Below are 111,349 nucleotides of genomic sequence, written 5' to 3'. Positions count from 1 at the left end.
TTCACTTCAGGCTCAGCTTTCACTTCAGGCTCAGCTTTCACTTTAGGTTCAGCTTTTACTTCAGGCTCAGCTTTAGCTTCAGGTTCAGCTTTAGCTTCAGCTTCAGCTTGGCTTGTTGACTGAGTTGCTTCAATTTCGCTACCTTCGGCTACCTCTTGCTCCGCAGCTTTACGACGTTGGCCTGCAGCGCGTTGATGACGCGGCGAGCGGCGGCTGCGATTGCGATTACGTTCTGCATTGTCATCGGCGCCTTCCGCTTGGTTTGCGGTGGTTGTCTCAGCAGCATTCTCAACCACTTGCTGCGCGTCATCCACTTTTACGTCCGACTTCGCGTCTTGTTTAGTTTCTGTTGCAGTTGGCTGCGCTTCTGATGTTGCCTGAGCTTGTGCACTAAGTTCGCCATCTGCAGCGACACGAACCGACTGATCAAGCTTACGACGCTGACGGCGCGGCTTGGGTGCGCTTGGCTTACGCTCTTGACTAGCATCGTCTGCTGTTGCTTTGTCTTGAGCCTTAGCAGAAGTGCTTTGTACGTCTTGTTGCTCAGTCGTTTGCTTATTACGACCACGGCCACCGCGACCACGACGACCGCCACGCTCATTGCGCTCTTTTGCTGAGTCATCTTTGTTCGCTTTATTATCGACCGCTTTATCGGTATCTGTCGCCGCTTTATCGTTTTCAGTATCGCGATTACGACGGTTGTTGTTTCGGCGGCGGTTATTACCACCTCGTGTATTACGACGTTGATTATTTCCGCGACGTTGCTGATTAGACTTGTTGGTTTTATTTGACTTACTTTCGTCTTCTTCCTCGCTTGCAAACAGCCCAGCAAGCCATTTACCTAAACGCGACAATAAACCTGGTTTAGCAGTTTCTGCGGCGGCAGCTTTTGCTACTGGTGCCGGTGCTGCTGGTGCTTGTAAACCTTTTAATGCCGGTTCTTCAAAGCTTGGCTTATCTTTATTGAGAACAATTTCAGTACTGGTGTCTTCTGGTTTCTCAATTAACGTAAAACTGTTGGCTTCATCGACTTCGTCATTCCGCAAACGTTTCACATCGAAGTGTGGTGTCTCAAGGTGTGGATTTGGAATAACCAACACCGATACACTATGGCGTTTTTCAATATCAAAGATAGATTGGCGCTTTTCATTCAACAAATACGTCGCCACAGTAACTGGCACTTGGGCCTGTACTTGAATGGTATTGTCTTTTAGCGCTTCTTCTTCAATAAGGCGCAAAATTGACAGCGCCAATGACTCAGCCGAACGAATAGTGCCGTGGCCACTACAGCGCGGGCACACATGATTTGATGCTTCACCAAGAGAAGGGCGCAAACGCTGACGCGACATCTCTAATAAACCAAAACGCGAAATTCGGGTTACCTGAATACGTGCACGGTCTTGCTTCAAACTGTCACGCAAACGGTTTTCGACTTCACGCTGATGACGAGCTGGGGTCATATCAATAAAGTCGATAACGACTAGGCCACCGACGTCACGCAAGCGCAACTGGCGAGCAATTTCTTCGGCTGCTTCTAAGTTGGTCTGAAAAGCTGTTTCTTCAATATCGCCGCCTTTAGTAGCTCGGGCAGAGTTGATATCGATAGATGTAAGCGCTTCGGTTGGGTCAATAACAATGGAACCACCTGAAGGCAAACGAACTTCACGCTGGAAAGCAGATTCAATTTGGCTTTCCACCTGATAATGGTTAAACAGCGGTACGTCGCCTTGATAAATCTTGACGCGATTCACGAAGTCAGGACGAATGAGGGTGACGTGGTCACGTACCTGATCAAATACTTTCTGGTTGTCGATAAGTACTTCGCCAATATCACGACGCAAGTAATCGCGAATGGCACGAAATACGACGTTACTTTCTTGGTGAATTAAAAATGGAGCAGGGCGCGAGTTTGCTGCTTTTTCGATGGCTTCCCAATGGTGCAACAGAACGTTTAAGTCCCATTCAAGCTCTTCTTGTGACTTGCCAACCCCAGCTGTACGTACAATTAAACCCATACTGTCTGGTAGATTTAAGGCGTCTAACGTTGCTTTAAGTTCGCTACGTTCTTCGCCTTCAATACGGCGTGAAATGCCGCCAGCGCGCGGATTGTTCGGCATAAGCACCAAATAGCTTCCGGCTAGCGAAATAAACGTGGTTAATGCAGCGCCTTTTTGGCCGCGCTCTTCTTTGTCAATTTGAACAATAACTTCTTGGCCTTCAGAAATAACATCTTTGATGTTTGGTCGGCCTGAGAACGAATACCCGTCTGGAAAGTATGTTTTAGCGATTTCTTTTAGTGGTAAAAAACCGTGGCGCTCAGCTCCGTAATCAACAAATGCGGCTTCTAAGCTAGGTTCAATGCGGGTAATTTTACCCTTGTAAATGTTTGACTTTTTTTGTTCATGACCTGGGCTTTCAATATCCAGATCATAAAGACGCTGGCCGTCTACCAGCGCAACGCGCAGTTCTTCTTGCTGCGTTGCATTAATTAGCATTCTTTTCATTGTTTGTGACTCGTTCTTACGGGCCACAACACAGTACGACAGGCGTTCGCCATCGCTATTTCGAGATTGAATTGTTTTAGCCAAGGGCTAATAAATTAGCACCTAACACCCCCCGTCTTCACAACATAAGTTTAAACGTGAGGTCGCAATTTGTTACCAAGCCGAAATGCGCTTGTAAAGGCCATACTGCGTTGCAGCACTGGTTCTTTAAATAGGTTTGATTTAAGGGCGGCGCGTTTAGTCAATCTTCATAACTTGGTGTGAAGATGAGCCAATGTTATTCCGTGCCATCAACTTCTCGATGCTTGTTTGCTAATCGTAAGCTGAGGTGGACGTATTGGCAGAGACGCTTTCCGCTCAAACCACGCGTTAAATTTTTTACTCTGTTCTTGCACTTTGGCAACGCACTTTTCGTTTGCGCAAAGTGTACCGCTCTCTGTCAACCGGTGCGGATTTTTCCGGCAGCTGATTATCACATAAAAATCGTTGTAAATACAAGATGAACATTGTCAAGAGCTCGTGCTAAAATCCGCACCCTATGAGCGAACAAACCAAACCATCACAAGGCGTGCGTTTCCAGACAGTCGAAGCTGGCTATCAAGAGCAACGCATTGACAACTATTTACTTGCACAATTGAAGGGTGTACCTAAGTCATTGGTATACCGAATATTGCGCAAAGGCGAAGTGCGCGTAAATAAAAAGCGCGTCAAACCCGAATACAAGCTGCAAATTGGAGATGTGATTCGTATTCCACCGGTGCGTGTTGCAGAAGCTACTCCGCTGCCTTCGGCCAAGTTGGACCAAGTACAAGCTTTACAAGAACATATTCTTTACGAAGATGATGTGCTTATGGTGATAAATAAGCCGGCGGGTTTAGCTGTTCATGGTGGTTCAGGGCTGCAATTTGGTCTGATTGAAAGCTTACGGGCGTTGCGGCCTGATGCGAAGCAAATGGAATTAGTTCACCGCTTAGACCGGGAAACCAGCGGTTGTATATTGATTGCGAAGCGTCGTTCGGCATTGCGTAGTTTGCATGAGCAATTACGAAACAAAACGATGGACAAACAATATTTGGCATTAGTACGTGGGCAATGGCAAAAACATGTAAAACTGATAGCAGCGCCATTATTAAAAAATACATTGAAGTCGGGCGAGCGGGTGGTTCGCGTTGATGCCGAGGGTAAGCCGTCGGAAACTCGGTTTCGAATTATTGAAAAGTTTGAACAGTGTACGCTAGTCGAGGCCTCTCCAATTACTGGCCGTACGCATCAAATTCGTGTGCACGCGCTGCATGCTGGGCATCCTATTGCATGTGACCCTAAATATGGCGATGTTGAATTTGACCAATTAGTGCAACAGTATGGGCTTAATCGTTTGTTCTTACATGCTCACCAGTTAACTTTTAGTCACCCACAGACAGCGAAACCGGTTACTGTAAATGCGCCATTTGATGACGCGTTGCTTACTACATTGAAACGTTTAGGCAGTAGAAAATATTCATGAAGTTTCCACTAATTATTTTTGATTGGGACGGTACCTTAATGGATTCTGTTGGGCGTATTGTGTCTTCGATGCAGCGCACAGCAAAGGAATTGCAGCTGACGCCACCAACGGAATTAGCCGTGCGGGAAATCATAGGTATTAGTCTCCAGCCTGCCATTGAACAGTTATTTGGGCGTCTGTCAGAAGACGAAATGACTGCGTTCATGGAGGTGTATCGGCAACAATATGTACATGACGATATTACGCCATCGCCATTGTTCAGCGGCGCCCACGAGCTGTTAGAATGTTTGCGTGAGCGAGGTCATACGTTAGCTGTTGCAACCGGAAAAGCGCGGCATGGCCTAGAGCGAGTTTGGCAAGAAAGTAATACCAAGCACCTTTTTCACGCCTCACGTTGTGCTGATGAAACGGCATCAAAACCGAACCCACGGATGTTACACGAGCTGCTTCGTGAAACTGGCTACGAAGCAAACCAAGCGATTATGGTTGGCGATTCAATACACGACATGCAAATGGCACAAAATGCTGGAATTTCTCGCATTGCGGTTGGGTTCGGAGCGCATGACGCTCAAAGGTTAGCCTTTCATCAACCGTTGGCGGTTATTGATGACTTAATGACACTGACTCAATATGTGTAGCTATTACCTATAGCTTTATCTGTCTACAGAGGACAATAAAATGAACTTAGTCTTGGCCTCAACCTCACCATTTCGACGTGAGTTACTCGCAAAAGTGGTTCGTCATTTTGAGGTGGCAGCGCCCGAGGTTGACGAAACGCCGTTATCTCATGAGGCACCATGGCGTCTGGTCGAGCGCTTAGCTCAGGCGAAAGCCAAAGCGTTGGCAGAGCAGTTTCCGCGACATATATTGATTGGCTCCGACCAAGTTGCGGTGACTGACGGCAAAATTTTGGGAAAGCCAGGTACCAAAGCAAAGGCCATTGCTCAGTTGCAGTCGATGCGCGGTAAACAAGTTACTTTTTTAACGGGCTTAGCGATTTATGACAGCCAACAACAACGCATGCAGTCGTGTGTTGAACCCTTTGATGTTTTCTTTCGTGATTTAACCGATACTGAAATTGAAGCTTATGTTGCGCGCGAGCAGCCGTTAAACTGTGCCGGTAGCTTTAAAAGTGAAGCTCTGGGTATTAGCTTATTCTCGGCATTGCGTGGTGATGACCCGAATGCCCTGATTGGTCTACCATTAATCCGTTTATTAGCAATGCTTCGGGAATGGGGGATTAATCCGCTACTGGATGAAAATAGCCATTAAAATGCTTGTGTTCAGGCGCTGATTCCTTTAACATTCGCGCCCTATGCAGAAGGTTCGAATACCCATTACGGTAGATCCGGTAAAAAGTGCCGGCAAACAGTTGACTTATATCGGGCTTGTTCCGGGGAAGTCGCTTGCTCGTTTGCAGGAATTATTAGCTGAGCCTTGTCCTGATGTTGATGTATCGTTAGGTTTTGATATTGACGAGCAGGGCATTAAACGCATTCAAGGTGAAGCGCAGGTGACTGTGAGCGCGCATTGTGAGCGTTGTGGTGATGCAATGACGTTGCCATTAGGGTGCACATTTATTTATGCACCAGTAACTAAGCGGCAAACGGCCACCGATATGCCTGAGGAATATGAACCTGTTGAGCTTGACGAGCTAGGTGAAGTGAATCTGCATGCATTGGTTGAAGATGAATTGATATTGGCGATGCCAGTTGTGGTAAAACATGACGAGCGCGAATGTCGAGTAGATAGTAATGCGATGCAATGGGGTGAAATTGATGAATCCCCAGAAGCAAAAGATAATCCTTTTGCGGTATTGCAAGAATTAAAGCGTAAATAAACTTAGGAGATAGCGTAAAATGGCTGTACAACAGAATCGGAAAAGTCGTTCGAAGCGCGACATGCGTCGTTCTCACGATGCACTGAGCGGCCCTACACTGTCGGTTGACTCTACCTCTGGTGAGACGCATCGTCGTCACCACGTAACAGCTGATGGTTTTTATAAAGGCCGTAAAGTAGTTAACAAGTAACCAGAACCGAGAAGTGAGGCTATGGCCGCACTGACACTGGCACTTGATGCAATGGGGGGCGATCTTGGCCCCTCAGTTGTTATAAACGCCCTGGAACGGGCGTTAAAATCATTTCCTCAAGTTCACTTTGTTGTCGTTGGCGACGAAGAAGAACTCACTCCCTTATTGCAGCAAGCAAAACTTAATAAGCACCCGCGTGTTGAGATCAAACACGCAAGCCAAACGGTCACCATGACCGACAAGCCAGGTTACTCATTGCGTGCGAAACCCGATTCGTCGATGCGCGTCGCACTTGAAATGGTTGCAGCGGACGAAGCAGTTGCCTGTGTTAGTGCAGGTAATACCGGCGCACTAATGACAAAAGCTTATTTCACGCTAAAAACTTTGCCTGGCGTGTTACGTCCCGCGCTAATGTCAGCTATTCCACAGCAAAACGGCGGCTCAGCTTTTGTGCTCGACTTAGGCGCCAACCCTGTTTGTGATTCGGACACATTGTTTCAATTTGGCGTGATGGGTTCAGTCGCGGCACAAGAAGTGCTCGGTATTGCAAAGCCACGTGTTGCTTTGTTGAACATGGGCGAAGAAGAAATTAAAGGGAATGACGTGGTAAAAGCCACGGCTGCCTTGCTGCAACAGTCGCAACATATTAATTATATAGGCTTTATTGAAGGCGATGATTTATTTTCTGGCAAAGCAGACGTGATCGTTTGCGACGGTTTTGTCGGTAATATTGCACTAAAAAGCTGCGAAGGTTTAGCAGACTTACTGCTAAACAATATCAAATCAAATATTCACGCGCACTGGCTGACACGCTGGTTCGTGAAACTCTTCTATCAACGTTTACAACGCTCATGGGATTGGTTGAAGCCCGACCACTATAATGGCGCTAGTTTGATAGGATTACGGGGCGTGGTCATAAAAAGCCACGGTGATGCCAATGCGCGCGCGTTTTACAGCGCCATTGAGCAAGCGGTTGAAGAAACCCAACGTGATCTGCCGACACGAATTCGTGATCGGGTTGAACAAGTACTGTTAGAGCAGGAATAAACGTTATTATGCAATCAGAAATTGCAGGAACTGGCCATTATTTACCGGGTCAGCGCCTAACCAATGCCATGCTTGAACAGCGGGTAGAAACAAGCCATGACTGGATTGTGGAACGCACCGGAATTCATGAGCGGCGCATAGCTCAGGCCGGCGAAAACGCTGCGTCAATGGGCGTGGCCGCAGCTCGTGAAGCCCTTCGTGCGGCAAACTTACAAGCCGACGACATTGACTTGATTGTTGTGGCGACAACATCTGGCGAACGAGCCTTTCCCAGTGTGGCATGTGAAATTCAAGCTGCATTAACCGAGAACAATATTCCCGCTTTTGACGTCGCAGCGGCGTGCTCTGGATTTATCTTTGCCTTAAGCGTGGCTGATCAATACATACGCAGCGGTACTTACCAGCGAGTTTTAGTGATTGGCACCGACGTGTTATCACGCTTGTGTCACCCAGATGATCGCAACACCTTGGTGCTGTTTGGTGATGGTGCAGGAGCTGCAGTGCTGCAGGCTTCAGACAAGCCCGGAATTATTTCGACGCATTTAAATAGCGCTGGTGAGTTTGCTGATTTGCTTGGCGTGAACCATGTATCACGCACGTCGCCCGAAGAGCTCAGTGAAGCTTGGATGTATATGAAAGGCAACGAAGTATTCAAAGTCGCGGTGAGTAAGCTCAGTGAGCTGGTGGTGGATACCCTTGCGGAAAATGGCCTAGTGGCAAGTGACTTAGACTGGTTGGTTCCACATCAGGCCAATATGCGTATTATCAAGGCCACCGCAAAAAAACTCAAAATGCCTATGGAACAAGTGGTTACCACGTTAGAATACACAGGTAACACGTCGGCAGCGTCGGTGCCTATTGCATTAGATGTAGCAATACGTGATGGCCGCATTCAACGGGGCCAAAAATTATTGTTAGAAGCCTTTGGCGGCGGTTTCGCCTGGGGCTCAGCACTTATTGAGTATTAACTAAGGAACAATACATGCGAGCTTATGTTTTTCCAGGCCAAGGGTCGCAAACGGTAGGAATGCTTGCCGATGTTGCAGCAGAATATCCAGTGGTTGAAGAAACCTTTGCCGAAGCAAGCGAAGTACTTGGCTACGATTTGTGGGCTTTGGTACAGAACGGGCCAGCTGAGCAACTGAATGAAACGCAACGTACGCAACCGGCTTTATTGACCGCGAGTGTGGCGCTGTATCGGGTGTTAGAACAAGCCGGCGTCGAGGCACCTGAGTGGATGGCGGGCCATAGCTTAGGCGAGTATTCGGCGTTAGTGTGCGCCGGCGCATTAGACTTTAAAGATGCTGTAAAGCTGGTCGCTATGCGTGGTGAGTTTATGCAAACTGCCGTGCCAGCTGGCATTGGTGCCATGTCTGCGATTATTGGTTTAGACGACGAGCTGGTTGAAAAAGCCTGCGCTGAATCGGCACAAAACGAGGTAGTTTCAGCGGTGAACTTTAACTCGCCAGGGCAGGTTGTTATTGCTGGTCATAAAGCTGCGGTAGAACGTGCGGGTAAAGCTTGTTTAGAGGCCGGTGCTAAGCGTGCACTGCCACTGCCAGTTAGCGTACCATCACACTGTGCACTTATGCAGAGCGCGGCTGAGCAGTTAGCTGTTGAATTAGGTAAGTTAACCTTTAGTACGCCGCAGGTGCCCGTGGTAAATAACGTTGACGTTGAAGCTCCGCGCGAAGCTGATCAGATTCGAGACGCCTTGGTTCGCCAGTTGTATTCACCAGTGCGTTGGACCGAAACGGTACGCTACTTGGTGGCACAAGGGGTTACTGAAATTTATGAAATTGGCCCAAGTAAGGTATTAACCGGGCTCAATAAACGAATTGATAAAGCAATTAACGGCGATGCGGTGAACACCGTCGACGCTATTGCAGCAAGGAAATAATATGACAGACTTAATGAATTTAAACGGCCAAGTAGCCTTAGTTACTGGTGCTAGCCGTGGTATTGGCAAAGCTATTGCACAACAGTTAGCGGCGCGCGGTGTCAAGGTAGTCGGCACGGCAACCACTGACCATGGTGCGGCCGCTATTAGTGACTATTTAGGCGAGCACGGCGAAGGCTTGGCGCTTAATGTGACCGACGAAGCAAGTATTGCAAGTGTGTTAAAGCATATTGATGACACTTATGGTCAATTGGATATTTTAGTCAATAATGCCGGCATTACGCGTGATAACTTATTGATGCGCATGAAAGATGACGAGTGGGATAGTGTCATGGACACCAATCTAAAATCTGTTTATCGCTTATGCAAAGGGGTTATGCGCGGCATGATGAAGCGCCGCAATGGCCGCATTATAAATATTTCGTCTGTGGTTGGTACCACAGGCAACCCAGGGCAAACGAACTATTGTGCAGCAAAAGCCGGTTTAGCTGGGTTTACTAAGTCGTTAGCACAAGAAATTGCATCGCGCGGAATTACCGTTAATTGCGTTGCGCCAGGTTTTATTGACACGGATATGACCAAAACGTTGACAGACGATCAAAAACAGGCCATTTTCAGCAATATTCCTGCCGCACGACTTGGGCAGCCAGATGAAATTGCTGCAGCCGTGGTGTTTTTAGCTTCACCAGGTGCTGCATATATTACGGGTGAAACCATTCATGTGAACGGCGGTATGGCAATGGTATAAAGCTAAAGGGGTACGACCTGTTAGGGTTGATCCATTTTTTGCTTTATTATTGCGGCCGCATTCACTACACTAAGCCCAATTTTGAACACGTGACCTAAAATCAAGGGACATATATAAAATGAGTACTATTGAAGAACGCGTTAAAAAAATCATCGTTGAACAGTTAGGCGTTAAAGAAGAAGAAGTAAAACCAGAAGCTTCTTTTGAAAACGACCTTGGTGCTGACTCACTTGATATCGTTGAATTAGTGATGGCTCTTGAAGAAGAGTTTGAAACTGAAATTCCTGACGAAGAAGCTGAGAAAATCAGAACTGTTGAAGCAGCTATCGATTACGTGAAAAATCACGCAAACGACTAAGCTAAGCAGTACGGAAGGGCGGAATGAGAATTCCGCCTTTTTTGTATGTGGTTCAACGGCCAACCCCTCGCATCAAACTCTCTTGACCGTGGCCTACAATTTGGCGACGGGCACTTCACTACACTTGTTATTCGACACGGCCGCATTGAATTTTGGCAGCGTCATTGGCAGCGCCTGCAGCAGGCAAGTTTGCGCCTAGCTATGGGCTTACCCGCGCAGCAAGAGGTTACGCGTGTACTTAATGACATTGCCCAACAACACCCTCATGCCGTCGCAAAAATTATGATCACGCGTGGGAATAGTCAGCGTGGCTATGCACCAGACGCGGCCACGCCAATCAATTGGTATGTTACCGTCAATCCGCTACCAAGTTGGTCTGCGCAAGGTATTGCCGTAGAGCAAGCCAACATGCACTTGGCACAGCAACCGGCATTAGCTGGCTTAAAATCGTTAAACCGCCTAGAGCAGGTGTTGCTGAGTCATGAACGCCAACAACGCCAGGTTGATGATTTAATTGTTTGTGATACATCGGGCAATGTTGTTGAAGCTGTGAGTAGTAACCTGTTTTGGTATGATGGCAAAAAATGGCGCACTCCGCGGCTCACCCATGCCGGTATTGACGGTATTATGAAGCAAGAGATTTGTGCGCACGTGTTACCCGCAACAGCATCCTCACTAACAACTTTTGCCGAATTTGCCTCTGCCGAACAGGCGTTTTTATGCAATACTGTGTTGGGTCCGCGGCCAATAACTCATATTAATCAACGGCCGTTAGCTAAGTCAGTATTACCAGAGGTTGTGTATACGTGGTATTCAAACGTGTTGTCCAATTCTTTATCGTCTTTCTCGTAATTAGTAGCGTAGCGCTCGGCGCAGGCTTTTGGTATGCGCAACAGCGTTTACAGCAATCTTTGCAGTTAACGCAGCCATTATTATTTGAAGTAAAACGAGGAATGCACGCGCGCACCGTGTTGCAGCAATTGCGGCAGCACGGCGCTGATATTCATGTTACAGAAGCTTATATAGTGAGTCGGTTAATTGATGACCCAAGTCGCTTACAAGCAGGCGTATATCAATTATCGACTGGCGACACCTTGCAAAGTTTGTGGCGCAAACTTCGTTTGGGTGAACAACACCTGTTTCAAGTGGCTTTGATTGAAGGCCGCACGCTACATGAATGGTTGCAAGTATTGGCCAAGGCAGAGCATATTGAAAAACCACTGCAATTTGCTCATAAACATGAAGCAGCAGAGCGCGTAGCAACATTGTTAGGTATAGAATCGGGATCAGCAGAAGGCTGGTTTTTTCCCGATACCTACAGCTATCGAGCCGGCACTTCAGTATTAGATATTCTGCGCCAGGCGCACTCACGGATGGAAGCTGAACTGGCTAATATATGGCAACAAAGAGCTGATAATCTACCGTACAAAAATGCCTATGAGCTGCTGATTATGGCGTCTATTATTGAAAAAGAAACGGGTTTAAAAGGCGAACGAAAACGTGTAAGTTCGGTATTTATTAACCGTATAAACAAAGGCATGCGTTTACAGTCCGATCCCACAACAATTTATGGTATTGAACCATTTGATGGGAATATAACGCGAGCTCATTTGCGCGAAGAAACAGCGTATAATACCTATCGTATTACTGGATTGCCACCTAGCCCAATTGCAATGCCGAGCAAGGCAAGCCTAGAGGCAGCAGCATATCCAGAGCATACTGATTATTTTTATTTTGTTGCGGACGGTTCAGGTGGTCACGTATTTTCCAAGACTTTAGCTGAACATAATAAAGCCGTGAATAGATACCAAAGGAATCAACGCTAATGCCAGTAGGCAAGTTTATTGTCATTGAAGGGTTAGAAGGAGCAGGGAAAAGCTCTGCAATAGCTAGTGTGGTTAATCATTTGCATGCTAAGGGCATTGCTACTCAGACTGTACGTGAACCCGGTGGTACGCCGTTAGCCGAGGCAATTCGTGAGCTTGTGAAGCAAGATTGGGAAGAACAGCTGACGGCTGAAACTGAATTGCTTTTAATGTACGCCAGTCGTTCGCAATTAGTTGAAAATATAATTAAGCCGGCACTGGCTCGAGGTATTTGGGTTATTGCCGATCGTCATGATTTATCCTCTCGTGCATACCAAGGCGGTGGGCGCCAATTGGGTGACGAAAAGCTCACTACCTTGCGTCAGTTAGTGCTTGGCAGCTTTGTTCCCGACCTAACCTTATTGCTCGATGTTGATCCCAAAAAAGGTCTTGAACGCGCTCGCGAGCGTGGTGAATTAGACCGTATTGAACAGGAAGATCTGGCGTTTTTTGAACGAACCCGAGATCGTTACCTGCAGATTGCTAAGGCTGATCCGTCTATTTGCGTAGTGAATAGCAACCAGCCCATGGAGCAAGTGCACCGCGACTTGTTACAGCAATTGGAAGTTCAACTGTTTCATGAGATGGGTAGTCTATGAGTTTGCCTTGGTTACGCGAGTCATGGTTACAAGTGGTTAGCGATATACAAAAGCAACGATTTGGCCATGCACACTGCATACCGGCTCGGGCTGATCTTGGTGCTGATACATATTGTCGGGCTTTAGTGGATTATTTGTTGTGTTTGCGACCACAAGGCAAGGCGTGCGGCACCTGTAAAAGCTGTTTATTGCAGCACGCGGGCACGCACCCTGACTATTATGAAGTGCGTAGCGAAGATGACAAAGCCATTGGGGTTGGTAAAATTCGTGAATTAACTCAAAGCTTGCAAGAAACTGCTAACCAACACGGTGCCAAAGTTGCTTGGGTAAAAAATGCCGAGCGAATGACTGTTGAAGCGGCCAATGCGTTGCTAAAAACGCTCGAAGAACCCACTGAAAATACGTATATTATTTTAACCCCAGTAAAAACCAACGGGCTATTGCCGACGCTTCGTAGCCGTATGCGTTTGCATAAGTTTAAAGAACCGAGTTGGGCAGAAACCGAAGCCTGGCTGACCCAAAAACTTGGGCACGCCTTAAGCACGGATGACCAATTGCGCTGTCGCCACCTTGCGCACTCCCCGTTAGTGGCGTTAAGTTTACTTAAAGGGGAGTTAGCCGATGATACCGATCATGTCGGGCAATTGGCGCAAGCGATGTGTGCAAATGGCGTGTGGCCACAGCCGACCAAGCAAGACTGGAGTGCTTGGTTGCAGGCATCAGAGGCTTGGTTACAAGAGCTCATTCGGCTGCGCCAACGGGTAGCCGCGGAGCGTTTACGTTTTCCGCATTTAAGCGAATTGGCACATGATTGGTTGCAACGGCAACAAATAACAGTCGGTGAATTAAATGCTTGGCTTGCTTTATGTTATAATTTGCGCAAATTAACAAGCGAGCAGTCGGGATTGAACGCCCCATTACTATTACAACAACAGTGGTTACAATGGAAACACAAACCGTAGCAAACGCTGAAGCAGCAATGCCAAAAAAACGCATAGTGTTGGGCACCGAAGCTCAGCTGCGTCGCTATTATATGCCGTTTATTAAAGGGGGCGGGCTCTTTCTAACCACTGACGAACCATTAAAAATAGGCGATCACTTTTTATTAGAAGTGCGTTTATTTGGTGAGCAAAGCTCAGTTTTGGTGAAGTGCAAAGTGATCTGGTTGGCACCATCCAAACCGGGCCGGCCAGAGCAGCAGGGCGTTGGCGTGCAATTTATTGATGATAAAGCCATGCTTAAGAACATGATCGAATCTAAATTGGCCGCTATCGGTAATACTGCAACCCCCACGGCAACCATGTAAATTTATCGCGATAGGAGTTGTTGTGTTTGTCGATTCCCATTGTCACCTCGACAAAATAAATCTTGAACCATTTAACGGTAAACTAAGCGGCGTTATTGACGCTGCGCGTGCAGCCAAAGTTCAACATATGCTATGTATTGGCGTGACTCTGGATGATTTTCCGAGCATGCGCGAGCAAGTTGCTGAATTTCCAGACGTGAGTATTTCTTGCGGAGTTCATCCGCTGTACGTTGCTAAACATCCTTTGAATCGTGAGCAATTAGCGCAATGGGCGGCGTTACCTGAGGTGGTTGCGATTGGTGAAACGGGATTGGACTATTATTACGATCCTGAAAGTAGGCCAGTGCAACAAGAAAGCTTTCAATATCATATTGAGTTAGCCAATGAACTTGATAAGCCACTGATTATTCATACTCGAGATGCACGCGAAGACACTATTGCGATGTTGCGGGAAGGTCAGGCAGAGCGTTGTGGCGGAGTGCTGCATTGCTTTACTGAGTCGTTAGCGATGGCACAGCAAGCCATTGAGCATCTTGATTTTTACATTTCGATTTCTGGCATTGCCTCGTTCCGAAATGCCACTGAGCTGCGCGACGTGGTCAAAGCATTGCCACTTGAGCGTTTGTTGATTGAAACCGATAGCCCTTGGTTAGCCCCGGTGCCGCATCGTGGCAAAGAAAACCAGCCAGCTTATGTGAGCGAAGTTGCAAAATGTGTAGCCGATGTGAAGGAGCTCACGTTAGCTGAGGTGGCGGAAAAAACTTCAGAAAATTTTTATAACCTATTTAAGCGCGTGCGCTAAAAATTAGTACGTTTTTTACACAAAAAATTCGCATTTCTAAAAATTGCGTCTACACTAATTTTTACCCTCGACATTTATCGAGTTAGCGCACGGCTCAATCCCTTGAGCCATTCCCCTGAGCTCGGGACAACTTGGATTGGTCCCGAGCCTTTTTTTATCCTTTATAACGTATTGATTATGCGGTTAATTCACCGCGCAGATTGGTTTCTAGCTGAGAATTAATTTGTGCTTGGCTTAAACCTTTTGAGAGCAGATAGTGCAGCTTAGTTAACGCGGCTTCTATGGTCATATCATGGCCACTCACCACACCCACTTGGGCTAGCGCGTTACCCGTTGCATAGCCGCCCATGTTTACTTTGCCTTTGAAACATTGCGTGCAATTAAGTACAACCGTGCCGGCGGCAATTGCGCGCTCTAGGCTTGCCAGTAATTGTTTGTCTTGTGGCGCATTGCCAACCCCGTAGCTTTGCATAATGAGCGCTTTCACAGGCTGTTGCAGCATGTTGTCAAAAATCGCTGCGGACACGCCAGGGTAGAGCGTGATCACGCCAATGGCTTGGGGCGTAACCGCCGATACTTGCAACGGCTGACTACCAATAGGTTTTACCTCGCCGGCGTCAACGCTAATTTGAATACCTGCTTGTAGCAATGGTGAAAAATTAGGCGAATCAAATGCGTTAAAACCGTTTGCATCGGCTTTGGTAGCGCGGTTGCCGCGGTACAAGGTATTGTTAAAAAACAATCCAACTTCGTGAATCGGGTAGTTGGCCGCAATATACAGGGCGTTTAACAAATTTGTTTGGCCGTCAGAACGCAAAGCGGCGAGTGGAATTTGCGAACCGGTAATAATCACCGGCTTGGCCAGGTTTTCAAACATAAATGACAAGGCTGAGGCGGTATAAGCCATGGTATCTGTACCATGCAAGATCACGAAGCCATCGTAGTCGTCATAGTTATTTTGAATATCTTCAGCAATATGTTGCCAGTCAGTTGGCGACATATCAGAAGAGTCCATAAGCGGGGTGTATTCGTGAATAGTAAATTCAGGCATTTCGTCCCGATAGAACTCGGGCATGCGCTGAACGCACTCGGTGAGAAAACCCGGCACAGGAATGTATCCCTGTGCCGATTTTTGCATACCAATGGTGCCGCCAGTATAAGCGACATAAATACGTTTTTTAGTCATGTTTTATTGCAACGGGCAAAGTTCACACAGCGCATATACGCCGTTGGGGTCGTTAAATTTGTCAAGTAATTTAACTTCCTTCCACACGCCTTGCAATTGCATTTCAATAGGCGAGTGAAGTTTTTGGCTCGGCTCTATTGGTAATAAAATACTAGCTTGACCAAAAAACTCGCGCATAAATTGGTCGCGCGGCGACAGCTCTGGTTCAACAAGTTTAACGTCGTATTCGGTCAAGTCTGCGTATTGCGCAGCAGCGCGAATGGCGTCATTAAGCTCGCCAAGTTGGTCAACTAGACCGTGTTCAAGTGCTTGTGAGCCAGTCCAAACGCGACCTTGTGCGACCGCGTGAACCTCTTCGTATGTCATTTCGCGGCTTTGTGCCACCATAGATACGAAGTCTTTATAGAACTTCTCAATGCTAAGTTGTACGACACGCTTAGCATTTTCGTCTAAACCTTTGGTGACATCTAAAACAGGCAGGTTGGTAGTGTGGTAGCCGTCATTATAAACGCCAATTTCGGCAAGTGAGTTTTCAAAAGTAAAGAACATACCAAACACACCGATAGAGCCGGTAATAGTTGATGGCGCGGCCCAAATTTCATCGGCACTTGCAGCAATCCAATACCCACCTGACGCGGCAACACTGCTCATTGAGGCAATGACGGGTTTGCCCGCTTTTTGTAATTCAAGCACTTCTTGACGAATAATTTCTGACGCGAATCCGCTACCGCCTGGGCTATCAATACGCAGAACGACGGCTTTTACATCGTCATCTAAACGCGCTTGGCGTAATAGTTCGGCAGTACTATCACCACCAATCATGCCGGCCTTTTGGCTACCATCGACAATCATACCGCGAGCAACAACTATCGCGATATTCTTGCGCTTTTTATCGTCCTCTACGTATGCTTCACCATTGAGTGACTTCAAGTAATCATCATGCGAGATTTTGCGCCATGACTTTTCGTCTTTGTCTAAGCCGGTTAGCGATATCATTTCTTGCCGAAATTGTTCGCGCGAATATAACTCATCAACTAAACCCGATGATTTCGCGAGTAGCGCAAAGTCATTGTCATGCTCAGCAAGCACAGCATTAAAATCATTAATGTCGCCTGATAAAATTCGCGCGTCTATGTCACGTAAATTAGCCAAGTCGCTGATATAAGTCTGCCAAAGCTCATCATAAAGAACTTTATTTGCCTCGCGTGCTTGCTCGGACATGTCGTTGCGCGTGTAAGGTTCTACGGCAGATTTGTATGCACCGACTTTAAATACATGGGTTGATACTTTGAGCTTTTCTAATAGCTCTTTGAAATACAAGCGGTACGAACCAAAGCCTTCAAACATCATCATGCCCAAAGGGTTCATGTATAAATTGTCAGCGTAGGCGGCTAGATAATATTGGTTTTGCCCGTATGCATCGGCGTAGGTGATAACCGGCTTACCGGTTTCGCGGAATTGTTGTAAGGCTAAGCCAACTTGTTTGAGCTTATTAAAACCGCCGCCCATGAAATTCGTTAAGTTAAGCTGAATACCACTGATGCGCTCGTCACTAGCGGCATTTTCAATTGCATTCAGTAGATCTGCCAGTAAAATTTCAGGTGGCTCGCCACCGCCACCTAGAGCTTCGTTAAAAAATTGGTCAACTGGGTCAACCCAGGTCTCTTCCTCAACTAAAAAGCCATTTAACTCGAGCACCAGTACCCCGTTTTCAGGCACTACAATGGGCTCTTCTTCAGCGGCAAATATACCGATAACCAAAATGAGGACGATAAAGAAAACAATATTCACAATAACTTTGCGAATAGCGTTTACTAAACCGAATAACTTTTTAAATACTGAAGCAATCCCGCTCATACGGTTTATTCCTAATTTGACAGATACATGGACAGAAGATTACCGCAGAAAAAGCAGATAAACCAGTAAGACAATGTAACAGAGCGTGATCATTTGTTAAGCTATGTATAAGCGATGTGCATAAATTATCTTGGCGCTGCTGCGCCTTGCAAACGAGGTGAGATTTTGGTGACTATGGATGCCATTGAACTACTGACTACGCGCTCATCGATGCCGCGTTTAATTGAACCTGGCCCGTCAAATGAGCAATTAGAACTCATGTTGAAAGCTGCGGGACGGGCGCCTGATCATATGGCTCTGATGCCGTATGAGTTGATAGTTTTTAGTCACGATAAGCGCCAGCAATTGGGTGAGCTTTTCAGCCAAGCTGCAAAATATAAGGGGCTTGAGGAAACACAAGTGAGTCAAGCAAGTCAGTTGCCACTGCGTGCGCCTATGGTTATTGTGGTTGCGATGAAACATCAGGCCCACGAGAAGGTGCCTCGTGATGAGCAGTTATCAAGTGCGGCGTGTGCCACCTTGTTAATGCAACAAGCAGCATTTGCACAAGGTTTAGGAGCAATTTGGCGTACCGGTTGGTTTGCCGAAGATGAAACGGTCAAAGCTGGTTTAGAGCTGCGCCCAGAAGATGCCATTGTAGGTTTTCTTTATGTTGGTACACCAGCTGTGCCGACCCCGATAAAGCCCCACAAAGATGTAATGAGCAAAGTTCGTATGGCATAAAAAAACCAGCCAAAAGGCTGGTTTTTTCATTACCACATGTGATTAAACTCGCTTAAAATTAAAAATCAGCGGTTTTTGGCGCGCGAGGGAATGGAATAACATCGCGAATGTTACCCATGCCTGTTACGTAGGTAACTAAGCGCTCGAAGCCTAAACCGAAACCAGCGTGAGGTACGGTGCCATAGCGGCGCAAATCGCGGTACCAGCTGTAGTCTTCCGTTGGCAGGCCAAGCTCGTGCATACGTGCGTCAAGGCGCTCAAGGCGCTCTTCGCGCGCACTACCACCAATAATTTCGCCAATACCTGGCGCTAATACGTCCATGGCGGCAACGGTTTTGCCGTCGTCGTTTTGGCGCATGTAAAACGCTTTGATGTCTTTCGGATAGTTTTTCAAAACAATTGGCGCGCCAACGTGTTCTTCGGCAAGGTAGCGTTCGTGTTCTGACTGCAAATCCATGCCCCATTCAACTGGGTATTCAAATTGCTTGCCGCAGTTTTGTAAAATTTCTACTGCGTCGGTGTAGTCCATATGCACAAACTTGTTGCTCACCACATGTTGCAACCGCTCCAAAACGCCTTTGTCGACGCGTTGTTGGAAGAATGCCATGTCATCTGCACGTTCAGTTAGAACGGCATTAATACAGTACTTCAGCATGTCTTCAGCTAAGTAAGCGATATCATTCAAATCGGCAAACGCAACTTCAGGCTCAACCATCCAGAATTCGGCCAAGTGGCGGCTGGTGTTTGAGTTCTCGGCACGGAATGTCGGGCCAAAGGTATAGATTTTTGACAGAGCACAGGCGTAGGTTTCGCCGTTTAGCTGGCCAGAAACTGTTAAAAACGCTTCTTTACCGAAAAAATCTTTGCTGAAATCGACGTCACCTTGTTCGGTGCGCGGCAAATTTAATAGGTCTAGCGTTGATACGCGGAACATTTCGCCTGCACCTTCAGCGTCTGAGGCGGTAATAATTGGTGTCGCCACCCACAAATAGCCGCGTTCGTGAAAGAAGCGATGCAGCGCTTGCGATAAACAGTTGCGTACACGCATTACGGCGCCGGTAATGTTGGTGCGTGGGCGTAAATGTGCAAACTCGCGTAAGTACTCCATTGAGTGCGGCTTTGGTGACATGGGGTAGGTGTCTGGGTCTTCTACAAAACCATAAACCTGTAACGCGGTTGCCTGTATTTCAAACGACTGGCCTTTGCCAGCCGACTCGGCAACGGTACCTGTTACTGCAACGCTGCAGCCGGTGGTAAGCTTGAGAACTTCGCTGTCATAGTTGTCGAGATTATTCGGTACGACCGCCTGAATAGGATCAAAACACGAACCGTCATGCACGTTAATAAATGAAATACCTGCTTTTGAGTCACGACGGGTGCGCACCCAACCGCGTACAGTTACTTCATCACCAACGGCAACTTTTCCCGATAGTACATCGACAATTGTAGCGAAGGACATAAGCCTACAAACTCCGTAAGTTAAGGGTATAAAGATAAAATAGGCTGATATGTTACCTTGCTTTACGCCAGACTCAAGCGAAAATCACGCTTGTTGCGCAAGTTGCTTCATGGTTTGGGTTATTTTGCGCAATTGTGAACTTGAAATAACAAAGGGTGGCATCACATAAATGAGCTTGCCAAAAGGCCGTATCCACACGCCGTTTTCAACACAAACCCGCTGTGCTGCAGCAACATCAACTGGCTTGTGCATTTCAATGACACCAATAGCACCGAAGCAACGAACATCAGCAACGCCCTTAAACTGGCGAGCTTCTGCAAGCTCTTCGCTTAGTTGCGTATGAATGGCTGCAACGCGATGCTGCCAAGGGCTAGTTAGCAACAACTCAAGGCTTGCAACAGCAACCGCGCAAGCTAATGGATTCCCCATAAAGGTTGGGCCATGCATAAAGGTACCGCCAGCTGGCCCATGACTAATGGTGTTAGCGACTTCGTCTGAAGTTAATACCGCCGCCTGAGTCATGTAGCCACCCGTTAAGGCTTTGCCTAAACATAAAATATCTGGCGCTATTTCAGCATGCTCGCACGCAAAAAGTTTACCGGTGCGACCAAAGCCGGTGGCTATTTCATCGGCAATAAGCAACACCTGGTATTTATCGCACAGCTGCCGAGCGCCGCGCAGGTACTCAGGGTGATAAAAGCGCATGCCGCCGGCCCCTTGTACTATGGGCTCAAGAATGAGTGCGGCAAGTTCATGATGATGGTATTTGAGTAAGTTCTTAAGCGGTTCCAATGCCTCTGGTTGCCATGTTTCCTCAGGGCTAATGTTTGGAATAGGGGCAAACAATTGTTCGCGCAGGCTACCTTTAAAAAGGCTATGCATACCGTTAACAGGGTCACACACCGACATAGCCGCAAACGTATCGCCGTGATACCCACCGCGAATGGTTGCTAGGCGATTTTTAGCCGGTAGGTTGCGACTAAACCAATACTGCACTGCCATTTTTATCGCAACTTCTACCGCCACAGAGCCGGAGTCGGCCAAAAACACTTTTGTCAGCCCATTAGGAACAATATTCAGTAGGGCACGGCTTAACTGAACGGCCGGTTGATGTGTTATGCCGCCAAACATGACATGGCTCATACGCTGAGTTTGCTGAATTACCGCCTGATTCAATTGCGGGTGGTTATAGCCGTGAATAGCAGCCCACCATGACGACATACCGTCGACTAAGCGGGTACCATTTTCTAAGATTAATTCACAGCCCTCGGCCCCAGCTACAGGGTAAACCGGCAAAGGATTAGCAAAAGATGTGTAGGGGTGCCAAATGTGCTGACGGTCAAATTCCAAATCTGCAGATGTAATCATTGGTTAAAATATATTCACTTGTAATTTTATTGACTTTTATAAAGTTGACAGTCTAGATAAACTCAGTACCCTACGCAATAACGAATAACGAATAACGAATAACGAACATAAGGACTGGCCCTATGTCTGCCTCCACAACGCCATTACGTCATGACTGGCAAGTCGCCGAAATTGAAGCACTGTTTGCACTGCCATTCAACGAATTGCTATTTAAAGCACAGTTAATCCATCGCGAAAATTTTAATCCGAATGAAGTTCAGGTCAGCACCTTGCTGTCGATTAAAACCGGCGCTTGCCCTGAAGACTGTAAATATTGTCCGCAAAGTGCGCACTACACAACTGATGTAGATCGCGAACGGTTAATGGCCGTCGAAAAAGTATTAAAAGAAGCAGAGGCCGCCAAACAACAGGGCGCCAGTCGTTTTTGTATGGGCGCAGCGTGGCGCAACCCCAAAGATCGCGACATGCCTTATGTGATTGAAATGGTCAAAGGGGTAAAAAAGCTTGGCCTAGAAACTTGTATGACATTAGGGATGTTAAGCCCACACCAAGCGCAGGCACTAAAAGAAGCAGGGCTTGATTATTACAATCATAATCTTGATACATCGCCTGAGTTTTACGGTGAAATTATTACCACACGTACTTATAAAGATCGCCTAACTACCTTACAGAACGTTCGTGATGCCGGCATGAAAGTGTGCGCTGGCGGTATTGTGGGTATGGGGGAAAGCCGTCGCGACCGAGCTGGGCTGTTGGTGCAACTTGCGAACTTACCGCAACACCCAGAAAGTGTTCCGGTGAACATGTTGGTTAAAGTGAAAGGCACGCCATTTGCTGAGTTAGACGATTTAGACCCATTTGAATTTGTTCGCACCATTGCAGTTGCGCGTATTTTAATGCCGCAGTCATTTGTGCGTTTGTCTGCTGGCCGAGAAACCATGTCAGATGAGTTGCAGGCCTTGTGTTTCATGGCAGGTGCCAACTCCATTTTCTACGGAGAGCGGTTGTTAACAACCCCAAACCCAGAAACTAATCGCGACTTGCAGTTGTTCGAGCGTTTAGGCTTACAACCCATGGCACATGCCGATTATAGCGATGACGTGCATGAAGCCGTTATTAGTGATGCGGTGAACGAACAGCAACAACCTGCGCGTTTTTACGAAGCGCGTTAGCGTCAACGATAGTTCGCAGCTAACCATGCACATTGCAACCGAACTCAATGCGCAACTAAGCCAACTGCAACAGCAAAATTTGTTGCGTACTCGCCGGGTTTTCCAACCGGGAGCACAGCTGATTTCATTTGCGGGAAACGATTATTTGGGGCTAAGTCAGCACCCGCTAGTACTAAAAGCTTATGCCCAGGGGGTGCAACAGTGGGGGGCTGGTAGCGGCGCCTCGCCGGCAGTGATTGGCTTTCAACCGCCGCATGCTTATTTGTGTCGGCAACTTGCCGAGTGGTTAGGGCGTGACGATGCGCTGTTATTTAGCAGTGGATTTGCGGCCAATCATTGCACCATGCGAAGTTTGGCGCCGATGTATATGCAAGTGGTTATAGACAAGCTCAGCCATGCATCGCTGCTAGATGGTATGACAGATGCAACCAACAGTTGGAAGCGATTTCGTCACAATAACGTGCAACATGCACAACAACTGTTGTCTGCTGAAGGCCCAAATTTATTGGTAAGCGAAAGTGTTTTCAGTATGGATGGTGACCAAGCTCCACTTGCAGCGCTTGCCGATGTAGCGGTGCAAAAGCAGGCTGACTTGTGGATAGATGATGCCCATGGGCTGGGAGTGGTTGGCGCTGAAGGTTGCAGCGCTGCAGGGCAGTTGACGCAGCGCCAGTTGCCGATTATTACGGCAACCTTTGGTAAAGGCCTTGGCGTTATGGGCGCGGCCATTGTTGGGTCGAGCGATTTAATGGCCTATTTGCATACCCAGGGGCGCGAATACATCTATTCGACGGCATTTTGTGGTGCACAAGCCGCAGCCGTTAGTGCCGCTATTAGGCTAGCGCAAGGTTATGAGGGGCAGTGCTTACGAGCGCGCCTTGCGGACAACATTGATGACTTCCGTACCTTGTGTAAGCAAAACAATATTGCGCTGGCACCAAGTGAACATGCCATTCAAATTGTACCGGTGGGCAGCGACCAAGCCGCGTTGATGATCGGTAACTTGTTGGCAGAGCAGGGTATTGTGGTAGGTGTTATTCGTCCGCCGACGGTTGCCAAAGGTAGTGCCCGTTTACGCATTACGTTAAGCGCTCAACATTCACAGGCGGAAATCAAACTGCTTATTCAAGCGCTTATTCATGCAGGTACATCGTGATGCCAGAGCTTCATAAACTACAAATAGCACAAAGCTTTGGTAAAGCAGCGCGTTGCTATACACAGCATAACCGCTTGCAGCAGCAGTGCGCGGCGACATTGCTTCAAGGTCTGCCGTCTAGTTTAGGAGTGGTGTTAGACGCCGGTTGCGGGCCTGCGGTTAATACGCAAGCACTTTGCGCCCGCGCGCAAGCCTACTACGGATTTGATTTGTCAGCCGGCATGTTAGCGCAAGCGCAAGAGCAATTCCCGCAGCACAAATGGTTGCAAGGTGACCTTGAGCAATTGCCGTTTGCACCTGAAAGCTTTGATCAGATTTATGTGAATTTGGCGCTGCAATGGACTGATAACTTGACCATTGTATTGAAACAACTGATTCATTGTTTAAAACCGCACGGAACCTTGGTGTTTAGTACTGTACTTGATGGGTCTATGGCGCCCATAGGGCCAATGTTTCAGCGCGTAACGGGACACCGCCACCATAATCAGTTTTTACGCACGTCAGAACTGCTTACGTGTTTGCAGCAAGCAATAGCAGAAGTAGGGGCTTCTCGTGCGTGCTTAGCTAAATTTCAAACCGAACAGATTGCTATTCCCTATGCAAGTATGCGCGACATGCTGTATGACCTTAAAGGCATTGGTGCTAATTATCAGCCTGCGGGTAGAGCGCGCTTAACTCGAGAACAATTGCGACGCGTTGAAACAGGATTAGAAAGCTATCGAGAAAATGACGGAATGCTTTATCTGCAATGGCGTATAGGCTTTGTCACGATCACTAAAAACATTGCATAAAAGTTAATTAAGATTAATTAAAGGTAACTTATCATGCGTCCAGTTTTCGTCACGGGAACCGACACCGATGCCGGCAAAACCTTTTGCTCAGAGGCCTTAATACATGCCTTGCGTAGCCATCAGCAACGTTGCCGCGTACTGAAACCAGTAGCAGCCGGTGCCGAGTATAATGCCGACGGTAATGCGCCATCACAGCTACGCAATGACGATGCATTGCGTTTGTTAGCAGCAGCTGGAGCAGCTATTACTCCATTGACTTACCAACAAGCCAACCCATTTTGCTTTGCCCCTGCTATTGCGCCACATATTGCTGCACAGCAAGTGCAACAACGGGTAACGGTTGAACAGTTGCTGCAGCATTACGACGCGCTGCCAGATGACGCCAATTGGTGCGTTATCGAGGGGGCTGGCGGTTGGTTAGTACCGCTAAACGACCAGCAGTCATTAGCTGATTTCGCGCAAGCATTGGGCGCTCCCGTTGTGCTTGTGGTGGGGATGAAGTTGGGATGTTTAAATCACGCATTATTAACGGTGGCAGATATTGAGCGTCGCGGTTTGCAATTAGCCGGTTGGATTGCTAACACCACCGGGGCAGAAACCATGTCGAACTATGCCGAGAATATCGCAACGTTGCAGCAACGCATTGCTGCGCCCTTGTTGGCGGAAGTGCCGTTTCAACAACCAGCAAACCCCGCTGCTGTGGCAGCGAGGTTTAATGTCACGTCTTGGGTGACTAGCTAGCGTACCAACCACTGACTGCAATCTGTACCTGCGGCTATGTCTTGTTTATTACCGCCTACAAACACGTAGCCTGGGCTGTGCTGGCTAAAATCGCTAGTTTCATAGGTTAAGCAACCGTTTTCTAAGCGTAATGCAGTGCCTTCAGGAATGGCCAGTATAGGTGTTTGCGGTGCAATAGCCATAAATTCTCCAAGCCGCTGATCGCGTGTTTCGCCATGAAATCCTGGCGGTTGATAGTCACTGTAATGCGGGTTCAGTTGAAACGGCACTAACTGCAGGGCAGCAAATGATGGCGGCTCAATAATAGGCATATCATTGGTGGTACGAATACTTAAACCAGCGATATTAGACCCGGCGCTCCAACCCACATAAGGGGTGCCGTTGTTTACCGCGTCTTGAATGGGCGCAATTAACTGGTGTTGATACAGTTGGTGCAATAGGTGAAACGTATTGCCACCGCCAACCATAATAGCTTGCGATTCTGCCACCGCTTGGCGCGGGTTATCAAAGCTTTCTATACCAACCACGTCTATGCCTGCTGGCGCCAAGGCTTGCTGCACTTTAGCCGTATAGTCACTATTTGGCATACCAACGCCAGCATAAGGTATAAATAGAATACGACGCGTGCCACAATGCTGCTTTATAGCGTCAATGCAGGGGGCTAAATAGGCACTATCGCCAGCTTTTGAGCTACTTAACAGTAATAATTTGGCCGTTTCAGGTGATACAGGCATGGGGTCTCCAGCGTAAGAACTAATAAATGGCGTATAGCGTAACAAAAATAACCCGAAATAACAGGCTAAAAGCCTTGTAATTAAAGGCTATCGCCCTTATAAATCAGGATGTCCGTTGAAGTCATTGTGAGGTTATCAAGTATGTTGCGGATTGGTCTATTTTTGGCAACCAACCTAGCTATTCTAATTGTGCTCGGTATTGTGATGAATATTGTACTGCCCGCGTTTGGCGTGCAACCTTCGCAATATCAAAGCTTATTTGTTTTTGCCGCAGTGTTTGGCTTTGGTGGTGCGTTTATTTCGCTCGCTATGTCAAAATGGTTGGCTAAGAGGTCTGTCGGGGCACACACCATTACGCAGCCGCGCAATAGCACCGAGCAATGGTTAATAAACACCGTAACAGCGCAAGCCAAAAAAGCTGGCATTCCAATGCCAGAAGTTGCTATTTACGATTCTCCAGAGCCGAATGCTTTTGCGACTGGCGCAAGTAAAAAGAACTCATTGGTGGCGGTAAGCACCGGCTTGTTGCGTAATATGACACAAGACGAAGTTGAAGCAGTACTCGCCCACGAGGTGAGCCATATTGCCAACGGTGATATGGTGACATTGACCTTAATTCAGGGGGTGGTGAATACCTTTGTGATGTTCTTTGCGCGTGTTATTGCTACGGTTATTGATAATGCTACGCGCAGCAACTCCCAAAACGGCGGTGGGTTAGGTACATTTGCTTATTTTGGCATTGTTATGGTGCTGGAATTAGTTTTTGGCATTTTAGCCAGTATGATTGTGATGTGGTTTTCGCGCCAACGTGAGTTCCGCGCCGATGCTGGCGCGGCCGCCTTGGTTGGCAAGCAGAAAATGCTCGCCGCGCTACGCCGTTTACAAGGTGCGCAAGAGTCGACTTTGGACGGCTCAATGATGGCGTTCGGTATACAGAGCAAGCGCGCGTTCAGCGAATTATTTATGAGCCATCCGCCACTAACAAAACGCATTCATGCGCTTGAGCGTTTATAAAAATAAGGAATAACATGACCAATTGGAGTGCCCGAAGCTGGCGGGATAAACCAATCCAGCAACAACCACAGTATGCATCATTAAACGAGTTGCAGATGGTTGAGCAGCAGCTGAAAAAATTTCCGCCGCTGGTTTTCGCTGAAGAAATTCGAGCGTTGCGTGCGCAGTTGGGGCGGGTAAGCCAAGGGCATGGATTTTTATTGCAAGGCGGCGATTGTGCCGAGTCGTTTAGTGATTTTACCGCACCAAAAATTCGCGATACGTTCAAAGTTATTTTGCAAATGGCCGTGGTAATGACGTTCGCCGGTTCGTGTCCAGTAACTAAAGTTGCGCGTATGGCTGGGCAATATGCAAAGCCGCGTTCTAGCGATATTGAGTCGATAGATGGTGTGTCTTTACCAAGTTATCGTGGTGATATTATCAACGGTGCTGACTTTACTGAACAAGCTCGTCAGCCTGACCCGAATCGGATGATTAACGCCTATCATCATTCCGCAGCCACACTGAATTTGCTGCGCGCATTCGCTCAAGGTGGTTTAGCTGATCTGCATAAAGTACATAAATGGAACATGAGCTTCGTTGAAGCGAACCCATTGAAAGAAAAATACATGCAGGTAGCGGAGCAAATTCAATCGGCGTTAAAATTCATGGAAGTGCTTGGTATTAACGCCGAAAGTAACGCGACGATACATGAAACACAGCTGTTTACCTCGCATGAAGCGCTACTGCTGCCTTATGAAGAAGCGCTAACGCGTACCGATACCTTAACCGGCCTGCCGTATGACTGTTCGGCACATATGGTATGGATTGGCGAAAGAACACGTCAAATCGATCATGCTCATGTTGAGTTTATGCGTGGCATTCATAACCCACTCGGTGTTAAAATAGGCCCGACGACTAAGCCGGACGACGTTATTCAATTACTTGATTTGCTTAACCCACAGAATGAACCAGGCCGCATGACGCTTATAACGCGCATGGGAGCAGACAATCTGGGCGATGCATTACCGAACATTGTGCGACGCGTGAAAGCTGAAGGTCGTCACGTGGTGTGGTCGAGCGATCCAATGCATGGTAATACCGTCAAAGCGGAAAACGGCTTAAAAACACGTAATTTTGACGCGATTCACCGAGAGTTACGTCAATTCTTTGCAGTGCATCAAGCAGAGGGAACTTACCCTGGTGGTGTTCACTTAGAAATGACGGGTGAAGATGTGACGGAGTGTACTGGTGGTGCTTATCAAATTAGTGAGCATGATCTCACGCAGCGCTACCGTACCCAGTGCGATCCGCGGCTAAACGCCGATCAAGTTTTGGAATTGGCCTTTTTGGTAGCTGATTCACTAAAAGAAGCGCGACAAGGTCGCGGTTAATCTTATTTGACGACATTTTCGAGGTCTAAGTAGTATATGTCACAGTCTGTCGAGCAGTTTTTTGACAACCTTTGGAACGATTATATTCAGTTAACCCCATCGGCGGCAAAAGTTCATGAAGTGCTCGGCCAAGGCCGCGCCATTATTAATGATCATGTCGCTTTTCGTACCTTTAACATTGCCCCTGTGCGCCTGCAAGCACTAGCTGCGCACTTCGAGGCGATGGGCTACAAAGCTTGTGGTGACTACCAATTTGAAGCCAAAAAATTGGTAGCCAAGCACTATGAGCATAGCGACCCCAAATTACCTAAAATCTTTATTTCAGAACTGTTAGTTGAAGAGTTTTCACCAAAACTACAGCACATTGTGCAAGCATTGGTGGCGCAAATTAATCCAACCGACGTTACCAGCCCAGAATTCTTATATTCAGGTGCACATTGGCAGATCAGCAGTGCTGATTACGAACAGTTACTGGAAGAAAGTGAGTATGCCGCGTGGATGGCTGCTTTTGGCTTTCGCGCGAATCACTTCACGGTGAACGTGAATGAACTGCCAGACTATGATTCACTAGAACAAGTTAACCAAACCCTTAAAGAAGCTGGCTTCAGGTTGAATACATCGGGTGGCGAAATTAAAGGTTCAAGCGAGGTATTTCTTGAGCAGTCGTCCACCATGGCCGATCATACAGCCGTGCGTTTTAGCGATATGGAAAAAGTGATTCCTAGCTGTTTCTATGAGTTTGCGAAGCGCTATGAAATTGCACCCAATCAGTTGTATACCGGGTTTGTGGCAGCGTCGGCGGACAAAATATTTGAAAGCACCAACGCGCGTGCAGAGACCGCTGCAGAGCAGGACGACAACGCTTAAAAGCGATGCCGCTCGAGATTGGTTTCGGCCAAAATTTTAGCGGCAATTTCTTCCACTGAAAAACGCGTCGAGTCGAGAAATGGTATCGCTTCGCGGCGGTACAGTTTCTCGACTTCTTGCAATTCGTAACGACATTGCTGCATGGATGCGTACTGGCTGCCTTCGCGGCGTTTGCTACGTATTTCATGCAAGCGCTGGGGGTCTAAGGTTAAGCCATAAATTTTGTGACGAAACGGCTTGAGCACCTTAGGTAGCTGTAGATTCTCCATGTTATCGTCTTCTGTTAGCGGGTAATTGGCCGCTTTAATGCCGTAATGCAAGGCTAAGTACAAGCTGGTTGGGGTTTTCCCCGTACGTGAAACACCCAGCAAGATAATATCTGCCTCATCATAGTTCGACACATTGCTGCCATCGTCGTTCGCCAGCGTATAGTTCACCGCATCAATACGAAAATCATAGTTTTCGCGTACATCATTATTCTCTTGTATGCCGTGGGTACGGTGGGTTTTCGGTTGGGCCGGCATGTTTAACTCTTTACTTAACGGCGCCACGAAATAATCTAAGAAGTCATAGCAGCTCCCGCGGCTAGAGGTAATGACGCGTTTAATATCAATGCTGACAAAGGTATGAAAAATGACTGGGCGTTCGCCTGACTCTTCAAACGCTTGATTAATGCGATTGACCGCAATTTCAGCTTTTTCTGGTGTATCAATAAAAGCGAGCGTTTTGTGAATAACTTTTAATGGGAACATCGACAGCATCGCTTTACCAAAAGCTTCGGCCGTAAGGGCAGTTCCGTCTGAAATGTAAAAAATTGTGCGCATTGTGGCGATATTCCTAGCAGATAAAAGTGCATAAGATGTTAACTTGTGAGGTGGCAGTGTGTAAAATACAATGCCATTCGGGCAGTTAAATAATTTAACTGTGTCACGCCTAAACTCCACGAGGAACTCAACGTGCAGAATAACGTACAAGACTATGTGCTTTGGTATGATCAATTAGGGATGAACGATGTTGGCCGTGTGGGCGGTAAAAATGCATCACTTGGCGAAATGATTAGCCACCTGGCCGGTGCCGGAGTGGATGTGCCAAACGGATTTGCAACCACAGCAGAAGCTTTTAATGAGTTTCTTGAGCAAAGTGGCGTGAATGAACGAATTCATCAAATTCTTGACGATTTAGATACCGACGACGTGAAAGCACTCGCTGAAGCCGGTAAGCAAATACGTCAATGGGTTATTGATACTCCATTTCAACCTGAGCTAGACCAAGCAATTCGAGCGGCTTATGAGCAGCTTAGCGGCGGCAACGATGAAGTTAGCTTTGCAGTGCGTAGCTCTGCCACCGCCGAAGATATGCCAGATGCATCATTTGCTGGCCAGCAAGAAACCTTTCTGAATGTACGTGGTATTGACGCTATTATGGAAGCCATTAAACACGTATTTGCATCGTTGTTTAATGACCGCGCTATTTCTTATCGTGTGCACCAAGGTTACGACCATCGTGGTGTAGCATTGTCTGCTGGCATTCAGCGCATGGTTCGCAGTGACATTGCGGCGTCAGGCGTCATGTTCTCGATTGATACCGAATCAGGGTTTGACCAAGTTGTATTTATTACCTCGTCGTTTGGTTTAGGCGAAATGGTGGTGCAGGGCGCGGTCAACCCAGATGAATTTTACGTACACAAACCAACCCTAAAAGCGAATCGCCCAGCGGTATTACGCCGCAACTTAGGCAGCAAAAAAGTACAAATGGTGTACTCGGATGCCGTTGACCATGGTAAGCAAACCTCGATTATTGATATTCCGGCCGACATGTCGTCGCGTTTTTCAATTACTGACGACGAAGTAGAGGCGTTAGCACGCCAAGCGGTGATCATTGAGCAGCATTATGGTCGTCCAATGGACATCGAGTGGGCCAAAGACGGTATTGACGGCAAGTTATACATTGTTCAGGCTCGCCCTGAAACCGTGCAATCAAACAAAACCGGCCAAGCACTAGAGCGTTATACCCTCCAATCGAAAAGTCAGGTTGTGGCTGAAGGCCGCGCGATTGGACAAAAAATTGGGGCAGGCGTTGCTCGTGTTCTAAACGATATTTCAGAAATGGACAAAGTACAGCCAGGCGACGTACTGGTTACCGACATGACCGATCCCGACTGGGAGCCGATTATGAAGCGCGCATCAGCTATCGTAACTAATCGTGGCGGGCGCACGTGCCATGCCGCAATTATCGCTCGCGAATTAGGCATTCCAGCAGTGGTTGGGTGTGGTGATGCGACCGATCGCATTGCTGCCGGCGCTGCTGTCACGGTTTCTTGTGCAGAAGGCGACACGGGCTACATTTACGATGGCGAGTTACAGTTTGATGTGACGACCTCTGATGTTGGCGATATGCCAGCGCTGCCATTGAAGATAATGATGAACGTAGGCAATCCAGATCGCGCGTTTGATTTTGCTTCGTTGCCACATGCCGGTGTTGGCTTGGCGCGCCTTGAATTTATTATCAATCGTATGATTGGCGTACACCCGAAAGCCTTGTTGAACTTTGATAAGCAAAGCGCCGAATTACAACAGCAAATTCGTGGTTTCATGGCCGGTTATGATAGCCCACGCGAATATTACGTCGGTAAACTTACTGAAGGCATTGCCACCCTAGCTGCAGCGTTTTCGCCAGAGCGCGTTATTGTACGTATGTCTGACTTTAAGTCGAACGAATATGCCAATTTAGTCGGCGGGCGCCAATACGAGCCACATGAAGAAAACCCAATGCTTGGTTTCCGTGGAGCATCGCGTTATATCTCAGAAGAGTTCCGCGACTGTTTTGCCATGGAGTGCGAGGCAATCAAACGTGTTCGTAACGACATGGGATTAACCAATGTTGAAGTGATGATACCCTTCGTGCGTACCCTTGAAGAAGGCCGTAAGGTTATCGAACTACTAGCTGAGCAAGGTTTACGCCAAGGTGAAAACGGTTTACGCGTGATTATGATGTGTGAATTACCATCAAACGCTTTATTAGCTGAACAGTTCCTTGATATTTTCGATGGTTTCTCAATTGGTTCAAATGATTTAACTCAGCTAACTTTGGGCTTAGATCGCGATTCAGGCGTTATCGCACATTTATTTGATGAGCGTAATGAAGCGGTAAAAGCGATGTTAGCTATGGCTATTCAAGCAGCCAAGAAAAAAGGCAAGTATGTTGGAATTTGTGGCCAAGGGCCATCTGATCACGCTGACTTTGCTGCTTGGTTAGTCGAGCAAGGTATCGATTCAGTTTCATTGAACCCAGATACAGTGGTTGAAACTTGGTTATATTTAGCCAAACATCATAGCTAAGGTGGTTGAGCGCGTTTTATGACTAACTCGGAGCAAGTATTACCGGTATATACCGCCTTTGAGAGGCGTGAAACGCGCATTGAATCTGTGTATCAGGGCTACTTGTTAGCCCTTGAAGAAGCAGGCTTTGATGGTGATATTGATGGTTCGTACAGTGGTCGCCTAATTGCCGCGACCGACAACAGTGTTTACCAGCAATTGCCTCAAGCGGTGCTGTATCCGCGTACTACAGCTGCGGTGCAACAAGCTTTTGCGTTGGCGCAATACGACCAATTTCGTTCAGTAAAATTCTCACCGCGTGGCGGCGGTACCGGAACTAACGGCCAGTCGCTTACCGCGGGCATTGTGGTGGATTTAAGTCGTTACTTTAATAAAGTTACCGAAATTAATACCGATGAGCACTGGGTTCGTTGCCAAACCGGTGTTGTTAAAGACGCCCTTAATGACGCGGTACGTCCGTGTGAACTCTTTTTCTCGCCCGACTTATCTACCAGTAACCGCGCCACAATTGGCGGCATGATCAATACCGACGCTTCTGGGCAAGGTTCATTGGTTTACGGCAAAACTAGCGACCACGTGCTGGAGCTAAAAGCAGTTCTGCTTAATGGTGAATGTATTGCTACGGCACCTATGTCGCTTGAACAAGCACAGCAATTAGCCAATACAGAAACCCTTGAAGGTGCTATTTATCGGCAGGTATTAGCAAGCTGTGTTGGCTTACGTAACGCCATCGAGGCGAAATTTCCGCCGCTAAATCGCTTTTTAACGGGTTATGATCTGAAGCATTGCTATGACCCTGAACGTCAACTCATTGATGTTTCGAGGTTGTTGGCGGGTTCAGAAGGCACGTTAGCTTGCATTGTTGAAGCGAAGCTAAATTTAACACCTATACCGCGCCACAAAGTACTCGTGAATGTGAAGTATAGTGATTTTCATGCGGCACTACGTAACGCGCCATTTTTAGTGAAAGCGCGCGCAACCTCGGTTGAAACTATTGATAGTAATGTACTTAACTTAGCCCGTCAGGACATTATTTGGCACCAAGTTGCGACACAGTTGCAAGAGGTTGAAGGGCAAGCTATGCACGGCATTAATATGGTCGAATTCACCGCGGTGGATGACGCTGAAATTAATGACAAAGTGGACAGCTTAACCGCAGCCCTCGATAACCTGATAAGTGCCCAGCCCGAATTAGGTGTGATTGGCTACCAAGTTTGTCGTGACGCCGGCAGTATTCAAACCATTTACGCTATGCGAAAAAAAGCTGTGGGGTTACTGGGAGCAACCAAAGGGCGCCGTAAGCCGGTTGCTTTTGCAGAGGATACCGCGGTACCGCCTGAGAATTTAGCTGACTTCATTGCTGAGTTCCGCGCTATTTTAGATAGCTACGAGTTGCACTACGGCATGTTTGGGCACGTTGATGCAGGGGTATTACACGTTCGTCCTGCACTTGATATGACGGACCCTGAAGATGAAGTATTGCTGCGACAAATTAGTGACCAAGTAGCTGCGTTAACCGCCAAGTATGGTGGTTTAATGTGGGGGGAACACGGTAAAGGCTACCGTTCAGAGTATGCTCCGAGCTTTTTTGGCGATGAGCTGTATTGCGAGTTACAAAAAATAAAAGCGGTGTTCGACCCAAACAATCGCTTGAACCCAGGAAAAATTTGTACCCCATTCGGCTCCAATGCCAAGTTGGTTTCCGTAGATGCCATCAAACGTGGCTATTTTGATCGTCAAATTCCAATTGAGGTGCGCGACGATTATGCTGCCGCGATGAATTGTAATGGCAATGGCTTATGCTTCAACTATGCAGCCGACTCGGCCATGTGCCCTTCATTTAAAGCCACCGGGGATAGACGTAATTCCCCAAAAGGGCGCGCAACGCTGATACGTGAATGGTTACGTTTGAATGCCGAGCATTCATTTGACGCCACTGGCTTTCCACAGCAAAGTCGATTTGAATTATTAAAGCAAATTCCAAGTGCTGAAAAATTTGATTTTAATCATGAAGTTAAGGCTGCAATGGATAGCTGCTTAGCATGCAAGGCCTGTGCTAGCCAATGCCCAGTAAAAGTTGACGTTCCTAGTTTTCGCGCCAAATTTTTAGCTTGGTACTACGAATTATACCGCCGGCCGGCGAAAGACTATTTGGTTAAGAATGTTGAATCTTTAGCGCGTATTATGGCGAAATGGCCCCGAGTTAGTAATTTACTTAGCCATAACCCAGTAAGTTTGTGGATAACTCAAAAATGGTTTGGTTATGTTGATGCACCAAAACTATCGGTACCTTCAGTAGCAGCGCGTTGGAAAGCCCGACGCTGGTGGCATTTAAACGAACATGAATTAGCCGCGTTACCGGAGCATGAGCTAGCGCAATGCGTGGTCATTGTGCAAGATCCATTTACCAGCTTCTATGAAGCTGAACTGCTAGAGTCATTTGCTCAATTAGCTGTGCAAATGGGCTATAAGCCAGTGTTATTGGCCTTTAAAGGTAACGGTAAGGCTCAGCACGTAAAAGGCTTTTTAAAACATTTCAGCCAAACCGCAGATAAGGTTGCCACCCAATTAAATGCGGTTGCTAAGTTGCAAGTACCCTTAATTGGGCTTGATGCTTCTACAGTGCTTTGTCTGCATGATGAATACGCACAATACACTAAGTACCCGATAAAATATCGCGTGCGGTTAGTTCAAGAATGGCTACTTGATGTGCTAACGGAACGTGCATCTGCTGTTGCAATGAAAGCGCCTACCCAACCATTACAGCTATTTACTCACTGTACCGAGCAAACTGCTATGCCGCAGGCCTCGCAACAGTGGCAACAAGTTTTTAATACGTGGCATATACCTTTGCAGGTGCAAGCGACAGGATGTTGCGGTATGGCTGGAACCTTTGGTCATGAAGTAGAAAACCAACAGGTTAGTCAAAAGCTCTATAATTTAAGCTGGCGTGACAAGGTCGAGCAGGGGACGGTGATAACGCTTGCAACTGGCTTTTCGTGTCGCTCACAGGTTGAGCGAATGAGCACAAAAAAGCGGGCATTACACCCGCTTCAATGGCTTGCTGAAAACTGTGCTTAACGCGCAGCTTTCGCATTGGCAATAACTTCACGCGCCATTTGGTCTGCAATTTCACCAGTCGGGCGATGCTCTGCGCTAGAGCGAGCAAAGATTTTATCTAAGGTGTCGTAAATATCGCGCACACGCTTGTCAGTTTCTTCACGGCTCATGTTTGCCGCTTCGCTACATACGTGAATAACGCCGCCGGCATTAATAACGTAATCAGGTGCATATAAAATGCCCATGTCCATGACAATTTTGTCGTGTGGTGGTGTAGCGAGCTGGTTGTTGGCGCTACCTGCGATGATCTTCGCTTTGATTTGCTTTAAAGTTTCATCGTTTATGGTCGCGCCCAATGCACAAGGTGCATACACGTCAACATCTAGGCCGTAGATGTCATCTAAGCCCACAATAGTTGCATTTAACTCGGTAGCAGCCTTGTTACATGCGTCTTCGTTAATGTCTGTAACAAACAACTGAGCGCCTTCTTTAGCGCAATACTCAGCGAAATCGTAACCAACAGCGCCGAGACCTTGAACAGCAATTTTTAAGCCGTTCAAATTGTCATTGCCAAACTTGTGCTTCGCTGCGGCTTTAAGACCTAAATAGGTACCTAACGCTGTGTGTGGCGATGGATCACCCGCTTTTTCCGCGGTACCGGCTACGAAGGATGTCTCTTCGGCCACGTGAGCAATGTCACTGGTGCGAATGTTAACATCTTCAGCAGTAATGTAACGGCCACTTAATGAGTTTACGAAACGGCCATAGGCGCGCATAAGATCAGGAGTTTTAATGGCTTTTGCATCGCCAATAATAACTGCTTTGCCGCCACCAAGCGGAAGGCCGGCCAACGCACTTTTATAAGTCATACCGCGTGATAAACGTAATACATCGGTTAACGCTTCGGCAGACGACGCGTAGTTCCACATGCGCGTACCGCCAAGCGACGGGCCGAGGGTGGTATCGTGGATGGCAATAATTGCTTTTAAACCTGTTTCTTTGTCATGACAAAACACGACTTGTTCGTGTTGGTCGAACTCTTTGTGTTCGAATAAAGACATTCTAGGTATTCCTCGTTCATCCCAAAAATTGCGCGAACATTATCATTTTGACGGTCATTTCGCTAGTGAATTTCTGAAATAAACTATTAACGTTTACGTAAACTGTTGCAAGCTTTCTTTACAGTTCCAAAAAGCATTGCGTTTGCAGTAAATAGCGGTAGTATTGACGGGTCATTACACATCTAAGGCATCAATAAGCCTGAGTTAAAATAAAGTAGTAGGAAGAGACATCACATGGCCGACAATCAGCCGAAATACACCGAAGAACAACTTCAAGCTTGGGTTCGCACGAAGTTTCAAGAAGCCAATAAGTTTCTTGCGGAACAAGGCATTATATCTGATCAAATCTTATCAAAAGACAGTCGCTATTTAGCGCCATTGGTTGCCGTTTGGAAATTTTCGACCACCGACAAGCATAAAATTTGGGTGATCAATGGCGACGTACCAACCGATATGGTGACTGAAAAAGTAGCGCAATCAGCACGCGAGGCTGTGCGCCATTTTGCCTTGAACTGGCAGCTGAAAGCGGACGCTATTTTGCACAGTGAACAGCCGTCGCAAGAACAGCGTAATTACGCTAATTACTTGATTAATCGCGCAGAGAACCTATATCAACTCGGTGAGCAAGAAGCCTTGTGGGAGCAGCAAGCTTAATCTTGCTGCACCACGATATCGAGTACACTCGCATTAACTAAATCACAGCACAACACCATACTTTCTTGATGTTGTAACAACGGGGCGAGGGTGGCCAATGGCTGGTCGTCCCAAAGCTCTGCGATAGCTTCAGCAAAAGCCTGTGTATTGTCTGTTAATGGCCATGCTTCGCCGTTAGCGTATAGCATGTTATTAGGGCCAATTAAAATACGAGCTCCTGGAGTGCGAACTATGAGCATCGCTGTTTCTTCAAGCATCTGAGCTAACTCTTCGGCTTGTAGTAGGCCTTCAACTTGTGGCAGGGGCCGTTTACTCTGCGACATAACCAACAGCATGGCATGACTAAGATCCGTTTGCGCTAAGCTACTCAGTAAAAATTCACGCACATGGTTCAGTTGCGCCGTGCTCACGGCGAAAGGTTGACCATAGCTTTTGGCTTCTGCATCACGATAACGCGGCAGTGGAACTTCCAGCTGACTTAACGAGTCTGCCACGGCTGCAGCTAACTCTGCGGTGTTTGGGGCTCTAAATCCAACTGAATAATTTAAGCTTGGCTCTAATGCAACGCCGTTATGAGGGCAACCGGCTGGAATATAGAGCATATCGCCAGGTTCTAAAACGGCGTCAATAATGGGCTCAAAGCTATCTTTAAGCTGCTTTAAATCGGGGTGAGGACAGAACTCCGTCGCGTTGTTAACCCGTTCACCTACTTGCCAGTGGCGTGTGCCGCCACCTTGGATAATAAAAACATCATATTGATCAAGGTGCGGACCAACACCACCGTTTTCGGTAGCAAAACTTATCATCACATCATCAATGCGCCAGTCCGGCAAAAACCGAAAAGGCGCAATTAACTGTTGTACCTCGGGAATCCATTCGTTCACCGACTGCACTAACAAAGTCCAGCCGTCTTCGCCAAATTCATCATACGACTCAAAAGGACCATGACTGACCTGCCAGGTGCCGTTGTCGTTTTGAATAACTCGTGAATCAACGCCTTCTTCAAGCGCTAAACCCGCAAGAATTTCAGGCTCAACCAAATCATTGAAGTGAGTAAAAGCGCCGCGAATTAGACGCGGCTGGCGTTGCCAGGCTTCACTTAGAAAACTTTGTATGTCTAAGTTTAGCTGAAGACTCATGCGTCTAGCTCGTCAACAAAGGTGATAGCTCGTCCGATATAAGTTGCCGGAGTCAGTGCTTTAAGCTCATTTTTTGCTGCTTCTGGCATGTCTAAGCCATCAATGAAGGTGGCCATTGCAGCCTGATCTACACGTTTTCCGCGTGTGAGCTCTTTAAGTTTTTCATATGGTTTTTCAATACCATATCGGCGCATGACTGTTTGAATTGGCTCAGCAAGCAATTCCCAGTTTTGATCAAGTTCACGCAGCAAGTTCTCTGCATTTACCTCTAACTTACTAATGCCCTTCAAGGTTGCTTGGTAGGCAATCAAAGCGTACGCGAACCCAACACCTAAATTTCGCAACACAGTCGAGTCGGTTAAGTCACGCTGCCAGCGGCTAACAGGTAGCTTTTGTGCCAAATGCGCCATAATTGCGTTGGCTAAGCCTAAATTACCTTCGGAGTTTTCAAAATCAATTGGATTAACCTTGTGCGGCATCGTGGATGAACCAACTTCGCCGGCTACGGTGCGCTGTTTGAAATGATTAAGAGCAATATAGCCCCAAACATCGCGGTTAAAATCGATAATAATTGTGTTAAAGCGAGCGACGGCGTCAAACAACTCAGCAATGTAGTCATGCGGTTCAATCTGCGTTGTGTATGCATTCCAAGTCAGCCCTAAAGAGGTGACGAACTGCTGCGAAATAGTATGCCAATCAACGTTTGGGTAAGCAGCTAAATGCGCATTGTAGTTACCGACAGCACCGTTAATTTTGCCTAACAAAGGCACAGCTTGTAATTGCTCTAATTGACGCTGTAGACGCATAAACACGTTAGCCATTTCTTTACCCATGGTACTCGGGGTGGCTGGTTGCCCATGCGTACGAGCCATCATCGGTACAGCTTTATGTTCAATGGCAAGACCTTTTATTGCGCCTGTGAGCTCCTGCATAGCTGGCAACATGACGTCATTTAGGGCCTCGCGCAACATGAGTGCATGCGAAAGGTTGTTAATATCTTCAGAAGTGCAAGCAAAGTGGATAAATTCGCTGGCTGCATTGAGCTCAGCATGCTCTGCCACGCGTTCTTTTAAGAAATACTCGACCGCTTTAACATCGTGGTTAGTAGTACGCTCAATGTCTTTGACACGTTGTGCGTCGGCTTCGCTAAATTCGTTGATAATAGCTTCCAAGAACGCATTTGCGCTTTCTGAAAGAGCTGGAACTTCGGCAATGGCTTCCACTTCGGCTAGCTTTTGTAGCCACCGAATTTCAACAATAACGCGATTACGAATCAGGCCGTATTCGCTAAACATAGGGCGTAATGCCGCAGCTTTGCTGCCGTAGCGACCGTCAACTGGAGATAACGCAGTTAATGCAGAAAGGTTCATCATAATAAAGGCTCCGAGTGCTCTCGTAATTCGCGTAAGATAGATTGAGCAGCGCGTACCATGCGCTGCCGAGAAAAGATAAAGTGCCGACGCTTGCCACCCAGTTGACGCCACAGTACAGCATTGCGCACCGCAGCAAGAAGTAGGGCGCGAATAAGGTGTTGATTACTTACTTGCTGTAAATGCTCTTGTTTGCCGTTTATTTTTAACGGTTGCCCAAGGGGCGAGATGAGGTCACTGTATGTACTGCCCATACTTGCAATAACGGTGTCCTCGGCAAACTGAAAATCATGTTGTTGACGGTGGATTTGCGTTAAACGCTGGCCTAATTTATTGAGTGCTTCAGGGTTTCGCGTTAAACGTCGTTCGAGCGCTAACACGCCGACAATATAACGTGTCACTTCAACGTCTTTATCACGTGTAGCGCCAATTTGTTGCAGCAAGCTTTCTAACCCTAAACGCAACTCTGAAAGTTTTGGATAGAGCTCAGAAATACTGCCGGGTGATTGATTCAATACGCTTTCTAATAGAACTTTGGCGCTTGCGCTGTCACGCACACTGCCAAAACGTGCAACTTGTTTCACCGCCGCCGCGGCTTGCGCTAATGCAGCCAGAGCGATAACCCTGTCAAACCAGATGTCTTGGGTTTGCGTGCTCACAAGAAAACCTCGTGGTCGGCAATACGATGCTCGATAATGCCGCCACCTAAACAAACTTCGTCTTGATAGAACACTGCTGATTGTCCGGGTGTTACCGCAGCGACGGGTTCATCAAATGCAACCTGAATACGGCCGTCTGCAAGCGGGGTTACAGTGCAAGGAATGTCTTGCTGGCGATACCGCGTTTTTACCTGGCAGTTAAAAGGCTTGTTAGGTTGTGTGCGGTCGACCCAATGTAACTGACCTGCTATAAGCCCCTTTGAGAATAACCGCGGATGGTTTTTACCTTGTGCCACGATAAGCACATTGCGCGTCACGTCTTTATCGACCACATACCAAGGCTCATCACCGGCTTCAGCTAAACCGCCAATATGCAAACCTTTACGTTGTCCCAGGGTGTGGTACATCAAACCCTCATGTTGGCCGAGTATGGTCCCGTCAACACTTTCAATTGGCCCCGGTTGGGCGGGTAAGTACTGTTGTAAAAAGTCTTTGAATTTACGTTCGCCAATAAAACAGATGCCCGTTGAGTCTTTTTTGTCAGCCGTAACCAAGCCTTGCTCTTCGGCTATACGGCGAACTTCTGGCTTTTCAAGCTCACCCACAGGAAATAAGGTTTGTGCCACGTGGGTATGTGCTAACGTATACAAAAAATAGCTCTGGTCTTTATTGGTATCAAGCCCGCGTAATAACTGGTATTTACCCTTGTGCTCACGACGACGAACGTAATGCCCAGTCGCTATGTAATCGGCCCCCAGAGCACCCGCGGCAAACTCCAGAAACGCTTTAAATTTAATTTCTTTGTTGCACATGATGTCGGGGTTAGGCGTACGTCCAGCGCGATACTCTTCTAAAAAGTATTCAAACACGTTATCCCAGTACTCTGCAGCAAAATTGACGGTGTGCAGTTCAATACCTAATTTTTGACAAACAGCTTCTGCGTCCGCTAAGTCGGTTGCGGCCGCGCAATATTCGTCAGTGTCGTCTTCTTCCCAGTTCTTCATAAACAGGCCCTCTACTTGGTAGCCTTGTTGTAAAAGAAGATAAGCAGACACAGAGGAGTCCACACCGCCAGACATGCCGACGATGACTTTTTTAGAGGCATTTTCGCTTTGCTTTACAGACATTTTGCTCTTCAGTTAAGACGCTAAAATCTACGATTAAAACATGGTTGTTAATCGCGCTACGTAATGGGCGCGAATTTTACCACACTGGGGGTTCCTCGCGCCACTCACCCGGTTGCAAACTGCGTAATAGCCATGGCCCGATACCTGCACGTATAAGCCGTAAAGTAGGGTAGCCAATAGCAGCTGTCATACGACGCACTTGTCGATTACGGCCTTCTGATATTTTGATGCAGACCCAGCAATCAGGCACAGATTTACGTTCACGCACCGGCGGATTGCGTGGCCACAAATTCATTGGCTCATCCATTAAAAAAGCTTCAGCGGGTAGCGTGAGTCCGTCATTTAGCTCAACTCCGTCGCGCAGTTGTTGCAACTCGCTTTCACTGGGAACACCTTCCACTTGCACCCAATAGGTTTTGGGCATTTTATGCTTAGGGTGACTAATTTTATGCTGCAAATCACCGTCATTGGTTAATAGTAAGAGGCCTTCCGAGTCTTTGTCTAAGCGCCCAGCTGGGTAGACGTCATTGTGCGGAATTAAACCTTTTAGCGTTTGCTCTTCATCACTACCAGAAAACTGACTGAGCACACCAAAGGGTTTATTCAAAAGAATCAGCTTAGGGTTTGCAGGGCGTGGTCGCGATGTGTTCGAACGGCGTTTTGAAAAGCGGCGCTTGGGTGCCTGAGCTTTCACCTTTAACTCCTTGTTGAATGACGATATTGCCATGGTTTCAAGTCGCTATTATCCCACAAATCGGGCGGATTGGCATTGGTATAGCGACATTCTATGACGTATAATCCGCTGAACTAAACAACATGGAGAAACCTCGCGTGTCTGATAATTCAAATAATACGACACCCGTCATTCCTCGTGGCGACTTTGCTCAAGCGTTACGCGGTGAAATAAAACTTAGCGTTGGCCCGATGTTGCAGCGGGCATGGGAAATTACTTTACGTTCATTGCCATGGATGCTTGGTGTTTTTGTCCTGTTGCTGCTGATTAATTTGTTAGTGTCAAACGTGCTTGGCATGCTCTTTCCATTTGATGAAGAGGCTATAACAACGCAAACAACAATAGACCTTGAGCAGTTACCCATTGGCAATATTATTGCCAGCAGCCTGCTGCAAGAAATACTTATGGCTCCTTTTTCGGCGTTGTTAATTTATGTGGGCTTGGTCAATGCTGCTGAGCGCAAACCTAGCCTAGAGGGGTTGCGTGGCACACTGCAACATGCTCCGCAAATTATGCTGGTCGCGTTGTTTAAAATTGTAATCACTGCGGTTTCGGTTGCTGTATTAGTAGGGCTAGGTAGCTTAATTAGTGGGGGCTTTGCGCTGTTATTGGCCGTATTAGTGGTTATTTACCTTCAATTAAGTTTAATGCTTGCAGTGCCTTTTGTTATTGACCGTCAACTTAACGCTTTTCGAGCTCTCATCGCTTCATTTTTGGTGATCAATAAGACTATGTTTCCCGTACTGGGGCTAATGGCTTTAATGGGAATTATTCTATTGATTAGCGCAATTCCATTATTGCTCGGCTTAATTTTCACCTTACCAATGGCGTTTAACGCTGTGGGTGTGGTTTATCACAGCCTGATTGGGCTTGATGACGAAACGATTTAAAAGGGAGACTGTATGCGTCTTTTAGGCTGGTTGCTTGCTGTTGCTTTAGTGACAATAGCGGTTTGGTTACCCACGCAACTACATCAATCATCTAAACCAGAAATGAGCACCGATACAAGCACGCCCACCACTGTTACCGTTGAGCGTGTTACTGTTGTGCCCGACTTCACGATTTATACTAACGTTCGTGACAAGAAACAGGCATTTTTTAGTTTCTTAGCACCCATAGTACAAGCTGAAAACGCGGTTATTGAACAAGCGCGCGAGCAATTATTAGCGCTAGTTCAAGTGCATAAGCAAACGGGTAGCTTAAATAAAAAACAGCTCAAACAATTGGAACGAATCGCCAATGATTATAACGTGACAGTTGAAACTAATGATCTTGCTGCCACGTTTGGGGTGCTGCTGCGCCGTGTAGATGTAGTACCTGAAGCATTAGCACTGGTGCAGGCTGCAAACGAGTCTGCCTGGGGAACTTCACGCTTTGCGCTCGAAGGCTTGAATTTCTTTGGCCAGTGGTGTTTTCGTAAAGGCTGTGGGTTAGTCCCCGATGCCCGTAGTGAAGATATGACCCATGAAGTACGCAAGTTTGCATCAGTGAACGCTTCTGTGCGGAGTTACCTGCGTAACATTAACACTCATCCCGCGTACTTTGAGTTACGTCGTTTACGCGCTGAAAAACGTCAAAGCGGTGCTGATATTCGTGCGTTAGACTTAACTGAAGGGTTAATGAGTTATTCTGAAAGGGGCGAAGATTACATTCATGAGTTAAACTCAATGATTCGTGTTAATCGCCCCATCATTATTGATGTACTTGAACCTAGCTCAGATTCAGCACCCGAATAACACCGCTGCTGTCGGCTTGTTCTGAGCCGGCAGCGTCATCGTCTTCGTCGCGATAATTGAGAAAGTCAGTCGGGGTAGAATGGTCAAACGCAGTATCGCCGTCTGCATTTTCGATGCCGTCAGCCGCAATTGATTTGAAATCAAATAGGCTAGGGTCTGCTAAATGTGACGGTACGACATTTTGTAGTGCAGAAAACATACTTTCAATACGGCCGGGAAATTGGCGGTCCCATTGTTTTAGCATGTCTTTGATGACTTTTCGCTGCAAATTCTCTTGTGAGCCACACAAATTACACGGAATAATCGGGAACTCCATGTGATCCGCATATTTAACAATGTCTTTTTCGCGCGTATAAGCAAGCGGACGAATAATGACATGTTTACCGTTGTCACTGACTAATTTAGGTGGCATAGATTTCATTTTGCCGCCATAAAACATGTTTAACATAAGGGTTTCAAGCATGTCGTCGCGGTGATGTCCTAAGGCAATCTTAGTGGCACCCAACTCACTTGCTACGCGATACAGAATACCGCGGCGCAAGCGTGAGCATAAGGAGCAAGTTGTTTTACCTGCAGGAATTTTTTCGCGAACTATGCTGTAGGTGTCTTCTTCAATAATGCGGAAGTCAACGCCTTCACGGGTTAAGTATTCAGGTAAAATATGCTCCGGAAAACCGGGCTGTTTTTGATCAAGGTTTACCGCAATGATGTCAAATTTTACCGGTGCTATGCGTTGTAAAAATCGCAGTACATCGAGCAGGGTGTAGCTGTCTTTGCCACCAGACAAACAGACCATAATGCGATCGCCATCCTCAATCATATTGAAGTCTTGTATGGCTTGACCGACTGTGCGTCGAATACGTTTTTGTAGCTTATTAAAGCTATACTGCTGCTTTTTGGCTTCAGCTGTTTTAGTTGCTGCGCTCATAACCACCCTAAACCGATGTTAGTACAAATTAAAAATTGGCGCGGATTATAACTTAATTGGCGACACAAATCCCTCAGGTTTTAATGCCAGCAAATCACAATTTATATTACTAATAACATGTTCAGCAGTGTTACCAAGTAAGGCGGCGCTGAAGCCTGTACGTCCAATGGTGCCAAGTACTACCAGCTCGGCATCAAGCTCCGCCGCTAATTCAGGAATAACTTGCTCAGGTAAGCCTTCGCGCACGTGCTGCTGCTCTGCTGGAATATGGAAGGGCATGGCATGTTCAGCTAAAGCAATTTTATGGTTTTCTGCAATGGTTTCTGCATAACTACTGGTGTCGAATTCAGGAATTTCTGCGGCAATGGTAATTGGCGCACCAGGGTAGGCATTCACCAAGTGAACTTCGCTGTGCAAACAATTAGCGAACTTTAATGCTGCTTCAGTAATGCGCGTATTTAGCGATCGATGATGTTCGTGTTCGCCCGTGGTATGAATGCCGGCCAAAATTTTGCCATGCTCTGGCCATTCATGCTCTTTTACTAATAACACTTGGCATGGTGCTTTTCGCAATAGGTGCCAGTCTGTCGGGGTGAATAACAGTGCCGCAAGGCCTTCTTGTTGGTGTGTCGCTTTAACAATAATGTCGTACTTACCTGCTATAGCGGTTTCAATAATGGCTTCAAAAGGGCGGTTGTGCCAAAGTACCTGCACGTCATAGTTAATGTCGCGGATATTATAATCTTCAAGAAGGTCCTTTATCCAAACTTGCCGATCACTAATTAAGCTATCGCGCATAACATTACGTTCATCGGCGGCAAGCATTGTCGTCATTTCATAAGAAAAGTCATAAATTGACAGCATGAAGGTTACTTGGGCACCGCTTATGCGGGCTAAGTGTAGCGCACGATTTATCGCTTTTTGTTGCTGCTTGTCGGCATCAAGTACAGCAAGAATTTTGGTTACGCAGCTCATGGAATACCTCGAATTTATTAACGACAAGTTGGAGTTTAGCTAACAAAGACAATATCAGCCAATATCTGTTAACTTATTGAAGCACTTGCAATTGACGTAACGCAATGATCAGTGTCCATAAACCATAAACAATCATGGCGGCCCCCATAAGTTGACGAAAACCAAGCGACTGCAGCAGCTGTTGTAATTGCCGACTTAACCAACCGAAAGCGAACATGCTTGGTAATGTACCTAGCCCAAACCCGAGCATAAGGAAGGCCCCTTGCTGAGCAGAGCCACTTACTGCAGACCAGCTTAATGCGCTATACACTAAGCCACAGGGTAACCAGCCCCAAAGCATTCCGGCAGCAAATAGCGCTGAATAACTTCGTTGTTGGCGAAACTTTGCCGCAAGTGGTTGTAAACGGCGCCACAATGGCTGCCCAATACGTTCTAAGTAACGTAGCCCAAACCACCATTGGCCCAAATATAAACCTAAGCTAACCAGTACCAATGCAGCGATAATGCGAAGGCTTATAAGCCCTTGGTCGGCTAAACTAGCGACACCTGCGAAAGCACCACCAACTATAGCACCCGCAACAACATAAGAGCTGATGCGGCCAAGGTTATAGGTTAATAGTTGCCGTTTATTAACTTGTCCAGCAAAAGCGCCGGCGATGCCGCCACACATCATCATGCAATGCCCACTGCCGGCAAGCGCCATTAATAACGCGGCAAAAATATCAATTGTCATCAGCAGTAGGGGGCTTTGAGTTGGTTTTTTTCTCGGCCGGCTTATCGTCAAGCAACACATTCATACCTTGGCGCTCTAAATCTTCAAATTGATCACTGCGCACGGCCCATAGAAAAACTCCTACGGCAATAATGACAAATAGAATCGCAATGGGGATTAAAACATAAAGACTGTCCATTATCGGTATAACCTTAATGAGTTAAGTAACACAATGAGCGAGCTAGCAGACATCCCAATCGCGGCAATATATGGTGTTACAAACCCGGCCATAGCTACTGGCAGAATGCCTATGTTATATATTAATGCCCAGGTAATATTCTGTCGCAATATGCGCCGAGCCAGTTGCGTTATTGTGCGAAACTGCGTAATTGCACTGAATTGATTACGCAGCAGAATGACATCTGCAGCGGTTCGCGCTAAGTCTGCCGCATGGCCAAATGTAATTGATACATCGGCTTGTGCCAATACCGGGCCGTCATTTAGGCCATCACCAATCATTGCCACAGGGGCGTGTTCTTGCGCTTTGTGTAGTATAGCGAGCTTATCGGCAGGCAAGCAATTGGCGTGTACTTCGCTTATTCCTAGTTGAGCAGCAACACGTAGCGCAAATTCTCGGTTATCACCGGTTAACATAACAATGTGCAAACCTGCTTGCTGTAGTTGTGCAATGGTTTCTTGGGTGTCTGCTCGCACCGCATCGCCAACCACATACTCGGCCAATATATCTTGTTCGGAAGCCAGAAACACTTGGGCATCAGACAGTTGAGGCTGATAATTTGGATGCCACTGTTGAATGTAACGCAGGCTACCCAGTCTCACTTCGGTGGTGTGTCCGTCGGTTGTTTGCCAGCGTCCAGATAACCCCATGCCAGCTTCAGAGTGCATGTGTGTAACGTGTTCTACGTGCTTGGTTAAATTCTGCAGTGGCAGGGCAAGTGGGTGATTCGAGCTACGCTCTAGTGCTTGCGTTACAGCATCAATGTGCGGCTGCAAGTCCGGCTGCGAATAATACGCCTGCTGCAAGACAAATTCGCCGGTGGTCAAGGTACCGGTTTTATCGACAAAAATAGTTTTAACTTCGGGCAGTATTTGCAACACATCGGCATTACGCAGTAACACCCCTGTTTTATTTAATTTGTGAATAGCACCAGTTACGGCGGTTGGGGCAGCTAAAGCTAAAGCACAAGGGCAGGTGGCAACTAATACTGATAATGTGACCCAAAAGGCCTCGGCCGGGTCAATAACTGTCCAAATAAGAAATGTCGCTGCTGCGAGCATTAAAATACGCACGACAAATTTGCTTGCCATACGTTCTGCCACGCGTGCTAACTTAGGTTTGCGCGACAGTGCGAGATCTTGCAGCTCAATAATACTCGCCAATACAGTTTGCTGCGCCGTAGCTGTAACGCGAATGCGAATAGGCTGGGTTTTGTTGAGACTACCGGCAAGAACTAATTCATTTTGGTGTTTTGCAACCAAGCGACTTTCGCCGGTTAAAATACTCTCATTAACAGCGGTTGCTTCACTCAGCAATTCACCATCCACAGGAATTGTCGCACCAGGTAACACCTGCACTATGTCACCAGGTTTTAATTGGCTGACAGCTACAGACTGTACTTGGCCAGCGCTTGTTTCCTGTTGCGCTATAGCGGGTATTAGTTTGACTAAGTTAGCTGCAGCACTAACCGCTTTTTGCCTTGCTAAGAGCTCAAAATAACGGCCCACCAATAAAAAGAAAGTGAACATGGCGACCGACTCAAAATAAACGTCACCTTCATTGATTATGGTGGCGTAGGCGCTCGCGCCATAAGCACTTAATAAAGCCACAGTAACAGGGACGTCCATATTAGGTCGACCGGCTTGAATACTTCGAATGGCACTCACGTAAAATGGCTGCGCACTATAAAGCAGTACTGGTGTAGCCATAAACAAGCTAATCCACCACATGAATTGTCGTAACTGAGGATCAAGATCGCTCACCACGCCAAAATAAAGGCCAATGGCAAGCATCATGACCTGCATAGTCGCTAATCCGGCAATACCAAGTCGAGTGACAAAATAACGGCGGCGCTTTTTAAATTCTTGTTCTTGTGTTACCGACTGAAATGGCAGCGCGCGGTAACCTAACTCAGCAATGGCCTTTAAAATATCACTAAGTTGTAATAATTGCGGATTCCACTGTACTTGCACGCGTTCTGTCGTTGCATTCACTTGCACTTGGGCCACACCGGGTAAGCGCTTGGTATGCTGTTCAATTAACCAAGCACAGGCAGAGCAGGTCATGCCTTCAATAGATAGTGAGATACTGCGCAAGCCGTCAATTTGACGCGTAAACTGGTGCTGAAGATTCTCGTCGTCATAGGCTTCTAATTGTTGCAGCTCTTCGGGCACTAAAGGCACTTGCAAAGGGTTGCTAGTATCGCGATATTGATAAAAATGCAGCAGGTTTTGCTGATTGATTGTTTCGGCTACCGCTTGGCAGCCGAAACAGCAAACCGAATAGTCAGAACCAGCAAGATTTACCTTATAACCTCCGTCGCTCGGTAATGGCTGTAAGCAATGGAAGCATTGGCCTTGCGGCGGCTTCGGAAGGCTTTGGCTCATGTTCTACACGCCATAAGTTAATGGCTTTATGGCCAGTTTTCGATACGCCGGTAATTGAATTTGTTGTGAAACACGCCAACTGTTGTCAAACGGCATAATAGTGATAGTCCATTTGCCTTTCTCAGCGTATTTAAGCGTGCCACGATAGACCCCTTGAGCATCAGCGGTGAGGGTTTCGCTAAAATCTTTTTCAGCCTGGGTGCTGTGATAGAAGTTGACCTTTAAAGCACTTAACTGCGTAGGAGAGCCACTGGCATAGCTTAACGTGAAAGTTTGCTCGTTTTGCTCAAATGAAAATTCAATATTTAGCTCTTGCGCGGCTTTCACTTTTTCAACTTGCGCGTTAATACCGCGGCCTTTTTTGTAATAGTCGTCAACAACCATCGGGTTGTCACCCTGTTGGCTGGCAATAGTGAGGGTGATGATCATGGCGATAATCACCGAAAAGGGAAGGAGCATGAGGAACCACGGCCAAAACTGCTTATACCAAGGTTTTTCCATTCGAAGCACACCTTAAGTTCTAATAAATTTAGTCAGTTAAAGAAAAAACCCCGCAGCAGCGGGGTTTCTCGTTTATTCCTGCGATAGCCCGTAAACGTATGAGCTGATGACATGAATTTTATCCTCACCGAGGATATCTTTCCAGGCCGGCATCACACCATTACGACCGTTACGAAGGGTTTCTTCGATGGCCTCTTGTGAGCCGCCATATAGCCAGATGTTGTCAGTCAGGTTAGGCGCACCTAATGCTTGGTTACCTTTAGCATCTTGACCATGGCAAGCAGTACACACCATAAAGTTTGCCTCACCAGCTTTGGCTAGTTCAGGGTCAACTTTGCGGCCACTTAAACTCATCACATAAGTTGCAAGTTCAGTGATCTGTTGATCGTTAAACTGCGACTGAGCAGGCATCACACCATTGCGACCTTCCATTAACGAGTGTTTAATTGCTGCTGGGCTGCCACCATACAACCAATCGTTATCGGTTAGGTTAGGGAAGCCTTTGCCACCCATAGCGTTTGAACCATGACATTGCGCACAGTTTTGCAAGAACAAGCGCTGACCGATTTTTACGGCTTCTTCGTCTTGTGCCAACTCTTCAATTGGGCGCTCAGAAAGAGCTGCAAACACCGGGCCGAATTTTTCTTCAGCTTGATCAACTTGACGATCGTACTCAACAATCAAACCCGCTTCGCGAGCTGCGGCAGTTGCTTGTTGTGATTCTTCAAGTGAACGTACGTCTTGGTTTGAACTGCTCCAACCGAGCAAGCCGGCGAAGTTACCTAAACCTGGATATAGGGCAAGATACACAAAGCCCCACACTATAGTTATCCAGAACAAAATCATCCACCAACGCGGCAATGGGTTATTAATTTCCACGATTCCGTCGAATTCGTGGTCCATTAATTCACCTTCTTTAATGCCGGTATAGTTACTCATATTCCAGCGTAACAGCCAGATTATACCGACCAAGAAGGCCAACGTTAGCACGATTATCCATGCACTCCAGAAGCTACTCATTATTCTTCGACTCCTGTTTGGTACTGTCGTTTAGGTTTGATTTTTTGTCTTCATCAAAAATGGAATTGGCGGCTTCATCGAAACGCTTTTTCGAGCCTTTACTAAAAGCCCACCAAACCACACCGATAAACAGTACGAAAACTAAAACGGTGTAAAAACTACGCCAAGTGATGTAATCCATCTTACTCAGCCTGTGTTAAGCCAGTTCCCAGCACTTGCAAGTATGCAATTAAGGCTTCCATTTCGGTTTTACCTTTAACTGCAGCTTGCGCACCGGCAATGTCTTCATCGGTATATGGCACGCCAAACGAGCGGAATACCTCAAGCTTTTTCGCAGTTAACTCACCATCAAGTTTGTTTTCTGCAAGCCATGGGAATGCCGGCATGTTGGAGTCTTCCACCACATCGCGAGGATTCATTAAATGCACGTAGTGCCATTCATCACTGTAACGACCGCCAACACGAGCTAAGTCTGGACCGGTACGTTTAGAGCCCCATAAGAATGGGCGCTCCCAAACATGTTCACCAGCTAACGAGTAATGACCATAGCGCTCAGTTTCTGCACGAAATGGGCGAATCATTTGGCTGTGACAGTTGCTACAACCTTCGCGAATGTAGATATCACGACCTTCCATTTCTAAAGCTGTGTATGGCTTAAGGCCAACTACAGGCTCGTTGGTTTGTTTTTGGAATAACAGCGGGGTGATTTCAACCAAACCACCAATTGAAATTGCAATAGTCATTAATACCGCTAACCAACCAACGCGCTTTTCAACGAAATCGTGTTTTACGTTTTTGCTCATCGAATCGACTCCTTACGCTGATTGAGTAGCTGTTGGTGCAGGGCTGCTGTGCTCAACTGGAGCATCAACATATTCAACAGTTGGCTTGCCTGCACGAATAGTACGATAAACGTTTACCGCCATAAGAATCATACCTGCGACGATGAATAAACCGCCGACAAAACGGATGAACCAGAACGGATAAGACGCAACCACACTTTCTACAAAGCTATAAGTGAGGGTACCATCAGTTGCGTTTACTGCACGCCACATAAGCCCTTGCATAACACCTGAAATCCACAGCGCAACAATGTATAAAACCACGCCAATGGTGTGTAACCAGAAATGGGTGTTGATCCATTTAATGCTGTGCATTTGGGTTTGGCTCCACAAACGTGGTATTAAGTAGTACAGCGAGCCGATGGTGATCATCGCAACCCAACCCAATGCCCCCGAGTGCACGTGACCAACCGTCCAGTCAGTGTAATGCGACAAAGCGTTAACCGATTTAATTGCCATCATTGGGCCTTCAAACGTAGACATGCCGTAGAACGACAAGGATACGATTAAGAAGCGCAAAATTGGGTCGGTTTTCAGTTTGTGCCATGCACCTGAAAGGGTCATGATACCGTTGATCATGCCGCCCCAAGAAGGCACGAATAAAATCACTGACATAACCATACCTAATGACTGTGCCCAGTCTGGCAATGCAGTGTAGTGAAGGTGGTGAGGGCCGGCCCAAATATATAATGAGATAAGCGCCCAAAAGTGAACGACAGACAAACGATAAGAGTAAACCGGGCGTTCAGCCTGCTTTGGCACGAAATAGTACATCATACCCAAGAAACCAGCGGTTAGCAGGAACCCTACCGCATTGTGGCCATACCACCACTGCACCATGGCATCGACCGCACCAGCATACAAGCTGTACGACTTGGTAAACGATACTGGAATTGCCATGCTGTTCACAATATGCAGTACCGCAATGGTGACAATAAAGCCGCCATAGAACCAGTTTGCTACATAAATGTGAGAGGTATTTCGTTTCACCAAGGTGCCAAAGAACACAATGATATACGCTACCCACGACAGGGTAATGAGAATATCAATTGGCCACTCTAATTCGGCATATTCTTTGGTAGAGCTTAGGCCCATTGGCAGGGTAATAACGGCTAAAACGATAACCGTTTGCCAAGACCAAAACACAAAGCTTGCTAAGCGATTTGAAAATAAGGCCGTTTTACAGGTTTTTTGAACAATATAAAACGATGTACCTATTAGTGCTGACGTACCAAACGCAAAAATAACCGCGTTGGTGTGCAGAGGGCGTAACCGAGAATAGGTTAGCCACGGGGTATCAAAATTCAATTCTGGCCAAATCAACTGCGCAGCAATAAACACGCCCAGTGACATGCCAATAATCCCCCAAATAACGGTTACTACGGCAAACTGCCGAACAACCTTTAGGTTATACTCAATTTGTTGTGGATTTGTTTGGCTCATTTTTGGTTTCCGCGTTGATGCTCTGAAAAATGGAGACAGAGTAACGTGACAAATGTAATAAAGTTGCCTGTCGGTAACCTTATCGGTAGTTTGACAAACAGCCGTATTTTACGGTTTATAACGCCAAATGAACAGGCAAAAAAACAGGAAAAATCGATACCTGATAGACGCTTGGCTAATTTTTGCACACAATAGTTAATTCCCTAGAAAATGGTGAAATATACCCATATGAAACTTAAGGTCTTTATTTGTGCCGCGTTGAGCGCGATCGTGTTAATAGGATGTAACCCAAACAGCCCTTCGACAACGCTTGAGACAAAGCATAGTTCAAATGACAAAATCTTCCATAAAATTGATCCTGATCAACCTCGTGTTGAGCAACAGATATCTGTTTTAATTCAAGCTCCTGCCAACATCGAGTTTTCGCTCGGTAAAGTCGAGGGGGTAAACATGAATATGGGGTACATGCCGGTAAGTATAGTGCGCCAGGGGACCAACCAATGGCGTGCTGACTTATATCTAGGGGCCTGCACCGAACCGAGAATGCAGTGGCGAGTAAGTCTGCCTTGGTCTTCGCCAACATCTGCGCAAAACGGGGTTTATCAATTTGACTTTTATACCGAAACTAATTGAAACAATTATGCGAAGTGTTAAAACATTTATAGTGTTATAGTTAATTTCTCAACATAAATAACAAAGGGCGTAACATGTCTATTGCATTGATATGGATTGTTATTGGCGTATTACTCATTGTTTCTGAACTGCTCTTAACCAGCGTGGTTGCTGTGTTTTTGGGTATTGGTGCCATTGTGACAGGGTTGTTGCTGCACTGGGGTTTAATTGACGATATTGCAATTCAGTTTGCGGTATTCGGAATTGTTAGTTTGGTGTCATTGCTGCTGGCACGCGGTCGCATCAAGCAATGGTTTACCGGTTATACCGCAGATAATGACGAGGCAAAACCTAATTTTCAGCGCGATATAGGTGCACGCGTTACCGTAGTTAAAACCTTTAAACACGGCGCTGGCCGCGTGCTATTAAATGGCGTGCAATGGGATGCTTTTTCAGAAGATGAACTGAATCAAGGTGATACTGCATGGGTTGTTGCCAATGAGGGTATTCAATTAACGGTACAAAAACAGCGTGTTTCGCGCGAGCAGAAATAAAATAAGGACAATTACATTATGAATTTCTCGTTAACCCCTGAAAGCGTTTTAGCTATTGGTTTTGCCGTTGCCGTAGTTATTGTTGTGCTCAAGTCGGCCCGAATAGTGCCGCAGCGTTCAAACTATGTTATTGAACGTTTAGGTAAATACAATCGAACGCTTGATTCAGGCTTTCACTTTTTAATTCCTTTCATCGATAAGGTTGCTTATCAACACACACTGAAAGAAGAAGTGATTGATGTTGAGCGCCAAGCATGTGTTACCCGTGACAATATTCAGGTAGGTATTAACGGCGTGCTTTATATTCAGGTTGTTGATGCTCACAAAGCCAGTTATGGCATTAATGATTATCGTTATGCAGCGTCGCAATTGGCGCAAACGACAATGCGCTCGGTTATTGGCCAGACAGATTTGGACAAAACCTTTGAAGAGCGAGCACAAATTAACGAGGTTGTCGTGCAAGCTCTAGATGAAGCGGCGGCCCCGTGGGGGATTAAAGTGTTACGCTACGAAATCTCTGATATTGAATTGCCGATGAGCATTAAAGATGCGTTAGAACAACAGATGCGCGCAGAGCGTGAACGTCGTGCGGCAATTGCTAAATCTGAGGGCGAACGCCAGGCCATGATTAATGTTTCTGAAGGCCACAAGCAAGAAGTGATTAATTTGTCTGAAGCTGAAAAACAAAAGCAAATTAACGAAGCCGAAGGTCGTGCCCGCGAAATTGAGCTGATTGCTGAGGCGACAGCTGAAGGCTTGAGTAAAATCGCGCTGGCTATTCAGCAACCAGGTGGCCAAGACGCTGTAAGCCTTCGAGTTGCTGAACAATACGTGAAAGAGTTTGGCAACTTAGCCAAAGAAACTAATACCCTTATTTTACCAGCGCAATTGGCTGATATTGGCAGCGCTGTCGCAGGTTTGACTGAAATCATCAAGAAAAAGAGTTAACTCGCTATACTCTACCTAGCTCAAATAAAAGGTCGTTCATCGAGGATGAACGACCTTTTGTGATCAAATTTGAGAAAATTCGTCTACTTACTCACAGTCAATTACGAATAGGGAATAATTCATGCCATTGTTTAATCGGTTTCTCATCATCGGGACCATTCTACTTTGCTCTGGTGCAGCCGCTACAGCCGCTCACTCACAGCAATGGGGTGGTGGCGATCGCGCAGCATTGGTGGTGATGCAACCGGTTGGCTTTGAACGTGTACAACGTTTTGTTGAAGCTGTTGGCTATGCAGAGGCTCAGCGCTCCGTTGCCCTGTACCCGGCGGTGAGTGACTTGGTGCTTGAAATTAATTTTAAACCCGGTCAGCAAGTTAAGCAGGGGGATATCCTAGTTCGCCTAGATGACCGCCAGCAGCAAGTGAATTTACAACGAGCGCGTATACAGTTAAAAGACGCGGAACGTACGGTTAAACGGTTAACCGCAAGTCGTCAACAGGGCGCCATTGCCCAAAGTGAGCTTGATGTTGCGCTTACCGCTAGAGACTTATTAGAGGTTGCTGTGCGCGAGGCCGAAGTAGCCTATGAAGACCGACAAATTAGAGCGCCTTTTGATGGTGTTGTCGGAATTACCGATGTTGAGTCGGGTGATCGAATCACAACGCAAACACTAGTGACAACGATAGACCAACGCGAACAGTTGTATATCGACTTTAATGCGCCGGAAGCAGCTATTGAGTTATTGCAAGACGGTGCCGAGCTTATCGTTCGGCCTTGGGCAAGTCGTAATACTGAAATTGCCGCTGAAATTATTGAAATTGATTCCCGTATAGACGTCAGTAACCGAACTATTCGAGTACGTGCAGCTATCGATAATAGTTCTGACCTTTATCGGCCAGGAATGAGTTTTCGGGTTGCCCTGGCATATCAAGGGGACAGTTATGCGGTGGTTCCTGAGGCCGCGTTGATGTGGAGTGCGGATGGCGCCTACGTTTGGATTGAAAAAGACGGAAAGGCGCAACGTGTTGAGGTAAATATTCAGCAGCGTTTAGAAGGAAGAATTCTCGTTTCTGGAGCGCTACAACTAGGCGACAACCTTATTGTTGAAGGGGTGCAAACGTTGCGCAACGGGCAATCTGTTCGTGAAGCGGCAACGGAGGAATAGCTATGAAGTTTTCACCGCAACTCAACGATTTACCGTCTCTGTCGATACGTCGGCCGATTTTAATAATTGTTCTGAATTTACTTATTATTATCGCTGGTTATGCCGCCATTAACGGCGTCGAGGTTCGAGAATTACCCGATGTCGATCGTCCTATTGTTACAGTTTCTGCCAGTTTCCCTGGCGCGGCTCCCGAAACCGTCGACACAGAGGTCACCAGCATTCTTGAAGGTGCGGCAGCTCGGGTTAGTGGTGTCAAACAAATTAGAGCCTCGAGTGAGGAAGGCAGCTCACGTATTGTGGTTGAGTTCCGTCCAGGAATTGATTTAGATAGTGCCGCTAATGAAATGCGAGAAACTGTCAGCCAAGTTCAGCGTCGATTGCCCGAAGAAGTAGAAAATGTAGCCATTATTAAAGCTGATAACGATGCACAAGCTGTTGTGTCATTGGCGGTATCTAGCAGCACGCTCGACCTTGAAACCTTAACGGAAAGAGTCGAAACCGATTTAGCCCCGAATTTTTTAAGTGTACCTGGTGTTGCTGATGTTCGATTAAACGGCGACCGTCAACGTGTGTTACGGGTTATTTTAGACCCATTACAATTAGCAAGTTTTCAGCTCACTGTTACTGACGTTGCGAATGTGTTGCGCCAAGCACCATTCGATGTTCCCGCAGGAAGTTTAAAGTCTACCGACCAACAGATTATTGTTCGGGCAGACGCAAGTTCGGTTACGGTTGATGACGTAGAAAACATTGTTATTCGAGGTACCACACGCATTGGCGATGTTGCGACGGTGTTTTTTGCTCCCGCCGACGCCAGTAGCATGGTACGACTTGATGGCAAGCCCGTTATAGGCCTTGGTGTTATTCGGCAAGCTCGGTCGAATACCATTGAAATTTCAGATGAAGTTTTGGCACTGGTAGAGCGGCTTAAAGTTCAGTATCCAGAGCTTGAAATACAAGTAACTTCAGATGATGCGAAGTTTATTCGTAGTTCAGTTGAAGAAGTATTTATTTCGCTTGCGCTAACTATTGCTCTGGTCGTTGCCACGTTATGGGTGTTTATAGGGTCGGGAAGGGCGACTATTATTCCTGCCTTTGCCATTCCCGTTGCCCTAATTGGCTCTATTGCCGTCATTTGGCTGCTTGGCTTTTCCGTTAATATTCTGACGTTATTGGCGCTCGTTTTAGCAACTGGATTGATTGTTGATGACGCCATAGTAGTGTCAGAAAATATTCAACGCCGACGTAGTTTAGGTCTTGGTGCGAGGGCTGCCGCAGTGGTTGGAACACGTGAAGTTTTCTTCGCTGTGGTTGCAACAACGGCCGTATTAGTTGCTGTATTTGTTCCTATCGCCTTTTTACCAAGTACCGCAGGCCGGCTATTTCGTGAATTCGGTGGGGTATTAGCGGCGGCAGTAATTATTTCGTCATTTGTGGCATTGTCATTAGTACCTGCGTTAACAGCCCGGCTACCGCTTATAGAAACAAATAAAGAAAACCTGTTACAGCGTTTTGGCAGCAAACTCAGGGATAGTTACCGTACGACTCTCCACTTTGCTCTTGATAAAGCTATTTGGGTGTTTGTTGCAAGTAGCTTAATCGCGGGTGCTGCGAGTTATTTGTATTTTCAGGTAGACAATGAGCTGATGCCGAATGAAGACCGCGGAACAATTCGTATTTTTGCACGAGGACCTGATGGCGTCGGCATTGATTTTATGGATCGTCAAGCGCAAAAGATGGAAGCCATTTTACTTCCGTATGTAAATGGTGGGGCGGTGGATAGTATAAATACTGTGGTGGGCCAATGGGATCCTAACCTTGTATTTATAACGGTTCGTTTAACTGATTGGGAACAACGCGAGCAAAGCCAGCAAGATATTATTAATGAAATTAGCGGGCCGCTAAGCGAAATTCCGGGAGCTCCAGCCCGTGCCTTTGGCTCGAATAGTCTTAACTTACGTGGCCAGGGGGGTGGTTTAGAATTTGCATTAACGGGTGAGGAATATGCAGATATTTTCCGAGCCGCACAGAAGTTCACTGCACGCGTGCAACAAGAGATGCCTGAAGTTGGATACCCGCGCATTGGCTATCAACCTACACAGCCGCAACTACGAGTTAATATTGATCGAAAACGTGCTGAAGAATTAGGTGTACCGTTAAACGATATTTCTACTACGCTGCGGGCTGCAATCAACGGACTTGATGTAACCGATTTAAATATTGGCGATCAGGCCGTACCAATTATGCTCCAAGCTCAACGTGACTTAATTCGAGACCCGACCGACATTATGAATTTATATGTGGGTTCTCAAGCAACAGGTCTTGTGCCGCTATCCAGTTTAACAACGCTGACAGAAGAGGGCGTTCCAGCTGAATTAGAGCGACGTTCACAGCGCCGAGCTATTCAAGTAGATATGCAGCAGCCTACTTCTATCCCATTAGAGCAAGTTGTTGAGCGATTACGTGAGTTGGCAGCTGAAGAACTGCCTAGCGGTGTTGGTTTAGTACTACTTGGTGAAGCTGAAGCCTATGAAGAAACCTCACGAGAAGTAGCGCTAACCTATATTTTGGCATTCTTGATTGTATTTTTAGTCTTGGCTGCGCAGTTTGAAAGTGTGAACTCAGCAGTTGTGGTTATGGCAACGGTACCATTTGGTATCGCGGCTGCGTTTTTTGCACTGTATGTTACTGGCACCTCGATTAATATCTTTTCACAAATTGGGTTAGTAATGCTGATTGGTCTGATCGCGAAAAACTCAATTTTATTAGTTGAGTTTGCCGATCAGCTCCGTGATCAGGGTGAGTCAGTTCGTAAAGCAATTGAAAATGCAGCTGAAATTCGACTTCGCCCGATTATGATGACACTTGTATCAACGTTATTAGGTGCGCTACCGCTTATTCTATCTATAGGAGCTGGTGCTGAATCTCGTAACGCCATTGGTTGGGTCGTGTTTGGTGGGCTTGCATTTGCAGTTTTATTTACTCTCTACTTAACGCCGGTTCTATACTTAGCCATTGCGCGGTTTACCAAACCACGTGCTGATGAAACAAATCGCCTTGAAAGCGAAATGAAACGAGCAGGGGAACTGTAATGAGAAGCCTGGTGAACACATTAGTTTATGGGGCGTTCGCGCTCACAAGTGCGAGCATCAGCCTTGACGTGGCTGCCGAGGTTGTCGATAGCTCAACGCAGGGTTTTACCATTGAATTTAAACAGGTCATCAACGCATCGCCAACTGACGTATACGGCGGTTTGACGGATAAAGTCGGACAATGGTGGTTGGATGACCATACTTGGTTTGGGAACGGCGAGAACATGCAGATTGACGCGCGAGCCGGTGGTTGTTTTTGTGAGATTTTGGGTAGTTCACAGACGCAGCATTTACAGGTTTCCATGGTTATTCCTAATCAGTTTGTGCGCTTGCTCGGTGGATTAGGACCATTACAAGGTGAGGGTGTAAGCGGCGTTATGGAATGGCGTCTAAACAAGTTCGAAGAAGCGTCAACGGAACTTACGGTGTTTTATCGCGTTGGTGGTTATACACCTAATGACTTGAGTCAATGGGCGCCCGCAGTCGAAAGCGTTCTGCAACAGCAAATGGCAGCTATGAAAGCCTTTGTTGAAAATGAACTGGGAGCTCGTTAATTTAGCCAAACAGGTTTGATTATTTGGTGTTTTTTCAAATATTGCGTAAGGTTAAAGAATCTTTAAGTAGCCGAGCGCAATTATGTTTTTACAAAAACTTCCCCGATTAACAGCTGCTCTTGCGTTGTGCGGTATTGGCGTAGCTCATGCGCAAGCAGCCGACGACAGCAAAACACTACCTATTTGTAAATCTGAAGCTAGCTTGTCGCCGTTTTCTCTAAATGCAACACTGGTCGAGGATGATATTGGAAGTCTTTATCTTTCAATTGATGGCCGGCGTGTTTTATCGCAAGACATCAAGATCATGACTTCTGATGACCAGAATTTGGAATTTATTAAGAAGTTTGTTAGCCAATCATCCTTTAACTTTCAAATTTACATTAGTGAAAACGAGCAGGGCGAGAGGAATTATAGTTTTGAGTCAGCAAATTTTTTATTGCCGAGCTATTCGAACACAAACGCCGAGGGCAAAACAGTTCAGCAGTTTGCGAAAGTCCACCAGATTGCGATCGGAGATAAACAGTATGTTTATCAAGTTGAACCCAAATTACCCTACAATAATTTCTATGAGTATCCAGTCATTGCAGGTTTCGCTAGCGCATCTTCAGGTTCGTGGTTTCAGGGCGAACCGACAAGCATTTCGCTGCAATTAACTGACGAAGCATTTGTAACCGAAATTGTGCTGTTGCCTTCTAATTGGGGAAAGTTTGCAGAGATCATCGATCGTGATGCCTCATCGTTATTTGAAAAATATAACGCAGGGCAGTGCCAAGCTGACTATGCCTGCTTTTTTACAACAGCCGCTGTACATACTATTGGCTTAACTGATAACTGCTGGGAATTAACGCAATTACGATCGTTTCGTGACGAGGTCATGAAGAGAACCATTACCGGTAGAAAATTAATCGAGCAGTATTACGCGCAAGCGCCCAATATCGTGCGGCGTATCAACACATTAAGTCAAGCGAAACAAATTTGGCTTAAAACCTATTGGTTCGATATTTTACCCAATGCGCTACTGGCAAAAGTGGGACTAAACGCACTGGCACAGAAACGATATGTCGAATTGTTTAAGCGATTAGAAAAGCTTGCTCTAAGTGCTTAATTTCATCCATTTCTAGAATCGTTCGCTACGTAAAATCTGAAAGAGTTTGCGTAGTGAGCTACTTAATTTTTTAAATAACGCCGGATATTCCAAATATATGTGAGTCATCACATCGGTTAATTGCCTTTTATAATATCCGATTTAACATAATATACATTATGCGAAATTATTAATAACGAGATTTTAGCTAAGGTCTATTGGTACCTACCGCTGCATCATTCGTACGGCGTGGTATATTTAGCTACACATTTTGTTATTAAGGGTTCTTTGGCCATGAGGTTTAAATTTGTGTGGCAGCTTTTACTGTGCGTGTGGTTTGGTTTGCTGTCATTCAGTGCAACGGCAAATGTATTTTTTAAAGTGACTCATCAGAAGCACGATCAAACAGCCTACGTGTTAGGTACCATGCACTTGCTGTGCAAAGATGATTTTGTAATGCCTGAGTCGGTTTACCACGCGTTAGCTAATTCTGAGCAACTTATTGTTGAGGTTGATTTGACCAATTCCAATGAATTAGCAGCAGCTAGAAGCGCCATGTTTCAACAACCAAGTAATTACCTACAGTTGCATTTAAACAGGCGACAATACAGTCAACTAGAGCAACAGACACAACAACAATTAGGCCGGCCGTTGAATAGCCTTGCCCCGCTACGCCCATTAATTATTAGTTCGTTGTTCTTGGCTCATTATTTGCCGTGTGCAAGCGAAACATTTTCTGTGGATGAAGCAGTTATTCAGCATATGGCGCGCAACAAAAAGTTGGTTGTTGGATTGGAGTCGGCCAAGTGGCAACTCGAATTATTTGATCAAATAGATCTGTCTGAGCAAGTTTCAGCGCTGTATGAGTTAGTTACAGAAAAGAATGTCGCTCAACAGGAGCTTGTCAATATGGCGAACGCTTACATAAGCGGAAATGGTGAAAAGTTACACGAGATCATGGTGGCGCAGGACGATTTTCTGGGTGCGGCTGCTCTGTTTTTAGACCAACGGAATAAGACTTGGGCGGAAAAACTACCGAAACTTTTTGCCAACAAGTCTAGTTTTGTTGCCGTAGGTGCGGGTCATTTGTATGGTGACCAAGGCTTGTTACGGCTATTAATCGCCCAAGGCTACGAAATAACCCCTATTCCGGTAAGTTTTGCTGCTGTTGAGTCATACTGACAGTGGTATGATAGCGAATTAATTAAGGGAGAATTCAACACCATGCGCATAGCAGCAGATGCACTACAACCTCGAATATTTGAATGGGCCAAGCAACGACCAGAACACGCCAATTCCAATGCTTTAGTTGGGCAGCAACGAGCCTTAAACGCGTTGCAGCAAGCGCTAAGCATTGGCGGTAGGTACGCCCATGGGTTTGTCGTTACACCTGCAGGTATGCGCACCTACGATGTGCTGCAACAAGTACAAAACCAACAACAATGGGTTCATGCGGATAAATTTGATTGGGTTTATGTGGCCAACCCAGACAGCGCTTCGCAACCGCTGTGTGTCAATTTGCCTTGCGGTAAAGCAAACGACTTTTTAATTAAATTATGGGAATTTCTGCAAGCTGACGTTGCGGTGCGCATGCCATTAATTGACTTTATTAAAGAAGCTTATCCAAGTGAACGTGTAGCACGCTATCTTGATTTAATCGAGGATAAAACCTTTGATGACCTCCCAGGTACCGAATTAGCGACGGTCATTGTTACGCACAATGAACATGAACCCTTTATGCTGTGTGACCGTGTCACCGAAGCAAGTTTATTCGGTAGTATTCGACTGCAAAGTGTGGAAGGCACTATTTCATCAGATCTGCACTTGATTGAGGCCGGCGCTATTTTGAAAGCCAACGGTGGCGTTCTTGCTATAGATGCTGAAGAACTGCTGTTACAGCCAGGTTTGTGGCGTAAACTTAAATACATTTTAAAAACCAGTGAATTTGATTGGCCACAACCGGGCGATTCCAATATCGCTGCTTATTATCAACCCCAAGCCATACCTGTGCACATTAAGGTGCTATTACTGGGCGAGCGAGATATTTACGCGCAGTTACGTGAACTTGATCGTGATTTTGATAATTTATTTCCATATCTTGCTGATTTTTCGTCGCATTACTCTATCAATCAAGAGCCATTACAGGCCTATTTTGATTATTTAGCTTATGTTGAACGCGAAGCTGCGGTATTGCCATTAGCTAGCGATGCCTACCCTGCTCTGTTTAAATTCGTGACTCGCATCACTGACTTTCAAACAGAGTTATCGCTCGACACCATTGCAATTATGCAATTGCTTCGCGAAGCTTGTGCTATTGCACGTGAACGACAGGCCACATCAATTGCCGCTGAAGACATTAGTTCAGCACTGAAACAACGTGAGTCGCGTGAAGGTTATATTGCGGAGCTAAGCCGGCGAGCTATTTTAGAAGGTCAGGTTTATATAGAAACCGAAGGCGAAGTTATTGGGCAAATAAACGGGCTTACCGTAATTACGGCTGGTGGCCACGAGTTTGGTGAGCCCACTCGAATTACAGCAACCGTGCATTACGGTGACGGCGATATTATCGATATTGACCGAAAATCTGAGCTGAGCGGCAGTATTCATACCAAAGGCGTGATGATTTTAAGTGCCTATATTGCGAATGTTTTCGCGCGTAATGAAGCCATGGCGCTTTCGGCAACCATCGTATTTGAACAGTCTTATCATGAAGTAGACGGTGATAGCGCCTCACTTGCTGAGCTGTGTTGTTTATTATCTGCTTTAGCAGAAGCGCCAATTCAACAAGGCCTCGCTATTACTGGTGCTGTCGATCAGTTTGGTCGCGTGCAAGCCATTGGGGCGGTAAATGAAAAAATAGAGGGTTATTTTGAGCTCTGCCGCACGCGCGGATTAACCGGTAAGCAAGGTGTTATTATACCCGCAGCGAATTTGAGCCAGCTCAATTTAGCCGACGATGTTATTGCCGCTGTGAAAGCCAATAAATTCCACGTGTTTGCGATTGAACATGTTGGCGAAGCTTTAGAATTATTGACACAAAGCGAGCAAAAACAACTATATGCAAAAATTGAGCAGCGTCTAAATGAACTACAGCAAATTGAACGAGAGGTGTCCTGGTGGCGCCGTTGGTTCAATTAAAATACTAGTCGGACTTGTTTAGCGTACACGTGTTCGCTAATCTACGCGAGTTAGCCCAAAACAAACTCGCGTAGACACGTGAATTTACGTAGCAAAACAAGGTATTTATGAAACAAAATAGTTACACACGCGAAGAGCTACTCGCCTGCTCTCGCGGCGAAATGTTTGGTCCAGGTAATAGTCAGCTTCCTGCACCTAATATGCTGATGATGGACCGTGTAGTCGAAATAACTGAAGACGGCGGTGCTTATGGTAAAGGCTTTATTCATGCTGAACTAGATATTACTCCCGATCTTTGGTTTTTTGATTGCCACTTCATCGGTGATCCAGTTATGCCTGGTTGTTTAGGGCTTGATGCAATGTGGCAGTTAACAGGCTTTTTCTTAGCCTGTTTAGGCGGTCCTGGGCGCGGACGAGCGCTTGGTGTAGGTGAAGTGAAATTTACTGGCCAAATTTTACCGACTGCAAAAAAAGTAAGTTATTTTATTGATATGAAGCGTGTTCTTAAACGCTCTTTGTACATGGGTATTGCTGATGGTCGGGTTGAAGTTGATGGCAAAACTATTTATACCGCCAAAGACTTAAAAGTTGGGTTGTTTACAGACACCTCAACCTTCTAAAACAGCTGAGGTTTTCAAACGAAAATCACCCGGTAAAAAGCCCGCTTTCTTGGCGGGCTTTGTCGTTCTGTGTTGTTGTCATTTTATGACCTAACGTTTTAATGGCGGAACAAGCCACCACCGCGAGCCTCCATGGCATCGCGCCAACCGCCTAACCACTGAGAACGTACATCTTGATTCTGGTACGGGCATAGTTCTTTCGAACGACCTGATACTCCAGCTTTGAAACCTTGTGCGTGAGCACGTTCTAGGCGATCGCGTTTTTGTCGTTTCATGATTACACTTCCTCGTCCGGTTTTTATACGATTTATTTTTCAACAGAGCCACTTTTTTTGTGCTCTCAATAAATAGATAGCAATTCTGGCGAGGAGTTCAAACGAAAAAAACGACGCTTTTTGTCGTGACTTTTTAAGTCAATGAAAAAGCGTCGTTTATTTGAAAGTGCTTTCTTAGAACAAGTTAACTAGTTAAGCCAAAAATTTACGGCGTACGGTAATAAGGCCACCAATCAATAACATAGCGATTAACGACAAAGGAGATGTTGCTGCTCCTTGACGTTCAATTGTTTCGTTATTATCTGAGCAGCCTAACCCACTATCATCACCGGTTGGCGTTAACAACAACGAAAACAGTTGGTCCTCTTCATAGGTGCTACCGTCTACATCAACACGCTCGACCTTTCTAATCGCGGTTGCAACTATTTCGTTGTTTTCGTTAATGTCATCAGCCGCAACAATGAAGTAGTCGGTGGCTGAGCAACCAACCAAATCATTCAAGTTTTGCAGGCCTTTCTCTGGTGCTGATGGGTCATAGACAAAGCCGGCCTGGCGTCGAATTGAATCCAGTGAATAATCGATTTCACCACGACCAACAACAAAGCCATTGTCGTTAATTGCAGTAGGGAATGTTGAAGAACTCGCAAAAAACTGCGGGAGTAACTCAAATTCATTGGTATTTACGTTAAATGTAAATGGCAGCGAGCGTCCATAGCCCTGAATTGTTTTATACACAAAACCAACGGCTATATCGTTATTGTTGATATCAGTCGCTGAACCCCAAGTATATTGATTGTCTGTAGTTACTGGACGTGTTTCGCCATTGACAAAAATGGCCGGCATTTTGGTGCGGAAGAAAAAGTCGACGTTGTCACCCAGGTAAGTCCAACTTTGGCCTACGGCAATATCATTATTGTTAATGGCATAAGCATACGTAGACATAGCCTCGTCGTCATCTTCCCGACGCGGACTCAGTGGTTCGTAAGACTCAAAACTTATAACTTCGCCTTGCGCATCAAGCTGCCAAATGGTTGCGTGCATATCGTAAATCGATAAATTTTGGCGCATTGAACCTACGGTACTACTTTGTGCATTAAACCACCCAAGCCAAACGCAGTTGTAAAGAGTTGTGTTGGCGTTTTCGTCTTCTACGTATTCCTGACACCCGGTCACCCGATCAACACCTTGCGGTGCCAAAGCAACGCTCATATAGCCTGCAGCAACGTTGTGCTCATTTATATCAAATAGAGCTGATTCGCCGCCCAAAACTTCTTGTTCTGTCGGCGCGATTAATTTTAATTGGTTACCGTCATACCAAATTCCACGACTAGTAAAATCACGTTGAGCAAAGTTCTTAGTCACCGGCGTTGGCTCTTCGTCACCGCTGGCTGGCGGCGTATAAGTTATTTCAGTACGGTAATATGGCGCTGAAGCGATACCCACTTGAATATTGTTTTGATTGAGGCCCAGAAATTGGCTATCTGACGAGTTCTCGCTACTGGATGCGCCATTGCCTTCAGTATTTAGTAAGGCCGGTAACTCAATCATTTGACCGTTATAACTCGCAGCGAACGTTGTCGCAATGCGCTGCGCCTCGGTTAGTTGATTTTGTTTGTCTGCCAGCAGCAAAATTAATCGATCATATTGCTGTAAAGTTAACGTGTCTTCTGCAGGATCGAAATCTAGCGGAATACCACTGTTGGATAAAAAACTCGGCAGAATTAGGTCAAAATCAAGTTCGGCATTAAGCGGCGCATGGGCTGTCAAATTAACCAGGCCTTGGTCATTAATTTTGCTACCCAATACATTCTTAACAGAGCTTGGAGTTTCTAAAATTGTTACATTGTACGACTGTGCTGCGGCACCGTTAGATGCGAGGGCTGCAACAGATGCAGCAAGCAAGCAGGTTTTAAATAATTTCATAAATGACTTAACGACTCTCTTGTTGTAAGTTTTCTAATTCGGTCCAGCGTTCTAGTGCTGTCATGAGCTCTTCTTCTATAGCACCTAAACGCTCTAACACAGGCCCAGTTTCACTGTGATCGCGCTGATAAAAATCAGCCGCACTGGCCTGCTGCTCTAATTTTTCTTGCTCTTCTTCTAACGCGGCAATCTGCTCAGGAAGCATATCTAATTCGCGTTGCAGTTTGTAGGATAACTTTTTCTTTGGTGTAGCAGAAGTCTGCACTTTTTTATCAGCACTTTGTGACTGTGCTTTCACCGGTTTAGTTCCCTGCAACTGACTTAAGTAATGGTTTATTTCAGTAAATCCACCAACTATTTCAGTAATTCGCCCCTGCCCCTCAAACAACAAGACACTCGTTGCTGTGTTATCGACAAATTCACGGTCGTGGCTCACCAAAATAACCGTACCCTGATATTCGGCAATAATTTGTTCAAGTAATTCTAAGGTATCAATGTCAAGATCGTTAGTTGGTTCATCGAGTATTAAAAAGTTACTTGGCTGTAGGAACAACTTTGCCAGCAACGCGCGATTTCGCTCACCGCCAGACAAAGCCTTTACCGGCGTACGTGCTTGCTTGGGACTGAACAGAAAGTCTTGTAAATAGCTAAGAATATGGCGGGTTCGCCCGTTATAAGTGACATCTTGCTTGCCATCGCCAATGTTTTCCGCCACCGATAATTCAGGATCTAACTGAGCACGATGCTGATCAAAATAAGCAACTTCCAAGTTAGTGCCTAACTTAATATGCCCGTTATCAACGCCCTGCTGCCCAAGTAAAACTCGTATTAGAGTACTTTTTCCGCATCCATTAGGGCCAACCAAGGCTACTTTATCGCCGCGCTGTAGGTTTAAACTAAAGTCACGCAAGATAGTTTTGTCGCCGAAGGTTAAATTTAAATGTTCACCTTCAAACACTAATTTTCCAGAACGGTTAGCTTCTTGAACCGCAAGTTTGGCCGAGCCTTGTTGCTCACGACGCGCCTGGCGTTGGCGTCTGAGGTCTTGCAAAGCGCGAACTCGGCCTTCGTTACGTGTACGACGTGCTTTCACACCTTGTCTTATCCACGCTTCTTCTTGCGCAAGCTTTTTGTCGAATTCGGCATTTTGTGCTTCTTCAACTTCAAGTTGTTCTTGTTTCAGTGTTAGGTATTGGTCGTAATTGCCTGGAAAGCTAGTTAAATGACCGCGATCGAGATCAACAATACGGGTTGCCAAGTTGCGAATGAATGCCCTGTCGTGGCTAATAAACAATACCGCCCCACGGAATTCTTTCACTTTATTTTCAAGCCAAGTCACCATCTCAACATCAAGGTGGTTGGTGGGCTCGTCGAGTAACAATAAGTCTGGGTCAACGACCAGTGCGCGAGCTAGTGCAACACGCCGCAGCCAACCACCAGATAACGAACTCATGGTAGTGTCTTCGGGTAATTCTAACTGCGTCAAGGTACTTTCAATACGTGACTGTATTTGCCAACCATTGGCCGCTTCTATGGCTGTCTGCAAAGTAGCCATACGATTCATCAGGATTTGGCTGCTCGGCTCATTGTTAAGTTCTTGCACAACATGATGATATTGCTGCAATAATTTTCCAAGCTCGGCTAACCCTTCGGCAACAAAGTCGTACACTGATTGATCTGAGTTTGCTGGCGGGTCTTGTGGTAACCGCGCGACTACGGTGTCTCCAACAACTTGAACAGCGCCATCATCGAGTAAAACTTCGCCAGCTATTATTTTCAACAAGGTTGATTTACCAGCGCCATTACGCCCAACTATACAAACGCGTTCTCCCGACTCAATAACTAAGTCGGCATGGTCTAAAATAGGATAGTTACCGAAGGCAAGTTGGGCCTGATGTAAACGAACTAAATTCATGCGTTCAAAAATTCCTCAATCGTCGTTGGAAACGGCCAACGCAGTTCAGCATCGTCATGCGCTCTAACCAACACCGGAACCAGCCAACCATACTCGTCCTGTAGCTCAGGCTGAGTCGAAATATCAACCACATGCAGCCGAATTGGCGACTCGGGAGACGCTTGATGAAGTATTCGTAATGCTTCATCACATAATGGACAGTTAGGTTTCGTGAGCAGATAAAACTCAGTCACTTTGGCGCACCTTAAACAGGTGATGAATACCTTTGTGGCGTGCAAAGTCAGGCGAAATTGAACGCTGTGTTAGGTCTTGCGCGACTAAAAATGCTTCTGCTAGGCCTTCTTCATCAAGCTTGAAACGTCGTTTGTTATTGGAAAACAAGATAACGCCGCCATTTTTTAATAAGCGCGCCGCAAGTTTTAATAATTGCACGTGATCACGCTGAATATCTAATACGTCATCCATTTTCTTTGAGTTAGAAAACGTTGGCGGGTCAAGAAAAATAACATCATAACGTTGTTGTGGCCGCTGTTCACGCAGCCATTGCACGCAATCGGCCTGCACGAACTGGTACTGTCGCCCGTATAACTTGTTTAAGGTGAAGTTGCGTTGGCCCCAGGCTAAGTATGTTTTCGACAAATCAACCGAGGTAATATCGCTAGCCCCGCCTAACGCTGCATGCACCGAAGCTGTGCAGGTATACGCAAATAAATTCAGTACGCTCTTGCCTTCACTGAGTTTTCCGAGCTCGCGGCGAGCCCAACGGTGGTCAATGAATAAACCGGTGTCCAAATAGTCACTTAGGTTGACCTCAAACTGGGCATCGTATTCGTGCACAACTCGCACCAAACCACGCGGCGCTTGTTTTTGATATTGCTGCTTACCAGACTGTCGCTGCCGTACCTTAAGCGTAATATTTTCCGCCGAATAAGGCAGAGTTTGGGCTACAGTATCAATTAAAAACCACAATCTGTCTTTTGCCACTGCTTCAGGAATATCTTTTGGTGCTGCATATTCTTGAATAACGACACAGTCGTCGTAAATATCAATTGCTGCATTGTATTCAGGCAAGTCCGCGTCATATAAACGCCACGCATTAACCCCTTCTTTTGCAGACCATTTTTCGAATTTCTGGTAGTTTTTGTTGAGCCGGTTTGCTAAGTCATTTGATTGCGACTGGGTAAACTCTGGTTGCTTTTGAGTTAAGTCATAAAGGGCTAAAGTTGTTTCTAAGGCACCGTTAAACAGTTTGTATTTGCGCTGACTACGCAGCTTCATGCGCTTTAACAAGCTGTCGTCACCGGCTAATACTGCAACTTGCCAACCGCTAAAATGTTCACGCAACTGGGCACCGAATCGACGATAAAGTAACAGTGTTTGTATTTCCTCGCCAAGGCGTTCCCCATACGGCGGGTTACAGACCAGCAAAGGCGCTTGTTCTTGGTTGATAGACACCGCCGGTGCACTCACCTGCTCGGCGTTAGCAACCTGCCAAGTACAAAATTCGTTTAAGCCAAGTCCAATCGCATTTTGTTCAGCGATAGCGAGTACTTGAGGATCATTATCAAAACCAACAAATTGTGCTTGGCGCTCAGCCTTGGCGGTTTCAAAACGTTGCTGTGCTTGTTCAAGTTCAGCGGCCCAAATATTTTGGTCATGGCCACTCCAACGCTGGAATCCCCAGTCGGTTCGAGCCAAGCCTGGTGCACGTTCAAAACGTATCATTGCGGCTTCGAGTAACAGTGTTCCTGAGCCACAGAATGGATCAAACACAACGCCCTGCTCTTTGCTCATGCCACTACGAATGACCACGGCTGCCGCCAAAGTTTCGCGCAAAGGCGCAGCGCCTTGCTGTTGGCGGTACCCTCGTTTATGCAGGCTATCGCCAGCTAAATCGAGGTACCAGGTTAATTTTTCTTTTTGAATATGCGCATTAATACGAAGATCGGGTTCTTCTTTTGAAACATTTGGACGCTCTAAACCTTGCGCACGGAAACGATCAACAATGCCATCTTTAATAAGTTGCGCACCAAACTGAGTGTGGCGTATTTCATGGTTGCGACCACTGAAGTCGATCAAAAACGTTTGCTGTGGCGACTGAAAAATCGTCTCCCAAGGCGTTTCTGCTACGGCAACAGGTATATCTTGCGCACGCTTAATAAAGCATTCGCCCAGCATGAGTAATACGCGATTGGCGAGTCGCGTCCACAAACAAACCCGATAGGCACAGGCTAAATCACCCTCAAACCAACAACCGCCGGCGGTTTGCCGTACGTTGGTGCTGCCTAGTTGCTGTAATTCGTCAAATAATAAAGGTTCGAGCCCTTTGGCGCAGGTGGCAAATAGGCGCATCGCTGAAGACGTGGTAGTCATTAAGATATCTTTGTTAGTGGTCATAGCCGCTATTATAGCGAAGTAAGGGGCCTGTGTATCGCGTCAATTGTGCGTTTATTGCGCGGTTGAACGCGAATCGCCTATTTATTAGGCGAACAGTGAAATAAGCTATTGCGTTATATGTTGTTGGGCAGTAACATGCGCAGCATCGGACGCGGGGTGGAGCAGTCTGGTAGCTCGTCGGGCTCATAACCCGAAGGTCGTAGGTTCAAATCCTGCCCCCGCAACCAAATCCTAGCAATGCAAATCCAATTTCTAACTTTCCCTAATCTTTTATAACCCAATTTTTCGCGAGTTTATCGCGATACCCAGACTCGCCTAAATAAGCCAGATAACTCACCAGAATATGTTGAATTTGATCCGGAGAGCTAAACACCACTTGTGAACCATCTAAACCAGCAAAGCCACCTCCCCCTTGGGCACGGTAGTTATTGGTAGCCACATAGTAGGTTTCGCTTGCAGCGAAAGAAATTGAAGCTGAGACACGCTCTCCTATAGGTTTGCTAACGTCAATTTGATATTCAAATCCAGCAAATGTATCAAACTGGTACGACGGAATATCCTGAACGATGTGCCCCCACGGTGAATTGTTAGAGCTAGGCTGTAATGCTGCAGCAGATTGCTCAAGCCAGCGTTTAAGCTGTACTCCCGTTACTGCAACCACCTCAAGCGTATTAGGATAACGATAAAGATCGCCGATATGACCTAAGGTTAAAACCCCTTGGGGGACAAATGTAAACTGATTATCAGTGTACATCTGTTCATTGAGTGCGGCGTTAAAAGGTGCGACAGCGCTAAATAACGGCCGTTGCGGTAACTTGTTACCAACCTTGCTATTGGCAAAAGTACGCTCAACGTACCAACGCTGAGCAGAATGAATGAACTGTAACGCGTGGGTCGGTTCTAGGCGCGCTTTAGCTAAACTTAAGTCATGTGCGCTGTGCCCTATAGCTTGCTGCATATAGGTTTCAGTTGCCCTGTGACTACGCGTTAAATGCTCGAGAACTTTTGGATCAGGGTCTTTAGCGGCTGCAATGACCTGACTGTGCGTTTCAACAACTTGCCAGTTCGAGTCGCTGAAAGTAAGCGACAAATCAATAACCCCGAGATATTTACCTTGCGTACCAGGCTGCACGCTTGGTTTGCCGAATAGTGTTCCTTGCTGGCTGTTTATATGCGCTAACTGATCATAAACCTTGCTGCCAGGGAAAATTTCGTGTTGATGACCAAAAATAATGGCATCAACTGCCGGTATTTGCGCAAGTTGCCACACGCCCTGTTCGCTATCAACACCATCATCGCTGTTCTTTGGCATGCCAGAGTGGGCTGCTAACACAATAATGTCGGCCCCTGCGCGTTGCGCTTCTGCCACGGCCTGCGTTGCTGCTGTTAGCATGTCTGTCACCTCAACCTGATCACGCAAATGGTGCGCGTCCCACTGCATAATTTGCGGTGGCAATACGCCGACAACAGCAACCTTTAACCGCTGCTGGTGTCCGTTTATACGTGGGCTGAATGAGAACATGTGAAAGGGTTTATGCCGCAGCGAACCCTTAGCTAACGTAGATATTGGCGTTAGGTTGGCACTGAGCAGCGGTATAGAGAAATTATCGCCACCGTAAGCGTGCTGCAAATAAGCCAACCCATAGTTGAACTCATGATTGCCTAGATTTGCAGCATCATAACCCATCAATGTAAGCAACTGAGCCACAGACGGCTCGCGTTCTACTATGCCGGACGCTTGATAGTTTGCAACAAGCATATCGGTCAATGGCGAGCCCTGAATTAAGTCGCCATTATCAATCAACAGAGAGATATCAGACGCTTGCCGTTGCTGTTGAATAATCGGCACTAAATGCGCAAGGCCGAACGGTTCTGCTTGTTTGCTGAAATAGTTATAGCCCGAGAAATGTCCATGCACGTCGCTCGTTGCGAGCAGTTTCAGCGTGATCGGCTGGTTAGCATAGCTGTTTGACATAAGTAGCAATATTGAGGGAAAAAGAAACAAATACCAAGCAAGTTTACGCGTTGCCATGCTCAATTAAGCTTGCTTTAAATGGCTATCAGTAGTGGTTTCGTGGCTTTCATGTAAAGCCTGTAAACGATTCGGCATCACCTTAATGACATCGAATTGACGCAGGGTTTTAATATCTGACAGTGGGAAATCACCACCTAATACCATACACTCAATAAAGTCTCCGTCTGTTGACGTTACCGCGCAAACCGACTCGGCCATACCTGAGTTAAGGCTGACCAGTTGCCCTACTTCTAAGCTTTTGGGAGCTTCTTCTGCGGTTTGAAAATACCAACTTTGAGGCATTTGTGGCCGACCATATCGAGAAAAAATAAGGTAATTTAGAGAGGCTTCAAGTGCGGTTTGCGCGGCCACTATGCCGGAACCGTCCAAAGCGTCGTAAAAGCTTTGAAACTGTTCAGCATCGTCTGTTGAAAAAGCGGCGCGCATGGCGTGCAACGGCACCAACCGCGAGCTTTTGTAAGGCGCCGTATGAACGATACCTTGCTCAAGCTCAATTTGCAGTTGCTGTTGATCGGGGTCATAAACCCAATGCCATTGTGCTATTGCGTGCACGATAATTTCCTAAATGTTAGTCAGTTATTGATAAATTAACGAACTATTCACGAATTTACAAGGCATTCACCACATTACGAATTAATTTAGGACCATGATAAATAAACCCTGTGTAAATTTGTACAAGGCTAGCCCCGGCCGCTATCTTAGCTTGAGCTGCCTCAATACTATCAATACCACCCACTGCAATAATGGGGAGCTTACCTTGCGCCCGTTCTGCAATTGTTTTTACCACGTCCGTACTGGCTTCAAATAGCACCTTACCACTTAGGCCGCCGGCTTCTTCGGCATGGGGTAAACCAGCGACGGCGTCGCGACTTAGTGTGGTATTGGTTGCAATAACTGCGTCGATTTCATGTTGAACTAAGGCATCCGTTATTGCTTCAATGCCTTCTTGCGTTAAGTCTGGGGCTATTTTCACCGCAAGTGGAACATAGCGCCCGTGACGTTCCGTCAATTTAGCTTGTTCTGCTTTTAGCGCGCTCAGTAGTTCATGCAATGCGCTACCGTGCTGAAACTCGCGTAGCCCCGGCGTGTTTGGTGACGAAATATTTACCGTAATGTAAGCCGCGTAAGGATAGACTTTATGCATGCAGTGAATATAGTCTTGCACCGCTTCGGTTTCAGGTGTGTCTTTGTTTTTACCGATGTTAATTCCAAGCACACCTTTGAAATGGCTCTTCTTGACCTGTTCAACAAGATAATCCACACCCAGGTTATTAAAACCCATACGGTTAATAATGGCTTCTTTTTCGACAATTCTAAACAGTCGAGGCTTAGGGTTACCTGGTTGTGGGCGCGGCGTTACCGTACCCACTTCAATAAAGCCAAAACCCATTTGCGCAAAAGCTTTAATACATTCGGCATTTTTGTCTAAACCAGCAGCAAGGCCTACTGCATTTGGAAATTCAATTCCCATAACGGTAACAGGCTTGTGTGCTACCGTTTGACGCCATGCCAACGACAAGGGTGTTCCTGCATAGCGTTTAAGCAACTTTAAGGTTAAATCATGTGACTGTTCAGCATCCTTGCTGAACAGCCATTTACGGGCAAGTGAATACATGTATTAACTCACCTATGACGTGCAGTTATGGTTAAGCAGCATGAGCTCACGTAAAGCAACCGAGAATTTTGCAAATTCATGAGTTTTCGTTGTACGGAAGTCAGATAACATGACTAACCAGCGATCAACATATACTTTATTGTCTGCTAACCAAGTCTCTAATACAGCTAAGCCGTCTTGCTTTTCATCACCTGATTTAAGCATGCTCATGGTCAATGAACGTTGTTGCCAATCAAGCTCCTCACGAAATGCTGCTCGCGCCAACGCCTGCCAATGATTATCAACTGGCTGACTGTTAATTTGGTCAAGGAACCAATGTAATGACACACGTGAACCTAAGTTAAAGTATGCTTGTGCAACGATGCTGACTTTGCGCCCCGTTTCATGAGTGATGTCGGCAATATCAAGCGCTGAAAACAAGGTCGTTAAAATACCAATGTTATGGGCTAATTTTGCCGGCACACCTTGTGCTTGCAGTTTGTCAATTTGCTTTTCAAGCTGCACACGTTCGTCTTCAACCAAATAGTTAAGAACGTTCTTGCGTAAATCGTCAAAACTCGCCTTATAAAAGTCGATACGCTCTTGAATGGTATTCAAACTTGGGTTGCGATGACGCAGGAACCAACGGGTTGAACGACGTACCACACGTCGCAGTTGAAACAGCATACTATTTTGAACATCAGCTGGTATTTTATTGTTACCCGCTTCAATTTCTTCCATTAAGCCGCGTAAATTAAAGCACTCACGCGCAACCACATAAGCTGAAGCCACTTCAGCAACCGTAGAACCTGTTGCGTCAACCTTCCGATAGACAAAGTTAGGGCCCATGTCATTCACGATGTTATTGGCTAATCGTGTTGCAATAATCTGAGCGCGCAACGGATGATTCTCCATTGCTTCGGCATATTTCTCTTGCAACGGCACCGGGAATGCATTGATTAACGAGCGCGCATGGAAAGGATCAGCCATAATTTCGTCGTCAAGCAATTGCTCTTTTAAAACCATTTTGCCGTAAGCCGTAATAACGGCCAGCTCTGGGCGCGTTAACCCTTTACCTTGGGCCTGACGCTCGGCTAACTCATCGTCATCTGGTAAGAACTCAATGGCACGGTTAAGTTGCCCTTCTCGCTCTAGATGATGTATGAAACGTTGTAATTCTTTAACTTGGTCAGCGCCACGAATGGCTGTAACAGAGATAGACTGAGACTGACGGAAACAGTCTTTAATGACGATTTGCGCCACTTCGTCGGTCATGTCGTACAACAGTTGGTCGCGTTGTTTTAACGTCAAGTCACCGTTGTCAACCAAGCCATTCAACAGTATTTTAATGTTTACTTCGTTGTCTGAGCAGTCAACACCGCCGACGTTGTCGACGGCATCAGTGTTAATACGGCCACCGTTACGAGCATATTCAATACGCCCTAACTGGGTAAAGCCAAGGTTACCACCCTCGCCTACAATTTTTGCCCGCAGGTCTTTACCATTAACACGCAATGCGTCATTGGCCCGGTCACCTACGTCGCTGTCGCTTTCACTAGACGACTTCACATAGGTGCCAATGCCGCCGTTCCAAAACAAGTCAACGTTCAGGGTCAATATAGCTTTGATTAACTCATTAGGTGTAAACGACTTCTTCTGAGTATTGAACAGCTTTTTCATTTCTGGCGACAGTTCAATTGCTTTTGCACTGCGCAAGAAAATGCCGCCACCCTCAGAAATAAGTGACTTGTCGAAGTCTTCCCAAGAAGAGCGCGGCAACTTGAATAAGCGCTCGCGTTCGGCATAGGTTTTCGCCGCATTTGGATTCGGGTCCACAAATATATGCATGTGGTTAAATGCCGCAACTAAGCGCGTATGTTTCGACAGCAACATACCGTTACCGAATACGTCACCTGCCATATCACCCACGCCAACGGCAGTAAAGTCAGTGGTTTGACAGTCAATGCCTAATTCACGGAAATGACGCTTCACCGATTCCCACGCACCACGTGCAGTGATACCCATTTTCTTATGGTCATAACCTACCGAGCCACCCGATGCAAACGCATCTCGCAGCCAGAAGTTATATTCCGCAGAAATGCTGTTCGCGATATCTGAGAATGTTGCGGTGCCTTTGTCAGCAGCGACCACTAGGTAGGTGTCATCTTCATCATGGCGAACGACATCTTTTGGTGGCACAACTTCACCGTTTACAATATTGTCCGTAATGTCTAGCAACGCGCGAATAAATGTACGATAGCAAGCCTTGCCTTCTTCAAAGAAGGCTTCGCGCTCTTCAGGTAAATGTTTACAGAAGAAACCACCTTTCGCGCCAACCGGCACAATTACAGTGTTTTTTACTTGTTGCGCTTTTACCAAGCCTAGCACTTCAGTACGGAAGTCTTCTCGACGGTCAGACCAACGCAAACCACCTCGCGCAACCTTACCACCACGTAAATGAACACCTTCAACGCGCGGCGAATATACGAAAATTTCATATTTCGGCAGTGGTAACGGCATTTCTGGAATCATTTCTGGCATAAACTTCACAGAAATATATGGTTTTTCATTGCCAGCTTGGTCTTGTTGGAAAAAGTTGGTACGCAAAGCAGCCAAAATCAACTCAACATAACGACGAATAATACGGTCGTCATCTAAGTTCGCAACATTCTCAAGTTCTGAGTTAATGCGTGCTTCAAGTGCTTCAATTTTCTTCTCGCGACTTTTTTCTTTCGGGTCGAATTTTGAGTAGAACAACTTAACAATAAGTTTGGCAATTAACGGGTACTTGCTAAAAGTACTTTCAATGTACGCTTGGCTAAATGTGGTACCAATTTGACGCATGTATTTTGCAAACATACGTAAAATAATAACTTGGCGGCCAGTTAAGCCGGCGCTTAATACTAAGCGGTTGAAACCATCGTCTTCGTAATGACCGTCCCACACTTTCGCAAAAGCGTTTTGGAACACGTCGCGGCTAGCTTCTAAATCTAGCTTGACGTTGCTGTGCAACATTTGGAAATCGAGAATCCAGAACACATCGCCGTCTGTTGTTTTAATTTGGTATGGGCTTTCACCAATAATACGCAAACCAAAGTTTTCCAACATTGGTAACACGTCAGACAAATGAATTGGTTCGTCTTTATGGAATAATTTCAGACGAATTTTCTTACTGGTTTCATTTTCTTCACGCGAACGGTAGAACAACATGCCAAGCTTGTGTTCATCATCAAGAGCTTCAATTTGCTGAATATCAGCAATGGCAACTGACGGAAGAATTTCTTCTTTGTAAGCGCGAGGAAACGCATTTGCGTAGCGTTTATTTAAAGCGTTAGCTTTGGCTTCACCAAAGGTGCTACTAAGAATACGTTCAAAGTTATCTTCCCAAGTGCGGGCTGCTTCAATGAGGTTTTGCTCTAATTCTTTCACGTCAATGTCCTGTACGTGTTCGCCAATGCGCACGGTATAATGGGTGCGAGCTAGTGACGACTCTGAAAAATAGGTGGTGAAGTCTACATCTTCTTTGCTATGCAGCGTGTTTGCCAAAATTTGCTGGGTACGCTGACGCAGTAAGGTGTTGTAGCGTTCTTTAGGTACGTACACCATGCATGACGCAAAGCGACCAAAAATGTCACGCCGAACAAAAACACGGGTCATGTCGCGCTCTTGCATTTGCAAGACGCCTAAACCAACTTCAAGCAAGTCATCTTCTTTTGCCTGAACAATTTCATCACGCGGATATGTTTCTAAAATGTTTAGCAATGCTTTAGCAGCATGCGAATTTGAGGCAAAGCCTGAGGCCTCCATGACGCGCTTAATTTTGTCACCAACTAATGGCACGTCACGCGCACTATTGTTATAGAAGCTACTTGAGTACAAACCAATAAAACGGTCTTCACCAATGACTTTACCGTTTTTATCGAAGCGTTTAATACCTATATAGTCGCAATATGCGGGGCGGTGAACCCGTGATTTCGTGTTGGTTTTGGTTAGCAACAATAAGCTATCGTCAAAAGTTAAATCACGTGCTACTTCCGGCAGCGACGACACTAAGCGCTCTTTGTTATTAGCACTTTTTCGCATCAAGCCTAAGCTTGAGTCTGTGACTTGACGAATAACGTAGTCACCTTCAACCGGTTTTAAGTCGTAGCGGCGGTAGCCCATTAACGTAAAGTTATCTTGAGCCAACCAGCTTAAAAAGTTCTGAGCTTCTTTCAGTGTTTTTTTGTCGCCTGGATAATTAATATCTTTTAGTTCATTCGCAATAGCACTTAAGCGCTCACGCATTGGTAGCCAGTCAGAAACCGACAGATTAATTTCGTCCATCACCGATGCAAGCTCTTTCTTCAATGTAGAAATGGCGTCTTTGGTTGTTTGACGATCGACCTCAATCAGAAACACCGTATCAACTTCGTTGTCTTCTTTGCGGGTACCCGCTTTCAATAACTCTGAAATGTGATTGTTATTATCACGTTTGTGACTAATGGGTAGGTGCAACAATAAATGCGAAGTAATTCCAAGGCGTGAAAGCGCCATGCGAATTGAGTCCACCATAAAAGGACTATCCGATTGGATAATTTCGATAATGGTGTGTGCAGACTCCCAACCGTGACGAGCTACTTCAGGGTTGTAGATTTTGATCAGTGCTTTTTCGCCTGGCCTGTAATCATTAAAGCTATGCCATAGCCCCATCACCGCACCATACATATCGCTGTCGTTTCGCAAAGCCAGATCATCCGGTGAGATGTTGCGAAATAGCCTCATCGCAAAGTCTTTGATTAAATCGGCACGATCGGTGGCTCGTTGCTGAATCAGATCGGCCACCTTTTGCAATACAACTGGAATCTGGCCTTCGCCAAACGCATTCATGATGGTGTCCTTTTTACGTGATAGGTATAACGAAGCGGCGTGTTAATTGGCTACTAACATCACCCTACGAAATAATTGCTATTATTGTCGGACATTTAGGTAGGTTATTCAATGCTTATTATCATGAAAAACACAGTGTTCAGACCACGAAATTCGTGGCCTGAACATGTTTATGAGAAAGCTTTGCATGAATATTACAAAGGCGCCAAACTTTGACTGATTTTTTCGTCTAAATCAGGGGCCAAATTTGGCATTTGTTGCAGCCGACGTAACTGCGCTTCAAGTAACGTTTGGCGCTTAGCATCAAAGCGGCGCCATTGCGTTAACGGCGTTACGAGACGTGCTGCAACCTGTGGGTTTTTGTCGTTGAGGTAGGCAATCATATCGGCCATTAACGCATACCCTACCCCATCTGCACGGTGAAACTGATTTATATTACGTCCAAACGTGGCCCATAACGCATACACCCGATTGGGGTTGTCACGATTAAAACGCGAATGATTATGCAATTGCGCGACTATTTCAACAACATCTGCATGCGGCGCACTGGCTTGAATAGCAAACCACTTATCTAACACTAATGGGGTGTCGTACCACTGGTGTTCGAACGCCCGAAGTAATTGCTCCTGACACGGAAGTCGTAAATGCACGGCGGTTTGCAATGCTGATTGCTGAGCCGTCATGTTGTCGGCTGCGACATAATATTCTGCAACAACATCACTATATTTATCAGGCATATGCAGAGCCAAATAGTAGAGTACTGTGTGCTGCAAACTGCGCTGAGCAATGGCACTTCCGCTTAGGGTGTAAGGCCTTTCAGCGCTGGTCGCGTAGCCTTGCCACATAGCCTCGAATTCAGTAAACAACTGTTCTGCCAACTGTTGCCGTAATTGATGAACCGCCGTAGCAATGTGAGTTAACGGAATGTCGCGTGGGTAATACTCCGCAATTTCTTCAACCGTTGGCGGTGTTAGAACTTGCGCCTTAAGGGCACTGTCCATGGTGCTAACGACAAACCGTTGCAGCGCCTGCGCAACTTCTTGCGGCAATACCAACGCCTGTTGAGAAGCCACTGCGTCACGAATAAGTTGCGTAAAAATTTGCTGCGCAGCTTCCCAACGGGTGACTTCTTGCTCTGCAGAACCTAGTAGCACCACTTGGTCACTGAAACTTTGGGCAAAATTGAGCTTAATTGGTGCACCAAAGTTTTCATTCAACGCTAAAACCGGCTCGGTCGCGATATGCTCAAATGTTAATTGGCCCGTTTCTGTTGTAAATTCAAAGAGTAAGCTACCAGACTCATGGGGGCGAACCGCGTCTGCTGATTGCCCATGAGCCGCGGCGGTATTGATTGCAAGGCGCTGACCATTGTTATCGTACAAACTCATCAGCATAGGAATGTGAACAGCTTGCTTTTGTGGCTGACCAGGTGTTGCTGGCGTGTGTTGGGCAAAGTTAAGCGTTAAACGTTGCAGGTTTGCGTCATACTCTTGCGTAACATCTACAATAGGAGTGCCGGCTTGACTGTACCAACGCCTAAACACCGATAAGTCAGCTTGATTTGCATCAGCCATCGCCGCAACAAAGTCATCGCAGGTTACCGCTTGGCCATCGTGGCGTTCAATATACAGCCGCATACCAGCTTGAAAGCCCTGCTCGCCGAGAATGGTGTGCAACATGCGAATCACTTCCGCACCTTTGTTATAAACTGTCACGGTGTAGAAATTATTCATTTCGACCACTTTGTCTGGTCGTATAGGGTGCGCCATAGGGCTCGCGTCTTCGTTAAACTGATGCGTGCGTATAATGCGAATTGCATCAATTCGGTTTACCGCGCGAGAACCCAAGTCAGAGCTAAATTCTTGATCTCGAAATACCGTTAAACCTTCTTTCAAACTCAACTGGAACCAATCACGACAAGTAATACGATTGCCTGTCCAGTTGTGAAAATATTCGTGCCCTATGACTGACTCAACGTTGAGAAAGTCTTGATCGGTTGCGGTTTTAGCGTCAGCCAACACATAACGCGAATTAAAAACATTCAGGCCTTTGTTTTCCATAGCGCCCATATTGAAGAAGTCGACCGCCACAATCATATAAATATCTAAGTCGTACTCGAGGTCAAAACGCTCTTCGTCCCAGCGCATGGAGTTCTTGAGCGATGTCATGGCGAATTCAGCACGGCTTAAATTGCCTTTGTCGACAAACAACTGCAATTGCACCGCACGGCCGCCACGGGTAACGAACTCATCGTTAAGTAGGTCGAAGTCGCCGGCTACGAGCGCAAAAAGATACGCTGGTTTTGGGTGTGGGTCGTGCCACGTCACCCAATGGGTGCCGTCACCATTGTTTCCTCGGGCAATAGCGTTGCCGTTACTCAACAAATAGGGAAAGCGTACCGCATCACCAACTACGGTAGTGGTAAATTGAGCTAAAACATCTGGCCTATCTAAGTAATAGGTAATGCGCCGAAAACCTTCAGCTTCGCATTGCGTGCAAAACGCCCCGCCTGACTTATAAAGCCCTTCAAGCGCTTGATTAGCCGCCGGATTTATCTGGGTTTCAATCGTTAATTCAAAAGGTTCGTTTGGCACCGTTAATTGCAGTGATTTTTCATCAATGTGAACATCATCGCGTGCAACCTGCTTGCCATTTAAAGCAATCTGAATAAGCTCAAGGTTTTCCCCTTGAAGCAGCAAGCTATTGGTATTCCCAACCGGGGTAATCTGCATGGTGTTATGCACACGTGTTGCGGTTTCATGTAGGTGAAAAGTTAAATCGACGGTTTTAATGAGGAATTCCGGAGCGCGATAGTCGCTCCGGAACGTTGCTGATTTTACTGACATATTACCCTATATATTATGCTTGTTGGCGCTCCGGTAGGCGCAAAATTCGAATTCCGGTGTAGGCGTAAAACAGTGCCATTAACGGTGTTATCCAGTTAAAGAATGCAAATGGCGCATATATCCAAGGGCTAACGCCTAACGCGCCCATCATAAATGCACCACAGGTGTTCCACGGAATTAATGCTGAAGTTAAGGTTGCGCTGTCTTCTAAAGTACGCGATAGCAAACGTGGGTCTAAACCGCGGCGCTCAAATTCTTCACGGTACATACGCCCTGGCAATACTATTGCCATATACTGGTCCGCGGTTAATACGTTGGCGCCAAAGCAGGTGAATAAGGTGGCAGCAATTAAGCTGCCTAAAGACTTTACGTAGCCAAGAATACCGGCAATTAAACGCTGTAGCAGGCCTAGCTTTTCCATAATCGCGCCGAATGTCATGGCACTTAAAATAAGCCACACGGTGTTGAGCATGCTTGACATGCCACCACCACTTAACAAGTCATCTAAGTCTGCTGAGCCTGTTTCAATTGCAACACCGTCAGTAAGAGCACCCCACACTACTTTTAAGGTGCCAATTGCGGTGGTGTCCCCACCGGCTAACTTGTCAATCATATCGGGTTGAAAAATAACGGCCCAAACACCACCTAATAATGCGCCAAAAAACACTGTTGGTAACGCTGGTTTTCTGGTTGCCGCTAAATACAGTAGTACCAACAAAGGTACTAACATAAGCCAGCCAATATTAAAGGTATTGCGCAGTTCAAGCTGCATTTTTTCAAGCTGTAATACGCTAACAGCACCGTCAGCGTTAAAGCCTAAAATGACAAAAATAATCAGGGTGATTACAAACGCCGGTACGGCGGTATAAGCCATGTAGCGAATATGCGAGAACAGTTCAGAACCAGCGACAGCCGGTGCTAAATTGGTGGTGTCGCTTAACGGCGACATTTTATCACCAAAATAGGCGCCAGAAACAACCGCACCGGCCGTAATGGCTGGTGACAAGTCCATGCCAACCGCAACGCCCATTAATGCAACACCTATAGTGGCAGCCGTTGTCCAAGAGCTACCGATAGCTAGTGAAATAATGGCACAAATAAGCGCTGTTGCGGCGTAAAACCAACTTGGATTAAGTAACTCTAAGCCGAAGTAAATCATACTTGGCACGGTGCCTGCTAATAACCAGGTACCAATAAGCGAGCCCACAGCAAGAATAATCAATAAGGCGCCAAGTGCGACAGAAATGCCCTCTTTAATGCCATCTTCAATTTGTTCCCAACTAAAGCGATTATAAAAACCAATGGCTATGGCAACGCCAGCGGCTATCCATAGTGCTATTTGGTTGGGGCCATATGACGAGTCTTCGCCAAATAAATAGACGGACAATGCCAACATGGCAATAAGCGCTAATAAAGGCAGTGAGGCTTGTAAAATACTGGGGCTGCGTTGTTCGACAGCTTTATTGTTTTGCATAAATATTCTCTAACCCAAGAATTAAAATCTAATTATTTTTATAATAATTTTAATGATAAAAAAGCCGCATAAAGCGGCTTTTTCGTCACGACATGTCGCAGTTTAATTCATTGCGAGCTTCTGTGCATCAATCATCGCGAAGCTTAAGGACATGGTCTCCGTCAAATATGGATCAGCAATATCTATATCTTCAGGAATATCCTCTGCAGATTCTACCGGCTCAAGCCCTAAGCGCTTTAACCGCTCATTGGCACGAGCCAGTTTTTTCGCTTCTTCTTCAGCTTGCTCGGCCTGACGGTCAGCAATAACTAAACTTACCCATAAACGATCTTTCTGCGCTTGGTATTCAGCAATGTCTTCAAACACGTACTGAAACTCTGGGTTGTCTTGAATGCGCTTATTGAGCGTTTCTTGCCATTTTTCATAACTATCAACGGCAACAGTACTTGTTGTCTCGTACTTAGCCGCTGGCAATTGGTCCCACGGTAACGCGTTGTCTTGGCTGCTTTCACCAAATTCTTCAGCATCAATAACCGAAGGCATAACTAAATCAGGGGTAACGCCACGTAGCTGTGTACTACCACCATTAATACGATAAAATTTGGCGATAGTGAACTGAACGCTACCTAACTCGTTGTCGTAGTTATCAAAAGGATACATCTGCAAAGCGCGATGATGTTGCACCGTCCCCTTGCCATAGGTGTTTTCGCCAACAACCATAGCGCGTTGATAGTCTTGCAAAGCTGCGGCGAATATCTCAGAGGCCGAAGCACTATAGCGATCAACCATGACAACTAACGGCCCGTCATAATAGACTTTACCATCGCGATCGCCATTAATATCACGACGTTTACGGTGATCTAAAATTTGCACCACTGGGCCTTTATCAATAAATAAACCAGTTAAAGAAATAGCCTCAGACAGCGAGCCCCCACCGTTGCCTCGTAGGTCAATGACAAGCCCCTCTACGTCAGCTTGTTTGGCTTCATCTATCAGCTTTTTGGTATCATCAGTCAGGCCATTGTAAAAACCTGGAATATTAATCACGCCTAACTTGCGACCCGCATAATTACCTGCTTCAGGTGACTCGATTTCTAATTTCGCTGCACGGTCTTCAAGTTTGACCTTATCGCGAACAATAGCAATCTCTTTCGGTGCTGTGCCGGCACTTTGATTTGCTTTTAAAACCTGCAACCGTACGGTTGAACCTTTTGGCCCTTTAATAAGCTCAACCACCTCGTCTAAGCGCCACCCAACAATATCTACAAAATCGTCATCGCCTTGCGCAACACCAACAATTTTATCATCCACTGCAAGACTGCCGTTTTTGTCAGCTGGCCCACCAGGAACAAGGCTGCGTATCACGGTATAGTCGTAATCGGCTTGTAACACTGCGCCTATACCCTCAAGTGATAAGTTCATGTTCTGCTCAAAACGTTCAGCGTTGGCTGGTGACAAATAACTTGTGTGCGCTTCAACACTGCGTGCAAATGCATTCATGATAGTCTGGAACACATCTTCACTGTTGGTCTGTGTTAACCTTTTTAAGGCACTGTTGTAACGCTTACCTAAGGTTTCAACCACTTCTGGCCAGCTTTTACCTGTCATGGATAAATTAAGCGCATCATATTTTACTCGCTGACGCCAAAGCTCATCGAGTTCCGCTTGATTTTGTGCCCATGGCGCGTTTTCGCGTTGAAAGTAATATTTGTCATCTGCTTTGGTAAAGTCGAACGGCTTTTCTTCATCAAGTAATGACAGCGCATAGGTATAACGTTCAAATCGACGTTGCAGTGATTTGTCATACACAGAATATGCGGCATTTAACTTTCCGGTTAAAATCATATCGTCGAATAAATCACGATACTCGCCGGCTTGCTCTACGTCTTTTTGCAACAAAAACATCTTGTTGTAATCGAGCATATCTAAATAGCGATCTAGAATTTGCGCCGATAACTCATTGTCTAGTTGCATTTGTTTGAAATGTTCGCGGGTGAAGAACCGAGCGACGCGGCCGCTAGCAACTCCATGTTGCTCTTGAGGTTGCAACTGTGGGAGTTCTTCGGGGGTGTGCGCTGGAGGAATAGCGATTGCCGTAGCACTGAATCCAATAGCTACACTAATCGCTAACGCAAATTTAGACATCGCTCGCTTCGTCATACTTCACTACTCCTATTTCGTGACAAAAACTGCGCTTACCTTCACTTTGACCGCTAAACCATTTTGAAGTTGCACATGAATATCGTCACGATCGATTTCGGTAACTTGACCGGCTACTGGCACTTTACCTGCTTTGACTTGCACTTGCTGCCCAACCTGCAATTGATCGTGCTGAGCTGCGGTTAAGTTCACAGACGGTTTTGTTGCCTTAGCAGTGCCTGTTGATTTGGGTTTAGCTGGGCTTTTAGCGCGCGCTTTTCGCGCTGCAGCAGCACTTGCTTTTGCCTTGGCGTTATTATCACCCGCAGATTTAGCGGCCGCCTGTTGTGCTTTTCGCTTTGTTGCCGCGCGCTCTGCAGCCGCTGCTTTCGATTCTGCTAACGCTTGTTCAGCATGTTGTTGGTGATCGTCTTCAATAATACCGGCTTCAGCACCATCAAGATCAACGCGCACAGCCCCAACTTTCACGGCTCGTAAATAACGCCAGCTATTGGTGTAATGTCGTAATGCAGTACGAATACGAGTTTTACTTACTGTTTCGTCGTCTTTTAAACGTTCCGCTAATTCTTCAAAAATTCCAATTTTTAGCGGCTTTGCTTCGCCTTCAAGCGAAAAGCACTCAGGAAACTTTTCAGCTAAATAAGCTATAACTTCTTTGGTATTCGTTAACTTTTTAACGTCAGTCGTCATCGTCATTAAATTCCTGCTGACGTACGTCAGCTAGTTGATCCATTATGTAGGCTTGCATTTCATCGCTATCAAGAGCTAATAGCTCTGGATTTTCTATCCATTCAAATAGCGTCCGTCGTACTACTTCTTCAAGTTGCTCCATTGTATCGTCAGGGTCACTGTAATCGACAATATAATGCAACATTTCATTCATTTGGTCGGTTGCAGCCTCTTCGTCACCTTCAAAAAATGCCATATCTGCATAACTGACTAAGTAAGCATATATATCGAACTCACTGTACATGCGTGAAATCTACCCTATGCTGGCCAATTTAAGGTTTCAATAAAGCGACCTAGCTGAGTGAGCCCCGCTGCGTCTTCTTCACTAAACCGCCCAACTGATGGGCTGTCGAGGTCAAATACGCCAACCACAACATCGTTTACGATAAGCGGCACAACCACTTCTGAATTTGAGGCGGAGTCGCACGCAATGTGCCCAGCAAACTCATGCACATCAATAACCCGTTGCGTCGTACGTGTTGCCGCTGCGGTACCGCAAACACCTTTGCCAAAAGCAATACGCAAACATGCTACTTTGCCTTGAAAAGGCCCTAAAACAAGGGTTTCAGGTTCACGAGTCAAGTAAAAACCAACCCAGTTTACATCAGCTAAAGTGTCGTAAACCAATGCCGACAAATTGCTTAAATTAGCAATAAGATCAGGCTCACCAGCGGTAATAGCCTTGGCTTGCGACAGCAGTAAATTATAATCAGTGTTTTTCAACATAAACAGCTACGAGCTCGCTTCTTTACTGTTGTTTAAAGGAAAGCTTGCGATTGTTTGTTCGCCTTTAATGTCAGCTTTCATGGCGCGTTTCGTGCGGGTTACTAACTGACCGTCAGCACCAATACGAAAGGCTTCTTCAGAGGGACGGTACTTGGCTTGATACGCCATCACCAACTGAATGCAGTGTTCGCGTTGTTGCTCAGTTAACTTTGCTCCGTCTGGCCATTTACCTAATTCAACCGCTTGAATGAGTCGGTCAAATGTTTCCGGGCTAATTGATGATACCAAATCATTAAACTGCATTTATCGCGGCACCCTTTTAATCATGACTAATCTTACGCGATTGACAATAAACCAAACCACACCAACTATCATCAAGCCATAAGCGGAGTTAGCTTGCCAACTACCCGGTAACGGCTGCTGTATAAAGTAATAAGTAAACGCTGCAATCGCGATAAGTAAGGCGAGCATAGACTGACCAACAACTTTTTCACGTTTGGCCATCATGACACGATGCCATTCGCGATCACGCTCTTCAGGCGTTAAACCAGTTAATTTAAAGTCACAATGTGGGCAGTTGGTTGCTTTGTCAGACACCCGCTTAGAGCACGAAGGGCATTGAATAAGCGCCATGTAAACCTCGGTTACGTCACAGTAGAATAGGCAATATAAGGGATCTGGCCGGAAATTCAAGCTGTGTAAGGGTTTTATAAAAAACAAACCCGCCGAAGCGGGCTTGTTCGATGACCTATTAGCTTAATCTTTAGCGCTTTTTTCTTTTTGTTCAGCGTCAAAATCTTGCCAATAAGCTTTGACCGTATCTTTCATTTCACGCCGTAACAACATAATACCTAACAAGTTAGGTAAGGTCATTAAAACAATAGCGACATAAGATAAGGTCCAAACTAACGTGGTATCAGCGAATGAAGCCACGAAGAAACCGGCAACATAAATAATTCGATATGGCATTACGCCACGCTGACCAACTAAGTAAACTACGGCACGGTCACCATAGTAAGACCAAGCAATTGCCGTTGAGAAGGCAAATAACATTAAACTAATTGGAATAATGTACTCACCAGGTTGACCCAAAAAGCCCATGCTAAATGCCTTGGCCGTTAATGCAGCCGAGTGCAGTAGCGAGTCACCGACAATTACGATGTCTTCTTTTTTAAGCTGCCCTCTTTCGATGCGCAGCACACCCGTGTAAGGGTCTTCTCCGGCGACAATAAAGCGTACATTTTCGGCAACAGAACGTGCATGAAGCATCGTGTAACCATTACTCACCGCTTTACCGTCACGTACCGTAATACTGCCGGTAAATTTCTCAATGGTATTCTGTTCAGTACCATTTAAGTAATGATATAACGCCTCACGATCAGCTTCGTTTGCGTCAGAATAGTTGCCAGCCACAATTTCTAGGTCAGTACGTGAAAAGGTATTCTCGTGCTTTTGTGACCAAACTCCAGAAGACAAAATCACCAAACCCGTTAATGTACAGATAATAATGGTGTCAATAAACGGCTCAAGAATAGACACCATACCTTCAGATACAGGCTCGTCTGCACGCGCTGAAGCATGGGCGATTGGTGCTGAGCCCTGCCCGGCTTCGTTAGAGAACAAGCCACGGTTAACACCGCGGTTGAATGCATACGCAAAGGTTGCACCTAAGAATCCACCGGTGGCGGCTGAACCAGTAAAGGCGTCAGTAAATATTGCTGCAAACGACGGCCCAATTTGATCAAGGTTATACAAAATAACGCTTAACGAACCAAGCACGTACAGTACACCCATAATTGGCACAATTTTGGACGTTACCGCAGCAATGCGAGTAATACCGCCAATAATAACTAAGGCTAACAGAATAGACAGCACACCACCGACAATCATCGGTTCAAAACCGAAGCTCATCTCCATGCTCTGCGCAATATTGTTAATTTGCGGCATGTTGCCCGTACCAAACGAACTAATAATGGTCGCAATGGCAAAAATAACCGCTAACCACTTCATGTTTAAGCGGCGGTCCATGTAATACATGGGGCCGCCTGCCATGGTGCCGTCTTCAGTTTGCACACGATATTTATGCGACAAGGTAACTTCAACGAACTTAGTCGTCATACCTAAAAATGCGGTAATCCACATCCAAAATAGTGCCGCCGGGCCACCAAGGAATATCGCTAACGCAACACCACCAATATTACCCGTACCGACAGTACCGGAGAGCGCGGTCGATAGTGCTTGAAAATGACTAGTATCGCCCTGAGCGCCTTTTTTAGTGAATTTTCCGGTAACTACTTTCCAGGCATGACTGAAAAATCGAATTTGCGGAAATCCAAGATAGAGTGTGAAAAACACACCTACCCCCAAAAGAATATACGGGAAGTAAGCTGCCGAGCCTAAGTAGCTGTCAAGCAGCAATAAAAAGTTATTGATCGCTTCCAAGGTGTCCCCCTTGTGGAATTATTATTGTTGTTGTTCGCATTTAACCTAGCTTGCGCAGCTTAACTGCGCAAGCTATTTGCGATACCGTATATCGCGCTTAATACGTCTGCACCGAACTGTTGACTCCGGTTTGCCGACCAACCAAAGTCGACATCCGGCAAGTTTGCATTATCTTTAAATGGCATTTCTAAAGTAAATGCTAAACAGTTAAAGCGCTCGCTTACCGCGTTGCTTGCTACCGTTAAATTGGCCTCACCTGGTTTATCAACTTCATAGCCGTGCTCAACTTGGAACTCTGGTGTAATCGCTAAAAGAATTTGTTTAAACTTCTCGCCTACTTGATGCATTTCGTCGGTGTAACTCGGCACGCCTTCGCAACCCGCTAAGAAGTTGTAAGGCAAGGCTTCATCGCCATGCACATCAAGATAAAAGTCGACGCCAGTTTCTTGCATAGCTTGTAGCACATAATAAACTTCAGGACTTTTTTCCACGCTAGGTTCGGCCCATTCGCGGTTTAAGTTCACACCAACCGCGTTGGTCCGTAAGTGGCCGCGTACGCTACCATCTGGGTTCATATTTGGAACTACATAAAATACATTGTTTTCCAAAAGTTTGCGTGCGGTTCCGTCTTCATCGTCTAGTAACCGGCTGAGCAAGCCTTCAATAAACCACTCCGCCATTGACTCGCCTGGATGTTGACGCGCAGTAATCCAAATTTTATTTTTCTGGTCATCCGCTTCACCAATCACTAGTAAGTTCATGTCTCGACCATCTAAAGTAGGCCCCAACAGTACGTGTTGGCATTCAATAGACTGCTGTGCCCATTGAACTAAGTCTTGATGACGCTCATACGAGTAAGGTGTGAAATATGCGTAATATACGCTTTCTTGATCAGGAGAATGACGAATAATCAGTTCTTTACCATTGAATTCAGTGGGTACACGGAACCAGTTCTCACGGTCGTACGAAGCCAGTGCAGAATACTCTTTCCAGCCGTCTGGGTATGCTGATTGGCCAGCGTTGTTAATGTGCATAACATGTTCAACGCCTGGTTCGCCATATAGTTTGAAATGAAACCACTGGTAAAACTCTGATTGATTGTCTTTGCGAATAGCTAATTGAATATTGTCAGGTGTATTTGCTTCAATGACCTCAATGTTACCGCTGTCAAATTGGGCAGTAATAAACATGAAAGCTCCTTGTTGTTATATCTTTATAAAATACGGGAAAAACAAAAGCGCCTAATTAGGCGCTTTGTTTATTCAGAATTACTTTGGCAGGTTCAATAACTGCTGACCAGCCATTTGTTCGGCAACTCGAATAACCTGGCAGCTATAACCAAACTCGTTGTCATACCAAACATAAAGTACAGCGCGGTCTTCATCAACAATGGTTGCTTGTGAATCAACAACGCCGGCATAACGTGAACCAACTAAGTCAGTTGAAACAATTTCAGTTGACGCTGTGAAGTCGATTTGCGCTTGTAACTCAGAGTGCAAAGCACGATCTTTCAAAAAGTCGTTTAAGCCTTCTTTGCTCGTCGCTTTGTTCAAGTTCAAGTTCATAATTGCCATAGAAACGTTCGGCGTCGGAACACGAATTGCGTTACCCGTTAGTTTGCCGGCTAGCTCAGGTAATGCTTTCGCTACCGCTTTTGCTGCGCCTGTTGAGGTCAGTACCATGTTTAATGGCGCTGAACGGCCACGACGCTCCGCTTTGTGGTAGTTATCGATTAAGTTTTGATCGTTAGTGTATGAATGCACGGTTTCCACGTGACCATTGCGAATACCGTATTCATCATTAATTACTTTCAATACCGGAGTAATTGCATTGGTAGTACAACTAGCTGCACTCACAATTAAGTCTTCCGGCAAAATATCCGTGTGGTTTACACCGTAAACGATATTCTTGATGTCGCCTTTTGACGGTGCCGTTAATAGTACTTTTTTCACACCTTTCGATTTCAGGTGCAAACCTAAGCCGGCTTCGTCTTTCCATATACCGGTGTTGTCAATAACGATAGCATCGTTAATACCGTATTGCGTGTAATCAACTTGGTCTGGGCCATCGGAGTAAATAACTTTAATACTGGTACCGTTGGCTTTAATTGCTGAGTTTTCATGGTCAATAGTAATAGAACCATTGAACGGCCCATGAATTGAGTCACGACGCAATAAGCTGGCACGCTTTTCAAGGTCGCCATCACGCCCGCCACGGACAACTATGGCGCGTAAACGCATTTTGTTGTTGCTACCATTACGCTCAATAAGCAAGCGCGCCAATAAGCGGCCAATACGCCCAAAACCATAAAGAACGATATCTTGTGGAGCAATTTCATCGGCTTTGTCGACGATATCAACTAATTCGCGCTGCAAGTAGGCTTCAATGCTATCGCCCTTGCCTGCGTCTTTGTGCAAGTAATTAAAGGCTAATTTACCAAGGTCAACGCGCGCCGGCGCTAGTTTCATTTTGCTCAGTGCTTCAATAAATGGGAAGCTTTCGCGCAAGCGTAATTTTACACCTTCATGGCGACGAATCAGGCGGTGTGCCTTGATGATATTAATGGTATCGACATTCAACAGAGAGCGTCCGTAAACCAAAATTTCTACACCATAGTTGCGATACAGACGACCAATGATTGGCTGCATCATCTCGGCATATTCTTGGCGCTCCTGCCAACTCGCTAAGGTTATATCCTGTTGCTGATCACTCATGAGGTTACCTTTATGTTACGTAAATTTAACGGTTGCATGAAAATTGGCGGCTATTGTACTTAATTACGTCGCCAAGCGCTAGATTGACTGTAACTGTGCTGACTGCATGGTATAATTTGGACACACAAAACTGAGGAGTAAAATCATGTTACGGCGCACAAAAATTGTTACCACACTTGGCCCAGCTACTGATGATCCGAAAGTGCTTGAGGCACTAATTCAAGCCGGTGCTAATGTGGTGCGATTAAACTTTTCCCACGGCACTGCTGATGATCACAAACAGCGAGCTGCCAATGTGCGCGACATTGCTTCTCGTTTAGGTATACATGTTGCCATACTCGGCGACTTACAAGGTCCAAAAATTCGCATCGCTAAGTTTGAAAGTGGCTCAATTATGTTAGATGTTGGCGATGTTTTTGTACTTGATGCTGAATTAGATAAAAATGCGGGCAACCAACAGCGTGTTGGCATTGATTACAAAGAGCTACCGCAGGATGTCAGCGAAGGCGATATTTTATTGCTCGACGATGGTCGGGTACGCTTAAAAGTAGAAGACGTTTCAGGTTCGCAAGTCACTACGACAGTAACTGTGGGCGGTAGACTATCGAATAATAAAGGAATCAACCGCCTAGGTGGCGGGCTGTCAGCTGCTGCACTTACAGAAAAAGATTATCAAGATATCGTCACTGCGGCAGAAATTGGCGTCGACTATTTAGCAGTAAGCTTTCCGCGCAGTGGCACCGATATTCATGAGGCTCGCCGTTTATTGCGCGCAGCTGGTGGTCGCGGCTCGCTATGTGCAAAAATTGAGCGCGCCGAAGCCGTTGCTACCGATGCAGCACTTGACGATATTATTCGAGCCTCCGACGCGGTCATGGTAGCGCGTGGTGACTTAGGTGTAGAAATTGGTGATGCACAACTCGTTGGTAAGCAAAAACGTATTATTGAACGCGCCCGTCAATGCAACAAAGTAGTTATTACGGCGACACAAATGATGGAATCTATGATTGAAAGCCCGATGCCAACTCGGGCTGAAGTAATGGACGTCGCCAACGCAGTTCTTGATGGTACCGATGCAGTTATGCTGTCAGCCGAAACAGCGGCCGGTAAACACCCTATAGCTACGGTGAAAGCCATGGCTGAAATTTGTCTGGGTGCTGAAACTCACCCAAGCGTGACTATTGATAAACATGATCTTGATGAAACATTCACCTCCATTCAAGAAGCAACTGCTATTACTGCAATGTACGCCGCAACGCACCTAGCAGGTGTTAAAGCAATTATTGCGCTCACTGAATCGGGTTCTACAGCAAAGTTAATGTCGCGTATTAATACTATTCTGCCAATTTTCTCATTATCGCGTCATGGCGAGAGTCGTGCACGTTGTGCTCTTTATCGCGGTGTGTACCCTATTGCCTTTGACTCAACGAAAAGCGAGCCACATCAATTGGTGTTCGATGCTATTGAGGAGATTAAACTGCGGGGGCATGTGGTTCCTGGCGACCTAGTTATTCTTACTCATGGCGATGTGATGGAAACTGTTGGTTCAACCAACACTTGCAAAATTATCGAAGTAAAATAATAGGCAGTTTATCAAGCTAAATGACGCGGATTTGCATTAACCAAGTCCGCGTTCTTCGAATAACATGGCGAGCTCGTTAAAATCTTCAATATACTCATCTAATTTCGCGACCACTCGCTGACGTTGCTTATTGTTTAACGATTGATAAAGATTATACATAAGCGCCATGGTTAACTCGCGGTTATGCTCAACACGTTCAGCCAGTTCTTTTGAATAAAGCATATCTGAATTGAAAAATAGTTGATTCAACAGGGTCGGAAACTGCTTTAAATTTCGTCGTTCGTTGAGCGCTTGAACAAAGCGACTGTGCCACTGCGCCGTATAATCAAGCCACAGCTCGCGCGTTGGTAAACGCTCGTCACTCCATTGATTCAACAATCGTTCTTGCACCGGTGTCGCACGGCGCAACCAGCTTTGGGCATTTTTTCGTGCGCGTTTTCGTAGCTGCGCTTGACGCTCCTCAGAGGTTTTCGCCTCTGCTAGTTCCTCACGTTCTTCAGCTAATCGCTTGGCTAACTCAGCTTCTATTTGGGCAACCTGGGCTTCGGTCAAATTAGGTAGCAAGGTTAATGCATAAGGTTCTATACCAGTTAGCATTCGCTGCCAAGCGGTAAAAGCAATGTTGTATGTTTCAGCGATGTCTGCCTCGGTTAGGCTTTGAGTTGCAATTTTATCGCGCAATATTTGTAGCTGCTGCGCATAAAAAGGAAGTTCGTTGGTTGCGTGCCAGTGATGTAGCTCAGTAATTGCAAGGTCAACTTGTTGTTGTTGAGCATCATTAAGGTCAACAAATTCGTTTAGTTCCCACTCAACAAATGTGTCTGCAAAACGATAACCTATCTGCGTTGAGCAAGCAGCTGATAACAGTACAACACCGGCAACGAGTAGTAACCTGGCATAGCGCATAACCTTCATTCCCCATCATTCATTCGAGCTATGAATTTAGAATAAGTTTTTTGATGCGATCTTTGTAACTACGGCTGACTTTTAATTCTTTGCCATTGCGTAAAATCAAATGATATTCACCATTTTGACGGCTACAGAGTTTTTCAACATGCTCCATATTCACAATAGCAGAGCGGTGTATACGTTGAAAACGCTGTGGATTGAGCTCTTCTTCAAGCTCTTTCATTGTGCGCCGCAAAATATGCGTTTCATTGCTCGCATGAATACACATGTAGTCGCCAGCTGCATCTACCCATTCAATTGAGTTAATAGCAACGCGAGTAATTTCGCCGCTTTCTTTTATTGCAATATGCTCAGGGTAGCGAGCAACGCCAACAGTATCACCACTGGCTAAACGTTTTAGTATAGCTTCACAGTCTTCACCGGTGGCATCTGCTAACAGATTTAATATACGCTGCTGTTGAATTTTCTGTTCACGTGCGGCTAAACTTTTTTCGATGCGTTGAATGCTTTGACCTAAGCGTTCGTTATCGACAGGCTTCAATAGGTAGTCAATGGCGCGTACTTCAAATGCTTTAATAGCGTATTGGTCATACGCAGTCACGAACACAACCAACGGCATTTTATAACCGTGTGATTGCACTTCGCGCAGCAATTCAAAGCCATTCATGCCAGGCATTTGAATATCAAGAAACACCAAGTCTGGTTTTTCGCTACCGATCAACTCAAGCGCCTGACGTGCGCTTTGGCACTCTTGTAACACTTCTATTTGTTCGAATTCTTGTAGGCGAACGACTAAACCGCGTCGAGCAAGTGACTCGTCATCGACAACTAAGGTTCGAATTTTCTGGCTCATATATTTATTCAACCTGCTCTAACGGAATGCGAATTTCAATGCGTAATCCACGCGGCTCGTTATCTGTTAATGTAAATGAGTAGTTCTTTCCATACAAGGCTTGTAATCGTTCGCGGGTGTTTGCCAAACCAACACCACCTTGTGACGATAGCGAATCAAGCGGCTTTGAACAGCCGGGGCCATTGTCGCTAATACTTATCAGCAAGTCTTCACTGAAGCGGCGAGCCGAAATAATAATTTCTCCCCCCTCTTCGACTTTTGCAATGGCATATTTAATGGAATTTTCTATTAACGGCTGTAGGAACAGGCTTGGTACTAAAGACTGTTTTACCTCATCAGCAACGTCAAACGTGACCTTTAAACGTTCATCAAATCGTACTTTTTCAATATCTAAATACAATGATAGCGCCTCAAGCTCGCGTTCTAGGGGAATTTTTTTAATCGGCTCGTTATCCAAACTAAAACGCAAAAACAAACTAAGTTTAGACATCATGCGATTGGCTAACTCGTTCTCTTTTACCAAGATTAACGTGGAAATTGCATTTAATGTGTTAAACAAAAAATGAGGATTAAGCTGATAACGCAGCATTTTTAATTGCGCTTGGTGCGCCATTGATGTTGCCATTAGCGCTTTTTGTTTTTCGTCTTGAAGCATCTGATAATACTTAATGCCGAAATACAAACCGCTCCAACTTAGCAAAATATAAAATTTCGCAATCGTATTTTTAAAATAGAACCAATGGCTATCTGGGCTAAAGCCAAATTTATAAATTTCCCAGTACGTCGCATTATCAACGACCGCCCATAAAGCAGCTGCAACATAACTAGCCGCTAACACGACGACAATTAACAACCAGGGGCTAGCATCCCAAATACGACGATACAAATAACGTAACGGCACTGTTAATAAGAAGCCTGCGTATGCGCCAAGAAGCAAAATAAGTGCATAAATGTCACGCATTTCGTGCATCAATGAACCGATATAATGCACGAGGGCATAACCGCTCCAGCCGGCTACCTGAAGTACCCAGAAAAAACGGTTGCGGTCCTCAAGCAGACCTTGCCAATGTGAAAGCAACTTTTCGCGCCAAATTTTCTGCATAAACGGCAAATAGCCTCTCATAACAATAGAAATATTATGAGTTATTATACCGATAAGTGCGCCCTAAATAACACGCTTCATCGCAATGCAAGCGCTATATAGCGCGCTGAACTCATGCTAAGCTATTTAACAAACGCTATTGTTCTATTTACGGGGACGTATATGTTGCATTACCGAATTTGTGTGCATGACGCGAACGCTCATGTGTTCGCAATCACCATAGAAATACCAGTCACTCAAGCAGAGCAACAGTTAACACTTAGCTTGCCCGCGTGGATACCAGGCAGCTATATGATTCGTGATTTTGCAAAAAACATCACGGCATTGCGCGCCGAAATGGACAACGCCCCTATATCAATACATCACCAAGACAAACAAACTTGGTCGTTGGTTCCACCGCGCCGTGGAATGTTGTATGTCAGCTACGAAGTTTATGCTTTTGACCTGAGCGTTCGCAGCGCCTATTTAGATCAGTTTTGGGGCTTTTTTAACCACTCAAGCTTATGTTTACAGGTACAGCAATACGCACAAGAAACATGCCGTGTAAGCATAGCAAACCATCAGCAATGGCACGTGGCAACAGGTATGAAGCGCCTACAAGGCAAACACTTTGGCCCTGGTGAGTTTGTCGCTGACAACTACGAAGCTCTTATTGACTATCCGGTATTAATGGGCAACTTAGACATTCACGAATTTATTGCTGGCGGTGTTAAGCACGCCTTGGTGTTTGCGGGAAGACATTTTGGTGATGCAGACAGAATTTGCAGTGATTTAGCCGCTATTTGCGAGCATCAAATAGAAATGTTTGGGCAGCAACCACCATTTACCGAATACTTATTTCTAACCATGGTAGTCGGTAAAGGCTTTGGCGGGCTTGAGCACCGCAACTCAACGGCGTTAGTCTGTAGCCGCAAAGACCTCATTCTGCCCGGTAAGAGCGTCATTGATAATGATTACCGCACATTTTTAAGCTTATGCAGTCATGAATACTTCCACAGTTGGAATATCAAAACGCTCAAGCCAAAAACCTTTATTCCTTATCGATTAGATCAAGAACACTACACCGAGCAATTGTGGTTTTACGAAGGCGTTACATCCTATTTTGATGACTATGTATTGCATCAAACCGGTTTAATTGATGCGAATACCTACCTAGCGTTAGTTGGTGAAACCTTGGCCCGTGTGCAACGAGGTGTAGGTACCGATAGACAAACAGTAACCGAGTCTAGTTTTCACGCCTGGACAAAGTTCTACAAACAAGACGAGAATTCGCCAAATACGATTGTAAGTTACTATGCAAAAGGTGCCCTTATTGCGTTATGTTTGGATTTAACCTTGCGCACGCGTTCGACACACCAAGTTACTTTAGCAACTTTAATGCATGATTTATGGATGCGCTACGGAAAAACCCTTGAAGGCACTGACGATGATACCGTGATTCAATTTGCGCGAGAAACCTATCAAATTGATTTAGCGCCCTTTTTACATCAAGCACTTTACACCACCGCCCCACTCCCTATTGGCGAGTTATTACAACAGTTTGGGGTAACAATTAAGCGAGATGCGTCCAGCGACGATAATAGTTTTGGTGGTAAGGTGGCCCCAATCAAACAACCCGTTGCATTGGGCGCTAAGTACAAAGGCAGTTCACAAGGTTTAGAATTACAAGTGGTTTACGCCGATGAAGCCGCACAGTTGGCGGGTTTGAGTGCAAATGATCGTATTATTGCAATTGATCATTTGCAGGTTACAGATGCCAACGTAAGAGAATTGTTTGAGCGCTATAGTCCAGGTGACACGGTAACCCTACACGCGTTCCGACGCGATGAATTGATGACCCTGTCGTTAACTTGGCAACAGCCTAAATTAAACAATCACATTTTAACCATTAGCGATCCGCAGCTGGCACAGGGTTGGTTGCGGCTTCCGAAAAAAACTCAATAGCTAAAGCTGGGTCAAGACGCTCATGACGCCAATTAATGCGCCAATCGAGATGAGGCCCAGTTACACGCCCTGTCGCTCCTATTTCTGCAATACGATCGCCTTGCTGTAATTCGTCACCGACCTGAACGTGCAATTTATGCAAATGAATATAGGTGCTGGTCACGCCATAACCGTGCTCAATAATTAATGTACCACCGGAATAAAACAGGTCGTCTTCGGCGAGAACTACCCTACCAGACCAAGGGGCTAACACGGGAGTACCAGTGGGCGCTGCAATGTCTAAGCCAAAATGAGGGTTGCGTGGTGTACCATTAAAAATACGTTGGCTACCGTACACGCCACTAATTCGACCTGATGCCGGCATTTTTATTGGCGCTAAAAAATCAACGCGTTCACTAATTGCGTTGTTTCGTGCCTTCCAAACCTTGGCTGCCTCTTTTCGAGCTCGCGCCTGCTGTTCAGGATCTGGCGTCACAGTTTTTTGCGGTACGCCATCAACCCGGTCAATTTTATAATTGCGCGGCTTAATATCAATAACCCGCGTGAACCTTTGACCAGTAATATCAGTTAAGACTAATGATTGCGGCCCACTTACATCACGGCCAAAACCAAATACAACGTGGCCTGAATCAGTTATGGGTAATGCGTTACCATTAAGTTCAACAGCAACCGCACCTTTAACTTCGCCAATAATCAAACCACCAGAAACATGTGCACCATTGAGCGTTATATTGGGAGCTTTCTCAGTATTTGTGGGAGCAGAGACAACCATGAAGCTCGATAAGGCCATAGCTATAACCCCACTCATGCGCAGAATTCGGCTAAGCATAACCAATCGCTCCTTTGCCGACACCCTCAAACCCAGTTACCTGCACAGCATCTGTCGGGTGCGCTTGCTTAATGGTTTGCGCTAAATAATTAGCAATACATTCAACGGTAGAATCGGTTGGAATCGTATAATTTTCAGCCGCTGGCACTAATATTTCAAATAGCCCTTGGTCGGCCGTATAACTATAGGCTTTGTGGGTTTGCGTGGTCACAGAAAGGTTTCTCTGCGCAAATACCGGCGAAAGTTGCAGTTGCTCTATGGCAACAAGGTCTTCTTCTGAACCCAAATAAATATCCTGCCAAGTTTGCGCCCATTGCAGCTCCAAAGTGGTGTTGCGTTCACCGTTTAACGCGACATATAGCCGTGAACGATGACCGTGAGCAATACGTTGACAGTTGCCATCATGCTTCTTCAAACCATGTGTGTAGTGATAGAACGCCCCAGGAATTTCTTCAGCGCGCAACTGTAACGATAACCCTTGAACATTTTCCGGCAGTTCACGCTTTATTACGGCTCGCAAGTAGTCGGTAACACTTTGCATAGTCACCTGTTGGGCATCAATAAAGGCAAACGCATCAGCTGGACAAAACAAATGAATTGAACACTGCTTGGGGCGCAGAAAATCAACCCAATAACTGTTGCCATCGTCGTGATGAGTCACGCAGGTATATGGGTGTTCGGCGGGTACTGCAAGCTTATGGTCGACAGCGTCGTCAATGATGCGCTTGATTTGCTTTTTAACTCGACCAAAGTCAAGCACCATGGACTGTTCGTTTAACGAGCCGTCTAAAATAATATCAACGATCCAACTTTCGCCAACCATGCCCCGCTCAGGGCAAAGATAAGAAAAATCGATAACGGTTAAATCGTTTACAAATAACTGCATTGGCTTCTCTGAAAAAATAAATAATAAGCAATAAAATTAACCACAAGTATACCACCGCCGTGAGCTAGAGGATAATTTTGATTAACACTAACCAGTCATAAATGAGTTTCAATGATAAACCTATAAGCGCAACGCCCATGGCTCGATCAATCCAATGACTAATTGCGACTAAGCGATTTAAAAATGGTGGCCAAGTTATCAGTGTTGCTAGCAACAGAAACCATGCGGCTGTAGCAACAGCCATGTAAACTCCATAACCCACTTTAACCATTGTTGGAGTGCTTGGCGCAATGACCGTGCTAAACAACGCCAGGAAGAATAACGTCGCTTTTACGTTCAAACCATTAGTAAGAAAACCGATGCGAAAAGCCTTGCTCGCTGGTAACTGCGGCGCTTTTGCTAAACCTGTCGCCTGGGTTTGATTTACTGGCATTGTATTGGGTTTGGCTTGAATGGCCTGCCACCCTAGCCACCCTAAATAACCGGCACCAAGCAGCAGTAGGCTACCGTAAACCCATTGATAGCGATGAATTACCAAAGCGACGCCCAGCACCGAATATGCGACATGAAGGAAAATGCCAGTGCCAATTCCTAGCGCCACCCAACGCCCAACAGAACGACCATAACTAATACTGTAACGCGTGGTTACAGCGAAGTCAGGGCCAGGGCTTGCTACCGCAAGGAAGTGAAGCGTGGCTATTGTTAAAAACTCACCCAAATAAATTGATAAATTTTCCATTCTGATTTACTTTTAGTTAACTATCGCGGTGTCTAAATTAATAAATAACAACGAGATGAAGCCCATGGCACAAGATAAAAACCCCTCTCTTAATGCATTGCGTGTATTTGCTGTTGCAGCTCACGCCGACTCGTTTAAGCAAGCGGCACAACAACTTGGCGTTTCACAGTCGAATATTACGCGACAAATACAAGCACTTGAAGAACAATTAGGTACACGATTGTTTCAACGCGACAACCGCGTGCATGCTCTAAGTGCGGCTGGTGAAGTGCTAGCTCCTGATCTCTTTAGAATATTTCGTGAACTTGACCGTGTTGTTGATCGCGCTCGGTCAGTTGGCGACAGTGAATTGACAACGTTGCGAATAGCGGTACCAGAGAGTTTTCTGCGTTGGTGGCTAAGCCGTAGGCTAGCAGAATTTTATGCGCTCTACCCTCATATACAAGTGCAATTTCAAACAGTTGAATTATTTCCGCATAGCCACGGGCAAGCGGCACTATGTCATCAGTTGACTCATGAAGAAATTGACTTAGCCATTCATTACGGAGCTGTGCGCGATAAAGCCTTGCATAGCTCGGTATTGTACACCCCCACTTATATTCCGGTGGCACAAACTAGCAGTGAGAAAGCATTAGCTTCTCGGTTGTGGTGGGTTGACACCCAAGCACCTTATTGGCGTCAGTTCAAAAAGGCACAGGCCCATTTAGCCCGTCAATTAACCTTGCGTCACGTAAGCAGCTGCAATATCGCGCTTGACTTAACTCATGGAACCGATCATCTCACGTTAATCGATCAGTTGTTTCTTATGCATCCACAATTGCAAGGTTATGTGAAGCATACCGAGTATCAAGTAAGCCTACCCGAGCCCATGGTAGCAAGTTACAAACAACGAACGCGTCAACCATTAGCGCTCGTTGCTTTTCAAAAGTGGCTTGATGCGCGCCTTACGAGTTCTTTGGCGGGTAACGCTCAGCCAAACTAATACTATCACCCGTATGCGTAACTACGCGCGCGTGGCGACGATTTAACTGGCGAGGGTCTGAAACACCACATGAGTGCGCAATAATATTCACGCCATATTCTAAGAACTTATGATAGTTAGCCACGCGAATACTTTTGTCGGCTGGGTCTAAGCCGCGCTGTAAGTCTTTATTATGTGTTGTAATTCCGGTCGGACAGGTGTTTTTATTACATTGCATGGCCTGAATACAACCCAATGAGAACATGAAGCCACGTGCAGAAACGACAAAATCGGCACCAATGGCTATCGCCCAAGCAACGTCTGCTGGGGTGATCATTTTGCCTGAAGCAATAACGCGAACACGCTCTTTTAGGCCGGCCGCGGAAAGTTTATCGACCAGAATTGGCAAGCTTTCCGATAATTTTAAACCGACATAGTCCATTAATGGCTGGGGTGCTGAACCGGTGCCACCATCGGCACTGTCGAGGGTTATAAAATCAGGTGCGCTTTCGTGTCCTCGTGCGTTTATTGCCGAAACTAATTCATCTATCCAATTCGGCTCACCCATTACAAACTTAATACCAGTGGGCTTGCCAGTGATTCGGCGCACGCGCTCAATAAAATCAAGTAATTCATCGTTATTACTTATTTCAGGGTGCCGATTCGGTGATATCGAGTCTTCACCCTCCGGAATACCTCGAATTTCTGCAATTTCTTGGTTTACTTTAATACCTGGTAATATTCCGCCTTTGCCGGGTTTGGCGCCTTGACTCAGTTTAATCTCGAACATCTTTACTTCACGCTTACAGGCAATGTCACGTAACTTGCCCTCGTGCAGCTCACCCGAGTGCGTGCGCACGCCATACTTCGCTGTGCCTATTTGGAAAACCACATCGCAGCCACCAGCAAGATGGTACGGGCTTAACCCGCCCTCACCTGTATTCAACCAACAGTTCGCCTTTTTGGCGCCCTTTGACAGCGCTGTTACGGCTACCGGAGAAAGTGCGCCATAGCTCATGCCAGAAATATGAAAATAGCTAGTAGGAGAATACGGCTGTTCACAGTGCGGGCCGATAGTCACAGGTTCGGGTTGAGTTTTTTCTTCTTCTTGATGAGGGTATGCACTATTCGCAAAAATAATAGTGCCATTTTTGGTTAAATCGCGTGTTGAGCCAAACGCTAAGGTGCGATCGGCGTTTTTGGCCGCCCTATACACCCAGCTTCGTTGCGCCCTATTAAATGGCATCTCTTCACGGTCCATAGCATAAAAATATTGTCGAAAAAATTCGCCCAGATGCTCAAACAAATATCGAAAACGCCCAATAACTGGAAAATTTCGACGTATGGTATGTCGGGTCTGGTGTTTATCCACCACATACATAACGCCAATGGCAATAACACCAATAATCAGCACCAAAATAAATAATGCCACGAGCCATTGAGCAATCGTCAATAATGTTGTCATCCAACCATTCACTTCCATGACTTGTTCCTTTTGCGGTGAAGAGAAACCTATGTGTGCTTAAGTGTACCTACAACATATAAAAAACCCTCGACAAGTGCGAGGGTTTTCGTGGAGTTTGCAAATTTAATCATCGATTATTTGAGGGTGTTTGAGTGCTCGAAAAACCTCAGCAAAGGTATCAGCTTTTGGATATAGGCGAACCGATTCACCGGTACAAGCGATAATATTAAGTGCACTAATAACCCCGGTTATGGCAGCCCCTTTACTAATCCAAATAAAGTCTCGGCCAGCTGCTTGCATAGTCGCAGCGATATCACCGATTCGCGCGTGCGCAAGTTGCTGTTCAGTGATAACGGGTTGTCTATCTGCAGCTTGCATAATGTAGCCGACGTTCAACTCATGCCAACCTAATTGCAGTAGCTGACTCACAGCTCCGGTGTGGCGGCCATGTAACTCGCGTGCTTGAAGCAAGCCTACAACCTGCTGGTGATCATCAATAACAACTGCATATCGTTTATCACTGACATGCATCAACGACTCAACCTCTGCTAATAAAGTTGCTTTATTGACACGCAATACACCGTCTTGCTGTAAATAGTCAACCACTAATGATGCTGGCTGATACCAATCAACACGCACAGCAGCGGGCTGATTCGGCTTTATGGGTAAAAAAGACTCGTACGTTGGTTTAGACCAACGCAATGCATGGAATTCGGACATAACTCACCTCAAAGTTGTTTTGTATTTAAGCTTTAAACGATTAAATGCAAAGTCTTTGTGGTGGTGCACGCGCTTGCTGCTGTGTATTAAATAGAATGCACCGACAGCACTGTTGTTCTGGTACAGAGTAATTGGTAAATAAAGTGAAGCGATTAGAAAGAGAAGGTCCCGTAACTTGATCAGGTTCATCAATCGAGAGCGATCGTTCTGCGGCGAATGCCGCGTCGACCACCGATTGTTCAAGCTGATATCCATCAGCAGTATTAGCCTCGGCGTATGGCATCCACCATAGCAAGGCTAAAAGAACTAAGAATAATCCGAAACGGGCTGCCGCCATAGCGTTAATTAGTCTGTATTCGCTGTGAATAAGATATAACGTAAGGTTGCATGCGCACTAAAACAAGTGCTGTTTGAAAATAAACTTAAGATATTTCGAGGAAGTGGTGCCCGGGGCCGGACTTGAACCGGCACGCTGTTACCAGCGAGGGATTTTAAATCCCTTGTGTCTACCAATTTCACCACCCGGGCACTTCTATAACAAGGCTCAGATATTCAACTCAATGGAGGCGGGTCCCGGAGTCGAACCGAGATCCACGGATTTGCAATCCGCTGCATAGCCATTCTGCCAACCCGCCATTGAGTTTGGAGCGGGAAACGAGATTCGAACTCGCGACCCCAACCTTGGCAAGGTTGTGCTCTACCACTGAGCTATTCCCGCGTCCAGTGCTTGCGCATTCTACTGTCTATTTCGGCAAGGTCAACGACTTTTTTAACTGAAAGCGTTTGTTTGGCTATTTTTAATCCACTTGGCTTAAATCTGACCAAGCAGCGCGCAAATATTCAACCATCGACCAAACAGTTAGAACAAAGGCAATATACAATATTATTGTTGCTGTGACGACAATAAATGTATTCGCTTCCCAAATTAATCCGCCAATGGCTACCATTTGTGCAATTGTTTTGTATTTACCAATGTTAGACACCTTCACTTGTTCTTGTCGGCCAATTTGCGCCATCCATTCCCGCAAGGCTGAAATAACCAATTCGCGACTAATTATTACTAGCGCTGGAATACTAATCCACCAGCTTGCGTAATCTTCAACAATGACGACCAATGATGCCGCAACCATTACTTTATCGGCCACTGGGTCTAAAAACGCCCCGAACTTGGTAAATTGATTAAATTTCCGTGCAACCCAACCGTCTAAAGCGTCTGTAATGCCAGCAATTAAATAAACAAATGCGGCCCAAAAGTTCGCATCCGGCCACGGCTGATAATAAATGATTAGAAAAACCGGAATTAACGCAATTCGAAAGATCGTTAAAATGTTTGGCACATTCCACATCAGGTTTATTTTCCTCTATTCGTCGCGAAATGCGTGATAAATAGTTTCGGCAAGTTCACGACTAATTCCTGGTACGGCGGTAAGTTGGTCAATACTAGCTTGTTTTACCTCCTGTAATCCACCGAGATTTTGCAATAATTTTTGCCGCCGCTTCGCCCCAATGCCTGGAATATCTTCCAAACGCGATGAACGACGCACTTTTGCGCGACGTTGCCGGTGCCCGGTAATGGCAAAGCGGTGCGACTCATCACGAATATGTTGCACCAAGTGCAAGGCTGCGGCGTCGGCGGCCAACGGAACCGTTTGATGACTACCGGCTAAAATGAGAGTTTCTAAGCCTGGCTTACGCGACTCGCCTTTTGCTACGCCTATAAGTAGTGGCGCACGAACGCCTTGCTCATCGCCCCAGTCATTGAAGTAGGCCTCGGCTTGCGCCAATTGGCCCTTACCCCCGTCAATAAACAAGATATCGGGTATGGCGGCTTTTCCTTCGGCGCTTAATAAAGCAGCGTCAAACCTGCGTTGCAGTGCTTGTGCCATAGCAGCATAATCATCGCCCGGAGTAATGCCCTTAATATTAAACCGGCGATAATCTGACTTTTTCGGCCCTTGGCGGTCAAACACCACACATGAGGCCACAGTTTCTTGCCCCATGGTGTGACTAATATCAAAGCATTCCATACGCTGTACGGGTTTTTCTAGGTCGAGCACTTGTTCCAGCTCGCTCAAGCGCAACAGCATGGTGTTCTCTTGGTTCAGTTTGCTTTCTAATGCATTCAGTGCATTTTTTTGGGCCAGCGTTTGATATTGCTTTCGTTCACCGCGTACGTTGTGAGTCATTCGTACCTTTTGCGCTAACGCTTGCTCAAGTACTTGCAAATCGTGTTCAGGGTCAAGTAGCTGCGCGGCATTGGATTCGGGCAATATAATTTCACGCGGTAGCGAGCGCCCTACTTTATCGTTCAAATAAAATTGCAGCATAAATGCCAATAAAACTTCGCTGTCTTCGGTATTTGCGGGTACTTTCGGAAAATAGCTGCGGCTACCTTGAATGGCTCCTTCACGAATAAATAGCATATGCACTGCGGCAATACCGCCGCGCCGCGCAAAACCGATGACATCCAGTTCTTGCTGATTACCAGTGACGGCATTGCGTTCCTGCACTTTACGCATGGCAGCTATTTGGTCACGAAAGCGTGCAGCACGCTCAAAGTCCAACGCCGTGCTGGCTTGTTCCATACGCGTCACTAATTGATCAATAACCTGCTGATTTTTGCCCTGTAAAAAAGCCTTGGCTAACTCCACTTGTTCTTGATATTCCGCATCGGTGCAATAACCTTCTACACATGGCGCGAGGCAGCGTTTTAGCTGGTACTGCAAACAAGGTCGGCTACGTGCTCGATAATAGGCATCTTCGCATTGTCGAACCGGAAATATTTTTTGTAACAAGCGTAGGCTTTCTCGCACGGCCACCCCACTTGGGAATGGGCCAAAATAATCGCCTTTTTCGCGTCGCGTCCCCCGATGAAAAGCCAATCGAGGATGTTGATGACCGCTGACAAAAATAAACGGGTATGACTTGTCGTCACGCAATAAAACGTTATAGCGCGGCCGGTATTTTTTTATAAAGTTATTTTCAAGAATAAGCGCTTCAGCTTCGGTATTGGTGACCGTTACGTCCATCTGCGCTATTTGTTTGACGAGGGTTTGAGTTTTAGGAACATCTATGTTGCTGCGAAAATAGCTACTTACACGCTTTTTTAGATCTTTTGCTTTGCCTACATAGATAACAACACCGTCAGCATCATACATGCGGTATACGCCAGGCTGATGCGTCAGGTGTTTTAAAAACTCTTTTGCGTTAAATCCCGTATCAGTCATATCCCTGCGGTATTTCAATTTCAACAAGCCCTGATTGTATCGCAAGATGCGTTAATTCAACATCTCCAAGTACCCCCAGTTTTTGAAAAATTCGATACCGAAAGGTATTTACGGTTTTACTACTAATGTTTAAGTGTTTAGCAATATCCACCACACGAATACCGCGCCCCAGCATTTGGGTAACTTGCAGCTCGCGCTCACTCAATGATTTCATCATACGTCTGTAATCATGAGTTCGAGGGTTTTTTGCTAAATACTCTGCAACAGCACTGGCCACATACATCTGCCCTTTACTGACATTCATGCAAGCGGTTTCAAACTCCGCGTAACTTGCATTGGACAACAAAAATGCGTCTACCGTGTGCGTATTACACTGAAAATCTAATACATCTTGAAAATTTTCAGCCCATAAAATGATCTGAAGATCATTAAACCTGCGGTGTAGTCTCCGCCAACTTTCAATAGTTCCATCACCTGCAAGTCGACTCGACAAAATAACGGTTGCGAACGGGTGGTTTTTCACCTCGTCACGCAATTCATTAAATGTCGAAACACTTGCAACCACGCGATACTTTTTACTGCTAGAGCTTAATGTTGTGTACATACCTGAACGCAACAAGTCGCCCGGAATAGCTATAATAAAGTCGGTCATGACGACACGTTCCTTGTGAGGTTATTCTTGATAAAGGAGTTATCAAGTGAGTTAAGGTATGACTCATCCATGAGCTTTTTTCAACAAATTTCTTAAGTATTTACAGCAAGATACAGAAATATCTTACAAGCTGAATGCATTTTATCCAAACACCGTCACAGTTTGTCGGCTAATGGCTACCAATTCACCAGCCTCATCCCAAATGTGTGCATGGGTATGACCATAGCCATGCGCTGCATAATCGATGTGCGCAACATACTGCCACCAATCATTGCTTTGTCGTTGAGTATTCAGCGGTTCAGGGAATTCAATGGTCCAAGTTAATGAACTGGCGGGCGCGGGTTGGCTCAAGTGAGGAAGTAGCGCTGGCGGCCAGGCGTCCACTAAGCCAAGTAAATAGCCAATAGTCATTGGGTTACTTTCGGTGCAAAACCGCATCCAACCGCCAAATTCACGTGACTTATTGCCAGTAAAAGGTAAGCCACCCACTGTAACCGCATAATCAAAGTGATGGGTAAACTCAGGCATAAGGGCAATTTTCGGAAACGGCAACCCCTGCTCTCTAGGTGGTACATGGGCCACCGGTGTATCCGTTACGGTGACCGCAGACTCTCGTGTACAACCGTAACTGGCCAGCGCAGAAAGCACCACATTATCGCCTTGAATAATTTCTGCGGCTATTTGAGTCACGTTTTTGCCTTCGCGTAATATTCGCCTACGCAAGGTCGCTTCACCAGGTTGCACCGGTGCGACAAAAGATACTGTAAATGAACGCAGCGCCTGCTCTTCTGAGGCACCATAGTGAATATGTTGCCAGGCAATAGCTGCGGTAAGGCCGCCGAATAGCGCGCGCCCTTGTCCCCAGCCTTCAGGTAAAGAAATCGTTTGTTCAGCAGCAGGTGTGATTTGTGCAAGAATCTCAGAAAACAACATAAGCCCCTCAAAAAATCGAAAGCGATATTAGCTATTGGATATCAGATATCAGAAGATCGTTTTTTATAGATTATGGGATACCATAGCACTGGTCTGATGAGTAGCCAAGATTTAGAACTGCGAAAACGATATTAGCCGTTAGATATTGGATATTAGAAGATCGAGAGCGATATTAGCTATTAGATATCGGATATCAGAAGATCGAAAGCGATATTTCCTATTGGGTGCGAAGTGTCGGGTATTTATTCTTTTGCTGATATCTAATATCCAATAGCTGATATCTTCATTCGCACTAGCGCAGAACGAGAAAAGCCCGCTCTAGTGAGCGGGCTTTTGGAATAGTGGCGGAGAGAGAGGGATTCGAACCCCCGGTGGGCGCGAGCCCACGCCTGATTTCAAGTCAGGTGCATTCAACCGAACTCTGCCATCTCTCCGCGGTCGTTAAGGCTTGTTGCCTCAAGACGAAGCGAATGATAAAGAGCTAAAACTCCGTTGTAAAGTAAAAATTTAAACCATTTGGTTCGTTTGCTGTCATTTTATACAATTAGGGCAAATATTCGCTTGAAAGCATTGCCTTTAGTACCCATTTATAGGGTACACTCTCGGTACACGACTTGTCGTTAGATAGGTTTTTGCGAACAACACGGAGAACTACATGAGTAACCAAGCTCACATTTCAACCACTCAACGTGGTGAGTCAGTATTACAGACCAATAAAGTATTGCGTAATACATACATGTTATTGGGCCTTACCCTAGCGTTCAGCGCTTTCACAGCGTTTTTATCGGCAAGCATGGGCTTACCTCACCCTGGCTTTATTATTACGCTGGTAGGTTTCTACGGCTTGTTGTTCTTAGTGCATAAAACCGCAAATAGCGCGATGGGTTTAGTTTCAGTATTCGCCCTAACAGGCTTTATGGGTTACACCTTAGGCCCTATTCTTGGCATGATCAGCGCCATTGGGCCAGCTGGTGATCAAATCATCATGACCGCATTAGGCGGCACCGCACTTATTTTCTTTGCGTTGTCAGCGTATGTATTAACCACCAAAAAAGACATGTCGTTTTTGGGTGGCATGATGATGGCATTATTTGTTGTGTTGATTGTTGCGTTCATTGCAAATATCTTCCTGAACATGCCAGCGTTACAGCTTACCTTATCCGCTCTATTTATTTTATTCTCAGCGGGTGCCATTTTAATGCAAACCAGTTCGATTATTCACGGCGGCGAGCGTAACTATGTGTTAGCGACTGTGACGTTATATGTTTCTATCTACAATATTTTTGTTAGCTTAATTCAAATCCTGTTGGCATTTGCTGGTGGTGATGAATAACAACAGCCAACTTATGTAAGGAATTCGCGTGGCGCGACTTGTTTTAGCTTTACACGCTGCTCCGGCAGCACCCGCCCCCGCACAAAATCGCAGCCTGTTAGCGTTTAAATACGCACAGGCTGCGCTTGTTTCTGGGCACCAAATAGACATGATTTTCTTTTATGCAGACGCCGTTTTGCATGCCTCCACTAGCACTCAAACCGAACTTATAAACAACTGGTTGCAACTTTCGCAGCAGCACAATATTCCTTTAGTCATTTGTAATACGGTTGCTGAGCAACGCTATTCAATGACGACAGACACTCTGGTGCCACCGTTTCA

The 111,349-nt window shown here is 46.0% G+C and carries 99 protein-coding genes and 5 tRNA genes (1 of these 104 only partly in view); 45 read left to right on the top strand and 59 right to left on the bottom strand.

What is annotated here, in order from left to right; genetic code table 11:
• Positions 1-2,504, bottom strand: a 2,504-nt coding sequence (gene rne, locus ASC40_RS01375) for a ribonuclease E (protein WP_082432425.1), incomplete at its 3' end; no start/stop codon positions are given.
• 538 nt (positions 2,505-3,042) lie between these two features.
• Between rne and rluC the strand changes: the two genes are divergently transcribed.
• The 16 genes from rluC to ASC40_RS01295 all read left to right on the top strand — a co-directional run bounded on the left by rluC (position 3,043) and on the right by ASC40_RS01295 (position 14,663).
• On the top strand, positions 3,043-4,008 hold the full coding sequence (rluC, locus tag ASC40_RS01370; protein ID WP_055437992.1) for a 23S rRNA pseudouridine(955/2504/2580) synthase RluC: 966 nt from the start codon (positions 3,043-3,045) through the stop codon (positions 4,006-4,008).
• Positions 4,005-4,646, top strand: a complete 642-nt coding sequence (locus tag ASC40_RS01365; protein ID WP_055437991.1) for an HAD family hydrolase — start codon at positions 4,005-4,007, stop codon at positions 4,644-4,646. The genes rluC and ASC40_RS01365 overlap by 4 nt, the downstream gene beginning before the upstream one ends.
• A 40-nt stretch (positions 4,647-4,686) precedes the next feature.
• Positions 4,687-5,280, top strand: a complete 594-nt coding sequence (locus ASC40_RS01360; RefSeq protein WP_055437990.1) for a Maf family protein — start codon at positions 4,687-4,689, stop codon at positions 5,278-5,280.
• Between the two features lie 43 nt (positions 5,281-5,323).
• The gene (gene yceD / locus ASC40_RS01355; RefSeq protein WP_055437989.1) at positions 5,324-5,848 is read left to right on the top strand and encodes a 23S rRNA accumulation protein YceD; all 525 of its coding nucleotides are present in this window, start codon (positions 5,324-5,326) and stop codon (positions 5,846-5,848) included.
• Between the two features lie 19 nt (positions 5,849-5,867).
• Complete coding sequence (gene rpmF / locus ASC40_RS01350; protein WP_034729259.1) at positions 5,868-6,038, top strand: 50S ribosomal protein L32; 171 nt, start codon at positions 5,868-5,870, stop codon at positions 6,036-6,038.
• A 21-nt stretch (positions 6,039-6,059) separates the two neighbouring features.
• Positions 6,060-7,085: a phosphate acyltransferase PlsX gene (gene plsX, locus ASC40_RS01345; protein ID WP_055437988.1), complete on the top strand. Its 1,026-nt coding sequence runs from the start codon at positions 6,060-6,062 to the stop codon at positions 7,083-7,085.
• Positions 7,086-7,093: 8 nt separating this feature from the next.
• Positions 7,094-8,053 carry a beta-ketoacyl-ACP synthase III gene (locus ASC40_RS01340; RefSeq protein WP_055437987.1) on the top strand — a complete coding sequence of 320 codons (960 nt, stop codon included), beginning with the start codon at positions 7,094-7,096 and terminating at the stop codon, positions 8,051-8,053.
• A 14-nt stretch (positions 8,054-8,067) separates the two neighbouring features.
• Entirely contained in the window at positions 8,068-8,985 is a 918-nt protein-coding gene (gene fabD, locus ASC40_RS01335; RefSeq protein ID WP_055437986.1) for an ACP S-malonyltransferase, read from the top strand.
• Position 8,986: 1 nt separating this feature from the next.
• Positions 8,987-9,733 carry a 3-oxoacyl-ACP reductase FabG gene (gene fabG / locus ASC40_RS01330; RefSeq protein WP_141656085.1) on the top strand — a complete coding sequence of 249 codons (747 nt, stop codon included), beginning with the start codon at positions 8,987-8,989 and terminating at the stop codon, positions 9,731-9,733.
• A gap of 118 nt (positions 9,734-9,851) precedes the next feature.
• Complete coding sequence (acpP, locus tag ASC40_RS01325; protein WP_055437985.1) at positions 9,852-10,091, top strand: acyl carrier protein; 240 nt, start codon at positions 9,852-9,854, stop codon at positions 10,089-10,091.
• Positions 10,092-10,136: 45 nt separating this feature from the next.
• Positions 10,137-10,943, top strand: coding sequence for an aminodeoxychorismate lyase (gene pabC, locus ASC40_RS01320; RefSeq protein WP_055437984.1), 807 nt, complete (start codon positions 10,137-10,139; stop codon positions 10,941-10,943).
• Positions 10,898-11,917 (top strand): endolytic transglycosylase MltG, encoded by a 1,020-nt coding sequence (mltG, locus tag ASC40_RS01315; RefSeq protein WP_055437983.1) that lies wholly within the window; start codon positions 10,898-10,900, stop codon positions 11,915-11,917. Before pabC ends, mltG begins: the two co-directional genes overlap by 46 nt.
• Positions 11,917-12,555 (top strand): dTMP kinase, encoded by a 639-nt coding sequence (gene tmk / locus ASC40_RS01310; RefSeq protein ID WP_055437982.1) that lies wholly within the window; start codon positions 11,917-11,919, stop codon positions 12,553-12,555. Before mltG ends, tmk begins: the two co-directional genes overlap by 1 nt.
• Entirely contained in the window at positions 12,552-13,517 is a 966-nt protein-coding gene (locus ASC40_RS01305; RefSeq protein ID WP_055437981.1) for a hypothetical protein, read from the top strand. Before tmk ends, ASC40_RS01305 begins: the two co-directional genes overlap by 4 nt.
• Positions 13,499-13,861 (top strand): PilZ domain-containing protein, encoded by a 363-nt coding sequence (locus tag ASC40_RS01300; protein ID WP_055437980.1) that lies wholly within the window; start codon positions 13,499-13,501, stop codon positions 13,859-13,861. Before ASC40_RS01305 ends, ASC40_RS01300 begins: the two co-directional genes overlap by 19 nt.
• A 22-nt stretch (positions 13,862-13,883) precedes the next feature.
• Positions 13,884-14,663: a TatD family hydrolase gene (locus ASC40_RS01295; RefSeq protein ID WP_055437979.1), complete on the top strand. Its 780-nt coding sequence runs from the start codon at positions 13,884-13,886 to the stop codon at positions 14,661-14,663.
• Positions 14,664-14,838: 175 nt separating this feature from the next.
• Here the strand turns inward: ASC40_RS01295 and ansA are convergent, their stop codons facing one another.
• A complete protein-coding gene (gene ansA / locus ASC40_RS01290) occupies positions 14,839-15,849 on the bottom strand; it encodes an asparaginase (protein WP_055437978.1) in 1,011 nt (336 codons plus the stop codon).
• A gap of 3 nt (positions 15,850-15,852) precedes the next feature.
• A complete protein-coding gene (gene sppA, locus ASC40_RS01285; RefSeq protein WP_072243347.1) occupies positions 15,853-17,706 on the bottom strand; it encodes a signal peptide peptidase SppA in 1,854 nt (617 codons plus the stop codon).
• 174 nt (positions 17,707-17,880) lie between these two features.
• Between sppA and ASC40_RS01280 the strand changes: the two genes are divergently transcribed.
• On the top strand, positions 17,881-18,429 hold the full coding sequence (locus ASC40_RS01280; RefSeq protein WP_055437977.1) for a nitroreductase family protein: 549 nt from the start codon (positions 17,881-17,883) through the stop codon (positions 18,427-18,429).
• A 58-nt stretch (positions 18,430-18,487) separates the two neighbouring features.
• Here the strand turns inward: ASC40_RS01280 and asnS are convergent, their stop codons facing one another.
• The gene (gene asnS / locus ASC40_RS01275; RefSeq protein WP_055437976.1) at positions 18,488-19,888 is read right to left on the bottom strand and encodes an asparagine--tRNA ligase; all 1,401 of its coding nucleotides are present in this window, start codon (positions 19,886-19,888) and stop codon (positions 18,488-18,490) included.
• 84 nt (positions 19,889-19,972) lie between these two features.
• Complete coding sequence (gene bioA, locus ASC40_RS01270) at positions 19,973-21,256, bottom strand: adenosylmethionine--8-amino-7-oxononanoate transaminase (RefSeq protein WP_082432424.1); 1,284 nt, start codon at positions 21,254-21,256, stop codon at positions 19,973-19,975.
• 122 nt (positions 21,257-21,378) lie between these two features.
• Between bioA and bioB the strand changes: the two genes are divergently transcribed.
• Genes bioB through bioD form a run of 4 tightly spaced genes read left to right on the top strand, consistent with a single transcriptional unit; the run spans position 21,379 to position 25,116 of the window.
• Complete coding sequence (gene bioB, locus ASC40_RS01265) at positions 21,379-22,428, top strand: biotin synthase BioB (protein WP_055437975.1); 1,050 nt, start codon at positions 21,379-21,381, stop codon at positions 22,426-22,428.
• Between the two features lie 25 nt (positions 22,429-22,453).
• On the top strand, positions 22,454-23,584 hold the full coding sequence (locus ASC40_RS01260; RefSeq protein ID WP_055437974.1) for an aminotransferase class I/II-fold pyridoxal phosphate-dependent enzyme: 1,131 nt from the start codon (positions 22,454-22,456) through the stop codon (positions 23,582-23,584).
• Complete coding sequence (locus ASC40_RS01255; protein ID WP_055437973.1) at positions 23,584-24,375, top strand: methyltransferase domain-containing protein; 792 nt, start codon at positions 23,584-23,586, stop codon at positions 24,373-24,375. Before ASC40_RS01260 ends, ASC40_RS01255 begins: the two co-directional genes overlap by 1 nt.
• A 33-nt stretch (positions 24,376-24,408) precedes the next feature.
• Positions 24,409-25,116, top strand: a complete 708-nt coding sequence (gene bioD / locus ASC40_RS01250) for a dethiobiotin synthase (protein ID WP_055437972.1) — start codon at positions 24,409-24,411, stop codon at positions 25,114-25,116.
• On the opposite strand, the gene pepE is transcribed toward bioD, so the two are convergent.
• Positions 25,113-25,850 carry a dipeptidase PepE gene (gene pepE, locus ASC40_RS01245; RefSeq protein WP_055437971.1) on the bottom strand — a complete coding sequence of 246 codons (738 nt, stop codon included), beginning with the start codon at positions 25,848-25,850 and terminating at the stop codon, positions 25,113-25,115. The genes bioD and pepE overlap by 4 nt on opposite strands.
• 141 nt (positions 25,851-25,991) lie before the next feature.
• On the opposite strand from pepE, the gene htpX reads away from it, so the two are divergent.
• Genes htpX through ASC40_RS01230 form a run of 3 tightly spaced genes read left to right on the top strand, consistent with a single transcriptional unit; the run spans position 25,992 to position 29,104 of the window.
• Positions 25,992-26,864: a protease HtpX gene (gene htpX, locus ASC40_RS01240; protein WP_055437970.1), complete on the top strand. Its 873-nt coding sequence runs from the start codon at positions 25,992-25,994 to the stop codon at positions 26,862-26,864.
• A 14-nt stretch (positions 26,865-26,878) separates the two neighbouring features.
• On the top strand, positions 26,879-28,237 hold the full coding sequence (locus ASC40_RS01235) for a class II 3-deoxy-7-phosphoheptulonate synthase (RefSeq protein WP_055437969.1): 1,359 nt from the start codon (positions 26,879-26,881) through the stop codon (positions 28,235-28,237).
• 36 nt (positions 28,238-28,273) lie between these two features.
• Positions 28,274-29,104, top strand: coding sequence for a DUF1338 domain-containing protein (locus ASC40_RS01230; protein WP_055437968.1), 831 nt, complete (start codon positions 28,274-28,276; stop codon positions 29,102-29,104).
• On the opposite strand, the gene ppsR is transcribed toward ASC40_RS01230, so the two are convergent.
• Positions 29,101-29,928, bottom strand: a complete 828-nt coding sequence (ppsR, locus tag ASC40_RS01225) for a posphoenolpyruvate synthetase regulatory kinase/phosphorylase PpsR (protein WP_055437967.1) — start codon at positions 29,926-29,928, stop codon at positions 29,101-29,103. The genes ASC40_RS01230 and ppsR overlap by 4 nt on opposite strands.
• A 132-nt stretch (positions 29,929-30,060) precedes the next feature.
• On the opposite strand from ppsR, the gene ppsA reads away from it, so the two are divergent.
• Positions 30,061-32,442 carry a phosphoenolpyruvate synthase gene (ppsA, locus tag ASC40_RS01220; protein ID WP_281175460.1) on the top strand — a complete coding sequence of 794 codons (2,382 nt, stop codon included), beginning with the start codon at positions 30,061-30,063 and terminating at the stop codon, positions 32,440-32,442.
• Between the two features lie 18 nt (positions 32,443-32,460).
• The gene (gene ydiJ, locus ASC40_RS01215) at positions 32,461-35,523 is read left to right on the top strand and encodes a D-2-hydroxyglutarate dehydrogenase YdiJ (RefSeq protein WP_055437966.1); all 3,063 of its coding nucleotides are present in this window, start codon (positions 32,461-32,463) and stop codon (positions 35,521-35,523) included.
• Here the strand turns inward: ydiJ and ASC40_RS01210 are convergent.
• Complete coding sequence (locus tag ASC40_RS01210) at positions 35,520-36,563, bottom strand: Glu/Leu/Phe/Val dehydrogenase dimerization domain-containing protein (RefSeq protein WP_055437965.1); 1,044 nt, start codon at positions 36,561-36,563, stop codon at positions 35,520-35,522. The genes ydiJ and ASC40_RS01210 overlap by 4 nt on opposite strands.
• Positions 36,564-36,797: 234 nt before the next feature.
• Here ASC40_RS01210 and ASC40_RS01205 point away from each other — a divergent pair, with 234 nt between their 5' ends.
• On the top strand, positions 36,798-37,217 hold the full coding sequence (locus ASC40_RS01205) for a DUF4826 family protein (protein WP_055437964.1): 420 nt from the start codon (positions 36,798-36,800) through the stop codon (positions 37,215-37,217).
• Here the strand turns inward: ASC40_RS01205 and ASC40_RS01200 are convergent.
• The 5 genes from ASC40_RS01200 to ASC40_RS01180 form a co-directional block, all read right to left on the bottom strand.
• Positions 37,214-38,356, bottom strand: coding sequence for a cupin domain-containing protein (locus ASC40_RS01200; RefSeq protein ID WP_055437963.1), 1,143 nt, complete (start codon positions 38,354-38,356; stop codon positions 37,214-37,216). The two genes, ASC40_RS01205 and ASC40_RS01200, sit on opposite strands and share 4 nt — an antisense overlap.
• Complete coding sequence (gene purB / locus ASC40_RS01195) at positions 38,353-39,726, bottom strand: adenylosuccinate lyase (RefSeq protein ID WP_055438498.1); 1,374 nt, start codon at positions 39,724-39,726, stop codon at positions 38,353-38,355. The genes ASC40_RS01200 and purB overlap by 4 nt, the downstream gene beginning before the upstream one ends.
• Positions 39,726-40,385 carry a high frequency lysogenization protein HflD gene (hflD, locus tag ASC40_RS01190; RefSeq protein ID WP_055437962.1) on the bottom strand — a complete coding sequence of 220 codons (660 nt, stop codon included), beginning with the start codon at positions 40,383-40,385 and terminating at the stop codon, positions 39,726-39,728. Before hflD ends, purB begins: the two co-directional genes overlap by 1 nt.
• Entirely contained in the window at positions 40,382-41,512 is a 1,131-nt protein-coding gene (mnmA, locus tag ASC40_RS01185) for a tRNA 2-thiouridine(34) synthase MnmA (RefSeq protein WP_055437961.1), read from the bottom strand. The genes hflD and mnmA overlap by 4 nt, the downstream gene beginning before the upstream one ends.
• Positions 41,513-41,588: 76 nt before the next feature.
• On the bottom strand, positions 41,589-42,206 hold the full coding sequence (locus ASC40_RS01180; protein ID WP_055437960.1) for a pseudouridine synthase: 618 nt from the start codon (positions 42,204-42,206) through the stop codon (positions 41,589-41,591).
• A gap of 137 nt (positions 42,207-42,343) precedes the next feature.
• Between ASC40_RS01180 and ASC40_RS01175 the strand changes: the two genes are divergently transcribed.
• Both ASC40_RS01175 and ASC40_RS01170 read left to right on the top strand, forming a co-directional pair.
• On the top strand, positions 42,344-43,135 hold the full coding sequence (locus ASC40_RS01175; RefSeq protein ID WP_055437959.1) for a DUF2189 domain-containing protein: 792 nt from the start codon (positions 42,344-42,346) through the stop codon (positions 43,133-43,135).
• Between the two features lie 12 nt (positions 43,136-43,147).
• Positions 43,148-43,981, top strand: coding sequence for a glucosaminidase domain-containing protein (locus ASC40_RS01170; RefSeq protein ID WP_055437958.1), 834 nt, complete (start codon positions 43,148-43,150; stop codon positions 43,979-43,981).
• Here ASC40_RS01170 and ttcA read toward each other — a convergent pair.
• From ttcA to ccoN, 10 genes are all read right to left on the bottom strand, one after another.
• Positions 43,956-44,909, bottom strand: coding sequence for a tRNA 2-thiocytidine(32) synthetase TtcA (gene ttcA, locus ASC40_RS01165; protein WP_055437957.1), 954 nt, complete (start codon positions 44,907-44,909; stop codon positions 43,956-43,958). The genes ASC40_RS01170 and ttcA overlap by 26 nt on opposite strands.
• Before the next feature lie 45 nt (positions 44,910-44,954).
• Positions 44,955-45,884 carry a universal stress protein UspE gene (gene uspE, locus ASC40_RS01160; RefSeq protein ID WP_055437956.1) on the bottom strand — a complete coding sequence of 310 codons (930 nt, stop codon included), beginning with the start codon at positions 45,882-45,884 and terminating at the stop codon, positions 44,955-44,957.
• Positions 45,885-45,957: 73 nt separating this feature from the next.
• Complete coding sequence (locus ASC40_RS01155; RefSeq protein ID WP_055437955.1) at positions 45,958-46,617, bottom strand: sulfite exporter TauE/SafE family protein; 660 nt, start codon at positions 46,615-46,617, stop codon at positions 45,958-45,960.
• Complete coding sequence (ccoS, locus tag ASC40_RS01150; protein WP_055437954.1) at positions 46,607-46,795, bottom strand: cbb3-type cytochrome oxidase assembly protein CcoS; 189 nt, start codon at positions 46,793-46,795, stop codon at positions 46,607-46,609. The genes ASC40_RS01155 and ccoS overlap by 11 nt, the downstream gene beginning before the upstream one ends.
• On the bottom strand, positions 46,795-49,221 hold the full coding sequence (locus ASC40_RS01145; protein WP_055437953.1) for a heavy metal translocating P-type ATPase: 2,427 nt from the start codon (positions 49,219-49,221) through the stop codon (positions 46,795-46,797). Before ASC40_RS01145 ends, ccoS begins: the two co-directional genes overlap by 1 nt.
• Before the next feature lie 3 nt (positions 49,222-49,224).
• Complete coding sequence (locus tag ASC40_RS01140; RefSeq protein ID WP_055437952.1) at positions 49,225-49,722, bottom strand: FixH family protein; 498 nt, start codon at positions 49,720-49,722, stop codon at positions 49,225-49,227.
• A gap of 72 nt (positions 49,723-49,794) precedes the next feature.
• Positions 49,795-50,742, bottom strand: coding sequence for a cytochrome-c oxidase, cbb3-type subunit III (gene ccoP / locus ASC40_RS01135; RefSeq protein WP_055437951.1), 948 nt, complete (start codon positions 50,740-50,742; stop codon positions 49,795-49,797).
• Positions 50,735-50,923 (bottom strand): CcoQ/FixQ family Cbb3-type cytochrome c oxidase assembly chaperone, encoded by a 189-nt coding sequence (locus ASC40_RS01130; protein WP_055437950.1) that lies wholly within the window; start codon positions 50,921-50,923, stop codon positions 50,735-50,737. The genes ccoP and ASC40_RS01130 overlap by 8 nt, the downstream gene beginning before the upstream one ends.
• Position 50,924: 1 nt before the next feature.
• The gene (gene ccoO / locus ASC40_RS01125) at positions 50,925-51,545 is read right to left on the bottom strand and encodes a cytochrome-c oxidase, cbb3-type subunit II (RefSeq protein ID WP_055437949.1); all 621 of its coding nucleotides are present in this window, start codon (positions 51,543-51,545) and stop codon (positions 50,925-50,927) included.
• A gap of 12 nt (positions 51,546-51,557) precedes the next feature.
• The gene (gene ccoN, locus ASC40_RS01120; protein ID WP_055437948.1) at positions 51,558-53,027 is read right to left on the bottom strand and encodes a cytochrome-c oxidase, cbb3-type subunit I; all 1,470 of its coding nucleotides are present in this window, start codon (positions 53,025-53,027) and stop codon (positions 51,558-51,560) included.
• 228 nt (positions 53,028-53,255) lie between these two features.
• On the opposite strand from ccoN, the gene ASC40_RS01115 reads away from it, so the two are divergent.
• The 10 genes from ASC40_RS01115 (at position 53,256) to fabA (ending at position 64,794) form a co-directional block, all read left to right on the top strand.
• Entirely contained in the window at positions 53,256-53,660 is a 405-nt protein-coding gene (locus tag ASC40_RS01115; protein WP_055437947.1) for a hypothetical protein, read from the top strand.
• Positions 53,661-53,734: 74 nt separating this feature from the next.
• The gene (locus ASC40_RS01110) at positions 53,735-54,193 is read left to right on the top strand and encodes an NfeD family protein (protein ID WP_055437946.1); all 459 of its coding nucleotides are present in this window, start codon (positions 53,735-53,737) and stop codon (positions 54,191-54,193) included.
• Positions 54,194-54,211: 18 nt separating this feature from the next.
• The gene (locus ASC40_RS01105; protein ID WP_055437945.1) at positions 54,212-55,141 is read left to right on the top strand and encodes an SPFH domain-containing protein; all 930 of its coding nucleotides are present in this window, start codon (positions 54,212-54,214) and stop codon (positions 55,139-55,141) included.
• A 121-nt stretch (positions 55,142-55,262) separates the two neighbouring features.
• Positions 55,263-56,306: an efflux RND transporter periplasmic adaptor subunit gene (locus ASC40_RS01100; protein ID WP_055437944.1), complete on the top strand. Its 1,044-nt coding sequence runs from the start codon at positions 55,263-55,265 to the stop codon at positions 56,304-56,306.
• A 2-nt stretch (positions 56,307-56,308) separates the two neighbouring features.
• Positions 56,309-59,398, top strand: a complete 3,090-nt coding sequence (locus ASC40_RS01095) for an efflux RND transporter permease subunit (protein WP_055437943.1) — start codon at positions 56,309-56,311, stop codon at positions 59,396-59,398.
• Positions 59,399-59,409: 11 nt separating this feature from the next.
• A complete protein-coding gene (locus ASC40_RS01090; protein WP_141656084.1) occupies positions 59,410-59,952 on the top strand; it encodes a hypothetical protein in 543 nt (180 codons plus the stop codon).
• 82 nt (positions 59,953-60,034) lie between these two features.
• On the top strand, positions 60,035-61,057 hold the full coding sequence (locus tag ASC40_RS01085) for a CFI-box-CTERM domain-containing protein (RefSeq protein WP_055437941.1): 1,023 nt from the start codon (positions 60,035-60,037) through the stop codon (positions 61,055-61,057).
• Between the two features lie 273 nt (positions 61,058-61,330).
• Entirely contained in the window at positions 61,331-62,218 is an 888-nt protein-coding gene (locus ASC40_RS01080; RefSeq protein WP_055437940.1) for a TraB/GumN family protein, read from the top strand.
• Between the two features lie 42 nt (positions 62,219-62,260).
• Entirely contained in the window at positions 62,261-64,174 is a 1,914-nt protein-coding gene (locus tag ASC40_RS01075) for a Lon protease family protein (protein ID WP_055437939.1), read from the top strand.
• Positions 64,175-64,281: 107 nt separating this feature from the next.
• The gene (fabA, locus tag ASC40_RS01070; RefSeq protein WP_055437938.1) at positions 64,282-64,794 is read left to right on the top strand and encodes a 3-hydroxyacyl-[acyl-carrier-protein] dehydratase FabA; all 513 of its coding nucleotides are present in this window, start codon (positions 64,282-64,284) and stop codon (positions 64,792-64,794) included.
• A 98-nt stretch (positions 64,795-64,892) separates the two neighbouring features.
• Here fabA and rmf read toward each other — a convergent pair whose 3' ends face one another.
• The 5 genes from rmf to rlmKL form a co-directional block, all read right to left on the bottom strand.
• Complete coding sequence (gene rmf / locus ASC40_RS01065; RefSeq protein WP_055437937.1) at positions 64,893-65,069, bottom strand: ribosome modulation factor; 177 nt, start codon at positions 65,067-65,069, stop codon at positions 64,893-64,895.
• 192 nt (positions 65,070-65,261) lie between these two features.
• Positions 65,262-66,992: a DUF3466 family protein gene (locus ASC40_RS01060; protein ID WP_055437936.1), complete on the bottom strand. Its 1,731-nt coding sequence runs from the start codon at positions 66,990-66,992 to the stop codon at positions 65,262-65,264.
• 7 nt (positions 66,993-66,999) lie between these two features.
• On the bottom strand, positions 67,000-68,907 hold the full coding sequence (gene uup / locus ASC40_RS01055; protein ID WP_055437935.1) for an ATP-binding cassette ATPase Uup: 1,908 nt from the start codon (positions 68,905-68,907) through the stop codon (positions 67,000-67,002).
• A complete protein-coding gene (locus tag ASC40_RS01050) occupies positions 68,904-69,140 on the bottom strand; it encodes a glutaredoxin family protein (RefSeq protein WP_055437934.1) in 237 nt (78 codons plus the stop codon). Before ASC40_RS01050 ends, uup begins: the two co-directional genes overlap by 4 nt.
• Positions 69,133-71,280, bottom strand: a complete 2,148-nt coding sequence (gene rlmKL, locus ASC40_RS01045) for a bifunctional 23S rRNA (guanine(2069)-N(7))-methyltransferase RlmK/23S rRNA (guanine(2445)-N(2))-methyltransferase RlmL (RefSeq protein WP_245622151.1) — start codon at positions 71,278-71,280, stop codon at positions 69,133-69,135. Before rlmKL ends, ASC40_RS01050 begins: the two co-directional genes overlap by 8 nt.
• A 174-nt stretch (positions 71,281-71,454) precedes the next feature.
• Here rlmKL and ASC40_RS01040 point away from each other — a divergent pair.
• Positions 71,455-71,531 (top strand) — tRNA-Met (locus ASC40_RS01040).
• A 35-nt stretch (positions 71,532-71,566) separates the two neighbouring features.
• On the opposite strand, the gene ASC40_RS01035 is transcribed toward ASC40_RS01040, so the two are convergent.
• From ASC40_RS01035 to ASC40_RS00965, 15 genes are all read right to left on the bottom strand, one after another.
• Entirely contained in the window at positions 71,567-73,336 is a 1,770-nt protein-coding gene (locus tag ASC40_RS01035; protein WP_055437933.1) for a 5'-nucleotidase C-terminal domain-containing protein, read from the bottom strand.
• A gap of 6 nt (positions 73,337-73,342) precedes the next feature.
• Positions 73,343-73,891: a cell division protein ZapC domain-containing protein gene (locus ASC40_RS01030; protein WP_055437932.1), complete on the bottom strand. Its 549-nt coding sequence runs from the start codon at positions 73,889-73,891 to the stop codon at positions 73,343-73,345.
• Positions 73,892-73,946: 55 nt separating this feature from the next.
• Positions 73,947-74,954, bottom strand: a complete 1,008-nt coding sequence (gene pyrD / locus ASC40_RS01025) for a quinone-dependent dihydroorotate dehydrogenase (protein ID WP_055437931.1) — start codon at positions 74,952-74,954, stop codon at positions 73,947-73,949.
• Positions 74,955-74,966: 12 nt separating this feature from the next.
• Positions 74,967-79,802, bottom strand: a complete 4,836-nt coding sequence (locus ASC40_RS01020; RefSeq protein ID WP_055437930.1) for an NAD-glutamate dehydrogenase — start codon at positions 79,800-79,802, stop codon at positions 74,967-74,969.
• Between the two features lie 194 nt (positions 79,803-79,996).
• The gene (gene pepN / locus ASC40_RS01015; protein ID WP_055437929.1) at positions 79,997-82,648 is read right to left on the bottom strand and encodes an aminopeptidase N; all 2,652 of its coding nucleotides are present in this window, start codon (positions 82,646-82,648) and stop codon (positions 79,997-79,999) included.
• 13 nt (positions 82,649-82,661) lie between these two features.
• Positions 82,662-84,122 (bottom strand): Na+/H+ antiporter NhaC, encoded by a 1,461-nt coding sequence (gene nhaC / locus ASC40_RS01010; protein WP_055437928.1) that lies wholly within the window; start codon positions 84,120-84,122, stop codon positions 82,662-82,664.
• Positions 84,123-84,224: 102 nt separating this feature from the next.
• On the bottom strand, positions 84,225-86,282 hold the full coding sequence (prc, locus tag ASC40_RS01005) for a carboxy terminal-processing peptidase (protein WP_055437927.1): 2,058 nt from the start codon (positions 86,280-86,282) through the stop codon (positions 84,225-84,227).
• Positions 86,283-86,294: 12 nt separating this feature from the next.
• Positions 86,295-86,972, bottom strand: coding sequence for an RNA chaperone ProQ (gene proQ, locus ASC40_RS01000; RefSeq protein ID WP_055437926.1), 678 nt, complete (start codon positions 86,970-86,972; stop codon positions 86,295-86,297).
• On the bottom strand, positions 86,962-87,255 hold the full coding sequence (locus tag ASC40_RS00995) for a hypothetical protein (protein ID WP_055437925.1): 294 nt from the start codon (positions 87,253-87,255) through the stop codon (positions 86,962-86,964). The genes proQ and ASC40_RS00995 overlap by 11 nt, the downstream gene beginning before the upstream one ends.
• Before the next feature lie 14 nt (positions 87,256-87,269).
• Entirely contained in the window at positions 87,270-87,734 is a 465-nt protein-coding gene (locus ASC40_RS00990) for a GAF domain-containing protein (protein ID WP_055438496.1), read from the bottom strand.
• Positions 87,735-87,743: 9 nt separating this feature from the next.
• Complete coding sequence (locus ASC40_RS00985) at positions 87,744-88,040, bottom strand: YeaC family protein (RefSeq protein WP_055437924.1); 297 nt, start codon at positions 88,038-88,040, stop codon at positions 87,744-87,746.
• Positions 88,041-88,370: a zinc ribbon domain-containing protein gene (locus ASC40_RS00980; RefSeq protein WP_055437923.1), complete on the bottom strand. Its 330-nt coding sequence runs from the start codon at positions 88,368-88,370 to the stop codon at positions 88,041-88,043.
• 123 nt (positions 88,371-88,493) lie between these two features.
• On the bottom strand, positions 88,494-90,179 hold the full coding sequence (locus ASC40_RS00975; protein ID WP_055437922.1) for an alanine/glycine:cation symporter family protein: 1,686 nt from the start codon (positions 90,177-90,179) through the stop codon (positions 88,494-88,496).
• A 59-nt stretch (positions 90,180-90,238) separates the two neighbouring features.
• Positions 90,239-91,369: a M14 family metallopeptidase gene (locus ASC40_RS00970; RefSeq protein WP_055437921.1), complete on the bottom strand. Its 1,131-nt coding sequence runs from the start codon at positions 91,367-91,369 to the stop codon at positions 90,239-90,241.
• Between the two features lie 78 nt (positions 91,370-91,447).
• On the bottom strand, positions 91,448-92,893 hold the full coding sequence (locus tag ASC40_RS00965) for a glyceraldehyde-3-phosphate dehydrogenase (protein ID WP_055437920.1): 1,446 nt from the start codon (positions 92,891-92,893) through the stop codon (positions 91,448-91,450).
• 145 nt (positions 92,894-93,038) lie between these two features.
• Here ASC40_RS00965 and pyk point away from each other — a divergent pair, with 145 nt between their 5' ends.
• A complete protein-coding gene (gene pyk / locus ASC40_RS00960) occupies positions 93,039-94,475 on the top strand; it encodes a pyruvate kinase (RefSeq protein ID WP_055437919.1) in 1,437 nt (478 codons plus the stop codon).
• A gap of 36 nt (positions 94,476-94,511) precedes the next feature.
• Here pyk and ASC40_RS00955 read toward each other — a convergent pair whose 3' ends face one another.
• Genes ASC40_RS00955 through ASC40_RS00945 form a run of 3 tightly spaced genes read right to left on the bottom strand, consistent with a single transcriptional unit; the run spans position 94,512 to position 97,339 of the window.
• Positions 94,512-95,381: a DUF6279 family lipoprotein gene (locus ASC40_RS00955; protein ID WP_055437918.1), complete on the bottom strand. Its 870-nt coding sequence runs from the start codon at positions 95,379-95,381 to the stop codon at positions 94,512-94,514.
• A gap of 28 nt (positions 95,382-95,409) precedes the next feature.
• Positions 95,410-96,237 (bottom strand): LytR/AlgR family response regulator transcription factor, encoded by an 828-nt coding sequence (locus ASC40_RS00950; RefSeq protein ID WP_055437917.1) that lies wholly within the window; start codon positions 96,235-96,237, stop codon positions 95,410-95,412.
• 4 nt (positions 96,238-96,241) lie between these two features.
• Entirely contained in the window at positions 96,242-97,339 is a 1,098-nt protein-coding gene (locus ASC40_RS00945; RefSeq protein ID WP_055437916.1) for a sensor histidine kinase, read from the bottom strand.
• A 162-nt stretch (positions 97,340-97,501) separates the two neighbouring features.
• On the opposite strand from ASC40_RS00945, the gene ASC40_RS00940 reads away from it, so the two are divergent.
• A complete protein-coding gene (locus tag ASC40_RS00940) occupies positions 97,502-99,283 on the top strand; it encodes a M61 family metallopeptidase (protein ID WP_055437915.1) in 1,782 nt (593 codons plus the stop codon).
• On the opposite strand, the gene ASC40_RS00935 is transcribed toward ASC40_RS00940, so the two are convergent.
• The 3 genes from ASC40_RS00935 to ASC40_RS00925 form a co-directional block, all read right to left on the bottom strand.
• Positions 99,228-100,112: a M23 family metallopeptidase gene (locus tag ASC40_RS00935; protein ID WP_082432420.1), complete on the bottom strand. Its 885-nt coding sequence runs from the start codon at positions 100,110-100,112 to the stop codon at positions 99,228-99,230. The two genes, ASC40_RS00940 and ASC40_RS00935, sit on opposite strands and share 56 nt — an antisense overlap.
• Positions 100,105-100,998, bottom strand: a complete 894-nt coding sequence (locus ASC40_RS00930) for a 6-carboxytetrahydropterin synthase (RefSeq protein ID WP_055437914.1) — start codon at positions 100,996-100,998, stop codon at positions 100,105-100,107. Before ASC40_RS00930 ends, ASC40_RS00935 begins: the two co-directional genes overlap by 8 nt.
• A gap of 64 nt (positions 100,999-101,062) precedes the next feature.
• Positions 101,063-101,737 carry a LysE family translocator gene (locus tag ASC40_RS00925; RefSeq protein ID WP_055437913.1) on the bottom strand — a complete coding sequence of 225 codons (675 nt, stop codon included), beginning with the start codon at positions 101,735-101,737 and terminating at the stop codon, positions 101,063-101,065.
• A 64-nt stretch (positions 101,738-101,801) separates the two neighbouring features.
• Here ASC40_RS00925 and ASC40_RS00920 point away from each other — a divergent pair, with 64 nt between their 5' ends.
• Positions 101,802-102,719, top strand: a complete 918-nt coding sequence (locus ASC40_RS00920) for a LysR family transcriptional regulator (RefSeq protein ID WP_055437912.1) — start codon at positions 101,802-101,804, stop codon at positions 102,717-102,719.
• Here ASC40_RS00920 and ASC40_RS00915 read toward each other — a convergent pair.
• The 10 genes from ASC40_RS00915 to ASC40_RS00870 all read right to left on the bottom strand — a co-directional run bounded on the left by ASC40_RS00915 (position 102,682) and on the right by ASC40_RS00870 (position 110,129).
• Positions 102,682-104,181 (bottom strand): FMN-binding glutamate synthase family protein, encoded by a 1,500-nt coding sequence (locus tag ASC40_RS00915; RefSeq protein WP_055437911.1) that lies wholly within the window; start codon positions 104,179-104,181, stop codon positions 102,682-102,684. The genes ASC40_RS00920 and ASC40_RS00915 overlap by 38 nt on opposite strands.
• A gap of 105 nt (positions 104,182-104,286) precedes the next feature.
• The gene (locus tag ASC40_RS00910; RefSeq protein ID WP_055437910.1) at positions 104,287-104,883 is read right to left on the bottom strand and encodes a CBS domain-containing protein; all 597 of its coding nucleotides are present in this window, start codon (positions 104,881-104,883) and stop codon (positions 104,287-104,289) included.
• Positions 104,884-105,324: 441 nt separating this feature from the next.
• Positions 105,325-105,411, bottom strand: a tRNA-Leu gene (locus ASC40_RS00905).
• A 33-nt stretch (positions 105,412-105,444) separates the two neighbouring features.
• Positions 105,445-105,518: transfer RNA gene (locus ASC40_RS00900), tRNA-Cys, on the bottom strand.
• A gap of 8 nt (positions 105,519-105,526) precedes the next feature.
• Positions 105,527-105,601: transfer RNA gene (locus ASC40_RS00895), tRNA-Gly, on the bottom strand.
• A gap of 79 nt (positions 105,602-105,680) precedes the next feature.
• On the bottom strand, positions 105,681-106,229 hold the full coding sequence (gene pgsA, locus ASC40_RS00890) for a CDP-diacylglycerol--glycerol-3-phosphate 3-phosphatidyltransferase (protein WP_211256848.1): 549 nt from the start codon (positions 106,227-106,229) through the stop codon (positions 105,681-105,683).
• Between the two features lie 15 nt (positions 106,230-106,244).
• The gene (uvrC, locus tag ASC40_RS00885; RefSeq protein WP_055437908.1) at positions 106,245-108,110 is read right to left on the bottom strand and encodes an excinuclease ABC subunit UvrC; all 1,866 of its coding nucleotides are present in this window, start codon (positions 108,108-108,110) and stop codon (positions 106,245-106,247) included.
• Positions 108,103-108,762 carry a LuxR C-terminal-related transcriptional regulator gene (locus ASC40_RS00880; protein ID WP_055437907.1) on the bottom strand — a complete coding sequence of 220 codons (660 nt, stop codon included), beginning with the start codon at positions 108,760-108,762 and terminating at the stop codon, positions 108,103-108,105. The genes uvrC and ASC40_RS00880 overlap by 8 nt, the downstream gene beginning before the upstream one ends.
• A 141-nt stretch (positions 108,763-108,903) precedes the next feature.
• Complete coding sequence (locus tag ASC40_RS00875) at positions 108,904-109,695, bottom strand: acyl-CoA thioesterase (protein WP_055437906.1); 792 nt, start codon at positions 109,693-109,695, stop codon at positions 108,904-108,906.
• Between the two features lie 342 nt (positions 109,696-110,037).
• Positions 110,038-110,129 (bottom strand) — tRNA-Ser (locus tag ASC40_RS00870).
• A 221-nt stretch (positions 110,130-110,350) separates the two neighbouring features.
• On the opposite strand from ASC40_RS00870, the gene ASC40_RS00865 reads away from it, so the two are divergent.
• Together ASC40_RS00865 and ASC40_RS00860 are read left to right on the top strand one after the other, a co-directional pair.
• Complete coding sequence (locus ASC40_RS00865; protein ID WP_055437905.1) at positions 110,351-111,028, top strand: Bax inhibitor-1/YccA family protein; 678 nt, start codon at positions 110,351-110,353, stop codon at positions 111,026-111,028.
• A gap of 28 nt (positions 111,029-111,056) precedes the next feature.
• On the top strand, positions 111,057-111,349 hold the 5' portion of the coding sequence (locus tag ASC40_RS00860) for a DsrE family protein (protein ID WP_055437904.1). Its footprint extends 64 nt past the window's final position; 293 of the gene's 357 nt are visible here — the first part of the coding sequence; it begins with the start codon at positions 111,057-111,059; the stop codon falls past the right edge of the window.

Origin of the sequence: Pseudidiomarina woesei, from assembly GCF_001418345.1 — a bacterium.
Lineage (GTDB): Bacteria > Pseudomonadota > Gammaproteobacteria > Enterobacterales > Alteromonadaceae > Pseudidiomarina > Pseudidiomarina woesei.
The sequence above is the reverse complement of the archived record's forward strand: the minus strand, read 5'-3'. Positions and strand labels throughout refer to the sequence as shown.

Coding starts and splice junctions, on each gene's coding strand:
- ASC40_RS01105 (WP_055437945.1), top strand. CDS start 54,212: ATGAATTTCTCGTTAACCCCTGAAAGCGTTTTAGCTATTGGTTTTGCC.
- ASC40_RS01145 (WP_055437953.1), bottom strand. CDS start 49,221: ATGAGCCAAAGCCTTCCGAAGCCGCCGCAAGGCCAATGCTTCCATTGC.
- fabG (WP_141656085.1), top strand. CDS start 8,987: ATGACAGACTTAATGAATTTAAACGGCCAAGTAGCCTTAGTTACTGGT.
- ASC40_RS00985 (WP_055437924.1), bottom strand. CDS start 88,040: ATGCAGTTTAATGATTTGGTATCATCAATTAGCCCGGAAACATTTGAC.
- ASC40_RS01095 (WP_055437943.1), top strand. CDS start 56,309: ATGAAGTTTTCACCGCAACTCAACGATTTACCGTCTCTGTCGATACGT.
- pgsA (WP_211256848.1), bottom strand. CDS start 106,229: ATGTGGAATGTGCCAAACATTTTAACGATCTTTCGAATTGCGTTAATT.
- ASC40_RS01340 (WP_055437987.1), top strand. CDS start 7,094: ATGCAATCAGAAATTGCAGGAACTGGCCATTATTTACCGGGTCAGCGC.
- asnS (WP_055437976.1), bottom strand. CDS start 19,888: ATGTCCTTCGCTACAATTGTCGATGTACTATCGGGAAAAGTTGCCGTT.
- uvrC (WP_055437908.1), bottom strand. CDS start 108,110: ATGACTGATACGGGATTTAACGCAAAAGAGTTTTTAAAACACCTGACG.
- ASC40_RS00935 (WP_082432420.1), bottom strand. CDS start 100,112: ATGCTTAGCCGAATTCTGCGCATGAGTGGGGTTATAGCTATGGCCTTA.
- ASC40_RS00950 (WP_055437917.1), bottom strand. CDS start 96,237: ATGAGCCAGAAAATTCGAACCTTAGTTGTCGATGACGAGTCACTTGCT.
- ASC40_RS01085 (WP_055437941.1), top strand. CDS start 60,035: ATGTTTTTACAAAAACTTCCCCGATTAACAGCTGCTCTTGCGTTGTGC.
- ASC40_RS01060 (WP_055437936.1), bottom strand. CDS start 66,992: ATGAAATTATTTAAAACCTGCTTGCTTGCTGCATCTGTTGCAGCCCTC.
- bioA (WP_082432424.1), bottom strand. CDS start 21,256: ATGATTACATCTGCAGATTTGGAATTTGACCGTCAGCACATTTGGCAC.
- ASC40_RS01020 (WP_055437930.1), bottom strand. CDS start 79,802: ATGAATGCGTTTGGCGAAGGCCAGATTCCAGTTGTATTGCAAAAGGTG.
- pepE (WP_055437971.1), bottom strand. CDS start 25,850: ATGCCTGTATCACCTGAAACGGCCAAATTATTACTGTTAAGTAGCTCA.
- ydiJ (WP_055437966.1), top strand. CDS start 32,461: ATGACTAACTCGGAGCAAGTATTACCGGTATATACCGCCTTTGAGAGG.
- ASC40_RS01035 (WP_055437933.1), bottom strand. CDS start 73,336: ATGGCAACGCGTAAACTTGCTTGGTATTTGTTTCTTTTTCCCTCAATA.
- ASC40_RS01280 (WP_055437977.1), top strand. CDS start 17,881: ATGGATGCCATTGAACTACTGACTACGCGCTCATCGATGCCGCGTTTA.
- uup (WP_055437935.1), bottom strand. CDS start 68,907: ATGAATTTAGTTCGTTTACATCAGGCCCAACTTGCCTTCGGTAACTAT.
- ASC40_RS00865 (WP_055437905.1), top strand. CDS start 110,351: ATGAGTAACCAAGCTCACATTTCAACCACTCAACGTGGTGAGTCAGTA.
- rmf (WP_055437937.1), bottom strand. CDS start 65,069: ATGAAACGACAAAAACGCGATCGCCTAGAACGTGCTCACGCACAAGGT.
- ASC40_RS00940 (WP_055437915.1), top strand. CDS start 97,502: ATGTTGCATTACCGAATTTGTGTGCATGACGCGAACGCTCATGTGTTC.
- ccoN (WP_055437948.1), bottom strand. CDS start 53,027: ATGAGCCAAACAAATCCACAACAAATTGAGTATAACCTAAAGGTTGTT.
- nhaC (WP_055437928.1), bottom strand. CDS start 84,122: ATGCAAAACAATAAAGCTGTCGAACAACGCAGCCCCAGTATTTTACAA.
- ASC40_RS00970 (WP_055437921.1), bottom strand. CDS start 91,369: ATGTTTATTACTGCCCAATTTGACAGCGGTAACATTGAGGTCATTGAA.
- ASC40_RS00880 (WP_055437907.1), bottom strand. CDS start 108,762: ATGACCGACTTTATTATAGCTATTCCGGGCGACTTGTTGCGTTCAGGT.
- pabC (WP_055437984.1), top strand. CDS start 10,137: ATGTGGTTCAACGGCCAACCCCTCGCATCAAACTCTCTTGACCGTGGC.
- ASC40_RS01365 (WP_055437991.1), top strand. CDS start 4,005: ATGAAGTTTCCACTAATTATTTTTGATTGGGACGGTACCTTAATGGAT.
- ASC40_RS00995 (WP_055437925.1), bottom strand. CDS start 87,255: ATGTACAGTGAGTTCGATATATATGCTTACTTAGTCAGTTATGCAGAT.
- ASC40_RS00920 (WP_055437912.1), top strand. CDS start 101,802: ATGGCACAAGATAAAAACCCCTCTCTTAATGCATTGCGTGTATTTGCT.
- ASC40_RS01210 (WP_055437965.1), bottom strand. CDS start 36,563: ATGTCTTTATTCGAACACAAAGAGTTCGACCAACACGAACAAGTCGTG.
- proQ (WP_055437926.1), bottom strand. CDS start 86,972: ATGACGACTGACGTTAAAAAGTTAACGAATACCAAAGAAGTTATAGCT.
- ccoP (WP_055437951.1), bottom strand. CDS start 50,742: ATGAGTAGCTTCTGGAGTGCATGGATAATCGTGCTAACGTTGGCCTTC.
- ASC40_RS01305 (WP_055437981.1), top strand. CDS start 12,552: ATGAGTTTGCCTTGGTTACGCGAGTCATGGTTACAAGTGGTTAGCGAT.
- uspE (WP_055437956.1), bottom strand. CDS start 45,884: ATGAGCTGCGTAACCAAAATTCTTGCTGTACTTGATGCCGACAAGCAG.
- ASC40_RS00875 (WP_055437906.1), bottom strand. CDS start 109,695: ATGTTGTTTTCTGAGATTCTTGCACAAATCACACCTGCTGCTGAACAA.
- pyrD (WP_055437931.1), bottom strand. CDS start 74,954: ATGTATTCACTTGCCCGTAAATGGCTGTTCAGCAAGGATGCTGAACAG.
- plsX (WP_055437988.1), top strand. CDS start 6,060: ATGGCCGCACTGACACTGGCACTTGATGCAATGGGGGGCGATCTTGGC.
- ASC40_RS01235 (WP_055437969.1), top strand. CDS start 26,879: ATGACCAATTGGAGTGCCCGAAGCTGGCGGGATAAACCAATCCAGCAA.
- rluC (WP_055437992.1), top strand. CDS start 3,043: ATGAGCGAACAAACCAAACCATCACAAGGCGTGCGTTTCCAGACAGTC.
- rpmF (WP_034729259.1), top strand. CDS start 5,868: ATGGCTGTACAACAGAATCGGAAAAGTCGTTCGAAGCGCGACATGCGT.
- ASC40_RS01170 (WP_055437958.1), top strand. CDS start 43,148: ATGCGTCTTTTAGGCTGGTTGCTTGCTGTTGCTTTAGTGACAATAGCG.
- ASC40_RS01100 (WP_055437944.1), top strand. CDS start 55,263: ATGCCATTGTTTAATCGGTTTCTCATCATCGGGACCATTCTACTTTGC.
- ASC40_RS00910 (WP_055437910.1), bottom strand. CDS start 104,883: ATGTCCGAATTCCATGCATTGCGTTGGTCTAAACCAACGTACGAGTCT.
- ASC40_RS01300 (WP_055437980.1), top strand. CDS start 13,499: ATGGAAACACAAACCGTAGCAAACGCTGAAGCAGCAATGCCAAAAAAA.
- ansA (WP_055437978.1), bottom strand. CDS start 15,849: ATGACTAAAAAACGTATTTATGTCGCTTATACTGGCGGCACCATTGGT.
- ASC40_RS01200 (WP_055437963.1), bottom strand. CDS start 38,356: ATGAGTCTTCAGCTAAACTTAGACATACAAAGTTTTCTAAGTGAAGCC.
- bioB (WP_055437975.1), top strand. CDS start 21,379: ATGTCTGCCTCCACAACGCCATTACGTCATGACTGGCAAGTCGCCGAA.
- ASC40_RS01360 (WP_055437990.1), top strand. CDS start 4,687: ATGAACTTAGTCTTGGCCTCAACCTCACCATTTCGACGTGAGTTACTC.
- ASC40_RS01075 (WP_055437939.1), top strand. CDS start 62,261: ATGCGCATAGCAGCAGATGCACTACAACCTCGAATATTTGAATGGGCC.
- fabD (WP_055437986.1), top strand. CDS start 8,068: ATGCGAGCTTATGTTTTTCCAGGCCAAGGGTCGCAAACGGTAGGAATG.
- mnmA (WP_055437961.1), bottom strand. CDS start 41,512: ATGTCTGTAAAGCAAAGCGAAAATGCCTCTAAAAAAGTCATCGTCGGC.
- ASC40_RS00945 (WP_055437916.1), bottom strand. CDS start 97,339: ATGCAGAAAATTTGGCGCGAAAAGTTGCTTTCACATTGGCAAGGTCTG.
- ASC40_RS01230 (WP_055437968.1), top strand. CDS start 28,274: ATGTCACAGTCTGTCGAGCAGTTTTTTGACAACCTTTGGAACGATTAT.
- ccoO (WP_055437949.1), bottom strand. CDS start 51,545: ATGAGCAAAAACGTAAAACACGATTTCGTTGAAAAGCGCGTTGGTTGG.
- ASC40_RS01260 (WP_055437974.1), top strand. CDS start 22,454: ATGCACATTGCAACCGAACTCAATGCGCAACTAAGCCAACTGCAACAG.
- htpX (WP_055437970.1), top strand. CDS start 25,992: ATGTTGCGGATTGGTCTATTTTTGGCAACCAACCTAGCTATTCTAATT.
- pepN (WP_055437929.1), bottom strand. CDS start 82,648: ATGTCAGTAAAATCAGCAACGTTCCGGAGCGACTATCGCGCTCCGGAA.
- rlmKL (WP_245622151.1), bottom strand. CDS start 71,280: ATGACTACCACGTCTTCAGCGATGCGCCTATTTGCCACCTGCGCCAAA.
- ttcA (WP_055437957.1), bottom strand. CDS start 44,909: ATGAGCGCAGCAACTAAAACAGCTGAAGCCAAAAAGCAGCAGTATAGC.
- ASC40_RS01140 (WP_055437952.1), bottom strand. CDS start 49,722: ATGGAAAAACCTTGGTATAAGCAGTTTTGGCCGTGGTTCCTCATGCTC.
- ASC40_RS01080 (WP_055437940.1), top strand. CDS start 61,331: ATGAGGTTTAAATTTGTGTGGCAGCTTTTACTGTGCGTGTGGTTTGGT.
- ASC40_RS00965 (WP_055437920.1), bottom strand. CDS start 92,893: ATGAGTGATCAGCAACAGGATATAACCTTAGCGAGTTGGCAGGAGCGC.
- ASC40_RS00980 (WP_055437923.1), bottom strand. CDS start 88,370: ATGGCGCTTATTCAATGCCCTTCGTGCTCTAAGCGGGTGTCTGACAAA.
- ccoS (WP_055437954.1), bottom strand. CDS start 46,795: ATGGACAGTCTTTATGTTTTAATCCCCATTGCGATTCTATTTGTCATT.
- tmk (WP_055437982.1), top strand. CDS start 11,917: ATGCCAGTAGGCAAGTTTATTGTCATTGAAGGGTTAGAAGGAGCAGGG.
- ASC40_RS01255 (WP_055437973.1), top strand. CDS start 23,584: ATGCCAGAGCTTCATAAACTACAAATAGCACAAAGCTTTGGTAAAGCA.
- prc (WP_055437927.1), bottom strand. CDS start 86,282: ATGACGAAGCGAGCGATGTCTAAATTTGCGTTAGCGATTAGTGTAGCT.
- ppsR (WP_055437967.1), bottom strand. CDS start 29,928: ATGCGCACAATTTTTTACATTTCAGACGGAACTGCCCTTACGGCCGAA.
- ASC40_RS01205 (WP_055437964.1), top strand. CDS start 36,798: ATGGCCGACAATCAGCCGAAATACACCGAAGAACAACTTCAAGCTTGG.
- acpP (WP_055437985.1), top strand. CDS start 9,852: ATGAGTACTATTGAAGAACGCGTTAAAAAAATCATCGTTGAACAGTTA.
- bioD (WP_055437972.1), top strand. CDS start 24,409: ATGCGTCCAGTTTTCGTCACGGGAACCGACACCGATGCCGGCAAAACC.
- pyk (WP_055437919.1), top strand. CDS start 93,039: ATGTTACGGCGCACAAAAATTGTTACCACACTTGGCCCAGCTACTGAT.
- fabA (WP_055437938.1), top strand. CDS start 64,282: ATGAAACAAAATAGTTACACACGCGAAGAGCTACTCGCCTGCTCTCGC.
- ASC40_RS00955 (WP_055437918.1), bottom strand. CDS start 95,381: ATGCGCTATGCCAGGTTACTACTCGTTGCCGGTGTTGTACTGTTATCA.
- ASC40_RS01110 (WP_055437946.1), top strand. CDS start 53,735: ATGTCTATTGCATTGATATGGATTGTTATTGGCGTATTACTCATTGTT.
- ASC40_RS01155 (WP_055437955.1), bottom strand. CDS start 46,617: ATGACAATTGATATTTTTGCCGCGTTATTAATGGCGCTTGCCGGCAGT.
- ASC40_RS00930 (WP_055437914.1), bottom strand. CDS start 100,998: ATGCAGTTATTTGTAAACGATTTAACCGTTATCGATTTTTCTTATCTT.
- ASC40_RS01130 (WP_055437950.1), bottom strand. CDS start 50,923: ATGGATTACATCACTTGGCGTAGTTTTTACACCGTTTTAGTTTTCGTA.
- ASC40_RS00925 (WP_055437913.1), bottom strand. CDS start 101,737: ATGGAAAATTTATCAATTTATTTGGGTGAGTTTTTAACAATAGCCACG.
- yceD (WP_055437989.1), top strand. CDS start 5,324: ATGCAGAAGGTTCGAATACCCATTACGGTAGATCCGGTAAAAAGTGCC.
- sppA (WP_072243347.1), bottom strand. CDS start 17,706: ATGAGCGGGATTGCTTCAGTATTTAAAAAGTTATTCGGTTTAGTAAAC.
- purB (WP_055438498.1), bottom strand. CDS start 39,726: ATGAACCTTTCTGCATTAACTGCGTTATCTCCAGTTGACGGTCGCTAC.
- ASC40_RS01115 (WP_055437947.1), top strand. CDS start 53,256: ATGAAACTTAAGGTCTTTATTTGTGCCGCGTTGAGCGCGATCGTGTTA.
- ASC40_RS00915 (WP_055437911.1), bottom strand. CDS start 104,181: ATGGAAGTGAATGGTTGGATGACAACATTATTGACGATTGCTCAATGG.